This is a genomic window from Flavobacterium foetidum, from assembly GCF_004634245.1.
GTDB lineage: Bacteria > Bacteroidota > Bacteroidia > Flavobacteriales > Flavobacteriaceae > Flavobacterium > Flavobacterium foetidum.
The window spans coordinates 1-93,476 of the sequence record NZ_SJTF01000018.1 but is presented as its reverse complement, the minus strand read 5'-3'; the positions used below and the strand labels follow the sequence as shown (position 1 = coordinate 93,476).

76 protein-coding genes, 3 tRNA genes and 1 other RNA gene are annotated in these 93,476 nt (G+C 35.7%); 39 read left to right on the top strand and 41 right to left on the bottom strand.

Going from position 1 to position 93,476, the window contains the following annotated elements; translation table 11 throughout:
• Positions 1–222: hypothetical protein (locus E0W73_RS21520; protein ID WP_208730553.1), on the top strand; the 222-nt coding region annotated here is incomplete at its 5' end.
• 360 nt (positions 223–582) lie between these two features.
• On the opposite strand, the gene E0W73_RS19635 is transcribed toward E0W73_RS21520, so the two are convergent.
• The 4 genes from E0W73_RS19635 to nirB all read right to left on the bottom strand — a co-directional run bounded on the left by E0W73_RS19635 (position 583) and on the right by nirB (position 6,347).
• Positions 583–2,391, bottom strand: coding sequence for a sensor histidine kinase (locus tag E0W73_RS19635; protein ID WP_135223740.1), 1,809 nt, complete (start codon positions 2,389–2,391; stop codon positions 583–585).
• Between the two features lie 6 nt (positions 2,392–2,397).
• The gene (locus E0W73_RS19630) at positions 2,398–2,982 is read right to left on the bottom strand and encodes a DUF4202 domain-containing protein (protein ID WP_135223739.1); all 585 of its coding nucleotides are present in this window, start codon (positions 2,980–2,982) and stop codon (positions 2,398–2,400) included.
• A gap of 250 nt (positions 2,983–3,232) precedes the next feature.
• Positions 3,233–3,610, bottom strand: a complete 378-nt coding sequence (nirD, locus tag E0W73_RS19625; protein WP_135223738.1) for a nitrite reductase small subunit NirD — start codon at positions 3,608–3,610, stop codon at positions 3,233–3,235.
• 223 nt (positions 3,611–3,833) lie between these two features.
• Entirely contained in the window at positions 3,834–6,347 is a 2,514-nt protein-coding gene (gene nirB / locus E0W73_RS19620; protein ID WP_135223737.1) for a nitrite reductase large subunit NirB, read from the bottom strand.
• A gap of 270 nt (positions 6,348–6,617) precedes the next feature.
• Between nirB and E0W73_RS19615 the strand changes: the two genes are divergently transcribed.
• Positions 6,618–7,391, top strand: a complete 774-nt coding sequence (locus E0W73_RS19615) for an META domain-containing protein (RefSeq protein WP_135223736.1) — start codon at positions 6,618–6,620, stop codon at positions 7,389–7,391.
• A 157-nt stretch (positions 7,392–7,548) separates the two neighbouring features.
• Here the strand turns inward: E0W73_RS19615 and E0W73_RS19610 are convergent, their stop codons facing one another.
• Positions 7,549–8,838 (bottom strand): DUF2130 domain-containing protein, encoded by a 1,290-nt coding sequence (locus E0W73_RS19610; RefSeq protein ID WP_135223735.1) that lies wholly within the window; start codon positions 8,836–8,838, stop codon positions 7,549–7,551.
• A gap of 306 nt (positions 8,839–9,144) precedes the next feature.
• On the bottom strand, positions 9,145–10,026 hold the full coding sequence (locus E0W73_RS19605) for a LysR family transcriptional regulator (RefSeq protein ID WP_135223734.1): 882 nt from the start codon (positions 10,024–10,026) through the stop codon (positions 9,145–9,147).
• Between the two features lie 309 nt (positions 10,027–10,335).
• Between E0W73_RS19605 and E0W73_RS19600 the strand changes: the two genes are divergently transcribed.
• Positions 10,336–11,043 carry a class I SAM-dependent methyltransferase gene (locus tag E0W73_RS19600; RefSeq protein ID WP_135223733.1) on the top strand — a complete coding sequence of 236 codons (708 nt, stop codon included), beginning with the start codon at positions 10,336–10,338 and terminating at the stop codon, positions 11,041–11,043.
• A gap of 129 nt (positions 11,044–11,172) precedes the next feature.
• On the opposite strand, the gene E0W73_RS19595 is transcribed toward E0W73_RS19600, so the two are convergent.
• From E0W73_RS19595 to E0W73_RS19580, 4 genes are all read right to left on the bottom strand, one after another.
• On the bottom strand, positions 11,173–11,640 hold the full coding sequence (locus E0W73_RS19595) for a DUF3291 domain-containing protein (protein ID WP_135223732.1): 468 nt from the start codon (positions 11,638–11,640) through the stop codon (positions 11,173–11,175).
• 144 nt (positions 11,641–11,784) lie between these two features.
• A complete protein-coding gene (locus tag E0W73_RS19590) occupies positions 11,785–12,063 on the bottom strand; it encodes a putative quinol monooxygenase (RefSeq protein ID WP_135223731.1) in 279 nt (92 codons plus the stop codon).
• 1 nt (position 12,064) lies between these two features.
• Positions 12,065–12,670, bottom strand: a complete 606-nt coding sequence (locus tag E0W73_RS19585) for an NAD(P)H-dependent oxidoreductase (RefSeq protein ID WP_135223730.1) — start codon at positions 12,668–12,670, stop codon at positions 12,065–12,067.
• Positions 12,671–13,144: 474 nt separating this feature from the next.
• On the bottom strand, positions 13,145–14,131 hold the full coding sequence (locus E0W73_RS19580; protein ID WP_135223729.1) for an aldo/keto reductase: 987 nt from the start codon (positions 14,129–14,131) through the stop codon (positions 13,145–13,147).
• 116 nt (positions 14,132–14,247) lie between these two features.
• Here E0W73_RS19580 and E0W73_RS19575 point away from each other — a divergent pair, with 116 nt between their 5' ends.
• Positions 14,248–15,093, top strand: a complete 846-nt coding sequence (locus tag E0W73_RS19575; RefSeq protein WP_135223728.1) for an AraC family transcriptional regulator — start codon at positions 14,248–14,250, stop codon at positions 15,091–15,093.
• A 308-nt stretch (positions 15,094–15,401) separates the two neighbouring features.
• Here E0W73_RS19575 and E0W73_RS19570 read toward each other — a convergent pair whose 3' ends face one another.
• The 3 genes from E0W73_RS19570 to E0W73_RS19560 all read right to left on the bottom strand — a co-directional run bounded on the left by E0W73_RS19570 (position 15,402) and on the right by E0W73_RS19560 (position 18,484).
• On the bottom strand, positions 15,402–16,460 hold the full coding sequence (locus E0W73_RS19570) for an SMI1/KNR4 family protein (RefSeq protein ID WP_135223727.1): 1,059 nt from the start codon (positions 16,458–16,460) through the stop codon (positions 15,402–15,404).
• Between the two features lie 16 nt (positions 16,461–16,476).
• The gene (locus E0W73_RS19565; RefSeq protein ID WP_135223726.1) at positions 16,477–17,238 is read right to left on the bottom strand and encodes a C40 family peptidase; all 762 of its coding nucleotides are present in this window, start codon (positions 17,236–17,238) and stop codon (positions 16,477–16,479) included.
• Between the two features lie 67 nt (positions 17,239–17,305).
• Positions 17,306–18,484: an acetyl-CoA C-acyltransferase gene (locus E0W73_RS19560; protein WP_135223725.1), complete on the bottom strand. Its 1,179-nt coding sequence runs from the start codon at positions 18,482–18,484 to the stop codon at positions 17,306–17,308.
• A gap of 240 nt (positions 18,485–18,724) precedes the next feature.
• On the opposite strand from E0W73_RS19560, the gene E0W73_RS19555 reads away from it, so the two are divergent.
• The 6 genes from E0W73_RS19555 to E0W73_RS19530 all read left to right on the top strand — a co-directional run bounded on the left by E0W73_RS19555 (position 18,725) and on the right by E0W73_RS19530 (position 22,166).
• A tRNA-Ser gene (locus E0W73_RS19555) sits at positions 18,725–18,808 on the top strand.
• A 14-nt stretch (positions 18,809–18,822) separates the two neighbouring features.
• Positions 18,823–18,897 (top strand) — tRNA-Pro (locus tag E0W73_RS19550).
• Positions 18,898–18,911: 14 nt separating this feature from the next.
• Positions 18,912–18,985 (top strand) — tRNA-Arg (locus E0W73_RS19545).
• Between the two features lie 137 nt (positions 18,986–19,122).
• Positions 19,123–19,914 carry a Fic family protein gene (locus E0W73_RS19540; RefSeq protein ID WP_135223724.1) on the top strand — a complete coding sequence of 264 codons (792 nt, stop codon included), beginning with the start codon at positions 19,123–19,125 and terminating at the stop codon, positions 19,912–19,914.
• Positions 19,915–20,049: 135 nt separating this feature from the next.
• Positions 20,050–21,237 (top strand): MFS transporter, encoded by a 1,188-nt coding sequence (locus E0W73_RS19535; protein ID WP_135223723.1) that lies wholly within the window; start codon positions 20,050–20,052, stop codon positions 21,235–21,237.
• A 107-nt stretch (positions 21,238–21,344) separates the two neighbouring features.
• On the top strand, positions 21,345–22,166 hold the full coding sequence (locus E0W73_RS19530; protein ID WP_135223722.1) for a phospholipase A: 822 nt from the start codon (positions 21,345–21,347) through the stop codon (positions 22,164–22,166).
• Between the two features lie 55 nt (positions 22,167–22,221).
• Here E0W73_RS19530 and E0W73_RS19525 read toward each other — a convergent pair whose 3' ends face one another.
• The 7 genes from E0W73_RS19525 to nadA all read right to left on the bottom strand — a co-directional run bounded on the left by E0W73_RS19525 (position 22,222) and on the right by nadA (position 31,219).
• The gene (locus E0W73_RS19525) at positions 22,222–23,436 is read right to left on the bottom strand and encodes a hypothetical protein (protein ID WP_135223721.1); all 1,215 of its coding nucleotides are present in this window, start codon (positions 23,434–23,436) and stop codon (positions 22,222–22,224) included.
• 46 nt (positions 23,437–23,482) lie between these two features.
• A complete protein-coding gene (locus E0W73_RS19520) occupies positions 23,483–25,909 on the bottom strand; it encodes a TonB-dependent receptor (protein WP_162847735.1) in 2,427 nt (808 codons plus the stop codon).
• A 6-nt stretch (positions 25,910–25,915) separates the two neighbouring features.
• Entirely contained in the window at positions 25,916–26,392 is a 477-nt protein-coding gene (locus E0W73_RS19515; protein WP_135223720.1) for a DUF4625 domain-containing protein, read from the bottom strand.
• Between the two features lie 28 nt (positions 26,393–26,420).
• Entirely contained in the window at positions 26,421–27,350 is a 930-nt protein-coding gene (locus E0W73_RS19510) for a DUF4625 domain-containing protein (protein WP_162847734.1), read from the bottom strand.
• A 909-nt stretch (positions 27,351–28,259) separates the two neighbouring features.
• Positions 28,260–28,706: a CopD family protein gene (locus E0W73_RS19500; protein ID WP_135223717.1), complete on the bottom strand. Its 447-nt coding sequence runs from the start codon at positions 28,704–28,706 to the stop codon at positions 28,260–28,262.
• 36 nt (positions 28,707–28,742) lie between these two features.
• Positions 28,743–30,260, bottom strand: coding sequence for an L-aspartate oxidase (gene nadB / locus E0W73_RS19495; protein ID WP_135223716.1), 1,518 nt, complete (start codon positions 30,258–30,260; stop codon positions 28,743–28,745).
• 26 nt (positions 30,261–30,286) lie between these two features.
• A complete protein-coding gene (gene nadA, locus E0W73_RS19490; protein ID WP_135223742.1) occupies positions 30,287–31,219 on the bottom strand; it encodes a quinolinate synthase NadA in 933 nt (310 codons plus the stop codon).
• A gap of 288 nt (positions 31,220–31,507) precedes the next feature.
• Here nadA and E0W73_RS19485 point away from each other — a divergent pair, with 288 nt between their 5' ends.
• Positions 31,508–32,611: a fatty acid desaturase family protein gene (locus tag E0W73_RS19485; protein ID WP_135223715.1), complete on the top strand. Its 1,104-nt coding sequence runs from the start codon at positions 31,508–31,510 to the stop codon at positions 32,609–32,611.
• Between the two features lie 45 nt (positions 32,612–32,656).
• Here the strand turns inward: E0W73_RS19485 and E0W73_RS19480 are convergent, their stop codons facing one another.
• Positions 32,657–34,405, bottom strand: a complete 1,749-nt coding sequence (locus E0W73_RS19480) for a CocE/NonD family hydrolase (RefSeq protein WP_135223714.1) — start codon at positions 34,403–34,405, stop codon at positions 32,657–32,659.
• A 112-nt stretch (positions 34,406–34,517) separates the two neighbouring features.
• A complete protein-coding gene (locus E0W73_RS19475) occupies positions 34,518–35,078 on the bottom strand; it encodes a hypothetical protein (RefSeq protein ID WP_135223713.1) in 561 nt (186 codons plus the stop codon).
• An 80-nt stretch (positions 35,079–35,158) separates the two neighbouring features.
• Here E0W73_RS19475 and E0W73_RS19470 point away from each other — a divergent pair, with 80 nt between their 5' ends.
• Entirely contained in the window at positions 35,159–35,812 is a 654-nt protein-coding gene (locus tag E0W73_RS19470; protein WP_135223712.1) for a M15 family metallopeptidase, read from the top strand.
• Here E0W73_RS19470 and E0W73_RS19465 read toward each other — a convergent pair whose 3' ends face one another.
• The 8 genes from E0W73_RS19465 to tsaD all read right to left on the bottom strand — a co-directional run bounded on the left by E0W73_RS19465 (position 35,813) and on the right by tsaD (position 43,048).
• Positions 35,813–36,382, bottom strand: a complete 570-nt coding sequence (locus E0W73_RS19465) for a hypothetical protein (RefSeq protein ID WP_135223711.1) — start codon at positions 36,380–36,382, stop codon at positions 35,813–35,815.
• Between the two features lie 3 nt (positions 36,383–36,385).
• Positions 36,386–37,567, bottom strand: coding sequence for a THUMP-like domain-containing protein (locus E0W73_RS19460; RefSeq protein WP_135223710.1), 1,182 nt, complete (start codon positions 37,565–37,567; stop codon positions 36,386–36,388).
• Positions 37,568–37,569: 2 nt separating this feature from the next.
• On the bottom strand, positions 37,570–38,661 hold the full coding sequence (locus E0W73_RS19455) for an AI-2E family transporter (RefSeq protein ID WP_135223709.1): 1,092 nt from the start codon (positions 38,659–38,661) through the stop codon (positions 37,570–37,572).
• Positions 38,662–38,771: 110 nt separating this feature from the next.
• On the bottom strand, positions 38,772–39,731 hold the full coding sequence (locus E0W73_RS19450; RefSeq protein WP_135223708.1) for a zinc metalloprotease: 960 nt from the start codon (positions 39,729–39,731) through the stop codon (positions 38,772–38,774).
• 348 nt (positions 39,732–40,079) lie between these two features.
• Positions 40,080–40,583: a TrmH family RNA methyltransferase gene (locus E0W73_RS19445; protein ID WP_135223707.1), complete on the bottom strand. Its 504-nt coding sequence runs from the start codon at positions 40,581–40,583 to the stop codon at positions 40,080–40,082.
• Positions 40,583–41,221, bottom strand: coding sequence for a DUF4159 domain-containing protein (locus E0W73_RS19440; RefSeq protein ID WP_135223706.1), 639 nt, complete (start codon positions 41,219–41,221; stop codon positions 40,583–40,585). The genes E0W73_RS19445 and E0W73_RS19440 overlap by 1 nt, the downstream gene beginning before the upstream one ends.
• A gap of 96 nt (positions 41,222–41,317) precedes the next feature.
• Positions 41,318–42,022 carry a 16S rRNA (uracil(1498)-N(3))-methyltransferase gene (locus tag E0W73_RS19435; RefSeq protein ID WP_135223705.1) on the bottom strand — a complete coding sequence of 235 codons (705 nt, stop codon included), beginning with the start codon at positions 42,020–42,022 and terminating at the stop codon, positions 41,318–41,320.
• A 3-nt stretch (positions 42,023–42,025) separates the two neighbouring features.
• A complete protein-coding gene (gene tsaD, locus E0W73_RS19430) occupies positions 42,026–43,048 on the bottom strand; it encodes a tRNA (adenosine(37)-N6)-threonylcarbamoyltransferase complex transferase subunit TsaD (protein WP_135223704.1) in 1,023 nt (340 codons plus the stop codon).
• 195 nt (positions 43,049–43,243) lie between these two features.
• Between tsaD and E0W73_RS19425 the strand changes: the two genes are divergently transcribed.
• The 5 genes from E0W73_RS19425 to E0W73_RS19405 all read left to right on the top strand — a co-directional run bounded on the left by E0W73_RS19425 (position 43,244) and on the right by E0W73_RS19405 (position 51,535).
• Positions 43,244–47,782, top strand: coding sequence for a translocation/assembly module TamB domain-containing protein (locus tag E0W73_RS19425; RefSeq protein WP_244248519.1), 4,539 nt, complete (start codon positions 43,244–43,246; stop codon positions 47,780–47,782).
• Between the two features lie 311 nt (positions 47,783–48,093).
• Positions 48,094–49,080 (top strand): 6-phosphofructokinase, encoded by a 987-nt coding sequence (gene pfkA, locus E0W73_RS19420; RefSeq protein WP_135223703.1) that lies wholly within the window; start codon positions 48,094–48,096, stop codon positions 49,078–49,080.
• An 88-nt stretch (positions 49,081–49,168) separates the two neighbouring features.
• Complete coding sequence (gene gap, locus E0W73_RS19415; RefSeq protein WP_057116496.1) at positions 49,169–50,173, top strand: type I glyceraldehyde-3-phosphate dehydrogenase; 1,005 nt, start codon at positions 49,169–49,171, stop codon at positions 50,171–50,173.
• Positions 50,174–50,298: 125 nt separating this feature from the next.
• Positions 50,299–51,150, top strand: a complete 852-nt coding sequence (locus tag E0W73_RS19410) for an N-acetylglucosamine kinase (protein WP_135223702.1) — start codon at positions 50,299–50,301, stop codon at positions 51,148–51,150.
• 10 nt (positions 51,151–51,160) lie between these two features.
• The gene (locus tag E0W73_RS19405; RefSeq protein WP_035692130.1) at positions 51,161–51,535 is read left to right on the top strand and encodes a methylglyoxal synthase; all 375 of its coding nucleotides are present in this window, start codon (positions 51,161–51,163) and stop codon (positions 51,533–51,535) included.
• Here E0W73_RS19405 and E0W73_RS19400 read toward each other — a convergent pair.
• Positions 51,516–51,896 (bottom strand): RidA family protein, encoded by a 381-nt coding sequence (locus E0W73_RS19400; RefSeq protein WP_135223701.1) that lies wholly within the window; start codon positions 51,894–51,896, stop codon positions 51,516–51,518. The genes E0W73_RS19405 and E0W73_RS19400 overlap by 20 nt on opposite strands.
• A 23-nt stretch (positions 51,897–51,919) precedes the next feature.
• A complete protein-coding gene (locus E0W73_RS19395; protein ID WP_394346000.1) occupies positions 51,920–54,619 on the bottom strand; it encodes a putative LPS assembly protein LptD in 2,700 nt (899 codons plus the stop codon).
• Positions 54,620–54,701: 82 nt separating this feature from the next.
• Here E0W73_RS19395 and E0W73_RS19390 point away from each other — a divergent pair, with 82 nt between their 5' ends.
• The 9 genes from E0W73_RS19390 to E0W73_RS19350 all read left to right on the top strand — a co-directional run bounded on the left by E0W73_RS19390 (position 54,702) and on the right by E0W73_RS19350 (position 62,928).
• Entirely contained in the window at positions 54,702–55,817 is a 1,116-nt protein-coding gene (locus E0W73_RS19390; protein ID WP_135223699.1) for an N-acetylmuramoyl-L-alanine amidase family protein, read from the top strand.
• 50 nt (positions 55,818–55,867) lie between these two features.
• Positions 55,868–56,833, top strand: a complete 966-nt coding sequence (locus E0W73_RS19385; RefSeq protein ID WP_135223698.1) for an MlaD family protein — start codon at positions 55,868–55,870, stop codon at positions 56,831–56,833.
• A 6-nt stretch (positions 56,834–56,839) separates the two neighbouring features.
• Complete coding sequence (locus E0W73_RS19380; RefSeq protein ID WP_135223697.1) at positions 56,840–58,180, top strand: (Fe-S)-binding protein; 1,341 nt, start codon at positions 56,840–56,842, stop codon at positions 58,178–58,180.
• Between the two features lie 76 nt (positions 58,181–58,256).
• The gene (locus E0W73_RS19375) at positions 58,257–59,048 is read left to right on the top strand and encodes a (Fe-S)-binding protein (protein WP_135223696.1); all 792 of its coding nucleotides are present in this window, start codon (positions 58,257–58,259) and stop codon (positions 59,046–59,048) included.
• A 96-nt stretch (positions 59,049–59,144) separates the two neighbouring features.
• Positions 59,145–59,627, top strand: coding sequence for an ABC transporter ATPase (locus E0W73_RS19370; protein WP_135223695.1), 483 nt, complete (start codon positions 59,145–59,147; stop codon positions 59,625–59,627).
• A gap of 416 nt (positions 59,628–60,043) precedes the next feature.
• The gene (locus E0W73_RS19365) at positions 60,044–60,694 is read left to right on the top strand and encodes a hypothetical protein (protein ID WP_135223694.1); all 651 of its coding nucleotides are present in this window, start codon (positions 60,044–60,046) and stop codon (positions 60,692–60,694) included.
• A gap of 7 nt (positions 60,695–60,701) precedes the next feature.
• Entirely contained in the window at positions 60,702–61,130 is a 429-nt protein-coding gene (locus E0W73_RS19360) for a hypothetical protein (protein WP_135223693.1), read from the top strand.
• Positions 61,131–61,343: 213 nt separating this feature from the next.
• Positions 61,344–62,489, top strand: coding sequence for an N-acetyl-alpha-D-glucosaminyl L-malate synthase BshA (gene bshA / locus E0W73_RS19355; RefSeq protein WP_135223692.1), 1,146 nt, complete (start codon positions 61,344–61,346; stop codon positions 62,487–62,489).
• Between the two features lie 16 nt (positions 62,490–62,505).
• Positions 62,506–62,928, top strand: a complete 423-nt coding sequence (locus E0W73_RS19350) for a protease complex subunit PrcB family protein (RefSeq protein WP_135223691.1) — start codon at positions 62,506–62,508, stop codon at positions 62,926–62,928.
• A gap of 157 nt (positions 62,929–63,085) precedes the next feature.
• On the opposite strand, the gene E0W73_RS19345 is transcribed toward E0W73_RS19350, so the two are convergent.
• Together E0W73_RS19345 and E0W73_RS19340 are read right to left on the bottom strand one after the other, a co-directional pair.
• Complete coding sequence (locus tag E0W73_RS19345) at positions 63,086–63,583, bottom strand: hypothetical protein (RefSeq protein WP_135223690.1); 498 nt, start codon at positions 63,581–63,583, stop codon at positions 63,086–63,088.
• 130 nt (positions 63,584–63,713) lie between these two features.
• A complete protein-coding gene (locus E0W73_RS19340) occupies positions 63,714–64,535 on the bottom strand; it encodes a UDP-2,3-diacylglucosamine diphosphatase (protein ID WP_135223689.1) in 822 nt (273 codons plus the stop codon).
• Positions 64,536–64,723: 188 nt separating this feature from the next.
• Between E0W73_RS19340 and aroC the strand changes: the two genes are divergently transcribed.
• The 3 genes from aroC to E0W73_RS19325 all read left to right on the top strand — a co-directional run bounded on the left by aroC (position 64,724) and on the right by E0W73_RS19325 (position 69,422).
• On the top strand, positions 64,724–65,782 hold the full coding sequence (gene aroC, locus E0W73_RS19335) for a chorismate synthase (protein WP_135223688.1): 1,059 nt from the start codon (positions 64,724–64,726) through the stop codon (positions 65,780–65,782).
• A 51-nt stretch (positions 65,783–65,833) separates the two neighbouring features.
• A complete protein-coding gene (locus E0W73_RS19330) occupies positions 65,834–67,093 on the top strand; it encodes a dicarboxylate/amino acid:cation symporter (protein WP_135223687.1) in 1,260 nt (419 codons plus the stop codon).
• Between the two features lie 148 nt (positions 67,094–67,241).
• Positions 67,242–69,422, top strand: a complete 2,181-nt coding sequence (locus E0W73_RS19325; RefSeq protein WP_135223686.1) for a response regulator — start codon at positions 67,242–67,244, stop codon at positions 69,420–69,422.
• Here E0W73_RS19325 and E0W73_RS19320 read toward each other — a convergent pair.
• Both E0W73_RS19320 and E0W73_RS19315 read right to left on the bottom strand, forming a co-directional pair.
• Positions 69,419–70,666, bottom strand: coding sequence for a DEAD/DEAH box helicase (locus E0W73_RS19320; protein WP_135223685.1), 1,248 nt, complete (start codon positions 70,664–70,666; stop codon positions 69,419–69,421). The two genes, E0W73_RS19325 and E0W73_RS19320, sit on opposite strands and share 4 nt — an antisense overlap.
• Before the next feature lie 133 nt (positions 70,667–70,799).
• Positions 70,800–71,837: a formimidoylglutamase gene (locus E0W73_RS19315; protein ID WP_135223684.1), complete on the bottom strand. Its 1,038-nt coding sequence runs from the start codon at positions 71,835–71,837 to the stop codon at positions 70,800–70,802.
• Between the two features lie 97 nt (positions 71,838–71,934).
• On the opposite strand from E0W73_RS19315, the gene E0W73_RS19310 reads away from it, so the two are divergent.
• The gene (locus E0W73_RS19310) at positions 71,935–72,813 is read left to right on the top strand and encodes a hypothetical protein (protein WP_135223683.1); all 879 of its coding nucleotides are present in this window, start codon (positions 71,935–71,937) and stop codon (positions 72,811–72,813) included.
• A 90-nt stretch (positions 72,814–72,903) separates the two neighbouring features.
• Here E0W73_RS19310 and hutI read toward each other — a convergent pair whose 3' ends face one another.
• Positions 72,904–74,139, bottom strand: coding sequence for an imidazolonepropionase (gene hutI, locus E0W73_RS19305; protein WP_135223682.1), 1,236 nt, complete (start codon positions 74,137–74,139; stop codon positions 72,904–72,906).
• A gap of 115 nt (positions 74,140–74,254) precedes the next feature.
• On the bottom strand, positions 74,255–75,304 hold the full coding sequence (locus tag E0W73_RS19300; protein ID WP_135223681.1) for a glutaminyl-peptide cyclotransferase: 1,050 nt from the start codon (positions 75,302–75,304) through the stop codon (positions 74,255–74,257).
• A gap of 88 nt (positions 75,305–75,392) precedes the next feature.
• On the opposite strand from E0W73_RS19300, the gene ffs reads away from it, so the two are divergent.
• From ffs to fsa, 3 genes are all read left to right on the top strand, one after another.
• Positions 75,393–75,490, top strand: an RNA gene (gene ffs / locus E0W73_RS19295) — signal recognition particle sRNA small type.
• Between the two features lie 172 nt (positions 75,491–75,662).
• On the top strand, positions 75,663–76,466 hold the full coding sequence (locus E0W73_RS19290; RefSeq protein WP_135223680.1) for an SDR family oxidoreductase: 804 nt from the start codon (positions 75,663–75,665) through the stop codon (positions 76,464–76,466).
• A gap of 335 nt (positions 76,467–76,801) precedes the next feature.
• Positions 76,802–77,458 carry a fructose-6-phosphate aldolase gene (gene fsa, locus E0W73_RS19285; protein WP_135223679.1) on the top strand — a complete coding sequence of 219 codons (657 nt, stop codon included), beginning with the start codon at positions 76,802–76,804 and terminating at the stop codon, positions 77,456–77,458.
• Positions 77,459–77,567: 109 nt separating this feature from the next.
• Here fsa and E0W73_RS21625 read toward each other — a convergent pair whose 3' ends face one another.
• The 3 genes from E0W73_RS21625 to E0W73_RS19265 all read right to left on the bottom strand — a co-directional run bounded on the left by E0W73_RS21625 (position 77,568) and on the right by E0W73_RS19265 (position 81,239).
• The gene (locus E0W73_RS21625) at positions 77,568–79,319 is read right to left on the bottom strand and encodes an MFS transporter (protein WP_244248518.1); all 1,752 of its coding nucleotides are present in this window, start codon (positions 79,317–79,319) and stop codon (positions 77,568–77,570) included.
• 176 nt (positions 79,320–79,495) lie between these two features.
• Positions 79,496–80,197 carry a LytR/AlgR family response regulator transcription factor gene (locus tag E0W73_RS19270; RefSeq protein ID WP_135223678.1) on the bottom strand — a complete coding sequence of 234 codons (702 nt, stop codon included), beginning with the start codon at positions 80,195–80,197 and terminating at the stop codon, positions 79,496–79,498.
• The gene (locus E0W73_RS19265; protein ID WP_135223677.1) at positions 80,187–81,239 is read right to left on the bottom strand and encodes a sensor histidine kinase; all 1,053 of its coding nucleotides are present in this window, start codon (positions 81,237–81,239) and stop codon (positions 80,187–80,189) included. Before E0W73_RS19265 ends, E0W73_RS19270 begins: the two co-directional genes overlap by 11 nt.
• 271 nt (positions 81,240–81,510) lie before the next feature.
• On the opposite strand from E0W73_RS19265, the gene E0W73_RS19260 reads away from it, so the two are divergent.
• The 6 genes from E0W73_RS19260 (at position 81,511) to E0W73_RS19235 (ending at position 92,755) form a co-directional block, all read left to right on the top strand.
• Positions 81,511–84,696: a SusC/RagA family TonB-linked outer membrane protein gene (locus tag E0W73_RS19260; protein WP_135223676.1), complete on the top strand. Its 3,186-nt coding sequence runs from the start codon at positions 81,511–81,513 to the stop codon at positions 84,694–84,696.
• A gap of 12 nt (positions 84,697–84,708) precedes the next feature.
• Positions 84,709–86,226, top strand: coding sequence for a SusD/RagB family nutrient-binding outer membrane lipoprotein (locus E0W73_RS19255; RefSeq protein WP_135223675.1), 1,518 nt, complete (start codon positions 84,709–84,711; stop codon positions 86,224–86,226).
• Between the two features lie 47 nt (positions 86,227–86,273).
• Positions 86,274–87,299, top strand: a complete 1,026-nt coding sequence (locus E0W73_RS19250; RefSeq protein ID WP_135223674.1) for a glycosyl hydrolase family 18 protein — start codon at positions 86,274–86,276, stop codon at positions 87,297–87,299.
• Between the two features lie 137 nt (positions 87,300–87,436).
• Positions 87,437–89,374 carry a glucosamine-6-phosphate deaminase gene (gene nagB, locus E0W73_RS19245; RefSeq protein WP_135223673.1) on the top strand — a complete coding sequence of 646 codons (1,938 nt, stop codon included), beginning with the start codon at positions 87,437–87,439 and terminating at the stop codon, positions 89,372–89,374.
• A gap of 150 nt (positions 89,375–89,524) precedes the next feature.
• Positions 89,525–91,591 carry a beta-N-acetylhexosaminidase gene (locus tag E0W73_RS19240; RefSeq protein WP_135223672.1) on the top strand — a complete coding sequence of 689 codons (2,067 nt, stop codon included), beginning with the start codon at positions 89,525–89,527 and terminating at the stop codon, positions 91,589–91,591.
• A gap of 393 nt (positions 91,592–91,984) precedes the next feature.
• Positions 91,985–92,755 carry a TlpA family protein disulfide reductase gene (locus E0W73_RS19235; RefSeq protein ID WP_135223671.1) on the top strand — a complete coding sequence of 257 codons (771 nt, stop codon included), beginning with the start codon at positions 91,985–91,987 and terminating at the stop codon, positions 92,753–92,755.
• The last annotated feature ends 721 nt before the right edge of the window (positions 92,756–93,476 follow it).

Genomic DNA, 93,476 nt, shown 5'->3' with positions numbered 1-93,476 from the left:
ACGATTGTCATTTTTTTGCACGCAGATTTTGCAGATTTAAACAGATTTTTTTACTGTCAAATGATTTTCAAAGATTGCGGATTTTGCTTGTGGAGTTTCTTGGAAAGATTTCTCAGTCGTCGAAATGACACAATTTGGTGTAGTTTTCAGTTGGCTCCAGCTTTAGCTGGAGGTTTTGAAGATAATTTAAAAGGCTTTAGCCAAATGAGTAAGTTTGGCTAAAGCCCATTTGGAGACTTGCTTGCGTTTTTCTCCAGCTAAAGCTGGAGGCAATTGATTTTTGATTGTAGATTTAATATGAGAAAGCTTCGACTTGGCTCAGCTTGAAAATGCTGAAAGATTTGATGCGGTATTTTGAAAACGTTTACCCGCGAGAGGGATAGGAGCAAGCTACCGAAGTAGCGCGGATAGCCCGACAGTATTAGGGAAAGTGGGCGAATAAAGACAAAGATTGGTAGCCCACTTTTTCTAATACTGGCTCGCCCTGATTAATTAGATAATAAATTAATCAGTCAATTAGATAATTCTTAGAAGGCGTTAAATAATTATCTAATTTTCAAATTGGCACATTGCCTAATTTTCTCATTTAAGAATTGGGATGTTGAACGTAATTCTTGTTCCTTCGCCTGGGATGGATTTGATGAAAACGCGTCCGTTGATGTATTGGATGCGTTCGTTCATGAATAATAAGCCCATTCCGGATTCGCTGTTGCGTTTTTTGTCGACAGAACTGATGTCGAAACCTTTTCCGTTGTCGTCGACAATGATGCTTAATAATGATTCACTATGCGAAAGCTGGACAATGATGTGTGACGACTCAGCGTATTTGATGGCGTTGTTTATTGCCTCTTGCGTAAGTCTGTAAATATTGATTTCGATTAATGAATCTAAACGCTTGTCAAAATCGGTTTTATTATAGAAAAGGATTTCTTTTCCGGTTAGTTTTGAAAGTTCCTGTGTGAGTTTTGATAAGGACGAAACGATTCCGTGGTCACTTAATTCTGGTGGCATCAGGTTGAAAGTCGCTGTGCGGACTCCTTTTATAATGTCTAACGAAAGTTTCTTTAAATATTCGATTTTTTGTTCGGACTTTTCTCTGTCGTCCAGATTGATGCTTTCTAGACTGAACTTTAGTCCCGTAAGCATTTGACCGATTCCGTCGTGGATTTCTTTTGCGATTCGGTTTTGTTCGTTTTCCTGATTTTCGACGATTTTGCTTGAGATAATCTTTTGTTGATTGATTTTCTCGGTCGTGTTTTCAAGATTCAAACGTTCGACTTCTCGTTGGGCTTTTTTGCGTTCGGTGATGTTGAAACAAACGATTAAAAGCTCGAGTTCGTCTTTTTTTATCATAACGGGAACCATTGACAAATCGAGCCAGATTGTCTGTTCTTCTTTATTTAAAATACTGATTTCTCCTTGCCAGCCGCTGCGCTGTTTTTCGAAAATAAGTCGGTCGAAATTGAGCTGTTCTTTTTCGTCAACAGTTAAAACTTCTGAGAATTTTTTGTTGGATGAAAATTTGGTATAATTAAGCAGTTTGGCAAATTTTTCTCCGATATGAATGATGGAACCGTCTGGAGCAATTCGGCAATACAGCAACGTGTTTTCCATTGCGTAATTGAGCGATTTTAATTCTTTTACGGAGTTTTCTTTTATTTCGCTTAGAATTTCGGTATCGTATGCCAGTTTTAAAGCTTTCTTTTCTGATGATAAAAGTTTGGCAATTAATCTTTCGATTTTTTTGTTGGTTGGTTTGAAAATGAAGAAGAATTCCAGAAGAAGAACTAATAAAGTAAATCCGAAAATCCAGTATTCTATGCGGCGTTGTTCGGTTACTTTTTCGTGTGCTTCAAGGTCGTATTGGGTTACAATCTGATTCATTTTAGAAAGGAAAATCCCTTCGTTTTCTAATATTGTATTGACAAATTTTTGATTTTCGTCTGTTCTTTTTTCTTTTTTCAGATTCAATAAAAATGATTCGGTGGTGTAAGCAATTTTATTGAAAATCGGACTTATCTCGCGATACAGTTTTTGAAGCGTTTCTGATTTTTCTTTTGGAAAAGCTAAGCTGTCATTTCCGTTTTCGAGTGCTTTTTGATTTTTCTTCCAAAGTGCTAAAACGTCTTCTAAATGAGAAATCTGTTGAGCAGAAGCAGTATCAGAAACGTAATGCAGAATCAGAACTTCTTTGACGATTTTTTGGCTCAGCATTCTCTGCCTGCCCGAAAAATTAATGATTTTGGAATCGCTTAACTGCTGATTCAGATTGTATTGAACTAAAAATTGGCTGATAATTATGGTTAAGGCAATAGTGAGAAGCGCAAAAAAATACAGTCGGCGTAAATTTTTGAAAGTGATTTTTTCTGCTTCTTGATTGTTCTTTCTCATATCTTTTTACAATCCCAAAGAAGCTTTTATTAAGTTTAGGTTTTCTTCAGAATAATTGATTTTTAGAGCCTCTTCATGTCCTTTTTCAGACATCTTATCCCAAGTTTTTTTGATGATGTTTTTGAGTTTTTCATCATCATGTTTTTGAACAAAAGGTTCTAAATAGTATTCTAAAAACACCAAACAAATCACGTCTTCTAGCAATTGTGTTTCGGCGTCTTTTTTAAGTAGTTTTTTCTCTATTAAAAAAGAAACTCGGTCAATGAAAGCTTGGTCGTAACCTGCTTTTTCGAGAATCTCGGCAGTAGTTTTGGAGTGGAATTTTTTCAACTCTTCTCGCCACTTTAAATAACCAACACGGTCCATTGGATAGGATTCGCGAGCTACTTTCCAACGACAGATATGCTGCGCTTTTGAAGCAATCTGAATTTCTTCTGAAGCATTTGGCTCAAACTGCATCAGTCTTTCGTACATCCTGTTCGAATACAATAATTCTTTTGGATATTCGGTGTTTTGGTCTAATTCGATGTTAGGATCCTGAGCGTTCTCGGCATCAATCCATTCGCTTGCTTTTTGAAAAGGTGTACTCATTTTTGGTTTGATAATAGATTTCAAAGATACGGAATTATGTTTTGGCGGGTAGATTTTTTTAACACATAGAAACATAGATTTGTTTGTGGTTAAAGGCGTTTCACTTGCATTAATTCACATAGTATTTACGGTAGTTTTGTCATTTCGATGAAGGAGAAATCGCACTAGAAACTCTATATAGAATTTCGCCAATCTTTGCCGACTCCCGAATGTGATTTCTCCTTCGTCGAAATGACAATATTGTGTGAAATCAGTCTACAAAACCAACAAACACTTCGTCTTCTACAATCTTTATCGGATAAGTTGCAATTCTATAATCGTCGCCGTTTAGGTTCGAACCATCTACTAATGAAAAAGTTTTTTTATGCATTGGGCAGGCTATTTTCGGAATATCATCTGTTGAACCTGTCATTCCTCTTGAAAGCACCATTTCTATTTTATGTGGACAAGCGTTTTGGCAGGCATACCATTCGTTTCTTCGTGTGAAATTGAAAATCGCAATTTGCTTGTTTTTGTATTTGATGCAACCGCCTCGGTTGGTTGGAAAATCTTCTACTTTGCCTGCTTTGAACCAAATTGTAGCGTCGCTCGCATGAACTGTTTCGTATTGATTTAAAATTTCTTCCATTTTGATTAAGTTTTGATTTCCTGTTTCTTAGCCCTCTTTTTACAATCAAGAGAGATTTGATGGCGCAGTAAAAAAGAGGGTAAGAAGGACAGCAAACGTTTGTGATTTTTTCTTTTTTTTTGGAGCTAGGTGTTTTGCCACGAAGGCTCAAAGGCGCTAAGTTTTTTTTCTTATGGTTTTATAATTTGACTTTATGACTTTGTGTCTTTGCGGCAAATTTTTTTTAAGACCAGGCTTTTGGCATTTTCTGGTCTCTTAACGGAACAAAAACTGCGTTATCATCTTTTTCGTCTGAATTTATAAAGTGATTGAAACGTTTTAACAATCTTGGTTTTTCTAATACTTGTTTCCATTCGCATTCGAAAGTGTTTACCAAAGTCTGCATTTCGGCTTCTAGCGTTTCGCAGATTCCTAAACTATCTTCGATAATTACTTGTTTCAAATAGTCTAAACCACCATCTAATTTTTCCAACCAGGTTGATGTTCTGATCAGCGGGCCAGCAGTTTGGATGTAATACATTAAAAAACGATCCATGTATTTGATAACGGTTTCTTTGTCGATTTTTTCTGCTAACAAAACCGCGTGTTTTGGGTTGGCTCCACCATTTCCGCAGATGTATAGATTCCATCCGCCTTCAACGGCAATTAATCCAAAATCTTTTCCGCGGGCTTCGGCACATTCGCGAATGCAGGCTGATACACCGCCTTTTAGTTTATGCGGAGAACGGATTCCTTTGTATCTGTTTTCTAGTTCGATAGCAAATCCGGCGCTGTCATCCATTCCGTAACGGCACCAAGCGTTTCCGACACAGCTTTTTACGGCACGAAGTGATTTTCCGTAAGCATGACCGCTTTCAAAACCGTTGTCGATTAAGATTTTCCAGATTTTAGGCAAATCACTCAAATGTGCTCCAAATAAATCGACTCTTTGCGCTCCGGTAATTTTGGTGTATAAATCGAATTGTTTGGCCACTTCGCCAATTACGATAAGTTTTTCGGCCGTGATTTCACCACCTGCAACTCTTGGAACAACTGAATAAGTTCCGTTGCGCTGAATATTAGCCAAAAATCTATCATTTGTATCTTGAGTCGTGACGTGTTTGTTGGCTGTATCATTGTAAATACTGGAGAAGATAGAAGCCACAACAGGTTTGCAGACTTCGCATCCGTCGCCTTTTCCGTGATGATCTAGAACGTCGTAGAAATTCTCGTATTTGTTGATTTTTACCAAATCGAATAATTCCTGACGGGTATAGCTAAAATGTTCACAAATAACTTCTTTAACTTCTTTTCCTAAAGATTTTTGGGTTGCTTTTACCAAATCTGAAACCATTGGTTTACAGCCTCCACAGCCAGAAGTTGCTTTGGTTGCTTTCACAACATCTGAAAGTGAAGCACAGCTTTCGTCTAAAATTTTACAGCAGATAGCGCCTTTCGTAACATTCTCACAAGAACAGATAACGGCTGTATCAGGCAAATCCATTACGCTTCCGAGAGAAGAACCTTCGGAGCCATCACGAGAACCTAAAATCAAATCTTCTGGATTTTTAGGCAATGCCATTTCGTTGATGTAAATCTGGAAAAGAGAATTATAATCGCTGGAATCTCCAACTAAAATTCCGCCTAAAAGTGTTTTAGAATCTTTGGTAACATTGATTCTTTTATAAATGCCGCTTAATTTATTTTCATAAATAATGGCGGTAACATTCTCGTTTTCAATAAACGGGTCGCCAAAACTAGCCACTTCAACACCAATTAATTTCAATTGTGTAGACATATCGATGGTCTCTCTCATGGTTTTAGTACCATTTAAGATTTGTTCAGCGGCTACATCGGCCATTTCGTAGCCTGGAGCCACCAATCCGTAAATGTTTTGGTTGTAAAGTGCAGCTTCTCCAATGGCAAAAATGCTAGGATCTGATGTTCGCATTTGATTGTTTACCACAATTCCGCCTCTTACACCGACTTCAAGTCCAGAAATTCTTGCCAGTTCGTCGCGAGGTTTGATTCCGGCAGAAATCACAAGCATATCAACTTTTAATAATTCGTCGTTGGCGAACATCATTCCCGTTATGCTTTCCTTTCCGTCAATATATTGTGTGGCTTTATTGAGATGAATTCCGATGTTTAATTCTTCGATTTTTGATTGGAGCATATCGCTAGCACCTTGATCTAATTGTCTCGGCATCAAACGAGGTGCAAATTCTACCACATGCGGATTCAATCCTAGGTCTCTAACGGCTTTCGCAGCTTCAAGCCCTAATAAACCTCCACCTAAAACGGCTGCTTCTGTTGCACCTTTTATTTTTATCTTTTTGGCGTAAGCCATAATGGCATCAAGGTCTTCAATAGTTCTGTAGACAAAGACACCTTCTTTTTCTACGCCTTCAATAGGAGGAACAAATGCCGAAGAACCCGTTGCCAAAACTAAGTAGTCGTACGTATGTGTTTTGCCTAAATGCGTATGAATTGTTTTTGAATCACGATTAATATCTGTAATTAACTCAGAGGTGTTGAGAGTAATATTGTTTTCTGCGTACCATTCAGTTGTTGATAATGATAGGTCATCAGCCGTTTTTCCTCCAAAGTACTCGCTTAAGTGAACGCGATCATAAGCTCTTCGTGGTTCTTCTCCAAATACTGTGATTTGATACTTTTCTTGTCCTGATTTTGCAACAAACTTTTCGCAAAATTTATAACCAACCATGCCGTTTCCAACTACTATTACTCTAATCATGATTTCTTTAATTAAGTATTACTACGCAAATATAAGTATTTATACTTATAAAAATACGTAAAATAATTATTTTTTAGACAGTCAGTAAGTTTTGAAGACTAAGTATTTTATCTTAATCTTATACGTAATGCGGGTTTTGACTGTTTTTGTGCTACTTAGTTTTTTTAGAATTTGAAAGGATTCTAAATAAGGGTTTCAAAAAAATGTCGTAAATTCATAAGAATTTTATAGATGTTTTGTAAAATAAAGCACTTTTTAAACTAGAATCTCATGAAAAAAATACTCTCAATATTGTTAATATCATTTTTAATGATAGGCTGTAAGACGACAGCAAACAAAGAATCTAGTGGAACAACTTCAATAAGTTCTACAGAAGAAGATTTAAAATATTATTTTAAAGGAACAGGAAACGAACCGTTTTGGGGAATCAAAATTGGGAATGAGGAAATCGTTTTTACCTCATTAATCCCGGGCAAAGAAAAAATCATTTTTCCAGCAGTTGATGCGACTAGAGCAATGGATGCCACTGTGAAAATGTATCAAGTAACTAATGAAAATGTTTCGGCAACGATTACGATTCAGCAGTTGGATTGCCAAGATTCTATGTCTGGTGCCATATATCCTTATAGCGTAAAAGTCGAAATCAAAAATAATTCGGAATTAGAAGCAAAGAAACTAAGCGGATGCGGAAAATATCTGACCGATTATCGTCTTCATGATATTTGGGTTTTGGAAGAATTAAACGGTTATAAAGTTTTTCAAACGGATTTTCAGAAGGAAATGCCAAGAATTGAAATTAATTCGGCAGAAAATAAGTTTATGGGATATGGCGGATGCAATTCGATAACAGGTCAAATCTTTTTTGAAAAAGATCTGCTGCGTTTTACAAAAGTTGTTTCAACTCTAATGGCTTGTCCCCAAGGAAATAAAGAAGGCGATTTTTTAAAAGCCTTGCAGGCTACAACAACGTATTCTATTGGAAATAATCAATTGACTTTGTCGAATCCTTCAGGTAAATTGGTGGTTTTTAAGAAAGTGGATTAGTTTTTTTTGTCATTTCGACTGAAAGGAGAAATCACATAAGAAATTCCGCAAAGTATGTCGCCAATCTTTGTAGAATCCCGCGTGTGATTTGCTTCGCCTATTCGCTATAGCTCGGGTCTCCTTTCAGTCGAAATGACAAACTTGATGTGAAAAATTATTACTCAAACAATTCCTTAGGTTCTTCATCTTCGGATTCTTCACCTTCAATAAAATCCAATTCCAGAGCTTTCACGCTCTGAACCGCATTTCCGGCAATGCCTCGAATCGAGCCATACATTCCTAAAGTATTATGAACCACTTTTTCAATTTGTTTTTCGCGTTGTTTCCAGATTCGCTGCATGGCTCTTTTTTCAGAATCTAAGTCATTTTGCATTTGCGTGAAACCTTCTACAATTCCTTCAATCTGCAAACGGAATTCGTTGCTGGTTAAAAAATCGTACAACATCGCCATTTTGTCGCCTTTGTTTTCCTGCGCTTGTACAGCCTGATTGATTTGAATTAAAGACTGACGCAAAACCGCACTCAAACCTTTAAATTCTTCGTAAGTACAAATCCAGATTCCGTCACGCATGCCCATTCTCTCCATTCCGTTTGGCATTACTTCGGTAACCAAAACGCCAATGTTGGCTCTTTTGGTTCTGATATCATTTTTAAACTTCTCTATCCAAGAAGGCTGGAAAGCTTTGGTTCTTTTACTTTCATAATAAATAGAACCGCAGTTTTGATGTTCGCGAGTGTTTACAATCTGCAGACAGTCGGCGCCGTTTGCACCTTTTTTAACTTCGTCAATACTGTCAAGAGGGAAGTTGTTGGCCAGCCATTCTTCGATTGCCAATTCCATTACTTCGCCTTGCAATTGCATAGAACCTTGTTCCTGTTTGCGTTTCATTTCTTCGGTCAGCTTTTTTTGTTCTTCTAGCTGTTTCTGAAGTTCTTTAAATTTCAGCTCGTTTTTATCGTCTTCCTGTTTTCTGATTTTTTCACGTTCCAATGCCAATTGAGCGTTTAACTGCTTTTCAGCTTCGGCCTGAATCGCTTCTTTCATTTCCAGTTTTTCGCGTTGCAATTTGGCGATTTCACCTTCCATTTTATTTAGTTCCCTGATTTTTTCAGATTTTTCAGAGAGTTCTTTTTCCATTAAAAGCAATCGGTCTTTGTTTTCTTCTTCAAGTTTGGCTTTTAGTTTTTCTGAGATTTCTTTTTCGGCTGTTTTTTTCTCACGCTCTAAACGCTCTGCAAAAAGTTCGTTTTCCTGTTTCTTTTTAGCTTCAAATTCGGCTTTGGCTTTTTCGAATTGCTCGTTTTTAAGCTCTAATTCACGGTTCTGAATATTGGCTTTTTGTTGAAATTCTTTACGGATACTATCTTCCAACTGATGTTTCAAAACATCATTTACATCGATAGGAGTTCCGCAGTTTGGACACTGAATTGAAGATTGCTCAGCCATTTTATATTGAAATTTTTATTGTAAAATTTGAATTCGCTAAGATATTTAAAAGTTCTCTTTTTGTGATACGGATTTCTGTACTAAATTGTAACGATTTTTTGTTATGGCCGCGAAGGCGCTAAGACGCAAAGTTTTTTTTATGTTATCACATTATCCATACAGTTTGTCATTTCGACGCAGGAGAAATCTCCGCGAGAAGCTCTGCAAAGAGAATCGCCAATCTTTGTCGACAAACTAGTGTGATTTCTCCTTTCAGTCGAAATGACAAACTATATGTAGGCATTTAGTGCAGAAAAACTTTGCGCCTTAGCGCCTTTGTGGCAATAAAAAAGCAACAGCAGATCGTGTAATATCAGAATTATCTTCTCTTGAAGTAATAATCGAAACATCGGTTTTTAAATTCACTTTTTTCAATTCAATAAAACCAATCTCAGGATCTTGATTGTTTTTGGAAATGTTTGAAGGAACAATCGAAATTCCCAATCCGTTTTTGACTAATTGTACGATGGAGTTGATATTGTTCGCTTCATGAATAATCTTAGGCGTAAAGCCATAAAAAGCGCACAATTCCAATAAAACTTCATGATAATGCGGTGCGTAGTCTTTGTTGAAGAAAACAAACGTTTCGTCTTTCAGTTTTAAAATCTCGTTTTCCGATTTTATCTGAACGTTTTTTTTATTGTAAACCAATGAAAATCCATCCTTAAACCATAAATGTGATTTTATTTTTGGAGAATGAATAGGCGACCTGATGATACCCATTTCGATTTTTCCTTGTTCCAAAGCATCAATTTGCTTGGTAGTGGATATTTCGAAAAGCTTAAAATTTACGTAGGGAAACTGCGCTCTAAGATGTTTGATTAAATCTGAAATGACAGCAGAATAAATCGAGCTGATGTAAGCAATTCTGAATTCGCCCGAAACATTTTCTCCTATCTTTTTTGTTTTTAATGAAATGCGTTCGAGATTCAGAAAAAGGTTTTTTACTTCTTTTTCGAAATATTTTCCAGCTTCGGTCAATTCGACTTTTTTATTATTTCTAATGAAAAGCTTTGCCTGGAGTTCTTCTTCTAATTCTGCAATTTGCCGACTTAATGGCGGTTGCGAAATAAAGAGTTTTTCTGAGGCTTTGGTAAAATTCAATTCTTCGGCTACAGCCAAAAAATATTTTAAGTGACGTAATTCCATGATACTTTTAAAGTATTATTAATTGATAAAAATAGTATTTTTAAAGTATTTATGAAAGAGGTAGTTTTGGTTTTAGTAGTTAAGAGTTAAATGTTATGAGTTAAGCGTGAAAGAAATGACACATAACTCTTAACTAATAACCTCTAACTTTAAAAGAAAAACAATTCTCTCGCAGATTTAGCAGATAGGGCAGATTATTAATTAATTTTATTAAAATCATTCTTAATCACAAATATTCCGATCATATAATAGCAAAAAGATCCCCTAAATCTGCTGAACCTGCGAGAGTTTAAAAAAAAACAAAAGACTATGAAAAAATCAACTATTCAAGAAATCAAAGAACGATTCGACAATGATGTCGAACGGTTTTCAAATTTAGAAACGGGACAAGTCGCCACAATTGATGCCACTATTTCTTTAGAGTTAATTACCGAAGCTTCTAAACGAATTGTTCCTAATGCTAAAAACGTGTTGGACATAGGTTGTGGAGCTGGAAATTACACTTTGATGATGTTGTCTAAAGTGCCAAACTTAAATTGCACTTTGGTCGATTTGAGTTTGCCGATGTTAGACAGAGCTTTTGAAAGAGTTTCAGCAGAAACCAATGGAAAAGTCGAAATCAAACAAGGTGATATTCGGGAAGTAGATTTAGCAGAGAACAGTTTTGATATTATTTTGGCTGGTGCAGTTTTGCATCATTTGAGAGATGATCAGGATTGGGAAACTACTTTTACAAAGTTGTTTAAATTATTGAAACCAGGAGGCTGTTTAATGATTTCGGACTTAATTACGCAAGACACAGAATTGCTAAATGAATATACTTGGCAACGTTACGGCGAATATTTGGAAGGAATAGGAGGGGCAGAGTATCGTCAGAAAGTTTTGGATTATATCGAAAAAGAAGATTCGCCTAGATCTATGAATTACCAATTGGATTTGATGAAAAAAGTAGGTTTCTCAAAAGTTGAAATTTTGCATAAGAATATGTGTTTTGGGGCTTTTGGCGGAATTAAGTAAAGGTTTTTTTATAGCCACGACCCGAGCGGTAGCGAACTGGCGAAGCAATTACACGGATTTTCACGAATTAATTTTTTCTCAGCGAATAAAAATTTGTGGAAATTCGTGTAATTTGTGGCAAACAAACAATTATGCGATTTGTTTAGGAGCTGGGAATTTAGTTCTTAAATCAAAAACTAATTCTGATGGACCATTTTTTTGGAGGTAGTCTAATTTTTCAACGGCTTCTTCCATGGTTGGGATTTGTCCTGCGGGAATCCACCACATGGCGGTATGGGCTTTTCCGAATTTTTGAAACCATTCTTTTCGGCGTCTAAGAAATTCGCTGTGAAAAGTTTTGTACATATAATGTTCCAATGTTTCGATGCTTTCCCAAACCGATACATTAATGATGATTTGCTCATCATTATACGGATTCAGACTTGTAGCATTGTAACCGTCGTTATCGTCTTTTAGTCTCCAGACAAAACCTTCGCTTTCTTCCGCTAATTTATTTACAGTGTCTAGATTGTCTACAAATTCTTTCATGATCGGATCGTTGATGTCGACTCCTTTCATTTTGGCAATATTGATTTCGGCAAGATGGTATTTGCTCATAAAATATATGTTTCTGAATTTTAGGCAATTTAGCTTTTTTCTGAATAATTTTTTAGCCACGAATTACACAAATTTCCACTAATTTTTATTCTAAGAGAAAAAAAGAAATTTGTGAGAATTTGTGCAATTTGTGGCTAACTAAGCTTATAAAATCTGAGCTGTTTTGTAAACTTGAATTGGGCTTGAAACCAGCGTTTCTGTTTTTTTGATGAATTCTTGTAAATACGACTGATTGTTATGTAAGTCTAATCCTGGTTGGTCTTTCCATTCTTCCCAAAGAATAAAAACATTTTCTGAAGTGTGTAAATCGTAACGAATACATGCGGCTTCTTTTCTAGTTTCTGATACTAAATGTGTAAGCATATTTTGAACTTCAATTAAATGCTCTGGTTTACTTTTTAAAATTGCTGTAATTGAAATCATATTATAAGTTTTTAAAAGTTTGCTCTAAGTGCTTGGTGTAATTTTCTTTAAAGATAATTATATTTTCTGGTGTAGCACCTTTTTCTACGTCATGGAAATGAAAACCGTCCAGTTTTTCCATTCCGGTGAATTTGTTCATTTTGTGGAAACCAAACATTACGCCGTCATCAACAGAAGTTTCTTCGAAGAATTCTCCAGGAAGTGTAAAAGCAGTTGCAGGAGCATTCCAGCTTGTGGTAAGCATGTATTTGCGTCCATGTAAAAGTCCGCCAGTTCCGTAGTTGATGTCTGGATTTACACGGCTTCTTCCGTCGCTTTTGTAGATTCCGTTGTTGTGTCCTGCTGTGAAAACATCGTCGATGTATTTTTTGAAAAGGTTTGGCAATTGAAACCACCAAACTGGTGTATGGTAAATGATTACATCTGCCCAAACAAATTTTTCTACTTCGGCATCAAGATCAATATTGTCTTCTACGTGAGTTGTTTTTATTTCGTATTCGTTGTTTTTGGAAAGAAATTCGGTTGTCCAGTCCTGAACTGTTTTGTTGAATTTCCCGCCTGAATGCGCGAATTTTTGTCCGCCATTGATTATAAATATCTTTTTCATTTTTATTGTTGGGTTTATGAGCGTCTTTGTATTGAAATTAAAGGCGCATTTTTTCTTTATTTTTTTAGTCTCGCAAAGACGCAGAGTCGCAAAGGTTTTATTTGTCTAAATTGAGATATGACTCTTTCTTTTGAAAACGGATGTGTGAGGGATTGAGGCGGTATCCTTTTGTGAAATGAAATGGACCAAAAGATATAGCCGAAAACCCGACCCGGAGGGGCACACCCAAATTATTTTAATTGTTGAGATTTTTTTAAACACATAGAAGCATAGATTTTTCTTTCTTGTAAGGGAATTGAAAGAAACTAGTTTCTAACACATAGCTCTCAAAGTTTGTCATTTCGAGGAACGAGAAATCACACTAGGGATTCGACAAAGATTGGCGATATATATTGTAGAGTTTCTGGTGTGATTTCTCCTTTCAGTCGAAATGACAAATTATGCTTATTATGTTCCTATTTGATTAAAAGAGAATTAGTCTAGCTTAGAAAGCGCTTCATTAATAAAAGTAAGTTCTGAAGCTGCTAAATCGAAATCAATTGCTTTGGCGTTTGAGATGGCTTGTTCTGCATTTCTTGCTCCAGCCAATACAATTGCGATTCCTTTTTGTAATGTTGTCCAGCGCAATACCAATTGTGCGATAGAAATATGTTTGTCGTTTGCCAGTGAACTTAGTTCTTCGATTAAAGTTTTTACTTTCTGTAAATCGAATTTTCCGAAATAACCGTTGCGGTGGTCGTTTTCTTTTAATTTACTGTCGGTGAAATATTTTCCTGTCAATAAACCTCTTTCCATCGGACTGTAAGCGATGATGCCGATGTTTTCTGCAATGGTAAACGGAAGCAAGTCTTTCTCAATACTTCTGTTTAACATGCTGTACGTTACTTGATCAGAAGCAATCGGAACCGTTTTTTGAGCTTCTTTGATTTGTTCAATATTATAATTACTTACTCCAAAAGCTTTGATTTTTCCTTGTTGGATTAAGGTTTCAACGGCTTCCATAGTTTCCGAAATTGGCGTTGTGCTGTCTGGCCAGTGAATTTGCAACAAATCGATATAATCGGTTTGAAGACGTTTTAAGCTTTCTTCGATTTCTTTGATTACGTTTGCTTTTGATGCATATTTATAAATCGGAACTTTTTTGCCATTGTCGTCAACATCAAAAAAGTAATCGCCTTTTCCGTTGTTGCTTCCGTCCCAAACCAAACCGAATTTAGTCAATAACTGAATTTTAGAGCGATCGTAAGGTTTTATGGCTTCGCCAATCATTTCTTCGCTTAAACCAAATCCGTAAAAAGGAGCAGTGTCGATTGTGGTAACGCCGTGGTCGATTGAAGCCTGAACTGACTCGATTGAATCTTTCTTTTCTGTTCCGCCCCACATGGTTCCGCCAATAGCAAATGCACCGTATGTAATAGCTGATAATTCTAATTCTGAGTTGCCTAATTTTCTATATTCCATGATTGTGATTTTTATGTTTAAAATTAACGAAGCAAAATTATACTGTTTTTAAGATTATTATTTGGTATATTTTTGTCTTTTTTAGGTATATTTGCACCTTCCTAATAATTTGAATTATGAAAAAAGAAAACTTATACGAGCCTTTTACGGTTTCTTTTGAAACGCTTAGTGAGTATCCAGACGTAGGAGACCGCCATAATTTTTTCGAACTGGTTTATATTTTAGAAGGGACGGGGAGACAATGCATCAATAAGAACATTTTTGAATACGATCCAGGACATTTGTTTTTATTAACACCAGAAGATTGCCATAATTTTACCATTGAAACCGAAACAAAGTTTTTCTTTTTGAGGTTTAATGATATTTATTTGAAAAACTCAAGTTTGCAGAACGAAAACATTCAGCGGTTGGAATATATTCTTCAAAATGCGAATCATCAGCCGGGCTGTATTCTGAAAAATGATCCGGATAAATGTCTGGTAAAAGTGATGATTGAAGCAATTTGCCGAGAACATCAGGATAAAGATGTTTACAATCAGGAATTGATTCAGCAATTGGTCAATACGCTGATTATAATTGTGGCGCGAAATATTGCGAAATATCTGCCTGAGCAAGTGACCATAAATACAGAAGCTAAAGCAATGGATATTCTGCAATACATTCAGAATAATATTTACTATCCTGAAAAGATTAAAGCGGAATCGATTAGCGATTATTTCGGAATTTCGAATACGTATTTAGGTCGTTATTTTAAAAAGCACGCCAGTGAGACGATGCAGCAATATATCAGTAATTACAAAACAAAACTGATTGAACATCGTTTGCAATTCAGCGATAAACGAATTAACGAAATTGCGTATGAATTTGGCTTCACGGATGAAAGCCATTTTAATAAATTTTTTAGAAAACAAAAAGGCTATAGCCCGTCTGAGTTTAGAAAGACGATTCGGTTGAGTGCTTGATTTTGGGTTTGCCGCAAATTTCTCGAATTTGCACTAATTTTTTTGCCACAGATTAAGTGGATTAAAAATGATTTTTTTGCTTATTAATTTTCTCTCGCAGATTGGGCAGATTGGACGGATTATTTTTGCCACAGATTATGAGGGTCAAATAGATTCTTTTTTTTCACGCAGATTTCAAATGATTTTAGCAGATTTAAAAAGATTTCAAAATAAATCAGCTTAATCTGCTCAATCTGCGAGAGAAAAAAAATAAAAAATCCGTGTAAATCTGCGTTTTCGCATAGCGAATCAGTTTTATCCTTGTCCTTTTAATTCTCTTTACCAACAATAAAATCAAAATGCTCGGTTTTGCCTGCTTTTAAATTATTGATTTCATTCTGAATTAATTCTTCTAAAGAATCTGCAACGATGTTTCTTTCCCAAGATTCATTCTGAAGTTCTATGATTTGTCCAAATTTTCCTTTTTCGGCTGGATCGGTGTCATAAAGTAAATAATCTCCATTTCTTCCCGTAGCAAAAGGAATCCATTTTGGATTTGCGTAATTGTCTGTATTGATTTTTTCGAAGTCAATTTCCTGTTCTGGTAAATCGTCTTCATCAAATTGTAGATCTTGAATTGAATTCCATTCCTCGGCAATATCTTGAAACGGAATAAGTTCATACGGCCAATTATTGATTAAAATCTGAAAAGCAGAAGTGACTGCATCGTAGTCTACATTTTGAACTTTGTAGAAATTTACTAATGCAGGCGGTATTTTAATGCCTTCTTCTAATTCTGAATGTTGGTTAATATCTTCTGTAGAAATGCCGTCTGTTAGATTGTAGTAATCATTGTTGGTGCTGACAATTTTATTGATTTCAGAAATCCATTCCTGCCATAAAGGTCTATATGCTTCAAATTCTGGGTCAATTGTTGCCGAAACCTTTTTTGGCTTTTCTTCTTTTTCGTATGCAGAAATGCTGATGCTGGTAATTTTTCCGTCTTCCTTGTCAAACCAAACACTGATTCCGTTTAGGATGAAAGCGCCGCTTCGGTCTCCTTTAAAAAGTTTTACAAGCTGGCTTTTATTGTTTTCGTAATATTGAAATAATTCCTGTCCGTCAAAAATAAATTCGCCTGTAAAAATGCTTTTTGCACAAAAATCGTAATCACGAAGTTCTAATTCAATTCCCATACTTTCGGCTTGGTCTCCTTCTTTAGAAAAAGCCATAATCCCTGCATCATCCCAAGTATAAATATGGTTGTATTTTTTTTTGCTGTACCTGTAGTCTCCTAAAGCTTGTTTTAAAACCGTAATATCAATTGGGAATTCGATGTTTACATTGTTGATCTGAAAGCCTGTATTGGATAATTCAAGTTTTGTCATTTTTGCTTTTTTAGAGTTAGATAATTTTCTTGATTACGCGAAGTTTATGAGTGTGCCTGTTTAATTCAGGATTGTAGATTCCGGTATGGTCCAAACGGTCAATACGAACTTTTCCACTTGCGTGAATGATGTAATTGTTGTCCATTATAATGCCCACGTGCGTAATGTTTCCCTCTTCGTTGTCAAAGAAGGCCAGATCGCCAGGTTCGCATTCTTCAATAAAGCTTAAAGGGTCGCCTTCAAGCGCCTGTTGCGACGCATCACGGTGAATTTTGTACCCGTTTAGTTTGTAAACCATTTGGGTAAAACCGGAGCAATCTATGCCGAAAGGTGTTTTTCCGCCCCATAAATACGGAGCATTCAAATACATAAAAGCGGTTTTAATCAACGCACTTTTTGGTTTTATACCGCTGGTTTTGGTTCCTTCGAAATCAAAGTTTGAAATATTTATTTCGTTATTATTTAAGAAGGATAAAGATGCTCCAAGCGGAATCGGGAGCAATAAGTTATTCGGTGCCGTGATGTAATCAATCAAATCGGCATTTAGAATAATGGCCTCTTTGCTTAACAGATCAAATTGCTCTTTGGTAATTTCCTGATATTGCTTAGAGTCAACCCAGCCTTCGTAATCATCAAATTGAATCCTGATTCGCGCCCATTGATTTTGGCGTTCTAAAATTTCGATATGCTCGCCAAACAAAAGCTGGGTAACGATTTCGCTTCTATCGCTGGCTTCGGCACGAACGGGTACTATGGCTAAATTGCAAATTCCAAACATCTAAGGAAATTTATAAGTTGAAAATCAGGAGCTAATTTTATAACTCCTGATTTTTTAGGATATTGTGTTAAGCTCTTTCGATAACAATTGCAGATGCTCCGCCGCCGCCGTTGCAGATTGCTGCAGCTCCGGTTTTTGCATTGTTTTGTTCTAAAACATTCAGTAAAGTTACGATGATACGCGCTCCAGAAGCTCCTAGAGGATGTCCTAGCGAAACAGCGCCACCGTTAACGTTTACTTTATCGTTATCAAGGTTTAATATTTTTGAATTGGCCAATCCCACAACAGAGAAAGCTTCATTGAATTCGAAGAAATCAACATCTGAAATTGAAATTCCCGCTTTGTCTAACGCCTTTGGTAATGCTTTTGCAGGACTTGTGGTAAACCATTTTGGCTCTTGCGCAGCATCTGCATAACCTTTTATGTATGCTAAAGGTTTTAATCCTAATGCATTTGCTTTTTCTTCAGACATCAAAACCAAAGCAGCAGCTCCGTCATTGATTGTAGAAGCGTTTGCTGCCGTCACAGTTCCGTCTTTTGTAAAAACAGCGCTTAACGAAGGAATTTTATCTAATTTCACATTTGTGTATTCTTCATCTTTAGAAAAGATAATGGGTTCGCCGCGTCTTTGAGGGATTTCAACAGGAACAACTTCATTGTCGAATTTTCCAGCATCCCAAGCTTTTGCGCTTCTTTCGTAAGATTGAATTGCAAATGCATCTTGCTCTTCACGGCTTATTTTGTATTCAGTTGCACACAAATCAGCGCAAACTCCCATTGCGTTGTTGTCGTAAGCATCTGTTAAACCGTCTTTTTGCATTCCGTCAAGCAAAGTTGCTGGACCAAATTTGTTTCCGGCACGCATTTGTACGTAATGAGGAATCAAACTCATGCTTTCCATTCCTCCCGCTACAACGATTTCAGCATCTCCGCAGGCGATTGCCTGAGCGGCAAACATAACGGCTTTCATTCCAGAAGCACAAACTTTGTTTACTGTTGTTGCAGCAACTTCTTCAGACAAACCAGCAAAAAGTGCTGCTTGACGAGCTGGTGCTTGTCCAACTCCGGCCTGAATTACATTACCCATGAAAACTTCATCGACTAATTTTGGGTCAAGGTTAATTTTTTCAAGCGCTCCTTTTATGGCAGCAGCTCCTAATTTTGGTGCGGGTACCGTAGATAACCCTCCCATGAAACTTCCGATAGGTGTTCTAACGGCAGAAACGATAACAACTCTTTTGCTCATGTTCTGTTTAATAATAGTTAGTAAGCAAATTTACTGTTTATTTGAATAATTTCAAATTTTGTGTCTGCTGGGCTGAATTTTAAATTTAAGGTGAATTTTTTGTTAATTCTATTCGTTTGATTGTGAAGTGTTTTAAAAAAAAGATTCAAAAAAAATAAAAAAAAGCGTAAAAAAGCTTGTGAGATATGGAATGTTGTTCTACATTTGCACTCGCAAAACGGGAAGCAATTCCTTGAGCAAGGAGAGGTGCCAGAGCGGTAATGGAGCAGATTGCTAATCTGTCGACGGGTAACCGTCGCCAGGGTTCGAGTCCCTGTCTCTCCGCTTAAATTTTGCCTCGGGGTGTAGCGTAGCCCGGTTATCGCGCCTGCTTTGGGAGCAGGAGGCCGCAGGTTCGAATCCTGCCACCCCGACACTTTGAAATAATGGACGCATAGCTCAGCTGGATAGAGCACCTGCCTTCTAAGCAGGCGGTCGAAGGTTCGAATCCTTCTGCGTTCACAAAAAGCCACTCCAATCGAGTGGCTTTTTTGTTTGCTGCAATCTAGCTCAGTTTTATGGATGATTTTGATAAAGTTGTTATTTAATTGATTTTAGAATTGTATTTTTATAATCAACTTTTCTAATACCACAAATCAATGGAATCTCTTATATTAAAATATAAAAGTTTAGGAATTACTGATGTATTGCATTACGAGAAATTCAATTTGATTTCGATTAGTCACCATTCTACAAAAATTGAAGGATCGACTCTAACGGAACTGGAAACCCAAATCCTTTTAGACGATGGTCTAACTCCCAAAGGAAAACCTCTGAATGATACTTTAATGGTTACTGATCATTTTAGAGCACTTCATTTTATAATTGACAAAGCAAACAATAAAACACCTGTTTCTGTTGAACTGATTAAGGAAATTAATTCTTCTGTAATGAAAAGTACAGGAGGTGTGTACAATACAATTTTTGGAGAAATAGATGCCAGTAAAGGAATGTTTAGAAAGGGAAATGTTTCTGCAGGTGTTTCTTATTTCCCAAATTTTGATAAAGTTGAAAGATTAACTAATGAGCTGGTTAAATTTATAAGTGAAAAAATGAATGATGATTTGACAATTGATGAAAAATTGTATTTATCATTTGATGCACATTTTAATCTTGTAAGCATTCATCCTTTTTATGATGGTAACGGAAGAACTTCAAGATTATTGATGAATTATATACAAGCATTTTATGGTCTTCCGTTGGCAATTGTTAATAGTGAAGACAAACAAGAATATATTCAAGCACTAATTGATACAAGAAACGAAGATAATATTGACATCTTTAGAAATTTTATGAAAGACCAATACGAAAAATATCTTTTAACTGAAATGAGGAAATTTGAAGATGGATTTTCATCTAAAGGAAATAAAGGATTTAGTTTTCTTTTTTAATCTAATTCTAAAACTTTTATTTAAGTCGCTCAAAAATAGAGTGGCTTTTTTGTTTACCATTATGAGCACTTTAAAAAACCAACAGAAAAAAGAAAATCTATCTTTGCAATCTCAACTATTCCTTTCTTAAAGTCAATGCCACAAAAAAAGAAATCTATTTATACCCTTCAATTCATTTTGCTTTGTTTGAGTTCTCTTTTGTTCTCTTCAAGTTTTAATATGATTATACCGGAATTGCCTAGTTATTTAAGCAGTTTGGGTGGTGCAGAATATAAAGGATTTATCATTTCATTGTTTACGCTTACGGCTGCTATATCGCGTCCTTTCAGCGGAAAACTAACTGACAAATGGGGGCGAGTTCCCGTAATGGCGGTTGGTTCTGTAGTATGTCTGATTTGCGGATTTCTGTATCCGATTTTGAGCTCTGTTTCCGGATTTTTATTATTGCGATTGGTTCATGGTTTTTCTACAGGTTTTAAGCCTACGGCCACTTCTGCTTATGTAGCAGATATTATTCCGCAGGAACGTTGGGGAGAAGCTCTAGGAATGCACGGATTATGTTTTAGTATCGGCGGTGCTTTAGGTCCTGCCTTGGGTGGCATGATAGTTAATACGTTCGGAATTGATGTTATGTTTTACAGTTCCTCATTTCTTGCTTTTTTATCGATTGTCATTGTAATGAACATGAAAGAAACATTAGAAGTAAAAGAAAAACTTCATAAGTCAATGTTTTATATTGGACGAAAAGATATTATAGACATAGGAGCGCTTCCTGCAGGCGTCATTACTTTTTTCTCTTACACGGCTTACGGACTTATACTGACTTTAATTCCGGATTGGAGTGAACATATCGGAGCACAAAATAAAGGAGTCTTTTTTACGGCGTTTACAGTCGCTTCGGTTTTGGTTCGGTTTGGAGCTGGAAAAGTTTCTGATAGGCACGGAAGAACAAATGTTATTTTAGTCGGCCTTCTTATAACTTCTATTGCTTTGTTTACGATTAGCGAAGGCAGCAGCATCGCAGTTTTGTTAACAGGCGCTGCGATATACGGAATTGGAACTGGTATATTATCACCAGCAATCAATGCCTGGACAATAGATTTAAGTAATCCGCAACATCGCGGAAAAGCGATTGCGACAATGTATATTTCTATGGAATTAGGAATAGGGCTTGGTGCATTGCTTGGCGGAAGTTATTACAGCGACCAAATTGCTCGTATACCGCAAATCATAAAAGCAGATATTCTAGTTCTGTTTTTGGGAATTCTTTATCTTTCTTATTGGAAGAGGAAAGCCACTAAGAAAATCGAACCCAAAGATTAAAGCGGGATTTCAACAATAAAAAAACGATTTGAAACTTTTAATTGATTCATAAAATAATGTAACTTAGTGTAAAAGGCTTAAAAAAATAACGTCAAATTTTATACTAAATGCACTTTAAATATCTATTTGTTTTTTTCATTTTGTTTTCCATCCAATCCAATTCGCAAATTGTAGAGGAGAAGAAAAATTTCCGCGCCGCAGATTCATTATTAAAAGAAAACAGCTTTTCCGTTCACCGTGATAATTACTTTTTAACAGGTATTCCGCTTGATCAGGATATTACCAGAAATACTGCCGATGTAAAATATCAGGTGAGTTTTAAACTCAGATTGCGGTCTAAACCTTTATGGGGCGGTTTTTTTCCTTATTTAATGTATACTCAAAAAGCTTTTTGGGATATTTATGCGAATTCAAAACCGTTTTCAGAGATTAATTTTAATCCAGGTATTGCCATTGTTCGTCCTTTTTATTTGAAAGGAGGAAGGCTGACTTACGGAACAGTTTCATTAGAACATGAATCAAATGGAAGAGATTCCATTTATTCCAGAACTTGGAATATGCTTGCGTTTTCGTTGAAATCGCAGGTTTCTCCAAGATGGACAGTTGGACTCAGGGGCTGGATTCCTTTAGTGGATAAAGACGACAATCCCGGACTTACAAAATATGTAGGTTACGGAGAAGCCAGCGCCACTTATTTGATAAAACCAGGCCGTTGGAGCGCCGATGTTCTTTTCAGGAAAGGAAGCGGCCTCATAAACTACGGATCTCTTCAGACACAATTAAACTGGCGTCCGTACAAAAACGAAAATTATTATCTTACGCTTCAATGGTTTGTAGGGTATACCGAAAGCTTAATTGATTATCAGGAACATAAGAGTATGATTCGTTTAGGCTTTACAATCAAACCTGAGAATATGGGGATTTTTTAAAACAAAAGGCATACGGTTTAAGTATGCCTTTTTGATGTTTCAATAAAAATAAATTTTAGTGACTTTTGCTGTTTTCAAATCCTAGAACCGTAATCGTGTAAGGAGTTGCAGAAACTTTTATTTTCTTAGCGATTTTCATGTCTGTCAGGTTGAGTTGCAATAATTCACCTGTTGATGGAGAAGTGATGTAAGCAAAATTTTCTGTCAGCTGCATTTGTGGTTTTGAGGTTGCATCTGTCGCAGTTTCAGAAATTACTTTTCCTTCTTTTTCTGCCTGCAAACTGTTTAAGCTGAATAATTTAAATTCACCCGAGTGCAATAAAACACCCAATTTGCTTTTATCGTAACTTGTTTTACACTGCATGATAGTAGTGTTTTTAAGAATCGGATTGATGGTTTGGTTTACCACATCAATCAAGTAAGCGCCTTTTGCGGCAGTGTATCCAATGAATTTTCCTTTAGAAGCAGTTTCCAGAATTGTTCCGAACCAAGCCGTTCCAAAATCTTCAGGAAACGCAATAAGTTTTTGTTTTCCGCTGCTCTCGACCACCAAAACGCCACTGGCAGATCCGAAAACAGCGTAAGTTCCGTCTGAAGCATTTCCGTGAATTCCCTTTGTAGAAAGCGCCGCTTCAAACAAAGTTTTTCCCGTATTATCAATAATTTTCACTTTTTCAGGAAGTGTTCCGGCAACTGTATTGTCTTTTTCGGTTATGGCATAGGTTCCGTTTGCAAACGAAGCCATAGCGCCATGATGTGCCAAAAGACCAGCATTGATTGTTTTAAATTTAGCTCCAGCTGTATTAATTTCAGATTCTTTGGCAACAGAAAGCGTTCCGTCTCCATCATTAAAAGTCAATAATTCTCCAATTTTGCTTTTAAAGTGAGTAGGAAGTAGTGACTGTCCTGTTAAGGCACCAAACTTCGGAAGTCCGTCTATATCAACGTGATCACCATGGCTTTCTAGGCCAGTATCAAAAGTTTCGACGGTATTGTCTGTACGGTGTATAATTCCGGCGTATCTTCCCGATTCTGTTGTGTAAAGCGAAGATTTTGCAAATTTTGCATTAAAAGAAGCTGTCGTAGCTTCAGATGGATTTACCAATGTCAGTTCGTTTGTTTTTTCGTCAGAAAGCAAAACCCTGATATGTTTGTATTCTAAAAGAGCTTCTTCTGGAATTTCATTAGTATTGTCGTCGTCATTGCTGCAAGAAACGGCAAATAAGGATAATGCAGCCAAGTAAACCAGCTTGAAATAATTGTTTTTCATTGTAATGGATTTTAAATTAGTATTTGTATTTATTATTCTTTAAGGATTAATTACTTAATAAAAAAGGAAGCTTAAGTGATAGTATAATGTTTCGGCCCGCTTCAGGAAGTTCAATCAATCTATAAAAGCTCGTGTGATTGAGATAACGAGTATTGAACAGATTTTGAACCTGAAGACTTAAAATCAAATCTTGTTTACCAGATCTGATTTTGGTTCCCAATCCTAGATTTATCACGTTGCTCGCATCCGTTTTTTTCTCTGGCGGTACAATTTGGTGTTGCGGTGCTGTGTATCGATAATCAACAGAAATATAGGTATCTCTTAAGTTTTTAATTTCCGGGTTGTATGTCATTCCAAACAAAACAGATGCGGGAGGAGAAAAGGGCAGTGTGTAGCCTTTTTTGCTTCCCGACAGCTGTTCAGAATAAAGATATTCTGCCAGAATCTCGACGCTTAGCTGTTGCAGTAACTGATAACGAGTCTGCAATTCTCCGCCATATCGCATCACTTTGCTTTGCTGATATTCAAAAACCTGGTTTCCTGCACCATAGTAAATGTCATGTTGCGAAGTTGGATTAAGGTATATATAATTCGGAAAATAATTAAAAAACGGACTCAGCTGTACCGACCATTTAGAAGCCTGCCATTCTATACCTAAATCAAATTGATAAGAACGCTCTGGGTTTAAATCAGCGTTTCCTTTTTCAAATCTGAAGTAATGATAATTGACGCCGTTTGAAGCCAATTCTTTAGCAATCGGCATTCTAAAACTGGTTCCAAGGTTGGCTTTTACGGATAACGCTCCTGGAGAGTAATTGACTCCCGCCGACCAGTTGAAACTGCTGAACTGCTTCGTTAAATTTTCTGAACGTTTTAAAAATTCTTGAGTTGTCTGGCCGTTTTCTGTGATTTCGCTCGGAAACCAATCTGCATATTGTTTCATCTTGATCTTGCCATAATCTGCACGTACCGCACCGTGGAGCAACCACAATTCATTCAATTGCAATTTATCATACACGAAAATACCGCTGCTGAATTGCGTGAAAGCAGGAATCAAAAAACTCCAACCATTGATAGAATTCTGTTGTTTTTCGGCATTAGCTCCGACTGTAATTTGATGTTTATTCAGCGAAAATTGATCTTTAACTGCAATAGAAAATACCTCTTTGTCATACTGTCTTTCTAAATCTTGAGGGGCATACATGTCATCAGGATAAATAGGTGGCATGTAACCGTGATTAACATAGTGACTCCATTCGCGGCGAAAATTTTTCTGAAAGCCTACTTGTGTTTCCATTTGATGATTTCCGACATCAAAAGAAGTTGTATTGCTTATTTTATGATGCGTTACCTCCTGAAAAGGCATCAAAATATCCCTGCTCGATTTATCATGAAGCGCAGCATCTACATTGCGAGGCTCAAGTCCGTGGGCATTGGCAAAAAAACCGCTTTTCGTATATACTCGGGTGAAGTATACTATCGATTTGAATTTTTCGCTTACAAAACCAGCGCTTCCGTGTAAATCAAATTCGCGGCCAGCCGTGTTTCGCAACTGATTTTTATACAATCGAACGGCATAATTATAGACATGCACGGTGTCTGTTGGAACCCGATAATCGCCATAATCCATCACGGTCATTCTAGTATCGAAGAACCATTTTTCTTTACGCCCAAAAAGATTAACCGATCCTCCAAATTGTTCATTGTTGCTTTTTCCGGTAAAATCAATGTTCCCACCTAAAACATTTTTTGCAGGAACAGGTACTGGTTTTATATTTACCGCACCGCCGATGGCATCTGAACCGTACATAAAGGAAGACGGCCCTTTAATAATCTCTACGCGGTTTACAGCATACTGATCAATTTCAAGACCGTGATCTGCTCCCCATTGCTGTCCTTCATGCTTAATTCCGTTTTCGACAACAATAACCTGATTAAAACTTAGTCCACGGATCAACGGTTTTGAACCGCCCGAGCCAATGGAAATCGTTTTTACGCCTGGCAGACGCTGTAAGGACTGCATCAGGCTTCCGCCAAGATTGCGCTGGATGAAACTGCTGTTTACGGTTTCAATGTTTAATGATTCTTCTTTTTTTCGCCTACCTTCATAACTTTCGGAAACAACCACTTCTTGCAATTCTTTTACTTCTGGAAGCAAAAAAATATCCGAAACGATAATTTCGTTTTTTTCCATTTTGAGCTTAGTTTCATAGACAGCATAACCCGAAAAGCGAACGGTTAATTTTATGGAGTTTTTCGGGATTCCATTTAAAATGAAGTTGCCGTTTTTGTCTGTTACAGTACTGATTCTTGCAGGAAAAACAGTAACAGAAGCGCCTTCCAGAGGTTTACGTTCATTAGAAAATACAGTTCCAGATAAACGAACGGTTTGTGCCGAGGTTTTTGAAACAGATGCAAGACAAAAAAGCATTAAACAGAAAGTCAGTAATTGGATTGATTTATTTTTCGGCATTAAAATCTATTCTATAATTTTTATACTTAAACCTTTAATGGTCTGCCATCCTTCCTTATCCGTCAAGCGGATCATAAAATGATAATCTCCAAGATCGATATCTGAAGGAATGTTTATTTCTTGAATTGCTTCGTAAGTTTTTTGTCCAGAAGGAATGGTTGCTGAATTAATGTAAAGCATCGGGTTTACAGGTTTTTTGACAGCATCTGCAATACAATTGTTGACTTCTGTACTATGCGTATGATGATCAAAATTATGATGAATGTCGAGGCTGTACGAACCCAGCTCTGCATTGTCGCTAAATCTTGCTCTAAACGTTATTTTCTGCCCGCGCTTAATTTCGCTGCACTGTATCGGGAAGGCATTTGGAAAAGCATTATCGATGACAGGATATTCTTTATCGGTTTCAGAAGTGTCGCTTTCGCATGACGCAAGAAAAAAGGTGCTAGCCAAAAGGCTTAAAATAAATTTTAGGATTTTCATAGGGAGAAATTTTACAGTTTAAATAAGTTTATAATGAAACAGGAACATCTATAACTTGTGAAAAATTGATGTTGTACGTTGTGTTTTTATAAACAGCCAGGTAAATATAATCTCCAGTTGCCCAAGCTCGTGTTCCTGTAATATCCTGCGGATTAGGACTGTTGTTGTCTTTTGCGGCACCAATTTTAAGTACTGGCATTTGTCTGACTACAGTAAAATTTGCATCGATTGGCGTATTGGTAAATGTGCCGACTTCTGTCATGTTTTTATGTTCGTAAACATCGTAAACGATTACTTTGCTGAAATCAATCTGGTCGACACTTTCTGGTTTGTGTTTTGCAGCTTTATTGATTAAAAGCAAATACATAATTCCGTCTCCTTTAACACCGCTAATACTCACCTGAGAAGAAAAAACATCAGCTGTTTTAAAACTGGCGCCTTCCTGATAGTATTTTCCTTTTCTAAAGAAAAAGTTATCATTCTGGAATACGGTAAAAACAGTAGCTGTTGGATTTACAGGAAGATTTCCCGCTGCATAAATGTTGAGGTTTTTCTTTACTTCGAGTTTGGTGCCGTTTTGGTCGGTTATGATTATAATGAAATCATATTTTCCTTCTGCGGCATCAGACGGAATGTCAAAATGCTTGTGAATAGTTGTGTTTTTTGCTCCTGCATATTGCGGCCAGCTGATTTCATGAGACCAGACTTTGCTGTAGTTTTCTCCAGCGATTTGCTGAATTTTAATTTGTACGTTTTCAATTTTATCTCCAGCAATCACTTCGGCATTAAAATGGAAATCTTCACCAATAGTGCCAATTTCATTATTGCCCAGTCCAAGTTCGATTTTATCGATTGTTGGCTTGGCGGTTTCTGTTTCGTTTGGATTGTCGTCATTATCGCAAGCTGTAAATGCAAAAGCACTGACGAGAAAAGCAATGAGGATTTTTGTAGTTTTCATTTTTTCTGATTTGATTTTAATTGTATTCATATATAATTTGGGTTACGAATGGGAGAAAAACGAACAGGAAAGTTTTATTTGTTTTTTGATTTGTAACCAAAAAACAAAAACAGCGATTGCTTGTAAACAAGATTCGTAATGAGAAAAGGAAAGGAAGTATTCAGAACCAATTCGATTCGGCCAAAACTGACAGAATGTATTGCTCTCGATAGATGTGAAATAAGTTTACAATGCTGTTAATCAGTTGTGTAACTGATTAATTGTTTCTTTTGAAAAGATGTAATTTCCGTTAAAAATGAATAAATATTTATGCCCAATCCAGCTCGTAGATTAGAATCACAAAGAAATTTCTTTTTATCAAAAAGTAGAGATTGTAGTCCTATTTCAGAGAAAAGTGAATACCTGACTAAATGGTTGGGGGCGCACGAAGTGCAAACAACGATCCTTTGAAAAAGGATGAAGACGATTTGAAATAAAAACAAACCTTTGATGAAATGTCCGCAACTTTGTAAAAGCTAAAAGATACGAACGAAAAGGTACCAATTGGACTGAATTTGAAGTGGCAAATCGCACATTCCTCATTGGAGTGGTGGTGCTTTTTGAATTCTGTTTTGTCGCTGTGGTACTGTTTTACAATTTTATGCGAAGAATCATGAGACTGAATATGCTCGTAAGAATGTATGGCTGGAAATAGTATCGCAAATAGTACTACCAGCGGCATAAGAAGATTAATAAATTTTAATTTCTTTTTCATTCTAATGAATCAGTGCATAATTTTAAGTATTGCAAATATAGAATACTTATTTTTAAACGCAACATTGTTTCATTAGAAATATTTCTTTATTTTTTGATAAATGCGATTCTAAGTGAATATAAAATCATTTTGAACGTTCTGGATTAAGTACTATTCTAAATTCCGCCATAGCGAAGTGTCGAGCCCAGGATAAGCATCGTTATTCCAATCATGGTCACAGTTACAATTACAATGGCCATTTTCCAGATAGAATTTGGACGAAGATTTGGAAGAATATAAAATTGTGCACAGACAGCACAGCAAAATGTTGCAAAAAGAAGCAACAGTTTAATTGAAATGACTTTTTCGAACCCTGCTTTAAAATGAAACCAAGATTCAAAAGTTACTCCAAAATCAATTGCCATCCAGATTCCTGTAAGAATTAACAAAACCAAAGACGACATTCCGAGTTTCTCAAATTTCTTTTCAAAATTTAGAATGAGTGCAGGATTTTTTTCTTTTAAGGCCGTTGGAAGAATGCAAATCATAAGAAACAAATGCCCGCCGACCCAAACTGTCGCGCTTAAAAGATGAATTATCAGTACGAGGTGATGTAGTGTCATAATGCATTTTTTATAATGTTAGCCCATAGTATTCTTTCAGCTTTCGCACATTTCTTTTGTTTCCAACTTGCATTGCATGATTATAAGTAATGCTGCAGTTAACATATTCGAAAATTCTATGAATGGAATCGTAATTTCATGTCGTTCTGTAAACGATATAGCATGACTGTTAAGCTTTTTGATTTCTTCTGAAGCTAAATCGAAATTGCGATGCTCACTCGTGTAGAAATTGGTCATAAGTTGCTGCAATTCTTTTTTCAGTATGTCAAAAGCATTGTAATCATTTGGATAATGTATTTTTGGGAATTTCGGAATTAAAATCGTAGAAGTAAAAGTAAATCTGGCAATGGTTCTGCCGACATTTTCAGATGCTTGATGCGCAAAAACCAAAGCCTCTAAAAGTGAATTTGATGCTAAACGATTTTTTCCGTGTAAACCCGTTCTGGCACATTCGCCAATGGCATAAAGATTTTGAATAGCCGTAACACCATTTTTGTCGACCTTAATGCCACCGCACTGATAATGCGCAGCCGGAACAATCGGAATTAAATCTTTTTCTGGTTTAATTCCCAATTCATTGCAATGTGAAGTGATGACAGGGAATTGCTGGTAAAAAGAATTTTTATCCAAATGTCTGCAATCTAGAAAGACATGTTTTTTGGAACTTGACTGAAGTTCCTTATTTATGGCATTTGAAACCACATCACGAGTTGCCAATTCTGCTCTTGCGTCGTATTTAAAAAGAAATCTTTTGCCTTCTTCGTTTACGATATGCGCTCCGTAACCTCTTACAGCTTCTGAAATAAGAAACATTGGATTTTTTCCGCCTGACGCCAGAGCGGTTGGATGAAACTGAATATACTGCATATCGACAATTGTTGCACCTGCACGCGCGGCCAATGCGATTCCGTCCCCCGTTGCAATTTTCGGATTCGTGGTGTGTGCAAAAAGCTGTCCGCATCCGCCTGTACAAAGCACAATTGTTCGGGTTCTAATGTATTTTATCGTATTGTGCTTTTTGTTGTAGAAGAAAGCTCCTGTACAAATTGGTTTGTCGTTTTTGGTTTCGGTGCAAAGATCAATGACCATATGATTTTCCAAAAGTTTAATATTGGGAAAACCTCTAATAATCTTGAGTAATTTTTTTTCAATTTCCAGTCCAGAACTGTCTTTGTGATGCAGAATCCGATGTTGCGAATGACCTCCTTCAAGACCTAGATTCCATTCTCCTTTTTCGTTTTGGTCAAAAGATGTTCCTATTTCAACAAGTTCTTTTAATCTTTCGGGAGCTTGTTTGACCACCATCTCTACGATTTCCCGCTCGCAAAGACCATCACCAGATTGAAGCGTATCTCTTATATGCTGTTCAAAACTGTCTTTTACAACATCTGTCACAACGGCAATGCCACCTTGAGCAAGTTGTGTGTTGGTATTTTGAGCAGTTTCTTTAGTCATTATAACAATAGACAAATCAGGACGTTTTTTGGCTGTTTTCATTGCAAAAAACAATCCTGAAATACCAGAACCTACTATAAGAATATCTGTTTTTAGCATATTGTTTAGATTTGAGTTTGGCATGGCTAAGATAGTTCGAGCATTCTTTCGATAGGTTTTAGAGCCTCGACTCTAAGTTTTTCAGAAACAATCATTTCAGGACTTTCATTTTTAAGGCATAAATACAGTTTTTGTAGTGTATTCATTTTCATGAAAGCGCATTCGCTGCAAGCGCAGGTATTATCTTCTGTGGAAGGAGCCGGAATCAGCATTTTATCAGGTACGGCTTTTGAAAGTTCATGCAGTATCCCGGCTTCCGTTGCCACAATAAAAACATTAGTAGGATCTGTTTTTATAAAATTGATAATTCCCGAAGTCGAACCAATATAATGCGCCACTTTTAGAATATGGCTTTCAGATTCTGGATGCGCCGCGATTTTGGCTGTCGGGTTTTTAGTATATATTTCAATGAGTTTATCTAATGAAAATGCCTCATGCACAACACACGAGCCTTTCCATAAAACAAGTTCGCGTTTGGTTTCCTTTTGAAGATAATTTCCCAAGTTCTGGTCTGGTGCAAATATGATTTTTTGCTCTAAAGGTATCGAGTCTATGATTTTTTTTGCATTTGCCGATGTGCACACCAAATCGCTCATCGCCTTTATTTCTGCCGAACAATTGATATAAGTAATGACAATGTGATCAGGATATTGATTTTTAAAAGCTTTAAAGTCAGTTGGATTGCAGCCATCCGCAAGAGAGCATCCGGCTTCCCAGTCGGGAAGGAGGACCTTTTTGTTTGGATTTAGAATTTTAGCGGTTTCCGCCATGAAATGAACACCAGCAAAAACAATTATCGAAGCATCTGTTGCCTGTGCTTTTTTAGATAATTCAAGACTGTCTCCAATAAAATCAGCAATTTCCTGAATGTCTTCATCCTGATAATAATGCGCCAAGATTACAGCATTTTTTTCCTGTTTTAACCTGATGATTTCTTGTACTAGAAAATCCTTATCCATTGTTTGACTCTTATTTACCATTGCAGTCGAAAAGTTTTAGAAGCTGTTTTTGAAATGCATTAATGCACTATTATTTTCAGGGTAAATGTACAATCAGCAATTTTTTTAAATTATGATTTTAATCATACTGATTGATTTTTGTTTTTATAGATTCATAAAATATTAAAAAGAAAAATTAGTGTTCTTGATTGATTTTTCTTGCTTTTTTAAAATTGTAATGTATTATAATACCGTATTTTAACTTTTTTTTGCTTAAATTTGAGTGAATAATTCTAGCCAAATAACAATATGGAAAAATTAAAACGACCAGTTTATCTTAAACCTGGAGATGATGATTTTTTTAAAAAGATGCGTTTAGAAGTGCATGAAACAGTCTTGAATAATTCATCTTTGTATCTACTGAATGTTGTAAAATCTTTAGGTCTTGTTGTTGTTTTCTTTATATTTTACACCTGTATATTACTTTTTGGCAATCAGACCTATCTGTTGTTTCTCTTTTACATTTTGTCAGGCATTACGATGATTGTGCTTTTTATTAATGCTTTTCATGATGCTGCACATGGTGCGTTGTTTAAAAAACCGAAGCATAACAAATGGTTCCTGTATGTGTTGGAACTTTTTGGCAGCAATCATTGGCTTTGGATGCGTCGCCATATCGGACTACATCATGCGTATCCAAACGTGCCCGATTGGGATGTAGACATTAAACAAAGTGACATAATCCGAATTTTTCCCAATAGTCCTTTATTAAGTTATCATAAATACCAGCATATTTACATGTGGTTTATTTATCCGCTGTATAGTCTTAATTGGTTGTATATTCGAGATTTTAAGGATTTTTTTGGGAAGAAGGATAATTACGTTATGAAAGTTGTAGAAACAATTCCGAAGCCCGAAGTTTACAGACTTTTTGCAGCAAAAATCATCAACCTTTTTTATCTGCTTTTTGTTCCGATGCTGGTTTTAAATCAGCCGTGGTATATGGTTCTTTTCGCTTGGCTGGCTATGCATATGTGCGGCAGTGCTTTGGGTGTTATTGCGCTCATTTCAACACATGTTGACGAAGATGCGCATTTTCCGCATGCCGATGAAGACGGAAATCTTTCTGCTACATGGGCCATGCATCAAATGATTGTAACGAAAGATTTCAGCACCGAAAGCAAATTGGCCAATTTCTTGTACGGAGGTTTTACGCATCATATCGCACACCATCTTTTTCCGGCCGTGGGGCATACGTATTATCCTTATATCACGCCAATCATTAGACGTTATGCTGCTGAGTATGATCTTCCTTATACGTCATATCCTTTTTATCACGCTGTTCGTTCTCACTTCAGAATGCTTAAAAACAAAGGAGTAAAGGAGAATATTTTAATGACGGGTGAGATTTGATTTATCGAGTGTAAATTATTCAATTAAATTATTTTGTTTGAATAATCATCTCAAAACAGGAACCTTGACGAAACTATCATTGTACCATTTAATTTTTAAAGGTTCTTGTGTATCTTTGATGGTTTCATCGCTGACATCCTTTCCAGTTCCGTAGTTTAATTGCGAAAACGGATTTTTGTTTACATTTAGCGCTATTAAAATACGGCTTCCTTTGTTGAGTTGTTTGCTGACAAAATGAGTGTTAGTAAAAGCAATAGTTTCAATTTTGTTTGGTTCCAAAAGCTGTCTTTTCTCAATGTTTTTGGCATAACTCGCGCGTCCAATATAATAAGACAAATGAAAATATTCGCCGTTTGGCGTAACTTCGTAAAGCGTTACACCCAAATCAAGATCTTTTTTGTTGATGCTGAGTTTGATTTCTCCCAGAAAAGAACCGTTTACGATTAAAGGTTTTGTCAAAGGTTCTGTGATGAAAAAATAACCATCATTTGCATTGACTTCTTTTCGTATAATTGGGCTCGGATAATAGTTGTTATTGCTTGTTTCTCGGTCTGCAAAATCAACTTCTTGTGTTAAAAACTCCTGCTTTTTCGGTTTTTTAGAATCTGCAAGTCGGAAATCCTTTGAAGCAACAGAAGTGAGATAAAAAGTCAGATACTCGTTATGCATTTTCTCGAATGTCGGAGCGCTTTTCCATTCGTTGGCACCCATCACTTCATAATTGATTTTGTCTTTTAAAATCTCTGGCTTTGGTCCGTTTTTCAGAATATAATCAAACCATTGATAGGTAATTTTTTTAATATCAATTAAAGAAACCGGATCCACTTTATAATCATTAATAACAGTTTCGCCGCCAATCTGTGTTCCAAAATGCCCATAAGGACCGATAACCAAATAAAAAGGCGTTTTCGGACTGTATTTTTGGAGTTCTTTTAAATAATACAGACTCGAATTTTGAGAATCATTATAATAACCATCAAAAGCTAGAACAGGGATATTTATTTGCGAAAAATCCGTTTGGTAAGGAGCCATTTTTTGCCAGTAAGAATCAAATGAAGGATGGCTTATCCATTTCTGAAACCATCTGTTTGGCTCGCCATCAATGCTGTCTAGTTTTTTGTAAGCGACGCCGGTTTCCCACCATTTAAACTGCATTCCTCTAAAACGCTGTCTGTTGTTTCCGGCAACTGTATCAAGAAATTTATTATTTCCGACATAAAAAGCCCATTCATAATTCGGATTTATAAATACATTATTCTCCATCGGCAGGCCCATTCCGGGTCTATTTGCCACTGCGGGAACAATTGTTTTAAGTGCCGGATGCATTTTTTTGCAGGCCGCCCATTGCGTAAATCCGTTATAACTGCCTCCATACATGGCCACGCGTCCATCGCACCATTTTTGCTTGCTGATCCAATCTATTGCATCGTAAACATCATTACTTTCATTTTCATATGGATTGATTTCGCCAGTGCCAAAACGTTTTCCGCGAGCATATACAATTATTCCTGTATAACCTTTGTCAACAGATTCTTTTATGTTTTTGAGGTCACGTCCTTTATCTCGAACGTAAATGGTGTATTGAAGAATTGCAGATTTGGGAGTTGAATCATTTTTTTTTCTCGCCATCATTGCAGATAAAAGTATTCCATCGCGTGTCGGAATCATAATGCTGTCCTGAATATCATAATCGCTGTTTTTATCAGCTACCTGTGCCGCTTTGGTTTGCTGTGCGCGAATAGAAACTGTTAACAATAGGCTCAAAATCAGAAAATATAATTTTATATTCTTCATCGATAGTTCTTGAAAAGTGGCAGATTAAATTGATTTTGAGTGAAATATACTAAAAAAAAGCGGTTGCTGAAGCACTTTTTTTAATAAGAAAAAAAAGAGATAATTGCCCTTTTTATGTTTTTACTGTAAAATATTGAAGCGTTTTTATAATATTCGGAATATCTTTTACCCGAGTTTCGGTCCAAAAATATTTATCCTCGTATTTAGAATTTTTTATAATTATGGTAAAAGTTTGGCCGGAATTATTAATATCAAATTTGAATTGCACTTCTTTTGAGTTAAAAACATACTGTACCGTTTTTTTAGAATTTGCCCCTAAATTCATATTGGGGATGATGTAATTCTCAAACCAAAAAAGCAGTTCAGGAATTTCAGCAGTTTCAATCCATGCCGTTTCTTTTGTGTATTGCGAAGGTCTGTTTTGGTATTCTCTGGTGATAAATATACTTTCGAGTTCGAGGCCTTCAATTCTTTTTTTCTCTTTCAAATCAATAATTTCACTCGGATAAAAAGTAACCGTTTCGCCAACTCCAGACTTAAAAACCGCTTTCGCATTCTCATTTTTGTTAATTTGAACAGAAAGAGATTCATTTATAAATTTTGAAGGTTCAGACTGTTGCTGCGAAATTCCAAGAAGAGGAAAAAGAAGCATCAAAAAGATAATTTTTTTCATTGTAAGATCAATTTAGTTAAACAATTTATTATTCTTATATTTACTTTTTGAGAAAATTCCTTTATTAAAAAGCTAATTTCATGCCGAAAGCCTCTACGTTTTTATTTTTCGTAAGTTTCTTTGCAGCGTTATTTTTGTCAAATGCGCAAAATGAAACCTATTCAAGCCCAGTAAAAATTGAAGTATCCGATACGAGTTTTGTCAATCTTCGGGATTACAGCACCGATTTTATATACGATATGAAATATGCTACAGAAGATAATTTTCTTAAGGCAAAAGTCTACGATTGTGCAGAATGTATGCTTCGCTTAAAAACAGTAAAGGCCTTGATTGCAGCCAATAAAGAGTTTTTGAAAAAAGGTTACCGAATCAAATTATACGATTGTTACCGCCCTTTAGATATTCAGAAAAAAATGTGGGAGATTGTATCTAACCCAAATTATGTGGCAGACCCAAAAAAAGGCTCCATCCACAATAGAGGAGGAGCCGTAGATATTTCGCTTGTAGACGCTAGCGGGAAAGAAGTTGATATGGGAACTTCTTTTGACTTTTTTGGAATTGAGGCGGGTCATAATTTTAAAAAGTTCTCAAAAGAGATTCTTTCCAACAGAGCTTATTTAAAAACGATAATGATCAAAAACGGATTCAATTCTTTTGATTCCGAATGGTGGCATTACAATTTAAAAGCTGGATTAAAAGATAAAGTTTCTAATGAAAAATGGACCTGCCAATAATTATTCAACACAACGAATGTTTTCCATGAAATAAGTATCCGGATGATACACTTTTCCGTTCATTTCAGATGTCAGTTCGCTTTTCATGATATAATCTTCAATATCAGTTAGATATTTAATTCGAAGCATCGTAACTGGAGACTTTTTAAGTTCTTCGAAATTATCTTTCATAAACATAAAAACACCTGTATTTACGCGGTTATTGTACCCTTTGTCGGCTCCTTGAATAAGTGTCCCGCAATTTTCTTGATTGATGTGCATAAGAGAAACGATTTTTCCATTTTGCAGCTGCAGAAAAATTCTTGAATTTTTATCAAAACAATTGGCTTTGATAAAATCCTTGCTTTTCTGAATCATTTGCACGTTTAAAGTCGGTACGCCGTCTGTTTGTGCGAGTGCAAAAAAAACATAGTTAAATGTGCCACCAAAGTTTTTCTCGTTCACAAGATATTCGTTGGTAATTTTGTAAGATCCGATAGAGTCGGTAACATTAGCGCTGTATTCGCATGGTTTCTGTGCAAATGCAGTAAAAGTTAGCAAAAAAACAGTTAAGGTAATTAGTTGTTTCATTTCTTAGTTTATTTTGCTGCAAATTAAAACTATTTTGTTATCTTTTACATCAGTTGTAAAAAAACAATACAGATTCCCTCCATTTTTTATTTTCCATTTTTTTCGGATATTCTCCACTGTTTCAGGAAAATTCCTAGTGGTGACATTCGCCTGCTGGTTGCTAAGCTCATTTTTCATCTCGGTTTTGCTGTACGGAATCACTTTCTGGATTTCGAATCTCCTCCCAGGAAAATCCAATAAAGTTTCTGAAGTATACAAATGCGAATGTCTGTGAAGTTTGCCTACTCCGAAAAAGGAACTTATCTCATCAAAGCCACCAGACTTCATAATAGCGGCATTGGGTTCGTAGAGATATTTTTGCGGAAGCGAATAGGAAACCGGAGCATTATTATTTTCGAGAACAAATTCAAATTTCTCAGTTTTGTCTTTTAGAATATTAACGGTTTTGATGCTAATTGGACCCAAATAATTTTTATGAATTTCAAAAAGAAGCTCTTTCACTTCATTTTGCAACGCAATGATATGAATGTTTTGAACAAATTTCAGTTCAGACAAACCTGCCGAAATATCTAATATCGGTGCGGTTTTGATTAAAACCGAATCGGCTTTTTCTAAATAAAAGTCCAGAAGTTCGGGCACATTCGGCAAACAGTCTTTGAGCATAAAGACTTTTCCTTTGGCATCGTTTCGTCGAGAAGGATCAATATAGATCCAATCCCATTTCATTTCAGATTCTTTCAGAATATTGATAGAATCTTCAGGATAGCAAAAAACATGTTTTATTTCAAGCTGCTGAAAATTGTGTTTTACAATTGCAGACAATTCTTGATTGATTTCGCAGTGCGCAACCACTTTAAAATTTCTGGAAAAGTAATAATCGTCAACACCAAATCCGCCAGTAAGATCGATTAATGTTTTGCCAGAAATCAAAGATGCTTTATAAGACGCAGTTTTTTCAGATGAGGTCTGTTCTACAGAAATCTTGCTCGGAAAAACAATGTTTGATGCCGCGAACCAAGTCGGCAGTTTGTCTTTTGCTTTGGATCTTGCTTCAATCTGATTTAAAATCGTGATCCATTCTACTTCAGGAAACGGATTTTTCTGAAGCGCCAATTTTGTAATGTCTGCACCCGTATTTTGAATTATATATTCTTGAATATCTGGATGCAAAATGGGTGTGTTCAATGCTAAATTCTTTCGGTTAATACGGAGACAATTTTGTTGTCAGGAAAAAATTCTTTTAGGATTACTTTAATCATTGTAAAAGCTGGAACCGCAATGATCATTCCGACAATTCCAAACGTTATGCCACTGATTAATATAATCAAGAATATTTCTAACGGATGCGAATTTACGCTTTTTGACGATATTATAGGTTGGCTGATATTATTGTCGATTGCCTGAACTACCAAAAAGCCTATAATCACATAAATTGTCTTTGGAAGAATTTCGGACTGAAAATCTTGTCCAATCATACTGATCATGGTCAAAATTCCCGCTAACGTGGTCCCGATGATTGGTCCTAAATACGGAATGACATTGAGAATTGCACACAAAAATGCAATTACAAAGGCATTTTTATTTCCGAAGATTAGCAATACAATAAGGTATAGAATAAATACCACGATTAACTGCAAAAGCAAGCCAACAAAATATCGGGTAAGCAAATGGTTGATTTTGGTAATAGAATTCAGGATTTTATCTTCGTTTGAATCAGGAAGTATTCTTCTTGCTTGATCCTTAAAAATAATCTGATCTTTAATAAAAAAGAATGTGATAAAAAATACCGAAACCAATCCCATTCCCATATCGGCCATAAAATTGATGATCGAATTGATGAATCTTGTAAAATAGCTAAAATCTAGAACCGATGTTATCTTAGAATCTTTTATGACTTTATTTAAATCAATGTGCTGGATGTTAAAATACTCCTCAAGATGTTTTTCTGTTTCTATAAATTTCGTTTGTAGATGAGCGGTATCTAGTAAAGCCAAATTATTCGCTTGCGAAATGATCAGAGGTACAAATAACAAAATAAAGCCTACAATGATGAATATAAAAAGAATGATTGTAGTCGTGGCGGCCATAGAGTTGCTGAATTTTAGTTTGTTTTTTAAGAACAAAACCAGCGGATTGGCAATGAGACACAATATTAAAGAAATACACAAGTATACAATTACTGTTTGAATCTGATATAAAAAGTATAAAACGATGCCAATTATTAGGATGGTTGCTAGCGCTCTTAAAATTCCGTTCGAAATAGTTTTTGAAGTGATCATGTTTAAAATTTAGAACTATAAATATAGGAAAAAGCATTTTTAAAATCTAGACTTAAACAAAAAAAGCGAGACTTAAAAATCTCGCTTTTCTATTGGTTTTAGGCCATTTTTTATTGGGCAAATGAAGCTCTTGCTCCTCCGCTTGTAAAAATGGCGGCAATTCTTGTTTTCTGACCTTGAGAGAACATATACATTGCAGCATCATCTACGTAGTCCATGTAGTTCATGGTCATCTCTACAGGATTTCCCGAACAGGTGCTATAGTGTGGATACGAAGGAACACCGTAGTTTTCTTCGTTATGAGTAGGAGTGTCTGCTACTAAATCGCTTCCGCAGGTTGCATCTCCCCAAATGTGACGAAGGTTCATCCAGTGACCAACTTCATGGGTAGCTGTTCTTCCTAAGTTAAATGGCGCATTTGCCGCGCCAGACAAGCCAAAATAACGTGGGTCAATTACAACGCCATCTGTAGAAGAAGCTCCTCCAGGAAATTGAGCATATCCTAAAATTCCGCCACCAATATTACAAGTCCAGATGTTTAGTTTTGTAGTTGGCGAAGTCGGTGCAATTCCTCCTTGAGCTGTTTTTTTCATGGCGTCATTGGTTCCCCATGAGGTTTTTGTAGTCGATTTTCGGATTACTTGATCTAATACAAATGTAATTCCGATGTTGGCTTTTACACCCGAAAAAAGAGCCGGAACATTATTGTAATCAGAATTAAGAGCGTTAAAATCTTTATTAAGCACATCAATTTGAGACTGAATTTGTGCATTAGAAATATTTTGTGCTGTAGTTCTGTATAAGACATTTACAACAACAGGAATTTCGATTTTGCCGTTTACCAAACGACCCGTAAAATTACTTGATAAATGTTTTGCTGTAAATGCTTCTATTTCGTTCATACGAATAGCAAGCGAAGGGTCTGCTTTTAATTGGGCTTGTAAAACTTCTTGCGAGGCACAAGCACGACGTGAAGCAATCGCAGTTTCTGAATTGTTGTTTTCAGATTGATCATTTTGGCAAGCAAAAAGCATTAAAGCTGTGCATGCGGAAACAATAAATTTTTTCATAATTACTTGGGTTTTTTGTTACAAAAATGTTGATTAGTTGAATATTTAAGCAATTTTATAACAAAAAAGTATTGTAGCAAAATATTTATAAAGTTTTATTTGTGAGAATTTTACAAAGCCTTGTATAATCTGGTTCTTACAAAAACTAGAGATAAAATATTAATAATTTTTTTCTTATTTTAGTATTTAAAAGACGTATTTAATCGTTCTTATTTGCTTTTAATCGATAAAATGGTCGTAAGTAAAAAATCAGATTCAAAAACCAGATACTTTTTTAGTAAGAATAATAAGTTTTTTTAAGGCTAAGTTACCTTTCAGATAATCTTTTTAAGAAAATCTGCTTAAAAGTTATTTTGCTAATGAAGTAAGTTCATACAATGCTATGCTGGTAGCCTGTACAACATTCATACTGCTATTATTTCCAAACATTTTGATGTGTACGATTTGGCTTGAAAGTTTTAGAAGTTCTGCTGATATTCCACTGATTTCGCTTCCGATTACAAGTGCGATTTTTTTATTTTCAGGAAAAATGACTTCTTTAAGAGGTTTACTGTTTGAAGTGATTTCTAAGGCGATAATTTCAAAACTATTGTCTAAAAGAAAAGATTGAAGTTCTGAAAATTCTTCGATAACAGAATGGGGCACATGAAGATGCGTGCTTCGAGATGTTTTATTGATTTTACGGGGTGTAAGCGGAATATCTTTTCCATAAAAGATAATATTTTCAACTCCAAAAGCTTCAGAAATTCGGAACAAAGAACCGATATTCTGTTGAAAATAGATATGGTCGCAAACTAAAGTGATTGGAAAAGTTTTTCTCTCAAATCGGTTTTCGTGATGAGTAAGCTGCATTAATTGGTAAAAATATAATTGATGATATTGGCGCCCATCTTTAAGGCTTTGTCACGTACACCTACAGGGTCGTTATGTACTTCGGCATCTTCCCAGCCATCGCCAAGATCGCATTCGTAAGTGTAAAGCAAGACCAGCTTATTTTCTATAAAAATCCCAAAAGCTTGTGGACGTGTTCCGTCATGCTCATGAATTTTCGGTAATCCATTCGGAAAAGAAAATGGTTTCTGAAAAATGGCATGATTAGCCGGAATCTCAATAAGACTATTATTTGGGAAAATCTTTTTGATTTCTTTTCGAATAAATTGATCCATTCCGTAATTGTCATCGATGTGCAGAAAACCTCCAGCAGTAAGGTAATTTCTGAGATTGATGACATCAGAATCGCTGAAAACCACATTTCCGTGCCCTGTCATATGTACAAAAGGATACGAAAGCAAATCTGGGCTTCCCGGCTCTACAGTTGACGGCTTTGGCTTTATTCTGGTATTGATATTCGCATTGCAAAAACTGATTAAATTTGGCAAAGAAGTTGGATTGGCATACCAGTCGCCACCTCCGCTGTATTTTAGCAAAGCGATTTCTTGTGCGAAAGAAGAAATTGAAAAAAGTAATAATAAGTAAAATATTTTTTTCATGAATTGTTAACTTTTTTTGTCATTTCGACGAAGGAGAACTCTCCACAAGCAGCTCGACAAAGATTGGTGACTTTTGTTGACAAACGTAACGGTTAATTATTCATTAAAAAACACAACACTATGGCAAGCTACAACTGCGGCCGTTTCTGTTCTTAAACGTGTGTTTCCTAAAGTTACCGGTTTGTAATTATTTTCTAATGCCAATGCAATTTCCTTTTCAGAAAAATCTCCCTCGGGACCTATTAAGATGATTACATCTTGATTGGGTTTCAAAACCTCTTTTAGAGCTTTTTTATCCGTTTCTTCGCAATGTGCAATCAGCTGCAGGCCTTGATTTTTTTGCTTAATAAATTCTTTAAAAGAAACAGCATCATTTAGTTTGGGGAGAAACGTTTCATTGCATTGTTTCATGGCCGAAAGAATGATTTTCTCAAAGCGATCTTTATTGATTACTTTTCGCTCAGACCGATCACAAAAAATCGGCGTTATTTCTTGAATGCCAATTTCGGTTGCTTTTTCGAGAAACCATTCGAAACGGTCGTTCATTTTGGTTGGCGCGACGGCAAGATGCAAACGGAATTTTGGCTTTTCGGCATTTTTTATCGATAAAACCTCTACGGTGCATTTGTTGTCTGAGGCCAGCGTGATTTGAGTCTCAAAAAGCAATCCTGATCCGTTTGTAACCTGTAAAATGTCTCCATCTTTTTTTCGGAGCACTTTTATAATATGACGGCTTTCTTCCTTGTCAAAAGAAAAACTTTCGGTCGACTCGTGTATGTTAGGATTAAAGAATAACTGCATAACTTAAAATTCAATTCGGGCTTTAGAGACAACTGCAGCATTTTCAAATTGGTTTGCCAAATATTTTTGATAACCCACAATTCCGATCATTGCAGCATTATCGGTGGTGTATTCAAATTTAGGAATAAATGTTTTCCAGCCGTATTGGGTTTCAGTTTCTTTCAATGTATTTCGAATTCCAGAATTTGCCGAAACACCGCCGCCAATTGCGATTTGTGTGATTCCGGTTTCTTTTACGGCCAGTTTTATTTTGTCCATCAAAATTTCGATGATAGTATGTTGTATAGAAGCGCAGATATCGTTTAGTTTTTCCTCAATAAAATTCGGGTTTTCCTGTTTGTTTTTTTGAATGAAATAGAGAATTGCCGTTTTTAAGCCAGAAAAACTAAAATCCAAGCCCGGAACTTTGGGTTTGGTAAAAGCAAAAGCTTTCGGATTTCCTTCTTTTGCATATTTGTCGATCAGCGGTCCGCCAGGATACGGTAGTCCTAAGATTTTCGCGCTTTTGTCAAAAGCTTCTCCAACCGCATCATCAGTGGTTTCTCCGATAATTTCCATATCAAAAAAACTATTGACTTTTACGATTTGTGTGTGGCCGCCACTAATGGTAAGGGCCAGAAACGGAAATTCAGGTTTATCATAGCCTTCTTCATCAATAAAGTGAGCTAAAATATGGGCGTGCATATGATTTACAGCGATAAGCGGAACTTTTAAAGCCAGCGATAATGATTTGCTGAAAGAGGTGCCGACTAACAGCGAACCCATAAGTCCAGGACCTTGTGTAAAAGCGATGGCATTTAGCTGTTCTTTTTGTACATTTGCTTTGCGAAGCGCAGCATCTATTACAGGTACGATATTCTGCTGGTGTGCTCTCGATGCTAGTTCGGGAACCACACCGCCGTATTGATTGTGAATTAACTGATTTGCCACAACATTTGACAATACTTTGTCGTTATGTAGAACCGCGGCAGCAGTATCATCGCATGAACTTTCGATGGCAAGAATAAAAACCTCAGGATTTTGCATATAAAGGCACAAATTTTGAATTATATTTGACAAATCAATTTTTTTAAGCATTCTTTGATTGCCACAGTGCCCAAAATTAAAGAATTTTTATCAAAAACAGCGATTCTTGTCTGTTCAAAGTAAATTTAAAAGAAAACTAAAATTAAAACAGCTATCAAAAAAGTAAAGAAAATAATATCACGCACCCTAATTGGGTTGATTTTACTTTTGCTGACACTTGCTATTATTTTGTCGCTGCCTTTCGTGCAGACAAAAATTGCCAATTACGTTACCAATTCACTTAATGAAGATTTTAAAGTCAACATAAATGTCGAAAGAACGGCAATAAATATTTTTGGAGGTGTAAAACTGAAAAAAGTCTCGATTTTAGATCATCATAAAAAGACTATGATTTATTCTGAAATCATCACTACTGATATTGCAAGTTTCAGCCGTTTACTCGATGGCGACCTAATTTTTGGAGATTTGCGTCTGACAGGATTGATTTTCAATTTAAAAACATACAAAGGCGAAGATGAAAATAACATGAATAAGTTCATCCAAGCTTTTGAAACCGATAAGAAAACAACCCCCAAATCAGACAAACATTTTTTACTGACAGCGCGAAATGCATACATCGAAAAAGGAAATTTTTCGGTTGTCGATGAGAACAAAAGAATTCCGGTTTTTTTGAATTTCAAGAAAATGAATGCCTATATCAGCGATTTTAAATTGTATGGTCCTGATGTCAATACTATAATTCACCGCTTTTCTTTTTTGGACCACCGTGGCTTATATGTTTCTAATTTTGCAGGGAAATTCAGTTATTCAAAAAAACAGATAAAGGTCGAAAATCTTGCAATTAAGACCAAGCGTTCGTCTCTTTACGGATTGGCAGTCCTAAATTATAAACCAAAAGATTTCTTAGATTTTACAGACAAGGTACGCTTTAATGTAGTATTGGATTCTGCTTCTATCGCCTCAAATGATATTCGCTATTTTTATGACGGACTGGGAAAAAACCAGCGTTTTAAAATCAAAACCAAATTAAAAGGTCCGTTAAATAACTTCACCCTCAGCAATCTGCGTCTGAGTGATGCAAATGGATCTAGAATCAACGGAACAATCAACTTTAGGAATCTTCTGGGGACCAAAGAACAGAAGTTTTCAATGGATGGAAAATTTGATAAACTCATTGCAAGCTACGATAATCTTGTGGTTTTGCTTCCGGGCGTTTTGGGTAAAAGATTGCCAAAAGAATTGAAACGTATCGGCAAGTTCAATATTGTTGGTAAAGCCAAGGTTTCTACAACCGATTTGGAGACCAAATTTAAGATGGCATCTGATTTGGGTAATGCTCGAGTGGATCTTCATATGAACAATATGGATTTCATCGATAAAGCATCGTACTCGGGAAATATTGTATTGGAAGACTTTAATGTAGGAGCAGTTCTGGCACGAAAAGATCTTGGCAAAACAACGCTTAATCTAGATGTAGATGGGGTTGGTTTTACAGAGAGATATTTAAATACTATTATTAAGGGAGAGATTTCTAAATTAGATTATAATAGATACACCTATAATAATATCGAAGTTAACGGAAATTTCAAGCTTCCTTATTATAAAGGTCAAATTACTGTAAATGACCCTAATCTGAGTCTTACTTTTGACGGATTGGTCGATTTGAGCAAAAGAGAAAACCGCTATGATTTTAATATAAACGTTGAAAATTCGAATCTACAGAAACTAAAGTTTGTCAAAGATTCTGTTTCGAATTTTAAAGGAAACGCCGTAGTTCAGGTAAGCGGTAATTCTATTGAGAATCTTCAAGGAAATATTTTTATAAAAGATGCGGTTTATCAGAATCCGAAATCTACTTATGTATTTGATGAAGTAACTGTTAATTCTAATTTTGACGAAGACCGTTTACGAACCATAACGATTAATTCAAAAGATGTCGTAGATGGTAGGATTGTGGGGAAATTTCAGTTTGCACAGCTGAATAAATTGGTAATGAATTCCGTAGGAAGCCTTTATACAAATTATAAGCCTTATAAAGTTAAAAAAGGACAGTTTCTGCGATTCAATTTTCATGTTTACGATAAGGTTGTCGAAATGCTTTATCCAGAAATCAATATCGATTCATCGACCGTTGTAAGAGGTAAAATAGATTCTGACCTAAAAGAATTCAAATTCCGTTTCAAATCACAAAAGATTACTGCGGCAAAAAATACTTTTGACAATATCCGAATCAATATTGATAATAAAAACACGCTTTATAATGCTTACATCGAGTTAGATAGCATCAAGACTCCGTATTATAAAATCCGTGATTTTAATTTGATCAATGTTACTGCGAAGGATACTTTGTTTGTTCGTTCCGAATTTAAAGGAGGAAACAAAGGAGAAGATTATTTTAACCTTGACTTGTATCACACAATCGATAAAAACAAAAACAACATTGTCGGGATTAAGAAATCTGAAATGAAATTTAAAGACTATTTGTGGTATTTAAATGAAAATGAAGAAAAAGACAATCAGATTGTTATCGATCAATATTTTAAGAATTTCACAATAGACAATATTGTTTTATCACACGAAAATCAGAAGATTGATTTGAATGGCGTTATCAAAGGAAATGATTATAAAGATTTGGTTCTGAATTTTGAAGATGTCGACATTAATAAGATCACGCCGCTGAATTCGAAGTTTGTTTTTCACGGTAATCTGAACGGAAACATTAATTACAAACAAAATAAAAACATTTATCAGCCCACAGCTTCTATAGAAATAGATCATCTTGTGCTGAATAAGACGGAACTCGGAACATTGAATTTTGATATCGCCGGCGATGAAAATTTTAAAAAATTTACTATAAATTCTTCTATTCGTAATGGCTTTACGGAATCTTTTAAAGCAGAAGGGACTTTTGCGGTAGAAAATAAAGAAACGTTTTTAGATTTAAGTCTAAAACTCGAGGGCTTTAATCTGGCTACTTTGGGACCTGTTGGTGGGGATGTTTTGTCTAACATTCGGGGATCTGTTTCTGGTAATGCTGCGGTTGTTGGTAATATGAAAAAGCCTGAAATTAACGGAAGGCTGTATGTTGAAAAGGCAGGAATGACCATTCCGTATCTGAATACAGATTACGAATTAAGCGACAGGACTGTTATAGACCTTACGAATGAAAAGTTTTTGTTTAGAAACAACCAGCTGACAGATACAAAATTTGGCACAAAAGGGTTGCTGAACGGAAGCATTGAACATAAGAATTTTGGAGATTGGAAATTGGATCTCAGCATCACTTCTAAACGATTGCTGGCATTAGATACCAAAGACAGTGACGACGCCGCTTATTTTGGGACCGCTTTTATAAATGGTACCGCCAGTATTCGTGGTCCAGTAGAGAGCTTGTTTATTAAGGTAGATGCCAAGTCTGAAAAAGGAACAGAAGTCAAAATTCCGATCAATAATGCACAGAGCGTTGGAGAGAGCAGCTGGATTCATTTTGTGACTCCAAAAGAAAAGTTTAATATGTCTAAGGGAATTGTTGAAAAAACAAGAAACTATAACGGACTAGAGCTGGAGTTTGATTTTGATATTACGCCCGATGCCGAAGTAGAGGTTATTCTAGATAGAAATTCTGGACACGGAATGAAAGGAAAAGGATACGGTTCGCTTTTATTTAAGATAAATACGTTGGGTAAATTTAATATGTGGGGAGATTTCCAGGCATACGAAGGAACGTATAATTTTAAATATGGAGGTCTTATCGATAAAAAATTCTTGGTCAAAAAAGGAGGATCCATTATTTGGGAAGGAAACCCTATGCGTGCCCAGCTAAATCTTGAGGCGGTTTATAAGACATCTGCAAATCCGGCAGTCCTTTTAGATAATACTTCATCTTTCAATAAAAAAGTTCCTGTAGAAGTGGTTATTGGTTTAAGGGGAGATTTAGCAAGTCCTGAACCTAATTTTGATATTCAGTTTCCATCGGTAAGTAGTGTTTTAAAATCTGAAATCCAATATAAATTAGATGATAAGGACATTCGTCAGACTCAGGCTTTGTATTTACTGTCTACAGGTTCTTTTATGAGCCCAGACGGATTTAGCCAGGGCGATTTTTCAGGAACACTTTCAGAAACGGTTTCTAGTTTATTTGGTGATATAGTAAAATCAGATAATGATAAGGTAAACGTCGATTTTACCTATACATCTGCAGATCGTAGGTTAGGGCAAGAAGTTGACGGGCGTTTCCAGGCCAATATTTCGTCGCAGGTTAATGAGCGCATTACAATAAACGGTAAGCTCGGCGTGCCAGTAGGCGGTGTAAACGAATCTGCCATTGTAGGAGATATCGAGATTTTGTATCGTGTTAACGAAGACGGAACCATGAACCTTCGTTTGTTTAATAAAGAAAATGACGTGAATTATATCGGACAGGGAATCGGTTATACACAAGGTGTCGGTATTTCTTACGAAGTTGATTTTGATACTTTTAGTGAATTAGTCAATAAGCTCTTTAAAAATCATAAGATTGAAAGAGCGGTAAAAAACACTGGAGACGATGTTCAAGATTCTTATTTAAATCCTGATTTTGTAAATTTTTCTAATAAGAAAGACGCTGAGAAGAATAAAAAGAAAGCTGAAAAAGAAGAGGAAAAACGAAAAAAAGAAGAAGAAAAGAAAAAACAGCAGCAGCAACAACAGCATCAAAACAATCAGGGTGTCATTCCAGACGACAACGATTATTAATAGATTGTTAAAAATAGCTATTTCTAAAACCATTAGTAACGTAATGGTTTTTTTTATTTTAAATTTATAGGCTTGATTAGGAATTATTTCTGTCACACCAGATTTTCTGATTTTTATAACACTTAATTCGGGTATTGTTAATTTTAACGATTTAATTAAAAAAAGGGCGATTTATTATTGTAAATGAAATTTTTACTATAAAAAAACTTATTAACGAAAACGTTTGCATTTAACATATTTGATTAATTTATTATAATCATAACCCGAAAAGTGCTGAATGTTTGCTAATTTTACACTTTAATACTTAAATAATGCCAAAAACAATAAAAAAAGTAGGTGTTCTTACCTCAGGAGGAGATTCACCTGGAATGAATGCTGCAATACGATCTGTTGTTCGAACTTGCGCTTATCATAATATAGAATGCATCGGGATTTATAGAGGTTACCAAGGTATGATTGAAGGAGACTTCAAAGAAATGGGGCCACGAAGCGTAAATAATATTGTAAACAAAGGGGGAACGATTTTAAAATCGGCTCGTTCTGTTGACTTTAGAACACCTGAGGGCAGAAAAAAAGCACACGAAAATCTTTTGAAAGCCGGAGTTGATGCTTTGGTGGTTATTGGCGGAGACGGTAGTTTTACTGGAGGTTTGATTTTTAATGCCGAATATGATTTTCCAGTAATGGGAATTCCTGGCACAATTGATAATGACATCTACGGTACAAGTTTCACTTTAGGTTACGATACAGCATTAAATACGGTTGTAGACTGTATTGATAAAATTAGAGATACTGCAAGTTCGCATAATCGTCTGTTCTTTGTAGAGGTGATGGGACGCGATGCAGGACATATCGCTCTTAATGCAGGTATTGGAGCAGGAGCAGAAGAAATTCTTATTCCAGAAGAAGATTTAGGATTGGATCGTTTATTGGATTCACTTCAAAAAAGTAAAGCATCAGGTAAGTCTTCAAGTATTGTGGTAATTGCTGAAGGTGATAAAATTGGTAAAAACGTATTTGAACTAAAAGATTATGTTGAAGCTAATTTACCTGAATACGATGTACGTGTCTCTGTTTTAGGGCACATGCAGCGTGGTGGTTCTCCATCTTGTTTTGACCGTGTTTTGGCTAGCCGTTTGGGTGTTAAGGCAGTTGAATCTTTGATTGAAGGTAAGTCAAATTACATGGTGGGTGTAAGAGAAGACAAAGTAATTTTGACACCATTGGAACAGGCTATCAAAGGAAAATCTGAGATAGACAGAGAATTGTTGAGAGTATCAGACATCATGTCAACATAAATATAAAAGTTTAAAAGAAGAGAAGTTTATTGTGAGGAAATTAGACTTTGAATTAGTGTAATAAAAACAAAAGCAAAAATTTAGTAAAATGTCAAAAGTAAAATTAGGAATAAACGGATTTGGACGTATCGGAAGAATCGTTTTTAGAGAGTCTTTCAATAGAGATAACGTAGAAGTTGTTGCAATCAACGATTTATTAGATGTTGATCATTTAGCGTACTTATTGAAATATGATTCTGTTCACGGTCGTTTCGACGGAACTGTAGAAGTAAAAGAAGGAAAACTTTATGTAAACGGAAGAAACATCCGTATCACTGCAGAAAGAAATCCTGCTGACTTGAAATGGAATGAAGTTGACGTAGATGTAGTAGCTGAATGTACTGGTATCTTCACAACAATCGAAACTGCAAGCGAACACTTAAAAGGTGGAGCTAAAAAAGTTATCATTTCTGCTCCTTCTGCTGATGCCCCAATGTTTGTAATGGGAGTAAACCACGAGACTGCAAAAGCTTCTGATTTAGTTGTTTCTAATGCTTCTTGTACTACAAACTGTTTAGCTCCTTTAGCTAAAGTTATCCACGATAATTTCGAAATCGTTGAAGGTTTGATGACTACTGTTCACGCAACTACTTCAACTCAAATGACTGCTGACGGACCTTCTAGAAAAGACTGGAGAGGTGGACGTGCGGCTGCAATCAACATCATTCCTTCTTCAACTGGTGCTGCAAAAGCGGTTGGAAAAGTTATTCCATCTTTGAATGGAAAATTAACTGGAATGTCTTTCCGTGTTCCTACTGCCGACGTTTCTGTAGTAGATTTAACTGTAAAAGTTGCAAAAGAAACTACTTACGAAGAAATCTTAGCGGTATTGAAAAAAGCTTCTGAGAACGAATTAAAAGGTATCTTAGGATACACTGAAGATGCTGTTGTTTCTCAAGACTTTATCTCAGACAAAAGAACTTCTATCGTTGATGCTACAGCCGGAATCGGTTTAAACTCAACTTTCTTCAAATTAGTTTCTTGGTACGATAATGAGTACGGATACTCAAGCAAATTAATCGATTTATCTGTACACATTGCAGGTTTAAAATAATAATATATATTTTTGCAAAATCCCGTTACTTCAAAATAACGGGATTTTCTTATTTTGTTACTTCTTGATTAATGTAAAAAATACACTTTTAAATTAAGAAGACTTAATCCCAAAAACTAAACAAAATGAAATTAATAGTTGATAGTGGATCTACTAAAGCCGATTGGATTGCAATTGATGATAATGGAAAAGTATTATTCACCACACAAACTTTAGGATTAAATCCTGAAATTCTTGACGGTCCGGAGATTATTTCGAGATTAAATGATCGTTTTGATATTTTACAAAACAAAAAAAATGCAACTCATTTATTCTTTTACGGAGCTGGATGCGGTACTGAAAGAATGCAGCAATTTTTAAAGCAGGTATTTCAAGAATATTTTGTAAATGCAATTGTAGAAGTACAAGAAGATACATATGCTGCTGTTTACGCTACAACTCCAAAAGGAGAAGAAGCAATTGTTTGTATTTTAGGGACAGGTTCTAACTGCTCTTATTTTGACGGAAAAGTGTTGCACCAGAAAGTACAGTCTTTAGGTTATATTGCTATGGACGACTGTAGCGGAAATGTTTTCGGAAAAGAATTGATCAGAAAATACTATTTCAACAAAATGCCGAAAGAATTGGCTGTCGAGTTCGAGAAAGAATACAATTTGGATGCTGATTTTATTAAAAATAAATTGTACAAAGAGCCAAATCCAAACGCTTATCTAGCAACGTTTGCTAAATTTTTAATTAAACATAAAGACACAGAATTCTGCAGAAAAATCATTTTCAAAGGAATGAAATCTTTCGTTAAAAATTATATCAAGCAATTTGATAACTGTAAAGAAGTTCCGGTGCACTTTGTGGGTTCTATTGCCTTTTATTTAAAGGAAGAATTACAAGAAACATTTGATAAATATGAACTTCAGTTAGGGAATGTTTTAAGACGCCCTATCGATGGATTAATTGCTTATCATGTCGCTAATCAATAGTTCTGGTTTTATGGAAATTGCAATTATTGCGCACGATGGCAAAAAAGCCGATTTGATTGATTTTTTAATTAAAAATGAAGCGGTTCTTCATAATGAAAAAATCAGGTTGATTGGTACTGGCACAACTGGAGGAAAAGCCGAGGCAGCTGGATTTAAGACACAAAGAATGCTTTCGGGACCTTTAGGAGGCGATGCGCAGATTGCGGGAAGGGTAGCAGAAGGAATCACAAATATGGTTTTCTTTTTTAAAGATCCTTTATCAAGTCATCCGCACGAAGCAGATATCAATATGCTGATTCGTGTATGTGATGTGCATAATGTGCCGCTGGCAACAAATGAAGCAACGGCACAATTATTATTAGATGCTATTGCACTGCAATTATAGAAATCTCTACATTAACATTTTTTGGCAGACAAGCCACTTGAACCGTTTCACGAGCTGGAGCGGTTTTTTCGTTAAAATAGGAACCGTAAATGGTATTTATCGCGCCAAAGTTGTTCATGTCCATAATAAAGATTGTGGATTTCACGACATTTTCAAATGTCATTCCAGCAGCTTCAAGAATGGCAGCGATGTTCTGCATCACCTGATGTGTTTCGTCGTTGATGTTGTCTGTGATTATTTCTCCTGAAGCAGGATTGATTGCTATCTGTCCAGAAGCGTATAATGTGTTTCCAGATAATACCGCTTGATTATAAGGTCCGATTGGAGCCGGAGCCTTTTCTGTAAAAATGATTTTTTTCATAATAAGATTTTTAAATTCGATTATTATCGATTAGAAGTGCTTCGTTTATTCCACTTAATGTCGCTAAGCATTCCCGATTTGATTCCGATAAAGAAATTCCAGTTTGAATTTACACCAAGCGGTGTCCAGTTAAAAGCCATTCTCCAGCTTAACAAATCTCTTTCAAAACGGAATTGAGTAAAGGTAACTCCTTTTTGAACAAAATCATAACCTGTAGAAACCCCGCCCTTCCATTTAGGCGTAATATCCATGTTGACAGAAACCATTAGAGAGTTTCCGCTGATTCTGCTTTCTCTATTAGTGTTTTGATAAGTTAAGGAGTAGGCCAGCGTCATGTCCCACGGAATCTTCGAATTGAAAAATTCGGTAATGACATCATCTTCTCGTTCAGGATCATTGGCAAATTGGCTGTTCCTGCTGTCGTTCAAATCGGTATTGGTTCCAAACAAGTCATCGTTACGTCCTCCATTCCGCTGACTTTGAGTGTTCTTTTCCTTGTCGCCGCCTTTGTTTGAAAATGAATAATTTAAAGTAAGGTTGGCGCTTGTCATTCTAAAAAGGCTCCCTCCGTTTTCAATATTATATTTGTTCATTTTGTTACCTCCATTGTCAATCGCGTACGGATCAAGGGTGGCGCCAAAATTCATGTTCAGCTTATTGTCAAAAAACTGTGTACCACCACTTACTAAAACTGGTTGCCACGCAAAAGTAGTTTTTCCGTCAGCGTTAAAATTATAGCTTGTGCTGAAATTTAAATTGTTCAGCAGCATTACTTTTTTAGGCTCTGTTTTTGTGCTATCGCGATCTCTCACCTTTGCCTCGAAAGTGTTGCTTAATGCGATACCGACAATATTAGAATTGTCTTTTCCTGGCGCGCTAAAAAGACCGCCGTCAAAACGAGAATATTGAGAAGTTATAATTCCGGTCGCATCTACAGCATAAGTGTCGTAATAGCGCTCAAAACTTGGCGTGTAGGCATACGTAATGCTCGGACGCATAACGTGCCTGATTGCTTGGATTTTTTTATCGCTTCCAAAGTCGTAGGTACCGTAAATAGTAGTTCCTAAATTGGTGCTGAAGTTATAAGTTCTGTAAGCATCAAAACCATCAACAACTTTGTCGGTTACTCTTCCTTCTGTTTCGTCAAATTCTTTTTTTATAGTTTTGGTTACCCATGTTTCCTGATAATTTGTGGAAGCACCGGCACTAAAATACTTGAATAATTTAAAGTTCGTGCTAATCGGAATGCTGTGTTGCATACCAATTTGTGCATCTTTAAACATTTGAGGTTTAAAAAACAAGGAATCGCTTGTCTTAAAATAGTTTTTACCGCTTACGTTGTATTGTAAATTGATGTTTTTGATAAAACCCTTTTTTTGACCATCTCTTCCGGCAAAAGGATAGATACGGTCAATACTTCCCTGAAGCGAAGGTAATGTCATTATGATTTCTTCTGTCTGTGTATTCTGCTGATGCGTTGCGGTCAAAGCTATACGAGACCCCGGAATAGTATTAAACGTCTTATTGTATGAAATAGACGAACTCAACGTATTGTTCAGGTTAGATCCGACGTTTGCTTGGTTAATGGAACGCTTGAAATACTTACTCGATCCCATGTTTACCGAAGCTGAGAAAGTCGAATTTGGGTTCGATTTTGTGTCTCTAGAATGCGACCATTGAATGTTGTAAATGTTTTGTTTGCTGTAATCGGGATAACCACGTTCACTGCTGATCAGGTTTTCATAACGAATATTGACATTTCCCCGATATTTGTAGCGTGTTGCATAAGCCGATTCAAAACGCATGGCATAACTTCCATTGGTATAATAATCTCCGAGGACGGTCAAATCGTAATTATCGCTTAAAGCGAAATAGTAACCCCCGTTCTGCAAAGAAAACCCTCTAGTGTTTGAGTCGTTGTAACTCGGAACAATGATTCCCGAAACACTTTTCTCTTTGCTTAAAGGAAAATATCCGTATGGAAGCGCCAGTGGTGTGGGCACATCAGCAATAACCATTTGTGTCAATCCAGTAACGATTTTTTTACCAGGGACAAATTTGATTTTACTAGTTCTAAAGTAGTATTCTGGGTTGTCGATATCTTCTGCCGTTGTAATACGGGCGCCCTTTAGAAAATACGTAGAATCGTTTTCTTTTTTGGTAACACTCGCTTTGATGTTTAGTTCGCCTTGCTTGGTTCTTGAATTATAAATTAAGGCTTTTTTTGTTTTAAAATTAAAGCGAATAGAATCTGGTTGTACTTCGCTTTCTCCTTGCTTAAAGTTTGGATATTGAACCAATACGCCCGCAGAATCCTTAATTCGGCCGGCATAAACTTCATCTTTTTCGTAGTTGAGAACTATAATACCCGATTTCAGTTCTACATCTTTGTAATAAAGTTCTGCTTCGTTGTATAAAGTAATGAGTTTGTTCTTTTGGTCTATTTTGGCATAATCTTTTGCTACATATCGCACTTTACCATCCAAAAATGTCTTTTTTGGTTTTACAGTATCAAGTTTGATGGTGTCTGTTATAGATGCAGCCGGTTTATCTGTTTGTTTTACAGCGGGAACCGGCTTTTTTTTGTTTTTTATCTCCTGCGAATATAAATTACCACAACCTATAGTTAGGAAAAATGATATTAAAACGATATTAAATAAGTTTGTGTGCAAAGGTTTAAATGCTATTTTTGTAAAATTATGGCTTGTTTTTTGACATGTCAAACTTACATATAATTTTTTGGCAAAAATAATCAATTGTAAAAATTATAACAGCTGCATTTTATTAAAATTAACTAATGGATTTATGAATAGATTGAACAAAATTAAGGTAATATTTACTTTTTTTCTATTAATTATGGCTTTTTGTGCTCATAGTCAGTCAAATGTCTTTAAGGTGACGCTAGACGCCGGACACGGAGATCATGACTTTGGCGCTGTCTACAGCGGTCGTATCGAAAAAAATATTGCTTTGGCTATTGTTTTGAAAGTGGGGAAGATTTTAGAGCTTAATCCGAATGTTAATGTTATCTATACTAGAAAAACAGATGTTTTTATAGATTTGGTTGAAAGAGCAAACATTGCAAACCGTGCAAATTCTAATATTTTTGTTTCTATACATTGCAATGCCAATAAAAATACTGCTGCCGATGGTACAGAAACTTACGTAATGGGTTTGAGCAAAGTTGCCTCTAATCTCGAAGCTGCAAAAAAAGAGAACTCAGTAATTACCCTTGAGAAAGACTATAAACGTAAGTATGAAGGTTTTGATCCAAACTCTCCTGAATCTATGATCGGAATGACGTTGATGCAGGAAGAATATTTGGATAACAGTATTTCTTTGGCGAGTAAAATCGAAGATAATTTTGAGAAATTAGGAAAAAAACTGAGACAAGGCGGTGTAAAACAAGCACCTTTTATGGTTCTTCATAAAGCTTATATGCCTAGAGTTCTGGTTGAAACGGGATTCATTTCTAACCCAACCGAAGGTAATATTCTAAATTCTGAAGAAGGACAAGACGATATTGCAAGAGCCATTGCAGAAGCAATCTTAAGCTATAAGCGTGAGTATTTTGGTTCTGGCGGAGAAGCAAACGAAGCAAAACCGGTAAAAGACACAACGCCAAGCAAGCCAAAAACCGTAGTTGCGGCAACTCCTGCAAAACCTAAAGGAACGTTCTTTAAGGTACAGCTTATTGCAAGTATCAAAAAAACACCTTTGGAGCCAAAAAACTTTAAAGGATTAAAAAATGTTTCGATGATTTATGAAAATAATATCTATAAATATTTTTACGAGGAAACTTCTGATTATGAAAAAGCTCAAAAATTTCTGCAAGAGGCTAAAAATAAAGGATATGGAGCAGCATTTTTGACCGCAACCAGAGATGGTGAAAAAATCAGTATTCAGGACGCAATTAAATAATAGACGTCAGTTCGAATATTTATATTAATTTTGTACAAACACTAAGAATTTTGAAAGTAACAAGAGAAATTAAAACGGCTATTTTAGTCATCGCATCGATTTTATTATTTATTTGGGGATATAGTTTTCTAAAAGGGAAAGATCTTTTTACAAATTATAAAGTATTATATGCCGAATACGATAATGTTGAAGATTTGTCTCCATCTGCACCAGTAACCTTAAACGGACTAGCAATCGGGAAAGTAAATAAAATCACTATCAATGAAGTGACCGGTAAATTAATGGTTGAGCTTCAGCTGAAAACAGATTTTCCAATATCTAAAACCAGTACAGCGGCTATATATTCTCCAAGTTTGATTGGAGGAAAACAGATTAAAATCCTTCCAAACCTTGCTGATAAAGATCCAGCTGAAGACGGACAGGTTTTAACGTCTGCTGTAGAATTAGGGCTTACAGAATCTTTAGGAGGTAAAGTAGCGCCGCTAGAGCAGAAGCTTAGCGCAATGCTTGTAAATATCGACAAGCTGGTGGCTGGATTAAACAATACATTGGATACTCAGACGCAGCAGAACCTAAAGAAAACAATTGCAGAATTGTCTCAAACGATGGAGCAGTTTCATAAAGCTTCTGGAACTTTAAATAACATCTTGGACACTAACAAAGGCCAAATTAATGGAGTTGTGACAAACTTTAATAAAATGTCTAATAACTTCAACAAGATTTCAGATTCTTTAAACAAAGCAGATTTAGGCAAAACAGTGCGAAATCTTAATCAGACACTTGCTAAAGTCGATGTGTTAATGAATAATTTAAATTCTGGAAAAGGTACGGCAGGTAAAATATTAAATGATGATGCTTTGTACAACAATTTGGCAAAAACTTCAAAAGAACTTGAGTTGTTGCTTCAGGATGTACGTCTTTATCCAACTCGCTACGTGAATGTTTCTCTTTTCGGAAAGAAAAACAAACCTTATGTAGCGCCTGCAGAAAATGCAAATTCAACAGATAAAAAATAATATGTAATGAGTTATTTAGATAATATTTTATTCGCAATACTTCTTATAGCGGGTTTCGGCTTTTTTGCAGCGAGCGTAAAAAAGATCATCCGAAACATTAACTTGGGAGTTGATGTAGACCGAAAAGATAATCCTAAAGCTCGTTGGAAAAATATGGCTATGATTGCACTTGGGCAGTCAAAAATGGTGAAGAGACCTGTAGCCGGGATACTGCATATTTTTGTTTATGTAGGTTTTATAATTATTAATATCGAATTGCTAGAAATCATCATCGATGGTTTATTTGGCACTCATAGAATTTTTGCGCCTTATTTGGGTGTAGTTTATGATGTACTGATTGCTTCATTCGAAATATTGGCGATACTGGTGATTTTTTCTGTTACAGTATTTTGGCTTAGACGAAACTTTATCAGATTAAAACGTTTTATACATTCTGATTTAACTGGTTTTCCAAAAAGCGATGCCAATTACATTTTATATTTTGAGACAGTATTAATGATATTGTTTCTGCTCATGAATGCTTCAGATTTGCATCTGCAGAATGTTCCTGGAGGATATTCGCATTTTCATAAAGCTGGAAGTTATCCCGTAAGTCAATTTATTGCGCCTATTTTTAATGGTATGTCAAATGAATTGGTTGGACTTTTATTTGAAGTGTTTTGGTGGTTGCATATTGCTGGTATTTTGGTTTTTATGAACTACTTGTACTTCTCAAAACACTTGCACATTCTTTTGGCTTTCCCAAATACGTATTATGCAAATTTGAAACCTCAAGGGCAGTTCGACAACTTGGCTTCGGTAACCAATGAGGTCAAATTAATGATGGATCCAAATGCCGATCCTTTTGCGGCAGCGCCTCCAACAGATGAGAATGCTGCTCCCGCCAAATTTGGAGCTAGCGATGTGCAGGATTTGAATTGGGTGCAATTGCTAAACGCATATACCTGCACAGAATGCGGACGTTGTACGGCCGCATGTCCTGCCAATCAGACAGGGAAAAAATTATCTCCACGTAAAATCATGATGGATACAAGAGATCGTTTGACAGAAGTTGGTAAAAACATTGATGCCAATAAAGGCACTTTTGTTCCTGATAACAAAGCCTTGTTAAACGATTATATTACTCCAGAAGAATTATGGGCTTGCACTTCGTGCAATGCATGCGTAGAAGAATGCCCAGTAAATATCAGTCCGTTATCTATTATTATGGATATGCGCAGATTTTTGGTGATGGAGCAGAGTGCCGCACCAATGTCTTTGAATGCCATGATGACCAATATAGAAAACAACGGGGCGCCTTGGCAATATAGCCAGCAAGACAGGCTGAACTGGAAAAACGAGAATTAAATTTAATTCTGAAAAAATAACAGCAAAATTCAATTTTCACAAACGGAACTTTGAACTTTAAACAAAAGAGAGAGAAATGTCAGAAAGTTTAGTAGTGCCTACAATGGCAGAAATGCTGGCTCAGGGTAAACAACCAGAAGTTTTGTTCTGGGTGGGCTGCGCCGGGAGTTTTGACGATAGAGCTAAGAAAATTACGAAAGCCTTTGTACGTATTTTGAATCGTGCAGAAGTTTCTTTTGCAGTTTTGGGAACAGAAGAAAGCTGTACCGGAGACCCTGCCAAAAGAGCTGGAAACGAATTTTTGTTTCAGATGCAGGCTATGATGAATATTGAGGTTTTAAATGCCTATGAAGCTAAAAAAATAGTTACAGCTTGTCCGCATTGTTTTAATACATTAAAGAATGAATATCCTGAGTTAGGGGGGAATTATGAAGTAATTCACCATACGCAGTTTTTGAAATCTTTAATCGATGAGGGCCGAGTGACTGTTGAAGGCGGCCAGTTTAAGGGCAAGAAAATCACTTTTCATGATCCTTGTTACTTAGGAAGAGCGAATAAAGTTTACGAAGCACCTCGAGATTTGATTGAAAAATTAGACGTAGAATTGGTCGAAATGAAGCGTTCTAAGGCAAACGGTTTATGCTGTGGTGCAGGAGGCGCGCAGATGTTTAAAGATGCAGAGCCAGGAAACAAGGAAGTAAACGTATTGCGTACAGAAGATGCACTTGACGTAAAACCGGATATTATAGCAGCAGGATGCCCATTTTGCAATACCATGCTGACAGACGGTATCAAACATGCACACAAAGAAGGAGAGATAAAAGTAATGGACGTTGCAGAGCTCATTGCTAATGCACAAGATCTTTAATCTGAGGTTCAAAGCAACCAAGGAGCAAAGTGACAAAGGAGCAAAGTGACAAAGGTTTTAACTTGAAACCTGAAACAAAATAAACAAAAAATTAAAATGTATATACCTTTTGAAAATTTACCAGGCGAATCCAGAGTTTGGATTTACCAGTCGAACAGAAAATTTTCTGAGGAGGAAATTTCTGAAATCGAAACCGATTTGAAAGCTTTTGTAGAAGAGTGGGCTGCTCACGGAACCAGTTTAGAGGCTTCGTATTTATTGAAGTATAATAGATTTATTATACTAGCTGTAAATCAGGAAGTACAAGCGGCCACAGGTTGCTCTATTGACAGTTCGGTTGAATTTATTCAAGGTCTGGAGAAAAAGTACGACGTAGATTTGTTGGATAAAATGAATGTGACATTCAAACTTGGAGAACATATTGCACACAAACCATTAATTGATTTCAAGAAAATGGTGAAAGATAAGGCTGTAACTGGAAATACGATTGTATTTAATAATTTGGTTACCAATGTCGAAGAGTTTAATGAGGCGTGGGAAGTTCCGGCTGCTGATAGTTGGCATAGCAGATTTTTCTAAGAAAAATTTATATAATATGAAGATAAAGGCATGAAACTTAGTTTTGTGCCTTTTTTGGTTTTATCATAATTTTTGTTTCTCGCAGATTATGCGGATTTTAGCGGATTTGCGTTGTCCTAATTTTTGTTTCAGACAGATTAGGAAAAATTTCGCAACTTTTTTGATTTCTTTTATGACACGAATTCATTGTTGTCAACTACAAAAGCAACAAATTTTTACGGTTTTGAAAAAGCAGTATGGTCAAATTTATAAACTTTAGGAGAAAAAAGCTCAATCAAACAAAATCCACAACCAAAACTTTTAGAAGTGACAGCATTTTTTTCTTTTTTATGTCCTTTTTGAATATCCTCAGAATATATTTTTACCTATATTTACCCACGAGTTATTAAGAAAATAGTTATAAATTTAAAGTATTTATGAAAGAAGAAATTAAAATCGCTGCCAGAATTACAGCAAAGACATCTTTAAAATGGTTTACTATCATATTGATTGGAGGATTTTTTACGTTGATTTGCTTTTTAATCATTTTGTTTCAACACATCGGCATGGCAGGAGGCGGGCACGGAAGTGCATATGCGCTTACTGTAGATTTATTTCTGAACAATATCTGCGGTTTTCTTCTTTTTGCAGGCGCTCCGGCGTTTGCGGCGGGTTATTTTATGATTGCCAATAAAGTAGCCATTCAGACCATGATTCATCAGGTTTGGGAAAATAAAATGGGCAAATATATTGAAGACAAGGTGGTGATGCTGGTTGATAAACTGACCGCTTCGCATAATTTAACAAATTCTATTTCGAACTCAACCATCCTGCGACTGAAGCTTTTGGAAGCAAACAAAAATGACAAAGAAACCTCTATGATTAAGAAGAGGATAATTGGTTATTTTTTCGCCAAAATTAAATTGGATGATATTGATTTCAGTAATAAAGATTTAAAATTATCTGAAATTATTTCTTTTAAGCTGAATAGGTTTATTTCTGAGACTATCGAACCATCATTTTTGTTTTTCTGGCTTTTATTAGCTTTTCAGCTGATCTTGATTATTGTGGCTCAGTTTTTTAATTAAATTTTAGATGGTAAACGAGAATTTAGGTTTTCGCTGGATGAAGGTGAAAGAGGGTAGATTGCATTTTGCTACGCTAGAACTGGATATTCAGAGAAACAATCTGAAAAATGTAATTGTCGATAACTATTTGATCAACGGTCACGACAACAATTCTGAGGGAATGAAAACGAGGAAGGCAGGATTGCTTAAAGGCTTAGAATTTGCACTTTCAAATAGTTTTGATTTTTGGACCATCACCATAAAAAAGTTAGAAGCTCCGATTTTAGATGCTAATCCGACAATTATTGGTTATACCGCTTTATTAGCTTTTATTGAAAAGACTAAAATCGCAGTTGACTCCAATGACTTAGATAAAATTGAACACTTTGTTTATAAAAGCTGGAAAAATGAAAATGCATCTAAAATCCCTAATTTTTACAAACTGATTTTCGAATAACGTTGATGGTTGCTTTTTTCTGGAAATAAAACATCTTTTATAGCCCAATGAGAGAATTTCAGCCCTATGCAACCTAAAACCTGAAACCTGGAACCTGAAACAAATCAACCCCTGAAACAAAATACACCCTTAAAACATTTCGCAAAAATGTAACAATCTAAATGTTCGATTAAACGCTATTTTTGAGTATTTTCGTAGCATTAAATTTAATACATGAAAATAGCAATTGTTTGTTATCCTACTTTTGGCGGAAGTGGCGTTGTAGCTACAGAATTAGGTTTAGAATTAGCCAGAAGAGGACACGAAATACACTTTATAACGTACAGTCAACCGGTAAGGTTGGCACTTTTGAATCCGAATGTGCATTATCACGAAGTTAATGTGCCGGAATATCCATTATTTCATTATCAGCCGTACGAACTGGCTTTGTCCAGTAAGCTTGTCGACATGGTGAAATTATATAAAATTGAGCTTCTGCACGTGCATTATGCTATTCCGCATGCTTATGCAGGTTATATGGCGAAACAAATGCTTAAAAATGAAGGAATAAATCTACCGATGATTACAACACTTCACGGTACAGATATTACGCTTGTGGGAAATCACCCTTTTTATAAGCCAGCAGTGACTTTCAGCATTAACAAATCGGATTACGTGACATCGGTTTCGCAAAGCTTGAAAGATGACACTTTAAAATTGTTTAAGATTAAAAACAAAATCAAAGTTATTCCGAATTTTATTGAGCTTGATAAACCCAAAAAAGACCCGCAGGCGCCTTGTCATCGTTATGTAATGGCGAAACCAGAGGAGCGTATCATTACGCATATTAGTAATTTCAGGAAAGTAAAACGCATTCCAGATATTATTAAGATTTTTTATAATGTGCAGAAAGAGATACCGGCAAAACTTATGATGGTGGGAGACGGTCCTGAAAAAGAAAAGGCAGAGATTTTATGTCAGGAACTCGGTATTCTGGATAAAGTGATTTTCTTTGGAAACAGCCACGAAATCGATAAGATCTTGTGTATGACAGATTTGTTTTTGCTTCCATCGGAAACAGAAAGCTTCGGACTTGCGGCCTTAGAAGCGATGGCTTGCGGAGTTCCGGTGATTTCAAGTAATTCGGGCGGTCTTCCAGAAGTGAATTTCGATGGTTTTTCGGGTTACTTAAGTAATGTAGGAAATGTAGAAGAGATGGCTGCTAACGCAATCAAAATCCTGAAAGACGATAAAATTTTAAGTCAGTTTAAGGCAAATGCGCTTGAAGTGGCCAAAAAATTTGATATACACAATATTCTGCCTAAATACGAGGCATTGTACCAGAAGGCAGTTGACGATTATAAGTTGGAGAAACATTAAATTTAAAAATAGGGTAATGAAAAAAGTAGTTTCGATTATAGCAGTTTTTATCTTGTTTTCCTGTGGAGTTAAGAAAACATCGGGAACAGCTCCTCTTTACGAAGTTTTGACCACACAGTCTAACGGGGGTGGCAATATTAAGTTTTTTGAAATCCTGACAGAACCAAACGAAATCAAAATGCTTGAAAATGATCCGTTGCTGGCAGACAAGGTTAAAGAAACCGATACTAATAGCGCGAATTACGTTATTCTGAATATGGGCGAAAAAAATACCAGTGGTTACAGTATTGAAGTTGTCAATGTAGAGGAAACAGACAAGAATATCATTATAACAGTAAAAGAAAACAGTCCTTCTCCAGATGCCATGACCATGCAGATGATCAGTTATCCGTATACGGTTGTAAAAATAAATTCTAAGAAGGAGATCATTATTAAGTAGGGAAAATAAAGAATAGAATATATAGAATAAAGAATAAGGAAGCTCGATTTAGTTTGAGCCTCTTTTTATAAGCTTTAAAAAAGCGGAAAGGTGGTATAAAAAAAACCTGCCGTTTAGCACGACAGGTTTCTTCTTACAATTATTTTTTAGTTTTTATTTAGAATCTGAATTTAACTCCTAAACCGACGTCAAATCCAAAATTGTCATCATCATAATATCCTGAACCGATTTCTGGTCTGGCGTCTAATGATAATGTAATTGGCACTTCTTTGAATCTGTATTCAATACCAATATCTCCTGCAGCAAATACATAAGTTCCGCTATCGTCATATCTGTAATTGTTGTAATAGTAGTCGTGATTCCATGCGGCTAGACCTCCACCGACACCTGCGTACCAGTTAAAACCGCCGTCGATGTTCCAAACCCATTGATAAAGAGCCACACCTTTGATAGCGTCTACATGTCTGCTGTTTCTCCAGCCTAAATCAAATTCAAGTCTGTTTTTTTGGTTCAACCCTAACTGATATGAGACTTCGCCACCAAATCCGTTATTGTCTCCTAAACGTAATCCTAGCGCGTGTTTTGAAATTTCTTGCGATTGAGCCGTAAAAGCTAAACCTAAAAGCATAATGGCTGATAAAAATATCTTTTTCATAAAAATGGTTAATTAATTTTTGTCAAAATTATTATTCGAGTCCACTAGAGAACGTATAATATTTTTGAAAATTGTTATATAATTTACATTTTTATATGGAAAATCTGTAAAATGCTGATTTTAAAATGCTTTATTTTAAAATTATTGAAGAAATTAATTGAGAGGTTAAGGTATCTTCCATTTCAAAAAGGTTGTCTTCTTCGATAAAATTACTGGCCTTATAGGAGAATAACTTCCAGCGCTTTTTGTGATATTCAAGGGCAGTAAGATTTTCTACCCAATCTCCCGAATTTAGATAAAGAGTTGAACCGTGCTTGTTTTCTTTGGTCATAATTTTAGGTTCGTGTATATGGCCACAGATTACGTAATCGTAGTTTTTTTCGATAGCCAGGTCTGTTGCTGTTGTTTCAAAATCAGAAATAAATTTGACCGCTTTTTTTACGCTGGCCTTTATTTTTTTCGAAAAAGAATATGGTTCGCGTCCTATTTTTGCTAGACACCAGTTAGCAAAACGATTGATTAGAATCAGGTAATCATAACCTAATCCGCCTAGTTTTGCAATCCATTTCGAATGCTGCACAGAAGCATCAAAAACATCTCCATGAAAAATCCATGCTTTTTTATCGTCTAATTCCAACACTAATTTATCCACCAATGCAAAATTACCCATATTCATATCGCTGAATTTACGGAGAATTTCGTCGTGATTTCCTGTAATGTAATAGACTTTTGTACCTTTAGATGCCATGCCTATTATACGCTGTATAACACGTAAATGCGATTTTGGGAAATACGATTTTCTAAATTGCCACGCATCAATTATATCGCCATTTAAAACTAAAGTTTTAGGTTTAATGCTTGAAATATAGTTGTTTAGTTCTTTTGCGTGACTTCCATAAGTTCCCAAGTGAACATCAGAAAGAATGACCAGCTCGACATTTCTTTTTTTCAATTTTTCTTGATTTGAAGTTTTACAAATGAAATAAAGTTTGCTCATTTTTATTTTATCAAAAGGTTATGAAAAAGCTGATATTTTTACCAAATTGTAATTTTTAGTGCATTTAATGTTTCGTTAATAATACCAGTTTTAAATTTTTTAATTTAATTCATAAAACTTACATTTGCTCAAAACTAATAACAATGGCAGGAAACAGCTACGGCAAACTATATAAAGTTACTACATTTGGAGAATCTCACGGAGAAGCATTAGGAGGTATTATCGATGGGTGTCCTCCGGGAATACAGCTTGATTTTGAAGCAATTGAATTGGATATGGCTCGCAGAAAACCGGGACAGTCGGCAATTGTAACCCAAAGAAAAGAACCAGATGCAGTTCAGTTTTTGTCTGGGATTTTTGAAGGAAAAACAACAGGCACTCCGATTGGTTTTATTATTCCAAATACCAATCAGAAATCAGACGATTATTCGCATATAAAAGACAATTACAGACCAAGTCATGCTGATTATGTTTACGATCAGAAATATGGTTTCCGTGACTATCGTGGTGGCGGAAGAAGCTCTGCCCGAGAAACAGCAAGCAGAGTAGTGGCGGGTGCAATTGCCAAACAGATGCTTCCAGAAATTAAGATTAATGCCTATGTTTCTTCTGTTGGCCCAATTCATTTAGAAACACCTTATCAAGAATTGGATTTTTCAAAAATAGAAAGCAATCCTGTACGTTGTCCAGATGAGAAATCGGCAGCAGTTATGGAAGAATATATTCGCGACATCCGCAAACAGGGAGATACTGTTGGAGGTGTTGTGACCTGTGTAATTCAGAATGTTCCTATTGGTTTGGGTGAGCCAGTTTTTGATAAACTTCATGCCGAATTAGGAAAAGCTATGCTTTCTATTAATGCGGTAAAAGGGTTTGAATACGGAAGCGGTTTCTCTGGTTCTGAAATGAAAGGAAGCGAACACAACGATTTGTACAATCCTGACGGAACTACAAAAACAAATCTTTCGGGCGGAATTCAGGGTGGAATCAGTAACGGAATGGATATTTATTTCAGAGTTGCTTTTAAGCCTGTCGCGACCATTATGCAGACTCAAGATTCATTAGATAATAAAGGTAACATTACGCCAATGACGGGCAAAGGCCGTCATGATCCGTGTGTAGTGCCTCGCGCAGTGCCAATTGTTGAAGCAATGGCAGCAATTGTTTTGGCAGATTTTTATTTAATCAACAAAACATATTAATAAAAGTAAGACAGTGAGGGTCTTATGTTTTAATAACAAAAAATCAGATTAATGCAAGTAAAAGAAAATCAAAAAAAATCCTTTCTTTCAGGATTAACTGGGCAGATTATAATTGCAATGATTCTTGGAGCCATTCTCGGAATTATTCTGCACAATACAATTTCGCCTGAAGCAGCACAGTCTTTTAGTACTAAAATTAAAATGCTGGCAACCGTTTTTATTCGTCTAGTACAAATGATTATTTCTCCTTTGGTTTTTACGACTTTGGTGGTGGGAATTGCAAAATTAGGAGACATCAAAACGGTTGGAAGAATCGGAGGAAAAGCTATTGGATGGTTTTTTACAGCATCATTTATTTCTTTGTTGATTGGTTTGTTCTATGTGAATATTTTAGAACCGGGTGTTGGCTTAAAGCTCGATCATGTTGATATGGCTGCGGCTACTGAGGTTACAGGAAAAACACAGAATCTTTCTTTTGAAAACTTTGTTGAGCATATTGTCCCTAAAAGTATTGTTGAGGCAATGGCAACCAACGAGATTCTGCAAATCGTAGTTTTTTCGATTTTTTTCGGATTGGCTGCAGCATCATTAGGAGATACGGTTAAGCCGATTATCGGTGCTTTTGACAGGCTTTCTCATATTGTTTTAAAAATGGTAAACTATGTCATGAACTTTGCTCCAATTGGAGTTTTTGGTGCCATTGCTGGAGTTTTCGCGATAAGAGATGCAGAAGAATTGGTTATTACTTACTTTAAGTTTTTCGGATCGTTCTTAATTGGTATCAGTACGCTTTGGCTGATTTTAATTGTTGTAGGCTATATTTTCCTGAAAGGAAGAATGACAGAATTGTTAAAACGCATTACAGGGCCTTTGGCAATCGCTTTTGGAACAACGAGCAGTGAAGCTGTTTTTCCAAAACTAACTGAGGAACTAGAAGGTTTTGGTGTAAAAGATAAAATCGTTTCTTTTATGTTGCCGCTTGGTTATTCTTTTAACCTTGACGGAAGTATGATGTATATGACTTTTGCGAGTATTTTTATAGCACAATTTTACAACGTGCATTTAGATTTAGGAACACAAATGGTGATGCTTTTAGTGCTGATGCTAACAAGTAAAGGAATTGCTGGGGTTCCACGAGCAAGTTTGGTGGTTGTTGCGGCAACTTGCGGCATGTTTGATATTCCGATTGAAGGTATTGCGCTAATTCTGCCAATCGATCACTTTTGTGATATGTTCAGGAGCGCTACAAATGTATTAGGAAATGCATTGGCGACCTCTGTTGTAGGGCAATGGGAAAGCGATAATGAATAAAAATATCCCAAGTAATGCACATTTAATCGGCGAAAAAATTGGTTAGGTGCTTATTTTAGGGAATGTATAAAACTTGAAAGCTGTATTTTTTTGAATACAGCTTTTTTTATTATTTTAAAGTGTATATTTGGTGAAATTAGCCTATTAAATGCCCCCAAAACGAATTTATTTATTTCTGCTTGTTATTTGCAGTTTCGCTACAATTGCGATAGGGCAGTCTGATCCTGTTTCTGAAAAACAGATCAATAAGCTTACCAAAAAGGCTTGGGAATATTATAAAGAATCTAATTTTGAAAAATCACTTATCAGTTCCAGAATTGCGCTCAATCATGCTTTTGCGGCTAAAAATAATTATTATACTGCCAAGGCGTACAAGATTATTGCTGGCAATTATAGTGAGCTTTCGGAGTTTAACAAGGCAGTGTTTTTCTACAACAAAGCATTATATTATGCCTCAAAAACAGATAACGACTCCATAAAATACAGTCTCTACAATAATCTTGGAAATATTTACTGTTTTGAAAAGAAACAGTTTGATAAGGGAATTAAATGTTACAAAAAGTCCATTGCTTACGGATTTAAGATTAATGATGTCAGTCAGGTTTGTTTTACTAATGTCAATATTGCTTGGGCATATTTTGATATTGGAAAATTTGAAGAAGGATATCCATATCTCCAGTTTGTTCAAAATAATATTGAGAAATACGGTGATGAGTCTACGGAAATCGTGATTAATATGCTGTTCGGAATGTATTACAATCACTCCAATCAGAATCGCAATGCAGATGCCTATTTCAAAAAAGCAATACAGGCCGGAAAAAATAGCGAGGAGCAATCTGATCTATCCTTTGCGCATCTTGAATATTCTAAGTTTTTGACTAAGGTCGAAAGATACAAGGAAGCTTATGAAAATCTCGTTTTGTTTAACAAGATAACCGAAAGACTGTACAATGAAGAAAAACTAAAAAAAGCCTCGGTTGCAGGTTTTAATCTGGAATTGGATGAATATAAAAGACAGATTGATAAAATCGAAAACGAGAAGACCATCCAGTCGCAGAGTTTAAAGAAATCGAGAATTATCGTAGTGCTTTTTATCCTGATTTCGTTTATTCTCATTTTTTTGATTATAACCTTGGTAAAGAATATCCGTTTCAAAAAGAAACACAATTTAGAGCTTTTGGAGGCAAAAGAAATTGCAGAAGAAGCCTCGCAACTTAAAACCCAATTTATTTCGACTATAAGCCACGAATTGCGAACGCCGCTTTATGGCGTTGTAGGCATCACAAATATGCTGCTCGAAGAACATAAGGAGTTGTCTAAAAGCCAGCATCTGAGCTCGCTTAAGTTTTCGGCAAGGTATTTACTGTCTTTAGTGAATGATCTTCTTCAGATTAATAAAATTGAAGAGAATAAGGTTGTTTTAGAAAGTCTTACTTTTAATATTTCTGACGAAATCAATATGATCAAAAACTCGCTGTCTTTTTTGTCGCAGAAAAACAATAATAAGATAGCTGTCATTATTGATCCGATGATTCCTGAATATTTAATTGGTGATAAGTTAAGGCTTGCCCAGATTTTGATGAATTTGGTCAGTAATGCATTGAAATTCACCAAAGATGGTGAAGTAGAAATCATTGTAAATCTTCATAAAAAAGAAGGCAAACTCCATTACTTGGATTTTTTGATAAAAGATAATGGTGTCGGTATCGCTGTAGTTGATCAGGGCAAAATTTTTGAAAAGTTTGTTCAGGTAGGCAGAAAGGAAGAAGATTATCAAGGAACTGGTCTCGGACTCAGTATCGTAAAAAAATTATTAGGGCTTTTTGGCAGCTCGATTACACTTGACAGTGATTTAGGAAAAGGAACTTCTTTCTCTTTTATGATTCCGTTTGAACACGACTTGGAAAAAACAAAAAGCATTATTGATGAAATTGAAGTTGATTTGACTTCAAATGAAGTATATCGCATTTTGGTAGTCGAAGATAATTTGATTAATCAGCTGGTTACCAGAAAAATTATCGAAAAAAACAATTACAGTTGCCAAGTGGTAGATGATGGTTTTGCCGCATTGAAAATTTTGGAAGAACATGAATTTGATTTGATCCTAATGGATATCAATATGCCTTTGATGAATGGGTTTGAAACCACAAAGCGTATCCGTTTGATGGGAGTTGATACGCCAGTAGTAGCGCTAACAGCATTCGATAAAGATGAAATTTCGGATGAAGCGCTTTCGTCTGGAATGAATGATATCATTATAAAGCCATTTGAACCGGTTAAGCTCTTTAAGATAATCAATTATCATATAAACGAAAAAAGCGCTGTTTAATACCAGCGCTTTTTGTTTTTCTTTGAAGCATTTGATTTTCTTGATTTATGGGCACCACCGCTTCTGTTTGAATTTTTTGGTTTTTCTCCCGCTTCTGGACTGCCTGAATGCCATGGGTACGGATGGTCTGAAATCGTTTTTACGTCTACTTTTATGAGTTTTTGAATATCTTTCCAATAAGGAAGTTCATCTTTGCCGCAGAAAGAAATAGCGATACCGCCATTTCCTGCGCGTCCTGTACGGCCAATTCGGTGTACGTATGTTTCAGGAATATTCGGAAGATCAAAATTGATTACAAACGGCAGTTGCTCAATGTCAATTCCTCTAGCCGCAATATCTGTTGCGACCAAAACTCCTACCTCTTTGTTTTTAAAAGCATCGAGAACCCGTTGTCTTGCGTTTTGAGATTTGTCTCCATGAATGGCCTCTGCAGGAATATCTTTTTTTCGAAGCGCTTTTACAACATTATCAGCACCGTGTTTTGTTCTAGAAAAGACCAACACATTTGATAAATTTTCTTCTTTGATTAACTTGTATAGCAGATTTCTTTTTTCAGTTTTATCTACAAAATAAACACGCTGTTCTACGTTTTCTGCTGTCGATGAAACAGGCGAGACTTCTACTTGTTCAGGATCTTCAAGAAACATTTCGGCAAGTTCGCGTATTGCGATAGGCATTGTTGCAGAAAACAGCAAAGTTTGTCTGTTCTTTGGCGTAAGTTTTATTATTTTTTTGACATCATTTATAAATCCCATATCCAGCATCTGATCGGCTTCGTCTAACACTAAAGTGTGCAGCTGGTTCAAATCAAGGAAGCCTTGTTTGTGAAGGTCTAACAAACGTCCTGGTGTGGCAATTAAAATGTCGATTCCGTTTTTCAGCGCATCAACTTGAGGGTTTTGCGACACCCCTCCAAAAATGGTAAGCTGTGTCAAATTGGTATATTTGCCATAGGTGTCAAAACTTTGACCTATCTGAACGGCAAGTTCTCGTGTCGGCGTAACTACAAGAGCGCGAATTTGCTTGGCTTTTTTAGAAGAGCCTACAATTCGATGTAATTGGTGTATGATCGGAATGGCAAATGCTGCCGTTTTTCCTGTTCCAGTTTGAGCGCAGCCAATTAAATCGCGTCCCGATAAAACAACAGGAATCGCTTTTTCCTGAATCGGTGTCGGATTTAGGTAGCCCTCTTCAAATACGGCTTTTTGTATACTTTTTGAGAGTGAAAGATCTTCGAATAACATATCTTAGGTATTAAGTATTTTAGTTTTAAGTACTAAAATGCTGTGCAAAGATAGGCTTATTCATCCAATCGTTTGTTTTAATTGACTTTTATTTAGGAAAATGCTTTTCCTCTCGATTGCAGAATTCTAAATTTTAGACTTTTTCATTGCTGGCTTTCATAAAATCGGTGACCAAATAACCAATCAATTTACCGATTAAGTTATGGTTCGAGGCGTTGTCTAAATCTGGGGCGCCTTCGCAGATATGCAGATAGGCTGCGTTTTTGTGTTCCCCGAAAAACGACACAAACTGACGGAGTTCTTCAACAGAAAAACCGCTTATCGTCATGGCGCTGCTCGCAATGTTAGGAATAGCATCTAAGTCAATCTCAATTCCGAAAGAATCATTTTTTATGAAATCTAATGCCCCAATCATTTCTCTATTGAAGTCTTTTTCTTTACGGATGTTGATGCTGTCGTAAGTATTGTATCGTACGCGGTCTTCAAGTTTTTTTATGATATCAAGAACACTCTTTGAAGTGTAATTTTCATGAAGGCCGAAGATAAAGTACTTTTTTAGGAAGCCCTCTTCATAGGCGTATGAAAAAGCATTGCCACTATGGCGTCCTTCCAAGATTCTAAAATCGGAATGTGCATCAAAATTGATTGCATTTACAGGTTTTCCTTTCGCTAGAGCGGCACCTTTAATATTTCCGTAAGCGTTATTATGGCCACCACCAATAATGATAGGCGTTTTTCCGGCTTTAATGATGTTGAATATAATATGAGATACTTCCTTGTCTATCTTTTCAACCAGTTGGCTCAGTTTAGAGCGGTCGTCAATGTCATTAAAATCTAGATTTTCGACATCTCTCATTTCTTCGGCTACATTGATTTGTCCTAAAACGATAATCTGGCTGCCTTTAGAAAAACGATTATGTTGGATGTTTGCGATGCTTTTGATAGCGCTCTGCCAAGCCGATGCAGCACCGGGTCTTCCGTAATTGGCACGTACGCCGATGTCTTCGGGAATTCCTAAAAGTACGTATTTGGCTTCGCTTTCTTTCAGAAAATTAATCTTGTCAACACCATTAGGAATGATAATCATCTTTTCTCCGAACTTTATTTCACCGCTTCTATGATTGGTTACTTTTGCCAAATCATTTACTGTAAAAGGGATTAATTTCTCCATGAAAAAAATTTATTTTCCAAAAATAATATAATTGTAGAAACTTACGTTATTACCTTATATTAATTCTTAAATTTGTTATTAAAGAAAATTATTAAATATGGAAAACCCAAAGAACAACAATTCAAGTCTAAAGGCGGTTATAGCCGTTTTAGCAGTCCTACTGATTGGTAGCTTAGTGTATATTTTTAAATTATCATCTGATTCTGATGTGGTTAAGACGGAACTTACCACAACGTTGACTGAAAAAGAATCTGTTATGAAGGATTTGCAGGAATTAAAAGCCACTTACGATGCTGCAATCGCTGAAAACACTTCTATGTCTGACGAATTAATCCAGGAAAGAGATAAAGTAGTAGCTTTAATGGATGATTTGAACAAATCTAAAGGTGATGTTTCTAAATACAGATCTCAAGTTCAGGCAATGCAGAGCAAAATGAAAACTCTTGTTGCAGAAAACGACGAATTGAAAAAACAAAATGGTGTTTTAACTACTCAAAGAGATAGTACAATCGTAGTTTTAGGAGAATCTAAAAAATACAATGAAGTATTAGTAGGTCAAAACGAGGAATTAGCTAAAACTGTCGAAAGAGGTTCTAAGCTGTCTATCCTAAATACCAAAACTGCAGCTTACAAACTTAAAAGCTCAGGAAAACAAGTTGAAACCGATAAAGCAAGCCGTGCTGATGTTTTAAAAATCAGTTTTACTATTGCTGAAAACCAAATCGCTAAATCGGGAGATAAATCGTACTATGTGCAAGTTATCGATGCTAAAAACAATGTTTTAGGCGAAAAGAAAACAGAAAATTTCGGTGATAATTCATTGACTTACAGTTTTAAAACTACTGTAAAGTATGAAAACAAAAGCGTAAATGTTTCTGAAGATCTTCCTGGTAAAGATTTCGCAAAAGGAACTTACTTTATCAATATTTTTGATAACGACGAATTGGTTTCTAAAACAAGCTTCAGTTTAAGATAATCTCTTAAATATAAAACCACGAAAAAGGTCTGTGAATTTCACAGACCTTTTTGTTTTCTACGTTAGATAAAAACATCTTTCACGCCGCTTTTATATGATTTTGCCTTCTAGGAAAACAGACTCGATTAAATTGCTTCCAAAGGCATATGGAATCTGATAGTAGGAAGATATAGGTTTGGTTACAATAAAATTTGCCTTTTTGCCTTTTGTAATACTTCCGTGAGTTTCGGAAAGTCCCATTGCATAAGCTCCGTTTATTGTTGCTGCATTGATGGCTTCTTCGGGAGTCATTTTCATTTTGATGCAAGCCGTTGATACGACAAAATTCATGTTTCCTGATGGAGTAGAGCCGGGATTAAAATCAGAGGCTAAAGCAAGGGGTAGTCCGGACTTAATCATCTCACGAGCTGGAGTATACGGAATACTTAGAAAATAAGAACATGAAGGCAATGCAACTGGCATAGTTTCCGAATTTTTGAGAGCTTCAATATCTTGTGGCGCCATAATTTCAAGATGATCGACAGAAAGAGCGTTAAATTTGACACCAGCCTGAACGCCGCCGATTGAGTTGAACTGATTGACATGTATTTTTGGTTTCAAACCGAAAGCAATTCCGGCTTCCATGATTTGTTCAGTTTCTTCAACCGAAAAATAACCGCTTTCACAGAAAACATCGATGTAATCAGCTAGATTGTTTTTGGAAATTTCTGGCAACATTTCGTTGATAATTTGATCAATATAGCCTTTTTTGTCTTCTTTAAAATGTGCCGGAAAAGCGTGGGCGCCCAAAAAAGTTGATTTGATAGTGATTGGGTAATTTTCAGCTAATTTTTTAATGACACGGAGCATTTTCAACTCGCCGTCAACTGTTAGTCCGTAGCCCGATTTTATTTCGACAGCTCCGGTTCCTAAATGCATGACTTCTTCTAAACGTTGTTTAGATTGTTCGTAGATTTCTTCTTCAGTGCTTTCGTTTAGTTTTTTGGCTGAATTTAAAATACCGCCTCCACGATTGGCGATTTCCTCGTATGAAAGTCCGTTAATGCGGTCTACAAATTCCTGCTCTCGATTGCCGGCATATACAATATGTGTGTGGCTGTCGCACCAAGTTGGTAAAATTACTTTTCCTGTTGCATCAATTGTTTTGTCTGCTTTAATTTCAGGAAGGTTTTCCATTGAGCCAAAATCTTCAATAAGGTCGTTTTTCAAGATTAGAAAAGCGTTTTTTATTGTTGGGAGAACAGCCATTTCAGCACCAGAAACTTTTGCAATTGAAGTTTCACGTACCTGAAGCAGTTCCTGTATGTTTTTGATTAAAGTGATCATTATGGAAATTATTATAAAAGCACAAATTTCACGAATTTTCACTAATGAATTGCGAAGACTCGTGAAATTTGTATTGTTTTGAAATTTGGAATTTAAAGATTGAATTTTAATTCCTTTATTCCGAAACTGTTATTTCAAACATTTTTTCCCAGTATTTTCCAGTTACAAAAATAGTTTTGGTTTGAGGGTTATAAGCGATTCCATTTAAAACTTCAGCTTTTGGAGCTTTAATAAATTTACGCAACCCAGAAAGATCTAATATTCCTTCAACTGCACCAGATTTTGGATCAATTACCGCAATTGCATCTTTCTGCCAAACATTTGCATAGAATTTCCCGTTTATTAATTCTAATTCATTGAGTGCTTTAATTTTTGAAGTTCCTGAATATACATTTATATAATCAATTAGTTTTTGATTAGCAGGATCCATTTTCCAGATTTTTTCCGTTCCGTCAGAATGATAAATGAATTTGTCGTCATGAGTCATTCCCCAGCCTTCAATTTCTTTATCATAAGTGAAAGTCTTTTCTAATTTAAAGGTTTTAGCATCATAAACATATCCCTTTTTTTGTTGCCAGGTTAATTGATAAATTTTATCATTGATAAAAGTAATTCCTTCACCAAAATCTTCTTTAGGCAAATCTACCTGTTTAATTACTTTTCCCGTTTTATAATCTAACTCTCTAAAATATGAGTTGCCTTCTTGTCCGGTACTTTCGAAAAGTCTTCCATCATGAAATTCAAGTCCTTCAGTAAAAGCTGTAGAGTCGTGTACAAAAGTATTTACGATTTTATATTTTAAAGCTTTTGGCTGTACGTCAGATACAACTTCAATTCTTTTAGTAGCATCAGACGAATCTCCGCCAAAATATACAGTCGCTTTTAGATGCTGATAGCCTAATTTTTGATCTTTCAAATCGAATTTGAATTTAGCGTCGCCTTTTGTACTTCCCACTTTTTTGTCGTTTACAAAGTAAGCAATGCTGTCGATTTCTTTAGAATTTGGGTTTAAAATTCCGATAGAAACTGATTCCTGAGGCAAAAAATGAGCAGAAAATGCAGCATCATCGATAGTAAATAAAGAATTTTCACCTTTATTTTTATCTCCACATCCGATTATTGTGGCTCCTAATAAAATGACAGCTAAGAAGTTATGTTTTTTCATGATTTAAATTTTGAATAAGCCAATATACGACGATATTTTTATAGCAACAAAGTCCTTGCAAAAATATAAAAAGATTGTATATTTGCACCGGCAAGTCCTACACGACCAGCTCCTGCAGACTCCCCCAGGATGGGAACATAGCAAGGGTACGTGGTTGAGCGGTGCGATGTAGGTCGCTTGCCATTTTTTTATTTTTAGAATTTATTTAATTTGTAATCTTCCTTATTGGAGGATTTTTTTATTTTTGGACGTTTGGAAGTTAGAAGTTATAGGTTAAAAGTTGTGAAGTTTACTTTACTTATAACACAAAATTTATAACTCTGAACTCTTAAACCTATAACTAACAACTTTAAAAAAAATGAATAAAGTCGTTTTAATAACCGGAGGATCTTCTGGAATTGGAAAATCTATTGGTGAATATTTGCATCAGAAAGGTTTTGTGGTTTACGGAACAAGCCGAAATCCTGAGAAAGTACTGAATTCTGTTTTTCCTTTGATTGCTTTGGATGTTAGAAATGCAACGTCTATCCAGACGGCGGTTTCTAAAATTATTGAAACTTCTGGCAGATTAGATATTGTGATCAATAATGCTGGAGTTGGTATTACGGGGCCTCTAGAAGAAATTCCAACAGAAGAAATTCGAAATAATTTTGAGACTAATTTCTTTGGGCCAATTGAAGTTATGAAAGCTGTTTTACCGCAGATGCGCAAACAAAATTCAGGTTTGATTATCAATGTTACTTCAATTGCTGGTTATATGGGGTTGCCGTATAGAAGTGTTTATTCGGCATCAAAAGGAGCTTTGGAATTGATTACAGAGGCATTAAGAATGGAAGTAAAACCTTTCGGGGTAGAAATTACCAATGTGGCTCCAGGAGATTTTGCAACCAATATTGCAGCGGGTCGTTATCATGCTCCGGTTCTCATAGATTCGGCTTATGAGAAAGTTTATGGACAGATTCTTTCTACTATGAACGAACATGTAGATGCAGGAGGGAATCCGAACGAAATGGCAGAAGCAGTTTATAAAATCATTCAGAGTCCAAAGCCAAAAGTGCATTATAAGGTAGGCGCTTTTATGCAGAAATTCTCGATTGTGCTAAAACGAGCGCTTCCAGATAAAGTGTACGAGAAAATGTTAATGAATCATTATAAATTGTAATTGACTTTTTTGAGAAGAATAATAAAAAACGTTGTGTAGGCCACAACGTTTTTTGTTTGGAATAGTGTTTTGAAACTGTTTGCTAAGAATTGTTGAAATGAACACAGAAAAGCTAATCTTTTGAATTATTATCATTTAAACTTGTTTATAAAACGAAAAACTATTTTTTTGTTACGACGTTTCACGATTTAAAATCGTAATTTTGCTGCGGATTTTGCGTGAGGGATTGAAGCGGCATCCTTTTTATTTTTTCTTTAAAAATAAAAAGATATAGCGGAAAGCCCGGCCCTTGGGACACGCCCAAACAATCAACCACAAATTAATATAAATAAATTATGAAATTTTTTATTGACACAGCTAACTTAGCGCAGATTAAAGAAGCACAGGCTTTAGGTGTTTTGGATGGTGTAACCACTAATCCGTCATTGATGGCTAAAGAAGGTATTACAGGAAAAAATAATATTTTAAAACATTATGTTGACATCTGCGATCTTGTAGACGGTGATGTAAGTGCTGAAGTAAATGCCCTTGATTTTGACGGAATGGTTAAAGAAGGTGAGGAATTGGCTGAGCTTCATGAGCAAATCGTTGTTAAACTTCCGATGACTAAAGAGGGAGTTATGGCTGCGAAATATTTTTCTGATAAAGGAATCAAAACTAACGTAACATTAGTATTCTCTGTTGGACAAGCAATTTTAGCGGCTAAGGCTGGAGCTACTTATGTTTCTCCGTTTGTTGGCCGTCTTGATGATATTTCGACTGACGGGTTAAACCTAATTCAGGAAATTAGAGAGGTTTACGACAACTATGGTTACGAAACTCAAATTTTGGCTGCTTCTGTACGTCATACTATGCACATTGTGAATTGTGCTAAAATTGGTGCTGATGTAATGACCGGACCACTTTCTGCGATTACGGGATTATTGAAACATCCTTTGACAGACATCGGTTTGGCGCAGTTTGTTGCTGATTTCGAAAAAGGAAATAAATAATTTTTTAGCTTCTGAGGTTCTAAGCTTCAGAGTTGCTAAATTCTTTTATGCAAAAAAGCTCTCATTTTTACTAATGAGAGCTTTTTTTATGAATTGATTTGTGCAATTTTTAGTGTCCTCCGCCTTCGCTTTCTACGTGGCTGATTCCTTGTCTTTTTAAGATTTTAGGACAATAGAATCCGTAAAATGCTAAATAAGCAAAACCGATAAGCGGTACAATGTACGAGAAGTGCGTGTAAGTGATTCCGAATATTCCTTCTGGGTGGGTAGCATCCAAATCACAGATACCCCCTTGTACCAACGGAATAACTCCACCTCCAAGAATCATCATGATAAGGAAAGATGATGCTTTTCCGGTATTTTTTCCTAATCCTGCGATGGCTAAATCGAAGATAGAAGGCCACATGATAGAAAGGAATAAACCTCCTGAAATAAAGAAGAATTTAGCGATTTCTGGATCTTTCCACACCAGTCCAAGAACCATCATTACAAGTCCTGAAATTCCAAAAAGCATTAATGTTTTTCCGGCATTTTTTCCTCCTACGAAACTTACGGCAATGAATAGTAAAATCCAGATCGGGTAAATGTAGAATGAAGAAACGTCGTGAGCAGCAAAAATATTTGCTCCAATAATTACTCCGAATGCTAAAGCTGGAACAATAAACTTAAGCGCTGTATTTACTAGGTTTGAAGTATTGAAAACATTTACACCGCCATTCCAGCGTCCGATCATTAAACTTCCCCAATAAAGGGCGATAAAAGGAGCGATTGCATCTTCTAGAACGCTTCCGAACTCGCTTGTTTTTAATAAAGCAGGAAGGTTGCTGATGATGGTAACTTCTGTTCCAACATAAATGAAGATTCCTAACATTCCTAAGTATAACTGAGGATAGTCGAAAATGCTGAATTTTCCTTTTTCATGCTCGATTATAGCTTCTGGATCTACTTTTGCAGGGTCTTCGATTTTAGAGAAGTACATAAAAATAGCCACTACAATAAATGCAATTCCTAAGATAGTGAAAGGGAATTTTACTAATTCTAATTTTGATTTCACTACTTGCAAAGGCAGTTCTACTTTTGCAACTTCCTTTTCAATTGTTTCGTACTGCTTAACAAAAGGTTTAACTGGTGCATCTTTTGCACTGCCCGAAATTGCTAGCAACTGAGCATCAACATTAGCAAGCTGTTCTGTTAAAGCATTTGCGGCAGTTTCTGTAACTGTTTTAGGGTCAACATTGTCGCTTTTGATTTGCTTTATGTTTTCTGTGATTTCATTTTTTAGTTTAACGAAATCACCTTGTATAATTTCAATAGAAGTTTTGTCTTTTTTGCTTTCCTCGTTATTTCCCATTCCGAATAGGGCAATTCCAAGTAAGATAGCTCCAATTGTTGTTCCGAAAGAGTTGATACCTCCTGCAAGAGTTAATCGGTGTGCTCCGGTTGCTGGGTCTCCCATTTTAATAGCCAGAGGATTGGCAACAATCTGCTGAATCGAAAACCCTAACCCAACGATAAACAATGCAGATAAAAAGAAAGGGAAACTCCCGAAAGATGCGGCTGGGATGAATAAAAATGAACCAACTGCAGAAAGAACTAATCCGGCGGCCAATGTTTTTTTGTATCCAAATTTTTGTAGAACATCAGCTTTAAGCGACACAATAAAAAATATGATTGAACCTACGAAATACGCAGCATAAAATGCCCACGCTACTAATTGTGATTGTACCTGCGATAACGTAAATACTTTTTTGAATACGGGAATAAGGATGTCATTGGCAGAGCCGACAAAACCCCAAAAGAAGAAGACAATTATCAGTGAGATAAACTGCCCCCATTTGGTTTGTACATTTTCTGAAGTCATAAGAATGAGGTTAATTTTTTATATAATTTGTTTTTTGAAGACCGTAAATATATTTGTTAGCGGTTTCAAAAAAAAATAAAACGATATAAATAATGTTAAATTTAAACCAACGACATTATTTTTTCAACAAAGTGTTAATTTAAAGTGTTTTATAAAAAAATATATAAATAGGATAATTACTCCAGAATTTTGTTTTTAACGTCTTTACTGTAGTTTCTTCCTATCGGAATATTGTAAGACTGAATCTGAACTCGGTTTCCTTCTATTGATTTTACCTTGTTTAAGGCAATTACATAAGATTTGTGAATACGAAGGAAACGCTCAGCAGGAAGTTCTTCTGATAATGAAGTTAAAGATTTATGCGTGATGTAGGTTTTGTCTGGAGTTACAACTTTGATGTATTCCTTCATGCCTTCAACAAAAAGAATTTCCTCGATATTGATTTTCATCATTTTTTTATCAACCTTGATAAAAATATGAGAGTCGCCTTTTGAGCTTTCGACTTTTATGTTGTTTTTGAGATTATATTCTGTAGTGATTTTATTGATGCATTTGATGAATCTTGGGAGCGGAATAGGTTTTACCAGGTAATCCAAAACATCAAGATCGTAACTTTCGGCAGCAAATTCTCTAAATGCAGTTGTGATGATTACTTTAGTTTTGTTTTCGATAAGGCTAATCAGTTCAAAACCAGTCATCATGGGCATGTTGATGTCGAGAAAAACAGCATCTACAGAAGTACTGTTGATAAAGTCAAGCGCCTCAAGAGAGTTGTTGAATGTGCCGATAACTTCAAAATCTGTAAAATTGACAAAGTAATTCTGCAGAACCTTGATTGCTAAGGGTTCGTCATCAATTAATACACATTTAATCTTCATGCTGGATAGGTATTTGTAATCTGATTATGTAGAAATTAAATTTTGTTTGGTGTTTGAGACTGAAATTGTTTTTGTAAATGAGCTTTAATCTCTTTTTGGTATTTACGAGCCCAATCCCTTTTTTGGGATTATGGTTTTGTGAAAATACGAAATTATTTAAAATTTCAAAATCAAGTGTTTTATTGTCTACAACTTTGCAATTGATTTTGATTTTTAGGCTATTATTGTTTAAACCTCCGTGTTTGAAAGCGTTTTCGACTAATGAAATAAAAATCAGCGGCGGTACCACGACATCTTCTATAGCCGATTCTAAATTTATGGCCACTTCTACATTTTCAAACCGCAATTTTTCAATTTCAATGTAATTCTGAATATAATCTATTTCTTTGATGAGTGGTACAAATTTGGTCCCTTTTATGTCGTACAAAACATATTCCATCAGATGAGATAATTTTATAATTACATCAGGAACTTTTTTTGACGATTCTAGCGATAGGGCGTAAAGATTGTTTAAAGTGTTGAAAAAAAAATGTGGCTGAATCTGATTCTCAAGGTACTTCAGTTTTATTTTAAATTGATTTTCTCTTAAGGAGCGGTTTCTTTCTCTTTCGCGCAGCCAAGTCAGTGTAAGATACACCGAAGAAGCCATTGCCAAAACATACAACTCTCCAATACAAACAGCAACGATGTGATTTATTTCGAAAGGATGGTATTCTCGATTGGCTTCCGGCCAGATGTTTTCAGATATAATGTAATAGGTTAGAGCTGTTTTCAGTAAATAGATTGCAAATAAACTGACTAGTAACAAACACGTATACATAATGTATTTCTGCTTTAGTACATATTTAGGGACTAAAACAAATAAATTGAGATATACCAAAGGAATAACCAAAGAGAACTCTATCAAATTCGATTTGAATGCGTAAGGATAGTCATTAAAATAAGCTCCCCATCTTAAAAAGTTTAAAGTAAAGTACACTCCCCAAAACCAAATATGATTCTGCAGTTTTATGTTAAACTTAACTTTTCGAATTTCTTTCAATGGACAAGCAATTAAGGTTTTTGGTTTTTCTTAACACGAATTAAATCTTGTGCAACTTTAAACAATTAAAGGCAAAGTCGCAATTTTTTTGAATAAAATTTCCCAAATAAACTCAAATGATGTTTTATTTTCTAGATAGAACGTTTTCGTAAAACGCATTATTGAATGATTTATGTCGTTGGTTTAAATTTTGTTGTCGTTGGTTTAATTTATTTTTTTTAACAATGTCTTAAGAATAATTTTACCTCATAACTAACAAAATAAAATAAACATGAAAAAAAATTTCTTAATCTTTATGATTGTTTTTACGGCGCAAATTATGTTTGCCCAAGTAAAAACAGTCAAAGGTTTGGTAACAGACACAAAGGGTTTGCCATTACCAGGAGTTACAGTCCTTATTAAAGGAACAAACAAAGCAAGCCAGACAGATTATGATGGATTGTATACAATTCAAGCAACAAAAAATGACGTTTTAGTATTTTCGTACATTGGCTTCAAATCTCAATCTGTAACTGTTACAGATGCTGCACAGTTTAACGTTTCGCTTGCTGAAGATGCTCAAAATCTTAATGAAGTTGTGGTAACGGCATTAGGTATTAAGAGACAGAAAAAAGAATTAGGTTATGCTGTTCAGGATGTAAAAGGAGACCAGTTAAACAAAGTAATCACTACAAATGTTGCTACAGCACTTTCTGGTAAGGTTGCCGGTGTTGATGTGTCTATTCCTGCAACTGGTGTTGGTGGAAGTACTCGTGTTATTATTAGAGGTATTTCTAGTATTGGCGAAAGTAACCAGCCACTTTACATTGTTGATGGCGTGCCAATTGACAACTCAGGATTAAATAACGATCAAGCGGCAACAAGTAAATGGTTTGACGGTAGAGATAGCGGAGATGGAATCTCAAGTATCAACCCAAACAACATTGAAAGTTTAACGGTACTTAAAGGTGCAGCAGCTGCAGCTTTATATGGTTCTAGAGCGTTAAATGGAGTAATCTTGATTACTACTAAAAAAGGAAGTAAAGGAGCATTAAAAGTAGAACTTAATAGCGGGGTGAGCTTTGATCGTGTGAATGCTAAATATAGTGATTATCAAACAGAATATGGTTCAGGATCTAACGGACTTTTACCAGATCCAGCAAGACCTACTGAAGTTTATAGCTACACTACAAATGCATGGGGGCCTAAGTTTTCTGAAACGGTTGGGCAACAAGTTGTAATATTTGATGGCTCTATGAAACCTTATGCAAGAGTTAAAAACAATATTCAAGACTTTTTTAGAACAGGAGTTACGATGACAAATGGTATCTCTTTGTCTTCAGGAAGTGAAAATGCATTTGTACGTTTCGGATATAATAATTTAAAAAATGATGATGTAATTCCGAACACAGGGTTAGAAAGAAATGATGCAAGTTTAAATGCCACATTAAAATCTGAAAAATTTACTTTGGATGCTAATGTAAACTATATGGTAGAAAACACGAATAACAGACCAGGTTTAGGAGATTCTCCAAATAACGTTGGGTATGCCTTAAGTGGTTTGGCGCCAAATATTGATCAGGCATGGTTGCAAAATGCTCAAAATCCAGAAACTGGAGGAATGTATCAGTGGAATAACAATGTGTATTCATTGAATCCTTACTGGATTGTAAACCAAAATCATAATGCAACTAAGAAAAACCGTTTTATGGGTAATGTTACAGGAACATACCAATTGAAAAAATGGGTTGGATTAACATTTAGAACGGGTTTAGATACTTACACTTTTGATTCCAAAGATTTTATGGAAGGTGGAAACACTTGGCCTGGAAGAGATAATGGTTATTTAGGTTTGGAAGGTATTAAAGTCTCTGAAATGAATACCGATATCATTGCTACTTTTAGTGATATTAAATTAGCAAAAGATTTTACTTTCTCAGGAATTCTTGGTACAGGTAGAAGAGATTTTAGAAGACAACAAAACTCTAGATTTGCAACTAATATTATTGAGCCAGGAACAGAGTACATTAGTAATTTCTCTAACCAAACTGAAAATGCTCCGGTAGAAACAAAAACAAGAACTAATTCTGTTTACGGTTCTGCAAAATTTGATTACAAAGGATATTTATATGCTGAGTTTACAGGAAGAAACGACTGGTTTAGTGTAATTAATAAAGATGCTTTTTATCCGGCAGCTTCGATGGGATTCATTTTCTCTGATGCACTTGGACTTCAGAGCGATACATTTTCTTATGGTAAATTAAGAGGTTCTTGGGCACAAGTTTCGAATGCTCCGGGCGCTTATAAAAATGCATTAAATTATACAACTTATTCTTCTTATAATGGAGGAAGTGTGGTAAATATTAAAAATACTTCTGCACCAAATCCAAATTTAACATACCAGTCTAAAACAGGAATTGAGTTTGGTCTTGAAACAGCTTTCTTCAAAAACAGATTAAGAGCTGATATTACAGTTTACCGTGAAGATACTTCAGACCAAACTATAGATTTACCTTCATCTGCAACATCTGGATATGAATTTATCTCTGTAAATGCTGGTAAATTGCGTAACGAAGGTATCGAGGTATTCTTATCTGGTACGCCAATCAAAACAAAAGATTTTGAATGGGGAATTGATTTGAACTTCTCTAGAAATAAAAACTCGATCGTGTCTTTACATCCAGATATTGATACTTATACTATTTCTGAAGCTCGTTGGGCTGGTGCAGCGATTGTGGCACAAGTTGGAGGACAGTATGGAACAATTATGGGGAAAGATTTCTTAAGAACACCATCTGGAGAAAAAATTGTTGGAGCAAACGGTATGCCTTTATTTACAGATAATAAAGTGGCTTTAGGAAAAGGTCTTCCTGATTGGGCAGCAGGTTTGACAAACCGTTTCTCTTATAAAGGAATTACACTTCAATTCTTGCTTGATATGAAATTTGGAATGGATGTTTATTCTATGACAAATGCACTTGCGGCTCAAAAAGGTCTTTTGGATATTACAACAGAAGGAAGAGATGCTTACAATGCAGCCAGAGCTGAAGCGGTTGCAAATGACCCGAACTTTAGCCAGTCAACATGGATTCCTACAGCTGGTTACGTAGTGCAAGGTGTTGTAAATACTGGAACAGCAGACAATCCAAACTATGTGCAAAATACAAGACCGGTTAATCCTCAAGATTACTGGAGCACTGTTTTCAACAACTCACCAGCACCGTTTGTTTATGATGCTTCTTATGTGAAATTGAGAGAGCTAAGTTTAGGATACACAATTCCTGGAAGTGTTTTCGCTGGATCAAAAATAAACTCAATTTATGTTTCAGCATTTGCTAGAAATTTATTGACTTTTAGTAAAGATTTACCAAACGTTGATCCTGAATCTATGTATACTTCAGGAAACGGACAAGGTTTTGAGTATGGTTCTTTACCATTTAGAAGATCATATGGTTTTAATCTTAAAGTTACATTCTAAAAAATAGAAATTATGAAATTTAAAAATATAATATTAGCTGCACTTGTAACTTTTGCTACGGTAAGCTGTACAGACAATTTTGACGAACTGGAAAAAGATCCCGTTGCGTTATCTGCAAATCCAGCAGGACAGCTTTCTTTTACTCAATTGTGTATGTCTGGTGATGGATACTATCAATGGAGAGCCAATTTAATTTATTCTGGAGGCTTTGTGCAACACTATGCAGGAGCGTGGAATGTAACAGAATTTGGAAGTAAGTTTAAGAAAAATGACGACTATGCAACGGCAATATGGAGAAATGGATATGCTAATGAATTAAAAAGTATCGTAGACGTTATCGAGAAAACAAGCGGAAAAGCCGACATGGTCAATATGAATGCCGTGGCGAAAATTATGAGAGTAATGGTCGCACAGCGTATTACCGATTTATATGGCGATTGTCCTTATTCAGAAGCAGGTCAAGGTTTCTCTAAAGGAATTGTAACTCCGAAATATGATAAACAAGAGGATATCTACAATCAATTTTTTGCTGAATTAGAAGAGGCTTTTGTGCAATTAAATGCAAATGGTGGTGCAGTAAAAGGAGACTTATTTTATGACGGAGATATTTCAAAATGGAAGAAACTTGCTAATACAATTCGTTTGCGTTTAGCAATGAGAATCTCAGAAGTAAAACCGGCTGAAGCTGAAAAACAAGCAAAAGCAGCGTTTCAAAATGGAGTTTTCGAAAGCAATTTGGACAACTGTATCATGAAACATTTAGATTATCCGTTTAATGATACTCCAGGAGCACTTGATTTTAGAGGAAACGGATTGTCTTATGCACTAATTGGAAATGAAAATGGTGACCACTTTAGCACTCTAATGATTAATTTCTTGAAAAATAACGGTGACCCTAGATTAACTATGCTTGCAACTCCAAAAACTGCAGGCGCAGCGGGTGGAGCTCCTCTTCCAGGAGAAGATTTGTACATAGGAAATACTCCAGGTCTTTTTCAATGGGAAATGCCAGGTGGTTCAAACGCTATTTCTGGAATCCAGCCTTATTTGAAATTAAGAACTACACCATTTTTGCATGTTAGTTATTCAGAATCACAATTATTATTGGCTGAAGCAGCATACAGAGGATGGGTAACGGGTACAGCAGCAGATTATTATAGAAAAGGAGTTGAAGCGGGTATTAGGCAATTAGAAATTTATGGAGCAACTCCAGCAACTCCAGCAGCTATTAATACGTATTTGACAGCAAAACCTTTAGTGGCAGGGTCTGAAAAAGAACAAATTGCAACACAGCTTTGGGTAACTTACTTATTCAATAGTATTGAAGCGTATTCTAACTGGAGAAGAACTGGTTTCCCGCAATTGTTGCCAATTACAAATCCAGATTCTGAGACAAATGGTGTTACGCCAAAACGTTTATACTATCCAAATGATGAAATGCAGAAGAATGGAGTCAACTATAAAGAGGCTCTGTCTAGAATGGGAGGAACAAACGACTGGCTGAACAAAGTTTGGTGGGATGTAAACTAAAACTAAAATAGAGTTATGCCTAATAAGGTAGTATTAAAATCAAAAATATGAGAAAAAATAAAGCCTTATTAGGCATCCTCTTTTTTATAAGTTCACTTATTTCTGTTTACAGCTGTACGTCTCAAAAAGATTCAGAAATTGATAATACCAAAAAGAAGACATCTAGAGTTGTAGGATATCTATCTACGGATAATTTTGATAAAATGACATCAATTCAGTTTTGTAAATTAACACATCTCAATGTGGCATTTGCAAATCCTGATAAAAATGGAAACATTGTTTTCTCAGGAGATATTGATGCATTGGTGAAATATGCCAAATCAGTTAATCCTAATATTGTTATAAGTATATCTTTGGCAGGTGGCGTAATCTCAGAAGAACAAGCTTCAAATTGGTCATGGTTAATTGATAAGCCTGAGAACAGACCAGCTTTAATTCAGAACATTGTAAATTTTGTCGAGCAACATAAGCTGGACGGCGTTGACGTAGATTTAGAATGGGATGCTGTAACAGTTGGTTACAGTGGTTTTGTTGTGGAGTTAAAAAAGAGCATGATGGAGCATAAAAAGCTATTGACTGCTGCGCTTCCAAATAATTCTCGTTTTGAAAACATAAATGCAGCTGCTTTAGAAGCTTTCGATTTTATCAATGTAATGGCTTATGATTACACTGGTCCTTGGGCACCAAACAAACCTGGTCAGCATAGTTCTTTTGCTTTTGCTAAGGAAGGAATAGATTTCTGGCATAAACTTCAAAATGTTCCTAGTGAGAAACTGACTCTTGGTGTGCCTTTTTATGGTTATAATTTTACGAATCCAGAAGTGACTAGCTCAAAATTTAGTGATATTGTCGCAGCAGGAAAGCCATTTATAGAACTAGATGAAATGGGGAAAATCTATTACAACGGAAGACCAACCATTGCGCAGAAAGTAGAATATGCAGCCCAAAATACTGGTGGAATCATGATTTGGGAACTCGCACAAGATTCATTTGATGAATATTCTTTACTGGAAGTAATTCATAAAAAATATACGTCATTAAAAGTAAAAACTACAAGTCTCTGTGGCAACTAAAACCGCCACAGTAAAAAATCAAAAAATTACAGATCACAAGGGTTTAAGTTTGGTTAGTAGTAATGGTATAGATGGCTACGACTGTCTATACCATTCTTAAAATCCAAAAGGGAATTACCACAAAAAAAAGAAAAGAAATGAAAAGTGCTTTAGATATAAAACCTGATATTAGTTATAAAAGCGCAGGAAAGTTTGAAGAAACTCGATTTGAAAAAATTCATAACGAAATCTTTAAAAATTCTGTAGAAGCTTCTATAATAGTAGCACAGGAAATTGCGCAGCTGATTCGATCTAAGCAAGAGAAAAACAAATCTTGTGTTTTAGGTTTAGCTACCGGTTCTTCTCCTATAAAAGTTTACGAAGAACTGGTGAGAATGCATAGAGAAGAAGGACTAAGTTTTAGCAATGTAATCACTTTTAATTTGGATGAATATTATCCGATGACAAAAGAGAACAATCAGAGTTATCACTATTTCATGCATGAGCATCTTTTTAATCATATCGATATCAAACCAGAAAACATCAACATTCCCGATGGTACAGTTGCAATCGACGAAATCAATCAATACTGCATCGATTATGAGATGAATATTAAGAATGCAGGTGGTCTTGATTTCCAGCTTCTGGGAATTGGTCGTACAGGACATGTTGGTTTTAACGAACCAGGTTCGCATATTAATTCCGGAACCCGAATTATCACCTTAGACCATATCACTAGAGTCGATGCTTCGTCTGCTTTTAATGGCATCGATAACGTTCCGAAACGCGCCATAACAATGGGAGTTTCTACAATTATGAGGTCAAAACGTATTGTTTTGATGGCATGGGGACAAAATAAGGCAGATATCATTAAAAGAACGATTCAAGGAGATATAAGTTCAGAAGTTCCTGCAACTTTTTTACAGAATCATCCTAACGCAACTTTTGTTCTGGACCAGTCTGCAGCTGCCGAACTGACCCGTTTTAAAACGCCTTGGCTTGTCGGAGAATGTCTTTGGACGCCAGAACTTAAAAGCAAAGCAATTGTTTGGTTATGTCAAAAAACAAAACAATCTATTTTAAAGCTGACCGACCGTGACTATAATAATAACGGAATGTCTGATCTTTTGGCTCAAGAAGGTTCTGCTTATGATATGAACATCAATATGTTTAATATTCTGCAGCATACCATTACTGGCTGGCCGGGAGGAAAACCTAATACAGACGATTCGTTTCGTCCAGAAAGGGCTCATCCGGCAAAGAAAAGAGTAATTCTTTTTAGTCCGCATCCAGATGATGACGTGATTTCTATGGGAGGAACTTTTTCGAAGTTAATCAAACAAGGTCATGATGTTCATGTGGTATATCAAACCTCTGGAAATATTGCAGTTTCTGACGAAGAAGCTCTAAAATTTGCAGAAGTTGCCAGTGATTTTGTTGGCGAAGATAGAGCAGATATCAATTTCAAGGCAGTCATTGAATTTCTAAAAAATAAAACTGAAAACCAGATTGATTCATTAGAAGTCAGAAAACTCAAAGGTTTGATCAGAAGAAGAGAATCGTACGCCGCAACTCGTTATATAGGCCTCAAAGATGAAAATACACATTTCTTGGATCTTCCTTTTTATGAAACGGGTCAGGTTAAGAAAAATCCGTTGGGAGCCGAAGATATTGCTATTGTAAAAAATATTATTGCTCAAATAAAACCGCATCAGGTTTTTGCAGCGGGAGATTTGGCAGACCCTCATGGTACGCATGAAGTTTGCCTGAATGCCATTTTTGCGGCATTAAAAGAGCTGAAAACAGAATCTTATATGGACGACTGCTGGTTATGGCTCTACAGAGGCGCTTGGCACGAATGGGACATACACGAAATTGATATGGCTGTGCCGCTGAGTCCTTCAGAAGTGCTGTTGAAACGCCACGCCATTTTGTACCATCAATCGCAGAAAGACAGGGTTATGTTTCAAGGCAATGATTCAAGGGAATTCTGGGTTAGGGCAGAAGACCGAAACAAAAATACCGCTGTACTTTATGACGAATTAGGTTTGGCAGAGTATGAAGCGATTGAAGCCTTCAAACGTTTTGATTACTAAAATTTATCGATTCGAAATTGTTCGGGTCAAACAGCAAAATTCAGATGGATTGTTTTGCGATTTTGTGAGATTCAATAAAGGTCTTTCTGAGTTTTGTTTTTTTTCTAATTACAATATTATCAAAGGATAGTATTAATCAAAAAACTAAAAATGAAATATTTATTTGTACTGCTGTTAGCGGGGGTAACGGCTGGCGCTCAGATTAAAAAAGAGCAGCTCAATCTCATGCCTTGGCCTCAAAGTGTTGTTGTAAATGATGGGAATTTTTCTTTAACCAAAAACTTTAAAGTAAACATAACCGGAAATCCGAATTCGAGGATTTTTGGAGGAGTAACTCGTTTTTTACGTCGGTTAGATGACAGGACAGGTATTTTTTTCGAGCAAGGATTTGTTACAAAACTAAACGAAGTTCCAAATGCAGAACTGCAGATCAACTGTGCTAAAGTGGGCAAAATCGGACTTTATGAAGACGAAAGCTATCATTTAGATATTAAGTCGAATAAGATTACGATAAACGCTTCAAGCGATTTGGGAGCTTTGCACGGTCTGGAAACTTTGCTGCAGATTCTTCAAAACAACAGCAACTCATTTTATTTTCCAGTTTCGCAGATTTCAGATTTTCCTCGTTTTACTTGGAGAGGATTAATGATTGATGCATCAAGGCATTTTCAGCCAATAGATGTAATCAAGAGAAATCTTGACGGACTTGCGGCAATGAAAATGAATGTTTTTCACTGGCACTTGGTAGACGACCAAGGTTGGAGAATTGAAATGAAAAAACATCCAAAGTTAATAGAATTGGCTTCTGACGGTTTGTACTATACGCAGGAAGAAATTAAAAACATAGTTAAATACGCAGATGAAAGAGGAATTTTGATTGTTCCCGAAATAGATGTTCCGGGTCACGGATCGGCTATACTTACTGCTTATCCTGAAATAGGGAGCAAAGTGATTACGCTGACTGGTGGAACTTCCGAAAAAAACATTAAAGGCACTGCAATTGCAACCTACGGAATTGAAAGAAATGCGGGTATTTTTACACCGACATTAGATCCTTCAAATCCGAAGACGTATCAAATTTTAAGCGAAATTTTTGATGAGGTTTGTCCGCTTTTTCCAGGAGCATATTTTCACATCGGGGGAGATGAAAACGAAGGGAAAGATTGGGATGCCAATCCGAAAATACAGGAATTCAAAAAGAAACACAATCTCAAAACAAATCACGAATTACAGACTTATTTTACCATGCAACTGGCACCGATGCTTAAAAAACACGGAAAACAGCTGATGGGTTGGGAAGAAATTTTGACCAAAGATTTGTCTAAAGAAGCTATTGTTCATTCTTGGAGAGGTCCAAACGAAGGAGTTGTTGCTGGCCAGTCATTGGTAGACGCTGTAAAAAAAGGCTATAAAACGGTCTTGTCTAATGGTTTTTACATCGATTTGATGTATCCGGTTACAAGTCATTACTTAAATGATCCGATGCCGAAAGGCGTCAATTTATCTACAGAAGAAAAAGCAAGAATTCTTGGAGGTGAAGCAACCATGTGGACAGAGCTTGTAACGCCATTAACCATAGATTCTAGGCTGTGGCCGAGAACTGCGGCAATTGCCGAAAGGCTTTGGTCTGCAGAAGATGTTACTGATGTTGACAGTATGCGCAGACGTCTTGAAACAGTTTCTTTTAGACTGGAAGAATTAGGATTGACACATATTCGAAACAAAGCGGTGATTTTAAGAAATATTTCGAATAATCAGAATGTCGAAGTGTTGGATGAATTTACGAATGTTTGCGAGCCATTAAAAGGATATACACGAAATAAAAACGGAACGGAGTATCAGATGTATTCGCCTCTAACGCTTTTTGCAGATGCTTGTACGCCAGATGCGAAAGATGCTTTACGTTTTGATGAAGCCGTTAATCAATATCTAGCTTCCAAAACGCCTGAAAACAAAGCAAAACTGACTGCCTTTTTCAATAAATGGATTTCTTTAAATAAAGGATTAATTGAATTAAGTACTAATGCGCCTTTAGTGCAGCCAATTCTACCTTTGTCTAAAAGATTGAGCGACGTTTCGCAAGCCTTCTTGTCGGTTTTGGATAACAAATCGTCATTGAAAGCGACGGAGTTAAATAAGCTTGTAGAAGAATGCAACACAAAAGATCATGCTGATGTGGAACTGGCGGTTTACAGCAGTTTAAAGAAACTAATCTAAAGTTAGGTTTGGATATATGTTGAATAATTGAAATCGCCATCATATTGTTATTTAGAGTTAATAATTTATTATCTCTATCTGCAAAATAGATAGAGGTAATTATGGCGAGCAGCAAAATTTAATGTGTTTCAAATCCCAAAAAGTATAAAAGAAAAGAAATAAAAAAGAGGTTTGGTTAAATTTGAGTTTGGTTATTTATTTTTTAATCTAAATTTTTTATTTCCGTTTAATGCTCAAATTTAGGCAATTTGTTATTTGGTTTTTGCCTGAAAAAGAGCATTTATAAACCTGGCACTTTTGGTTGCCAGGTTTTTTTATGACTAAAAAGCAATAAAAGCGGCGTGAATCTTTAAGTCAATTTTTTCACTATTTTTGAAGCCTAATACAGAATTCATGCAGCGATATATCGGTCTAATCGTGCTTTTTTTTGTTGTTACAAGCAATAGAGCGCAACATAAATTTGGAAATCCAGAAACAGATCCAGTTCAGATTCAAAAAAATTATCAGACATGGTCTGCTTACCATAAGACAATCATGCTTTCAAGAGATTTTACAGCGCTTGATGTTTCTTCCAAAGAAATCTCTAAAGAAGTTTTTTTAGGCCAATTAGCCAACGAAAGTTTCATTCCCATTCGATTAAAATCTGAAGCGGATGTATATGTTTACAAACTATTCAAAATCCTTCCTAAATCAGATACAAGCATCAAAGCAACAATAAATCAGGAAGCTTTTGACGCTTTGAAAAATTTTGAAATGGAAGGAAAGCCTTTTCCGCAGTTTTCATTCAAAGATTTAAACGGAAATTTGGTTACCAACGAATCCATGAAAGGAAAAATCATTGTAATCAAATGCTGGTACATTCATTGTACTCCTTGTATTAGAGAATTTCCACAAGTGAATAAACTAGTAGAAGAGTACAAAAATCGTAAAGATTTCCTTTTTATAAGTTTAGCCGAAGATTCTCCAGAACAATTGAAAACGTTTTTAGCCAGAAAACCACTTTCATATGCAGTTATTCCTGATATGAAAGAATATATGAATGAATCATTGCAATTGAATTCATTTCCAACACATTTTATTCTAAACAAAGAGGGATTGATTGCTAAAGTGCTTCCAAACTTTGAAAGTCTTGAAGTGGCTTTGGCTAAAGAAAGCAAATTGTGAAGTTTTGAACCATATAAGTAATATAAGAAAATTTAAGTTTTGCTAAAATGAACTTACATTACTGATATGGTTAATTCAAAAGTCTTCCAGATTTTTAAACCATATAAGTGCATATCAGATATTATAAGTTTGGTTTGATAAAGTTTTAAGTTGCAAGTGTAAGGATTTTAAGAGCATTCAAATTCTAAGTTCAGTTTTAAATGAACTTACATTACTTATATGGTTAATTCAAAAGTCTTCCAAATTTTTAAACCATATAAGTGCATATCAGATATTATAAGTTTGGTTTGATAAAGTTTTAAGTTGCAAGTGTAAGGATTTTAAGAGCATTCAAATTCTAAGTTTAGTTTTAAATGAACTTACATTACTTATATGGTTAATTCAAAAGTCTTCCAGATTTTTAAACCATATAAGTGCATATCAGACATTATAAGTTTGGTTTGATAAAGTTTTAAGTTGCAATTGAGAGGATTTTAAGAACATTCAAATTGTAAGTTCAGTTTTAAATGAACTTACATTACTGATATGGTTAATTCAAAAGTCTTCCAGATTTTTAAACCATATAAGTGCATATCAGATATTATAAGTTTGGTTTGATAAAGTTTTAAGTTGCAAGTGTAAGGATTTTAAGAGCATTCAAATTCTAAGTTCAGTTTTAAATGAACTTACATTACTGATATGGTTAATTCAAAAGTCTTCCAGATTTTTAAACCATATAAGT

Coding starts and splice junctions, on each gene's coding strand:
- gap (WP_057116496.1), top strand. CDS start 49,169: ATGTCAAAAGTAAAATTAGGAATAAACGGATTTGGACGTATCGGAAGA.
- nagB (WP_135223673.1), top strand. CDS start 87,437: ATGAAAAGTGCTTTAGATATAAAACCTGATATTAGTTATAAAAGCGCA.
- E0W73_RS19240 (WP_135223672.1), top strand. CDS start 89,525: ATGAAATATTTATTTGTACTGCTGTTAGCGGGGGTAACGGCTGGCGCT.
- E0W73_RS19450 (WP_135223708.1), bottom strand. CDS start 39,731: ATGAAAAAATTTATTGTTTCCGCATGCACAGCTTTAATGCTTTTTGCT.
- E0W73_RS19445 (WP_135223707.1), bottom strand. CDS start 40,583: ATGCAGCTTACTCATCACGAAAACCGATTTGAGAGAAAAACTTTTCCA.
- nirD (WP_135223738.1), bottom strand. CDS start 3,610: ATGGAAGAAATTTTAAATCAATACGAAACAGTTCATGCGAGCGACGCT.
- E0W73_RS19635 (WP_135223740.1), bottom strand. CDS start 2,391: ATGAGAAAGAACAATCAAGAAGCAGAAAAAATCACTTTCAAAAATTTA.
- E0W73_RS19535 (WP_135223723.1), top strand. CDS start 20,050: ATGCCACAAAAAAAGAAATCTATTTATACCCTTCAATTCATTTTGCTT.
- E0W73_RS19405 (WP_035692130.1), top strand. CDS start 51,161: ATGGAAATTGCAATTATTGCGCACGATGGCAAAAAAGCCGATTTGATT.
- E0W73_RS19235 (WP_135223671.1), top strand. CDS start 91,985: ATGCAGCGATATATCGGTCTAATCGTGCTTTTTTTTGTTGTTACAAGC.
- E0W73_RS19485 (WP_135223715.1), top strand. CDS start 31,508: ATGGAAAAATTAAAACGACCAGTTTATCTTAAACCTGGAGATGATGAT.
- E0W73_RS19525 (WP_135223721.1), bottom strand. CDS start 23,436: ATGAAAAACAATTATTTCAAGCTGGTTTACTTGGCTGCATTATCCTTA.
- tsaD (WP_135223704.1), bottom strand. CDS start 43,048: ATGCAAAATCCTGAGGTTTTTATTCTTGCCATCGAAAGTTCATGCGAT.
- E0W73_RS21625 (WP_244248518.1), bottom strand. CDS start 79,319: ATGACTTCAGAAAATGTACAAACCAAATGGGGGCAGTTTATCTCACTG.
- fsa (WP_135223679.1), top strand. CDS start 76,802: ATGAAATTTTTTATTGACACAGCTAACTTAGCGCAGATTAAAGAAGCA.
- E0W73_RS19605 (WP_135223734.1), bottom strand. CDS start 10,026: ATGGAATTACGTCACTTAAAATATTTTTTGGCTGTAGCCGAAGAATTG.
- E0W73_RS19440 (WP_135223706.1), bottom strand. CDS start 41,221: ATGAAAAAAATATTTTACTTATTATTACTTTTTTCAATTTCTTCTTTC.
- hutI (WP_135223682.1), bottom strand. CDS start 74,139: ATGATCACTTTAATCAAAAACATACAGGAACTGCTTCAGGTACGTGAA.
- E0W73_RS19470 (WP_135223712.1), top strand. CDS start 35,159: ATGCCGAAAGCCTCTACGTTTTTATTTTTCGTAAGTTTCTTTGCAGCG.
- E0W73_RS19560 (WP_135223725.1), bottom strand. CDS start 18,484: ATGAGCAAAAGAGTTGTTATCGTTTCTGCCGTTAGAACACCTATCGGA.
- E0W73_RS19520 (WP_162847735.1), bottom strand. CDS start 25,909: ATGCCGAAAAATAAATCAATCCAATTACTGACTTTCTGTTTAATGCTT.
- pfkA (WP_135223703.1), top strand. CDS start 48,094: ATGCCAAAAACAATAAAAAAAGTAGGTGTTCTTACCTCAGGAGGAGAT.
- E0W73_RS19360 (WP_135223693.1), top strand. CDS start 60,702: ATGGTAAACGAGAATTTAGGTTTTCGCTGGATGAAGGTGAAAGAGGGT.
- E0W73_RS19345 (WP_135223690.1), bottom strand. CDS start 63,583: ATGAAAAAGATATTTTTATCAGCCATTATGCTTTTAGGTTTAGCTTTT.
- nadB (WP_135223716.1), bottom strand. CDS start 30,260: ATGCTAAAAACAGATATTCTTATAGTAGGTTCTGGTATTTCAGGATTG.
- E0W73_RS19400 (WP_135223701.1), bottom strand. CDS start 51,896: ATGAAAAAAATCATTTTTACAGAAAAGGCTCCGGCTCCAATCGGACCT.
- E0W73_RS19530 (WP_135223722.1), top strand. CDS start 21,345: ATGCACTTTAAATATCTATTTGTTTTTTTCATTTTGTTTTCCATCCAA.
- E0W73_RS19585 (WP_135223730.1), bottom strand. CDS start 12,670: ATGAAAAAGATATTTATAATCAATGGCGGACAAAAATTCGCGCATTCA.
- E0W73_RS19270 (WP_135223678.1), bottom strand. CDS start 80,197: ATGAAGATTAAATGTGTATTAATTGATGACGAACCCTTAGCAATCAAG.
- E0W73_RS19575 (WP_135223728.1), top strand. CDS start 14,248: ATGAAAAAAGAAAACTTATACGAGCCTTTTACGGTTTCTTTTGAAACG.
- bshA (WP_135223692.1), top strand. CDS start 61,344: ATGAAAATAGCAATTGTTTGTTATCCTACTTTTGGCGGAAGTGGCGTT.
- E0W73_RS19475 (WP_135223713.1), bottom strand. CDS start 35,078: ATGAAAAAAATTATCTTTTTGATGCTTCTTTTTCCTCTTCTTGGAATT.
- E0W73_RS19380 (WP_135223697.1), top strand. CDS start 56,840: ATGAGTTATTTAGATAATATTTTATTCGCAATACTTCTTATAGCGGGT.
- E0W73_RS19390 (WP_135223699.1), top strand. CDS start 54,702: ATGAATAGATTGAACAAAATTAAGGTAATATTTACTTTTTTTCTATTA.
- E0W73_RS19500 (WP_135223717.1), bottom strand. CDS start 28,706: ATGACACTACATCACCTCGTACTGATAATTCATCTTTTAAGCGCGACA.
- E0W73_RS19370 (WP_135223695.1), top strand. CDS start 59,145: ATGTATATACCTTTTGAAAATTTACCAGGCGAATCCAGAGTTTGGATT.
- E0W73_RS19290 (WP_135223680.1), top strand. CDS start 75,663: ATGAATAAAGTCGTTTTAATAACCGGAGGATCTTCTGGAATTGGAAAA.
- E0W73_RS19600 (WP_135223733.1), top strand. CDS start 10,336: ATGAAAAAATCAACTATTCAAGAAATCAAAGAACGATTCGACAATGAT.
- E0W73_RS19310 (WP_135223683.1), top strand. CDS start 71,935: ATGGAAAACCCAAAGAACAACAATTCAAGTCTAAAGGCGGTTATAGCC.
- E0W73_RS19260 (WP_135223676.1), top strand. CDS start 81,511: ATGAAAAAAAATTTCTTAATCTTTATGATTGTTTTTACGGCGCAAATT.
- E0W73_RS19590 (WP_135223731.1), bottom strand. CDS start 12,063: ATGATTTCAATTACAGCAATTTTAAAAAGTAAACCAGAGCATTTAATT.
- nirB (WP_135223737.1), bottom strand. CDS start 6,347: ATGATTAGAGTAATAGTAGTTGGAAACGGCATGGTTGGTTATAAATTT.
- E0W73_RS19565 (WP_135223726.1), bottom strand. CDS start 17,238: ATGTTTGGAATTTGCAATTTAGCCATAGTACCCGTTCGTGCCGAAGCC.
- E0W73_RS19410 (WP_135223702.1), top strand. CDS start 50,299: ATGAAATTAATAGTTGATAGTGGATCTACTAAAGCCGATTGGATTGCA.
- E0W73_RS19325 (WP_135223686.1), top strand. CDS start 67,242: ATGCCCCCAAAACGAATTTATTTATTTCTGCTTGTTATTTGCAGTTTC.
- E0W73_RS19375 (WP_135223696.1), top strand. CDS start 58,257: ATGTCAGAAAGTTTAGTAGTGCCTACAATGGCAGAAATGCTGGCTCAG.
- E0W73_RS19365 (WP_135223694.1), top strand. CDS start 60,044: ATGAAAGAAGAAATTAAAATCGCTGCCAGAATTACAGCAAAGACATCT.
- nadA (WP_135223742.1), bottom strand. CDS start 31,219: ATGGATAAGGATTTTCTAGTACAAGAAATCATCAGGTTAAAACAGGAA.
- E0W73_RS19610 (WP_135223735.1), bottom strand. CDS start 8,838: ATGGCTGAGCAATCTTCAATTCAGTGTCCAAACTGCGGAACTCCTATC.
- E0W73_RS19570 (WP_135223727.1), bottom strand. CDS start 16,460: ATGACAAAACTTGAATTATCCAATACAGGCTTTCAGATCAACAATGTA.
- E0W73_RS19250 (WP_135223674.1), top strand. CDS start 86,274: ATGAGAAAAAATAAAGCCTTATTAGGCATCCTCTTTTTTATAAGTTCA.
- E0W73_RS19540 (WP_135223724.1), top strand. CDS start 19,123: ATGGAATCTCTTATATTAAAATATAAAAGTTTAGGAATTACTGATGTA.
- E0W73_RS19255 (WP_135223675.1), top strand. CDS start 84,709: ATGAAATTTAAAAATATAATATTAGCTGCACTTGTAACTTTTGCTACG.
- aroC (WP_135223688.1), top strand. CDS start 64,724: ATGGCAGGAAACAGCTACGGCAAACTATATAAAGTTACTACATTTGGA.
- E0W73_RS19320 (WP_135223685.1), bottom strand. CDS start 70,666: ATGTTATTCGAAGATCTTTCACTCTCAAAAAGTATACAAAAAGCCGTA.
- E0W73_RS19630 (WP_135223739.1), bottom strand. CDS start 2,982: ATGAGTACACCTTTTCAAAAAGCAAGCGAATGGATTGATGCCGAGAAC.
- E0W73_RS19580 (WP_135223729.1), bottom strand. CDS start 14,131: ATGGAATATAGAAAATTAGGCAACTCAGAATTAGAATTATCAGCTATT.
- E0W73_RS19465 (WP_135223711.1), bottom strand. CDS start 36,382: ATGAAACAACTAATTACCTTAACTGTTTTTTTGCTAACTTTTACTGCA.
- E0W73_RS19510 (WP_162847734.1), bottom strand. CDS start 27,350: ATGAAAACTACAAAAATCCTCATTGCTTTTCTCGTCAGTGCTTTTGCA.
- E0W73_RS19330 (WP_135223687.1), top strand. CDS start 65,834: ATGCAAGTAAAAGAAAATCAAAAAAAATCCTTTCTTTCAGGATTAACT.
- E0W73_RS19350 (WP_135223691.1), top strand. CDS start 62,506: ATGAAAAAAGTAGTTTCGATTATAGCAGTTTTTATCTTGTTTTCCTGT.
- E0W73_RS19455 (WP_135223709.1), bottom strand. CDS start 38,661: ATGATCACTTCAAAAACTATTTCGAACGGAATTTTAAGAGCGCTAGCA.
- E0W73_RS19435 (WP_135223705.1), bottom strand. CDS start 42,022: ATGCAGTTATTCTTTAATCCTAACATACACGAGTCGACCGAAAGTTTT.
- E0W73_RS19480 (WP_135223714.1), bottom strand. CDS start 34,405: ATGAAGAATATAAAATTATATTTTCTGATTTTGAGCCTATTGTTAACA.
- E0W73_RS19315 (WP_135223684.1), bottom strand. CDS start 71,837: ATGGAGAAATTAATCCCTTTTACAGTAAATGATTTGGCAAAAGTAACC.
- E0W73_RS19595 (WP_135223732.1), bottom strand. CDS start 11,640: ATGAGCAAATACCATCTTGCCGAAATCAATATTGCCAAAATGAAAGGA.
- E0W73_RS19515 (WP_135223720.1), bottom strand. CDS start 26,392: ATGAAAATCCTAAAATTTATTTTAAGCCTTTTGGCTAGCACCTTTTTT.
- E0W73_RS19300 (WP_135223681.1), bottom strand. CDS start 75,304: ATGAAAAAACATAACTTCTTAGCTGTCATTTTATTAGGAGCCACAATA.
- E0W73_RS19615 (WP_135223736.1), top strand. CDS start 6,618: ATGAAAAAAATACTCTCAATATTGTTAATATCATTTTTAATGATAGGC.